Annotated in this window: 110 protein-coding genes and 5 tRNA genes (1 of these 115 running past the window's edge); 29 read left to right on the top strand and 86 right to left on the bottom strand. The window is 63.3% G+C overall.

Translation table 11 applies throughout. The features are described 5' to 3' along the window. The 5 genes from Pla111_RS07960 to Pla111_RS07980 all read right to left on the bottom strand — a co-directional run. A protein-coding gene (locus Pla111_RS07960) for a hypothetical protein (RefSeq protein WP_146573133.1) crosses the window boundary here: on the bottom strand, positions 1-170 show its start. Its footprint begins 1,717 nt before the window's first position; 170 of the gene's 1,887 nt are visible here — the first part of the coding sequence; its start codon is at positions 168-170; its stop codon lies beyond the left edge, outside the window. A gap of 353 nt (positions 171-523) precedes the next feature. Then, positions 524-1,729, bottom strand: coding sequence for a DNA-processing protein DprA (gene dprA / locus Pla111_RS07965; protein ID WP_146573135.1), 1,206 nt, complete (start codon positions 1,727-1,729; stop codon positions 524-526). 152 nt (positions 1,730-1,881) lie between these two features. Beyond that, a complete protein-coding gene (locus tag Pla111_RS07970) occupies positions 1,882-2,628 on the bottom strand; it encodes a response regulator transcription factor (protein ID WP_146573137.1) in 747 nt (248 codons plus the stop codon). A gap of 431 nt (positions 2,629-3,059) precedes the next feature. Beyond that, positions 3,060-4,256 (bottom strand): 3-dehydroquinate synthase, encoded by a 1,197-nt coding sequence (aroB, locus tag Pla111_RS07975; protein ID WP_231930826.1) that lies wholly within the window; start codon positions 4,254-4,256, stop codon positions 3,060-3,062. A gap of 10 nt (positions 4,257-4,266) precedes the next feature. Next, on the bottom strand, positions 4,267-4,500 hold the full coding sequence (locus Pla111_RS07980) for a hypothetical protein (RefSeq protein WP_146573139.1): 234 nt from the start codon (positions 4,498-4,500) through the stop codon (positions 4,267-4,269). A gap of 188 nt (positions 4,501-4,688) precedes the next feature. Here Pla111_RS07980 and Pla111_RS07985 point away from each other — a divergent pair, with 188 nt between their 5' ends. The 4 genes from Pla111_RS07985 to Pla111_RS08000 all read left to right on the top strand — a co-directional run bounded on the left by Pla111_RS07985 (position 4,689) and on the right by Pla111_RS08000 (position 9,185). After that, the gene (locus Pla111_RS07985) at positions 4,689-5,507 is read left to right on the top strand and encodes a ParA family protein (protein ID WP_146573141.1); all 819 of its coding nucleotides are present in this window, start codon (positions 4,689-4,691) and stop codon (positions 5,505-5,507) included. A gap of 546 nt (positions 5,508-6,053) precedes the next feature. After that, complete coding sequence (locus tag Pla111_RS07990) at positions 6,054-6,716, top strand: RNA polymerase sigma factor (RefSeq protein WP_146573143.1); 663 nt, start codon at positions 6,054-6,056, stop codon at positions 6,714-6,716. A 175-nt stretch (positions 6,717-6,891) separates the two neighbouring features. Next, positions 6,892-8,079 carry a hypothetical protein gene (locus Pla111_RS07995; RefSeq protein ID WP_146573145.1) on the top strand — a complete coding sequence of 396 codons (1,188 nt, stop codon included), beginning with the start codon at positions 6,892-6,894 and terminating at the stop codon, positions 8,077-8,079. A gap of 275 nt (positions 8,080-8,354) precedes the next feature. Next, a complete protein-coding gene (locus Pla111_RS08000; protein ID WP_146573147.1) occupies positions 8,355-9,185 on the top strand; it encodes a hypothetical protein in 831 nt (276 codons plus the stop codon). 98 nt (positions 9,186-9,283) lie between these two features. Here the strand turns inward: Pla111_RS08000 and Pla111_RS08005 are convergent, their stop codons facing one another. The 6 genes from Pla111_RS08005 to Pla111_RS08030 all read right to left on the bottom strand — a co-directional run bounded on the left by Pla111_RS08005 (position 9,284) and on the right by Pla111_RS08030 (position 16,949). Continuing rightward, positions 9,284-11,152 (bottom strand): ABC transporter ATP-binding protein, encoded by a 1,869-nt coding sequence (locus Pla111_RS08005; RefSeq protein ID WP_146573149.1) that lies wholly within the window; start codon positions 11,150-11,152, stop codon positions 9,284-9,286. A gap of 183 nt (positions 11,153-11,335) precedes the next feature. After that, entirely contained in the window at positions 11,336-12,406 is a 1,071-nt protein-coding gene (locus Pla111_RS08010) for an ABC transporter permease (RefSeq protein ID WP_231930828.1), read from the bottom strand. 161 nt (positions 12,407-12,567) lie between these two features. Then, positions 12,568-13,560 carry an ABC transporter permease gene (locus Pla111_RS08015; RefSeq protein WP_146573151.1) on the bottom strand — a complete coding sequence of 331 codons (993 nt, stop codon included), beginning with the start codon at positions 13,558-13,560 and terminating at the stop codon, positions 12,568-12,570. Positions 13,561-13,635: 75 nt separating this feature from the next. Then, positions 13,636-15,696, bottom strand: a complete 2,061-nt coding sequence (locus tag Pla111_RS08020) for an ABC transporter substrate-binding protein (protein ID WP_231930830.1) — start codon at positions 15,694-15,696, stop codon at positions 13,636-13,638. A 294-nt stretch (positions 15,697-15,990) separates the two neighbouring features. Beyond that, a complete protein-coding gene (locus Pla111_RS08025) occupies positions 15,991-16,479 on the bottom strand; it encodes a hypothetical protein (RefSeq protein WP_146573152.1) in 489 nt (162 codons plus the stop codon). Beyond that, the gene (locus tag Pla111_RS08030; protein ID WP_146573155.1) at positions 16,476-16,949 is read right to left on the bottom strand and encodes a hypothetical protein; all 474 of its coding nucleotides are present in this window, start codon (positions 16,947-16,949) and stop codon (positions 16,476-16,478) included. Before Pla111_RS08030 ends, Pla111_RS08025 begins: the two co-directional genes overlap by 4 nt. A gap of 198 nt (positions 16,950-17,147) precedes the next feature. Between Pla111_RS08030 and Pla111_RS08035 the strand changes: the two genes are divergently transcribed. Continuing rightward, the gene (locus tag Pla111_RS08035) at positions 17,148-17,597 is read left to right on the top strand and encodes a flagellar basal body-associated FliL family protein (protein WP_146573157.1); all 450 of its coding nucleotides are present in this window, start codon (positions 17,148-17,150) and stop codon (positions 17,595-17,597) included. A 39-nt stretch (positions 17,598-17,636) separates the two neighbouring features. Here the strand turns inward: Pla111_RS08035 and Pla111_RS08040 are convergent, their stop codons facing one another. The 3 genes from Pla111_RS08040 to Pla111_RS08050 form a co-directional block, all read right to left on the bottom strand. Next, entirely contained in the window at positions 17,637-19,247 is a 1,611-nt protein-coding gene (locus tag Pla111_RS08040; RefSeq protein WP_146573159.1) for a proline-rich domain-containing protein, read from the bottom strand. After that, the gene (locus Pla111_RS08045) at positions 19,240-19,956 is read right to left on the bottom strand and encodes an RNA polymerase sigma factor (protein ID WP_231930838.1); all 717 of its coding nucleotides are present in this window, start codon (positions 19,954-19,956) and stop codon (positions 19,240-19,242) included. Before Pla111_RS08045 ends, Pla111_RS08040 begins: the two co-directional genes overlap by 8 nt. Before the next feature lie 301 nt (positions 19,957-20,257). Next, positions 20,258-21,007: a sugar phosphate isomerase/epimerase family protein gene (locus Pla111_RS08050; protein WP_231930839.1), complete on the bottom strand. Its 750-nt coding sequence runs from the start codon at positions 21,005-21,007 to the stop codon at positions 20,258-20,260. 231 nt (positions 21,008-21,238) lie between these two features. On the opposite strand from Pla111_RS08050, the gene sppA reads away from it, so the two are divergent. From sppA to Pla111_RS08065, 3 genes are all read left to right on the top strand, one after another. After that, a complete protein-coding gene (gene sppA / locus Pla111_RS08055) occupies positions 21,239-22,297 on the top strand; it encodes a signal peptide peptidase SppA (RefSeq protein ID WP_146573161.1) in 1,059 nt (352 codons plus the stop codon). A gap of 108 nt (positions 22,298-22,405) precedes the next feature. Continuing rightward, the gene (gene rlmN, locus Pla111_RS08060; RefSeq protein ID WP_146573163.1) at positions 22,406-23,524 is read left to right on the top strand and encodes a 23S rRNA (adenine(2503)-C(2))-methyltransferase RlmN; all 1,119 of its coding nucleotides are present in this window, start codon (positions 22,406-22,408) and stop codon (positions 23,522-23,524) included. A 158-nt stretch (positions 23,525-23,682) separates the two neighbouring features. Next, on the top strand, positions 23,683-24,198 hold the full coding sequence (locus Pla111_RS08065; RefSeq protein ID WP_146573165.1) for a hypothetical protein: 516 nt from the start codon (positions 23,683-23,685) through the stop codon (positions 24,196-24,198). Between the two features lie 8 nt (positions 24,199-24,206). Here the strand turns inward: Pla111_RS08065 and Pla111_RS08070 are convergent, their stop codons facing one another. From Pla111_RS08070 to folK, 4 genes are all read right to left on the bottom strand, one after another. Continuing rightward, positions 24,207-25,481 (bottom strand): PDZ domain-containing protein, encoded by a 1,275-nt coding sequence (locus Pla111_RS08070; protein ID WP_197524861.1) that lies wholly within the window; start codon positions 25,479-25,481, stop codon positions 24,207-24,209. A 149-nt stretch (positions 25,482-25,630) separates the two neighbouring features. Next, positions 25,631-26,977, bottom strand: a complete 1,347-nt coding sequence (locus Pla111_RS08075) for a prolipoprotein diacylglyceryl transferase (RefSeq protein ID WP_146573169.1) — start codon at positions 26,975-26,977, stop codon at positions 25,631-25,633. A gap of 16 nt (positions 26,978-26,993) precedes the next feature. Further along, positions 26,994-27,905 (bottom strand): pantoate--beta-alanine ligase, encoded by a 912-nt coding sequence (gene panC / locus Pla111_RS08080; RefSeq protein WP_231930841.1) that lies wholly within the window; start codon positions 27,903-27,905, stop codon positions 26,994-26,996. Between the two features lie 8 nt (positions 27,906-27,913). Further along, a complete protein-coding gene (gene folK, locus Pla111_RS08085) occupies positions 27,914-28,651 on the bottom strand; it encodes a 2-amino-4-hydroxy-6-hydroxymethyldihydropteridine diphosphokinase (protein ID WP_146573171.1) in 738 nt (245 codons plus the stop codon). A gap of 868 nt (positions 28,652-29,519) precedes the next feature. Between folK and hemE the strand changes: the two genes are divergently transcribed. Next, positions 29,520-31,544, top strand: coding sequence for a uroporphyrinogen decarboxylase (gene hemE, locus Pla111_RS08090; protein ID WP_146573173.1), 2,025 nt, complete (start codon positions 29,520-29,522; stop codon positions 31,542-31,544). 177 nt (positions 31,545-31,721) lie between these two features. Here hemE and Pla111_RS08095 read toward each other — a convergent pair whose 3' ends face one another. Then, positions 31,722-31,982: a hypothetical protein gene (locus tag Pla111_RS08095; RefSeq protein WP_146573175.1), complete on the bottom strand. Its 261-nt coding sequence runs from the start codon at positions 31,980-31,982 to the stop codon at positions 31,722-31,724. 407 nt (positions 31,983-32,389) lie between these two features. Between Pla111_RS08095 and Pla111_RS08100 the strand changes: the two genes are divergently transcribed. After that, entirely contained in the window at positions 32,390-32,638 is a 249-nt protein-coding gene (locus Pla111_RS08100; protein WP_231930842.1) for a hypothetical protein, read from the top strand. Positions 32,639-32,943: 305 nt separating this feature from the next. Next, positions 32,944-34,725, top strand: a complete 1,782-nt coding sequence (gene ilvB / locus Pla111_RS08105; RefSeq protein WP_146573177.1) for a biosynthetic-type acetolactate synthase large subunit — start codon at positions 32,944-32,946, stop codon at positions 34,723-34,725. 278 nt (positions 34,726-35,003) lie between these two features. On the opposite strand, the gene Pla111_RS08110 is transcribed toward ilvB, so the two are convergent. Next, complete coding sequence (locus Pla111_RS08110; RefSeq protein ID WP_197524862.1) at positions 35,004-36,308, bottom strand: dicarboxylate/amino acid:cation symporter; 1,305 nt, start codon at positions 36,306-36,308, stop codon at positions 35,004-35,006. Between the two features lie 301 nt (positions 36,309-36,609). Here Pla111_RS08110 and Pla111_RS08115 point away from each other — a divergent pair, with 301 nt between their 5' ends. Then, entirely contained in the window at positions 36,610-37,914 is a 1,305-nt protein-coding gene (locus Pla111_RS08115; protein ID WP_146573181.1) for a GAF domain-containing protein, read from the top strand. A gap of 6 nt (positions 37,915-37,920) precedes the next feature. On the opposite strand, the gene obgE is transcribed toward Pla111_RS08115, so the two are convergent. The 3 genes from obgE to Pla111_RS08130 form a co-directional block, all read right to left on the bottom strand. Continuing rightward, positions 37,921-38,928, bottom strand: coding sequence for a GTPase ObgE (gene obgE, locus Pla111_RS08120; RefSeq protein WP_146573183.1), 1,008 nt, complete (start codon positions 38,926-38,928; stop codon positions 37,921-37,923). A gap of 144 nt (positions 38,929-39,072) precedes the next feature. Next, complete coding sequence (gene rpmA / locus Pla111_RS08125) at positions 39,073-39,327, bottom strand: 50S ribosomal protein L27 (RefSeq protein ID WP_146573185.1); 255 nt, start codon at positions 39,325-39,327, stop codon at positions 39,073-39,075. A 128-nt stretch (positions 39,328-39,455) separates the two neighbouring features. Continuing rightward, positions 39,456-40,352 (bottom strand): hypothetical protein, encoded by an 897-nt coding sequence (locus tag Pla111_RS08130; protein WP_146573187.1) that lies wholly within the window; start codon positions 40,350-40,352, stop codon positions 39,456-39,458. Positions 40,353-40,723: 371 nt separating this feature from the next. On the opposite strand from Pla111_RS08130, the gene Pla111_RS08135 reads away from it, so the two are divergent. Continuing rightward, the gene (locus tag Pla111_RS08135) at positions 40,724-42,586 is read left to right on the top strand and encodes a cation:proton antiporter (RefSeq protein ID WP_146573189.1); all 1,863 of its coding nucleotides are present in this window, start codon (positions 40,724-40,726) and stop codon (positions 42,584-42,586) included. A 92-nt stretch (positions 42,587-42,678) separates the two neighbouring features. Here the strand turns inward: Pla111_RS08135 and Pla111_RS08140 are convergent, their stop codons facing one another. The 33 genes from Pla111_RS08140 to rpsJ all read right to left on the bottom strand — a co-directional run bounded on the left by Pla111_RS08140 (position 42,679) and on the right by rpsJ (position 65,423). Next, the gene (locus Pla111_RS08140) at positions 42,679-43,542 is read right to left on the bottom strand and encodes a DUF3891 family protein (protein ID WP_146573191.1); all 864 of its coding nucleotides are present in this window, start codon (positions 43,540-43,542) and stop codon (positions 42,679-42,681) included. A gap of 129 nt (positions 43,543-43,671) precedes the next feature. Then, a complete protein-coding gene (fba, locus tag Pla111_RS08145; RefSeq protein WP_146573193.1) occupies positions 43,672-44,709 on the bottom strand; it encodes a class II fructose-bisphosphate aldolase in 1,038 nt (345 codons plus the stop codon). A gap of 170 nt (positions 44,710-44,879) precedes the next feature. Further along, a complete protein-coding gene (locus tag Pla111_RS08150) occupies positions 44,880-45,755 on the bottom strand; it encodes a hypothetical protein (protein WP_146573195.1) in 876 nt (291 codons plus the stop codon). A gap of 163 nt (positions 45,756-45,918) precedes the next feature. Then, a complete protein-coding gene (locus Pla111_RS08155; RefSeq protein ID WP_146573197.1) occupies positions 45,919-46,494 on the bottom strand; it encodes a hypothetical protein in 576 nt (191 codons plus the stop codon). 187 nt (positions 46,495-46,681) lie between these two features. Further along, positions 46,682-47,347 carry a bL17 family ribosomal protein gene (locus Pla111_RS08160; protein WP_146573199.1) on the bottom strand — a complete coding sequence of 222 codons (666 nt, stop codon included), beginning with the start codon at positions 47,345-47,347 and terminating at the stop codon, positions 46,682-46,684. A gap of 69 nt (positions 47,348-47,416) precedes the next feature. After that, entirely contained in the window at positions 47,417-48,415 is a 999-nt protein-coding gene (locus Pla111_RS08165; RefSeq protein ID WP_146573201.1) for a DNA-directed RNA polymerase subunit alpha, read from the bottom strand. Positions 48,416-48,647: 232 nt separating this feature from the next. After that, entirely contained in the window at positions 48,648-49,280 is a 633-nt protein-coding gene (gene rpsD / locus Pla111_RS08170; RefSeq protein ID WP_146573203.1) for a 30S ribosomal protein S4, read from the bottom strand. A 92-nt stretch (positions 49,281-49,372) separates the two neighbouring features. After that, on the bottom strand, positions 49,373-49,771 hold the full coding sequence (rpsK, locus tag Pla111_RS08175) for a 30S ribosomal protein S11 (protein ID WP_146573205.1): 399 nt from the start codon (positions 49,769-49,771) through the stop codon (positions 49,373-49,375). A gap of 224 nt (positions 49,772-49,995) precedes the next feature. Further along, positions 49,996-50,379 (bottom strand): 30S ribosomal protein S13, encoded by a 384-nt coding sequence (rpsM, locus tag Pla111_RS08180; RefSeq protein ID WP_146573207.1) that lies wholly within the window; start codon positions 50,377-50,379, stop codon positions 49,996-49,998. Positions 50,380-50,561: 182 nt separating this feature from the next. After that, positions 50,562-50,675 (bottom strand): 50S ribosomal protein L36, encoded by a 114-nt coding sequence (gene rpmJ / locus Pla111_RS08185; protein ID WP_146573209.1) that lies wholly within the window; start codon positions 50,673-50,675, stop codon positions 50,562-50,564. Positions 50,676-51,372: 697 nt separating this feature from the next. Continuing rightward, a complete protein-coding gene (map, locus tag Pla111_RS08190) occupies positions 51,373-52,185 on the bottom strand; it encodes a type I methionyl aminopeptidase (RefSeq protein WP_146573211.1) in 813 nt (270 codons plus the stop codon). A 92-nt stretch (positions 52,186-52,277) separates the two neighbouring features. After that, a complete protein-coding gene (locus tag Pla111_RS08195; RefSeq protein ID WP_146573213.1) occupies positions 52,278-52,865 on the bottom strand; it encodes an adenylate kinase in 588 nt (195 codons plus the stop codon). Positions 52,866-52,946: 81 nt separating this feature from the next. Beyond that, on the bottom strand, positions 52,947-54,308 hold the full coding sequence (gene secY / locus Pla111_RS08200; protein ID WP_146573215.1) for a preprotein translocase subunit SecY: 1,362 nt from the start codon (positions 54,306-54,308) through the stop codon (positions 52,947-52,949). A gap of 157 nt (positions 54,309-54,465) precedes the next feature. Next, positions 54,466-55,047 carry a 50S ribosomal protein L15 gene (rplO, locus tag Pla111_RS08205; RefSeq protein WP_146573217.1) on the bottom strand — a complete coding sequence of 194 codons (582 nt, stop codon included), beginning with the start codon at positions 55,045-55,047 and terminating at the stop codon, positions 54,466-54,468. Next, a complete protein-coding gene (rpsE, locus tag Pla111_RS08210) occupies positions 55,044-55,538 on the bottom strand; it encodes a 30S ribosomal protein S5 (protein ID WP_146573219.1) in 495 nt (164 codons plus the stop codon). Before rpsE ends, rplO begins: the two co-directional genes overlap by 4 nt. A gap of 90 nt (positions 55,539-55,628) precedes the next feature. Next, complete coding sequence (gene rplR / locus Pla111_RS08215; protein WP_146573221.1) at positions 55,629-55,997, bottom strand: 50S ribosomal protein L18; 369 nt, start codon at positions 55,995-55,997, stop codon at positions 55,629-55,631. A gap of 71 nt (positions 55,998-56,068) precedes the next feature. Beyond that, positions 56,069-56,611 (bottom strand): 50S ribosomal protein L6, encoded by a 543-nt coding sequence (gene rplF, locus Pla111_RS08220; protein ID WP_146573222.1) that lies wholly within the window; start codon positions 56,609-56,611, stop codon positions 56,069-56,071. 197 nt (positions 56,612-56,808) lie between these two features. After that, a complete protein-coding gene (gene rpsH, locus Pla111_RS08225) occupies positions 56,809-57,210 on the bottom strand; it encodes a 30S ribosomal protein S8 (protein ID WP_146573224.1) in 402 nt (133 codons plus the stop codon). 142 nt (positions 57,211-57,352) lie between these two features. Continuing rightward, positions 57,353-57,538: a type Z 30S ribosomal protein S14 gene (locus tag Pla111_RS08230; protein WP_146573225.1), complete on the bottom strand. Its 186-nt coding sequence runs from the start codon at positions 57,536-57,538 to the stop codon at positions 57,353-57,355. 142 nt (positions 57,539-57,680) lie between these two features. Further along, positions 57,681-58,241, bottom strand: coding sequence for a 50S ribosomal protein L5 (gene rplE / locus Pla111_RS08235; protein ID WP_146573228.1), 561 nt, complete (start codon positions 58,239-58,241; stop codon positions 57,681-57,683). 76 nt (positions 58,242-58,317) lie between these two features. After that, entirely contained in the window at positions 58,318-58,665 is a 348-nt protein-coding gene (gene rplX, locus Pla111_RS08240; protein WP_146573230.1) for a 50S ribosomal protein L24, read from the bottom strand. Positions 58,666-58,727: 62 nt separating this feature from the next. Continuing rightward, positions 58,728-59,096 (bottom strand): 50S ribosomal protein L14, encoded by a 369-nt coding sequence (gene rplN / locus Pla111_RS08245; RefSeq protein WP_146573232.1) that lies wholly within the window; start codon positions 59,094-59,096, stop codon positions 58,728-58,730. 182 nt (positions 59,097-59,278) lie between these two features. Then, entirely contained in the window at positions 59,279-59,599 is a 321-nt protein-coding gene (gene rpsQ, locus Pla111_RS08250) for a 30S ribosomal protein S17 (RefSeq protein ID WP_146573234.1), read from the bottom strand. Between the two features lie 146 nt (positions 59,600-59,745). Beyond that, positions 59,746-59,958, bottom strand: a complete 213-nt coding sequence (gene rpmC / locus Pla111_RS08255; protein WP_146573236.1) for a 50S ribosomal protein L29 — start codon at positions 59,956-59,958, stop codon at positions 59,746-59,748. Between the two features lie 50 nt (positions 59,959-60,008). Next, positions 60,009-60,425: a 50S ribosomal protein L16 gene (gene rplP / locus Pla111_RS08260; RefSeq protein ID WP_146573238.1), complete on the bottom strand. Its 417-nt coding sequence runs from the start codon at positions 60,423-60,425 to the stop codon at positions 60,009-60,011. Continuing rightward, on the bottom strand, positions 60,364-61,059 hold the full coding sequence (gene rpsC / locus Pla111_RS08265) for a 30S ribosomal protein S3 (protein ID WP_146573240.1): 696 nt from the start codon (positions 61,057-61,059) through the stop codon (positions 60,364-60,366). The genes rplP and rpsC overlap by 62 nt, the downstream gene beginning before the upstream one ends. A gap of 100 nt (positions 61,060-61,159) precedes the next feature. Then, the gene (gene rplV / locus Pla111_RS08270; RefSeq protein ID WP_146573242.1) at positions 61,160-61,486 is read right to left on the bottom strand and encodes a 50S ribosomal protein L22; all 327 of its coding nucleotides are present in this window, start codon (positions 61,484-61,486) and stop codon (positions 61,160-61,162) included. A 141-nt stretch (positions 61,487-61,627) separates the two neighbouring features. Then, positions 61,628-61,897, bottom strand: a complete 270-nt coding sequence (gene rpsS / locus Pla111_RS08275) for a 30S ribosomal protein S19 (RefSeq protein WP_146573244.1) — start codon at positions 61,895-61,897, stop codon at positions 61,628-61,630. A gap of 98 nt (positions 61,898-61,995) precedes the next feature. Continuing rightward, positions 61,996-62,859 carry a 50S ribosomal protein L2 gene (gene rplB / locus Pla111_RS08280; RefSeq protein ID WP_146573246.1) on the bottom strand — a complete coding sequence of 288 codons (864 nt, stop codon included), beginning with the start codon at positions 62,857-62,859 and terminating at the stop codon, positions 61,996-61,998. Between the two features lie 77 nt (positions 62,860-62,936). Next, positions 62,937-63,251: a 50S ribosomal protein L23 gene (gene rplW / locus Pla111_RS08285; protein ID WP_146573248.1), complete on the bottom strand. Its 315-nt coding sequence runs from the start codon at positions 63,249-63,251 to the stop codon at positions 62,937-62,939. Positions 63,252-63,303: 52 nt separating this feature from the next. After that, positions 63,304-63,954 carry a 50S ribosomal protein L4 gene (rplD, locus tag Pla111_RS08290; RefSeq protein WP_146573250.1) on the bottom strand — a complete coding sequence of 217 codons (651 nt, stop codon included), beginning with the start codon at positions 63,952-63,954 and terminating at the stop codon, positions 63,304-63,306. 63 nt (positions 63,955-64,017) lie between these two features. Continuing rightward, a complete protein-coding gene (gene rplC / locus Pla111_RS08295; RefSeq protein ID WP_231930925.1) occupies positions 64,018-64,686 on the bottom strand; it encodes a 50S ribosomal protein L3 in 669 nt (222 codons plus the stop codon). A gap of 419 nt (positions 64,687-65,105) precedes the next feature. Then, the gene (gene rpsJ / locus Pla111_RS08300) at positions 65,106-65,423 is read right to left on the bottom strand and encodes a 30S ribosomal protein S10 (protein ID WP_197524864.1); all 318 of its coding nucleotides are present in this window, start codon (positions 65,421-65,423) and stop codon (positions 65,106-65,108) included. A gap of 433 nt (positions 65,424-65,856) precedes the next feature. Here rpsJ and Pla111_RS08305 point away from each other — a divergent pair, with 433 nt between their 5' ends. The 4 genes from Pla111_RS08305 (at position 65,857) to Pla111_RS08320 (ending at position 69,621) form a co-directional block, all read left to right on the top strand. Continuing rightward, the gene (locus tag Pla111_RS08305; RefSeq protein WP_197524865.1) at positions 65,857-67,299 is read left to right on the top strand and encodes an FG-GAP repeat protein; all 1,443 of its coding nucleotides are present in this window, start codon (positions 65,857-65,859) and stop codon (positions 67,297-67,299) included. 219 nt (positions 67,300-67,518) lie between these two features. After that, complete coding sequence (locus Pla111_RS08310) at positions 67,519-68,652, top strand: hypothetical protein (protein ID WP_146573257.1); 1,134 nt, start codon at positions 67,519-67,521, stop codon at positions 68,650-68,652. A gap of 90 nt (positions 68,653-68,742) precedes the next feature. Next, a complete protein-coding gene (locus tag Pla111_RS08315) occupies positions 68,743-69,237 on the top strand; it encodes a hypothetical protein (protein WP_146573259.1) in 495 nt (164 codons plus the stop codon). Positions 69,238-69,255: 18 nt separating this feature from the next. Next, the gene (locus tag Pla111_RS08320) at positions 69,256-69,621 is read left to right on the top strand and encodes a PEP-CTERM sorting domain-containing protein (protein WP_146573261.1); all 366 of its coding nucleotides are present in this window, start codon (positions 69,256-69,258) and stop codon (positions 69,619-69,621) included. On the opposite strand, the gene fusA is transcribed toward Pla111_RS08320, so the two are convergent. From fusA to Pla111_RS08410, 18 genes are all read right to left on the bottom strand, one after another. Next, the gene (fusA, locus tag Pla111_RS08325) at positions 69,573-71,756 is read right to left on the bottom strand and encodes an elongation factor G (RefSeq protein ID WP_146573263.1); all 2,184 of its coding nucleotides are present in this window, start codon (positions 71,754-71,756) and stop codon (positions 69,573-69,575) included. The two genes, Pla111_RS08320 and fusA, sit on opposite strands and share 49 nt — an antisense overlap. Positions 71,757-72,075: 319 nt before the next feature. Further along, the gene (gene rpsG / locus Pla111_RS08330) at positions 72,076-72,546 is read right to left on the bottom strand and encodes a 30S ribosomal protein S7 (RefSeq protein ID WP_146573265.1); all 471 of its coding nucleotides are present in this window, start codon (positions 72,544-72,546) and stop codon (positions 72,076-72,078) included. A gap of 88 nt (positions 72,547-72,634) precedes the next feature. Beyond that, positions 72,635-73,003, bottom strand: coding sequence for a 30S ribosomal protein S12 (gene rpsL, locus Pla111_RS08335; RefSeq protein WP_146573267.1), 369 nt, complete (start codon positions 73,001-73,003; stop codon positions 72,635-72,637). A 262-nt stretch (positions 73,004-73,265) separates the two neighbouring features. After that, the gene (rpoC, locus tag Pla111_RS08340) at positions 73,266-77,588 is read right to left on the bottom strand and encodes a DNA-directed RNA polymerase subunit beta' (RefSeq protein WP_146573269.1); all 4,323 of its coding nucleotides are present in this window, start codon (positions 77,586-77,588) and stop codon (positions 73,266-73,268) included. A gap of 101 nt (positions 77,589-77,689) precedes the next feature. Beyond that, a complete protein-coding gene (gene rpoB, locus Pla111_RS08345; protein WP_146573271.1) occupies positions 77,690-81,412 on the bottom strand; it encodes a DNA-directed RNA polymerase subunit beta in 3,723 nt (1,240 codons plus the stop codon). Between the two features lie 544 nt (positions 81,413-81,956). After that, positions 81,957-82,385, bottom strand: coding sequence for a 50S ribosomal protein L7/L12 (rplL, locus tag Pla111_RS08350; protein WP_146573273.1), 429 nt, complete (start codon positions 82,383-82,385; stop codon positions 81,957-81,959). 233 nt (positions 82,386-82,618) lie between these two features. After that, positions 82,619-83,149, bottom strand: coding sequence for a 50S ribosomal protein L10 (gene rplJ / locus Pla111_RS08355; RefSeq protein ID WP_146573275.1), 531 nt, complete (start codon positions 83,147-83,149; stop codon positions 82,619-82,621). Between the two features lie 93 nt (positions 83,150-83,242). Further along, positions 83,243-83,920, bottom strand: a complete 678-nt coding sequence (gene rplA / locus Pla111_RS08360) for a 50S ribosomal protein L1 (RefSeq protein ID WP_146573277.1) — start codon at positions 83,918-83,920, stop codon at positions 83,243-83,245. Between the two features lie 204 nt (positions 83,921-84,124). After that, the gene (rplK, locus tag Pla111_RS08365) at positions 84,125-84,550 is read right to left on the bottom strand and encodes a 50S ribosomal protein L11 (protein WP_146573279.1); all 426 of its coding nucleotides are present in this window, start codon (positions 84,548-84,550) and stop codon (positions 84,125-84,127) included. Between the two features lie 68 nt (positions 84,551-84,618). Beyond that, positions 84,619-85,467: a transcription termination/antitermination protein NusG gene (gene nusG / locus Pla111_RS08370; protein ID WP_197524866.1), complete on the bottom strand. Its 849-nt coding sequence runs from the start codon at positions 85,465-85,467 to the stop codon at positions 84,619-84,621. Between the two features lie 237 nt (positions 85,468-85,704). Then, positions 85,705-86,112: a preprotein translocase subunit SecE gene (gene secE, locus Pla111_RS08375; protein ID WP_146573281.1), complete on the bottom strand. Its 408-nt coding sequence runs from the start codon at positions 86,110-86,112 to the stop codon at positions 85,705-85,707. A gap of 159 nt (positions 86,113-86,271) precedes the next feature. After that, a tRNA-Trp gene (locus tag Pla111_RS08380) sits at positions 86,272-86,344 on the bottom strand. Positions 86,345-86,470: 126 nt separating this feature from the next. After that, positions 86,471-87,670, bottom strand: coding sequence for an elongation factor Tu (gene tuf / locus Pla111_RS08385; protein WP_146573283.1), 1,200 nt, complete (start codon positions 87,668-87,670; stop codon positions 86,471-86,473). A gap of 188 nt (positions 87,671-87,858) precedes the next feature. Further along, a tRNA-Thr gene (locus Pla111_RS08390) sits at positions 87,859-87,931 on the bottom strand. A 146-nt stretch (positions 87,932-88,077) separates the two neighbouring features. Next, positions 88,078-88,148 (bottom strand) — tRNA-Gly (locus Pla111_RS08395). Positions 88,149-88,247: 99 nt separating this feature from the next. Then, a tRNA-Tyr gene (locus Pla111_RS08400) sits at positions 88,248-88,329 on the bottom strand. A gap of 261 nt (positions 88,330-88,590) precedes the next feature. After that, positions 88,591-88,663 (bottom strand) — tRNA-Thr (locus tag Pla111_RS08405). Positions 88,664-88,808: 145 nt separating this feature from the next. Beyond that, positions 88,809-90,479: a sigma-70 family RNA polymerase sigma factor gene (locus tag Pla111_RS08410; RefSeq protein WP_146573285.1), complete on the bottom strand. Its 1,671-nt coding sequence runs from the start codon at positions 90,477-90,479 to the stop codon at positions 88,809-88,811. Between the two features lie 332 nt (positions 90,480-90,811). On the opposite strand from Pla111_RS08410, the gene Pla111_RS08415 reads away from it, so the two are divergent. The 3 genes from Pla111_RS08415 to Pla111_RS08425 all read left to right on the top strand — a co-directional run bounded on the left by Pla111_RS08415 (position 90,812) and on the right by Pla111_RS08425 (position 93,525). Further along, positions 90,812-92,164 carry a hypothetical protein gene (locus Pla111_RS08415; protein WP_197524867.1) on the top strand — a complete coding sequence of 451 codons (1,353 nt, stop codon included), beginning with the start codon at positions 90,812-90,814 and terminating at the stop codon, positions 92,162-92,164. A gap of 101 nt (positions 92,165-92,265) precedes the next feature. Beyond that, on the top strand, positions 92,266-92,982 hold the full coding sequence (locus Pla111_RS08420; protein WP_146573289.1) for a hypothetical protein: 717 nt from the start codon (positions 92,266-92,268) through the stop codon (positions 92,980-92,982). Continuing rightward, complete coding sequence (locus Pla111_RS08425) at positions 92,983-93,525, top strand: LemA family protein (protein ID WP_146573291.1); 543 nt, start codon at positions 92,983-92,985, stop codon at positions 93,523-93,525. A gap of 27 nt (positions 93,526-93,552) precedes the next feature. Here Pla111_RS08425 and glgC read toward each other — a convergent pair whose 3' ends face one another. Further along, a complete protein-coding gene (gene glgC / locus Pla111_RS08430) occupies positions 93,553-94,794 on the bottom strand; it encodes a glucose-1-phosphate adenylyltransferase (protein WP_146573293.1) in 1,242 nt (413 codons plus the stop codon). A gap of 482 nt (positions 94,795-95,276) precedes the next feature. Between glgC and Pla111_RS08435 the strand changes: the two genes are divergently transcribed. Then, positions 95,277-95,534, top strand: a complete 258-nt coding sequence (locus Pla111_RS08435) for a hypothetical protein (protein ID WP_146573295.1) — start codon at positions 95,277-95,279, stop codon at positions 95,532-95,534. Here Pla111_RS08435 and Pla111_RS08440 read toward each other — a convergent pair. Continuing rightward, on the bottom strand, positions 95,531-96,562 hold the full coding sequence (locus tag Pla111_RS08440) for a glycosyltransferase (protein ID WP_146573297.1): 1,032 nt from the start codon (positions 96,560-96,562) through the stop codon (positions 95,531-95,533). The genes Pla111_RS08435 and Pla111_RS08440 overlap by 4 nt on opposite strands. Before the next feature lie 121 nt (positions 96,563-96,683). On the opposite strand from Pla111_RS08440, the gene Pla111_RS08445 reads away from it, so the two are divergent. Then, the gene (locus tag Pla111_RS08445; RefSeq protein ID WP_146573299.1) at positions 96,684-97,460 is read left to right on the top strand and encodes an alpha/beta hydrolase family protein; all 777 of its coding nucleotides are present in this window, start codon (positions 96,684-96,686) and stop codon (positions 97,458-97,460) included. Between the two features lie 14 nt (positions 97,461-97,474). On the opposite strand, the gene Pla111_RS08450 is transcribed toward Pla111_RS08445, so the two are convergent. After that, on the bottom strand, positions 97,475-97,954 hold the full coding sequence (locus Pla111_RS08450) for a superoxide dismutase [Ni] (RefSeq protein ID WP_146573301.1): 480 nt from the start codon (positions 97,952-97,954) through the stop codon (positions 97,475-97,477). Between the two features lie 529 nt (positions 97,955-98,483). Between Pla111_RS08450 and Pla111_RS08455 the strand changes: the two genes are divergently transcribed. The 4 genes from Pla111_RS08455 to Pla111_RS08470 all read left to right on the top strand — a co-directional run bounded on the left by Pla111_RS08455 (position 98,484) and on the right by Pla111_RS08470 (position 101,565). Beyond that, positions 98,484-99,017, top strand: a complete 534-nt coding sequence (locus Pla111_RS08455; protein ID WP_146573303.1) for a hypothetical protein — start codon at positions 98,484-98,486, stop codon at positions 99,015-99,017. Continuing rightward, positions 99,002-99,403: a hypothetical protein gene (locus Pla111_RS08460; protein ID WP_231930846.1), complete on the top strand. Its 402-nt coding sequence runs from the start codon at positions 99,002-99,004 to the stop codon at positions 99,401-99,403. The genes Pla111_RS08455 and Pla111_RS08460 overlap by 16 nt, the downstream gene beginning before the upstream one ends. Positions 99,404-99,514: 111 nt before the next feature. Then, positions 99,515-100,585 (top strand): calcium/sodium antiporter, encoded by a 1,071-nt coding sequence (locus tag Pla111_RS08465; RefSeq protein ID WP_146573305.1) that lies wholly within the window; start codon positions 99,515-99,517, stop codon positions 100,583-100,585. 5 nt (positions 100,586-100,590) lie between these two features. Continuing rightward, a complete protein-coding gene (locus Pla111_RS08470) occupies positions 100,591-101,565 on the top strand; it encodes a magnesium transporter CorA family protein (protein WP_146573307.1) in 975 nt (324 codons plus the stop codon). Positions 101,566-101,579: 14 nt separating this feature from the next. On the opposite strand, the gene Pla111_RS08475 is transcribed toward Pla111_RS08470, so the two are convergent. From Pla111_RS08475 to dapA, 3 genes are read right to left on the bottom strand one after another with little or no spacing between them, the layout of a single operon-like run. Beyond that, positions 101,580-102,386 (bottom strand): dihydrodipicolinate reductase C-terminal domain-containing protein, encoded by an 807-nt coding sequence (locus Pla111_RS08475; RefSeq protein ID WP_146573309.1) that lies wholly within the window; start codon positions 102,384-102,386, stop codon positions 101,580-101,582. After that, on the bottom strand, positions 102,383-103,183 hold the full coding sequence (locus Pla111_RS08480; RefSeq protein WP_146573311.1) for a 2,3,4,5-tetrahydropyridine-2,6-dicarboxylate N-succinyltransferase: 801 nt from the start codon (positions 103,181-103,183) through the stop codon (positions 102,383-102,385). Before Pla111_RS08480 ends, Pla111_RS08475 begins: the two co-directional genes overlap by 4 nt. 48 nt (positions 103,184-103,231) lie before the next feature. Then, positions 103,232-104,191 (bottom strand): 4-hydroxy-tetrahydrodipicolinate synthase, encoded by a 960-nt coding sequence (dapA, locus tag Pla111_RS08485; RefSeq protein WP_146573313.1) that lies wholly within the window; start codon positions 104,189-104,191, stop codon positions 103,232-103,234. 240 nt (positions 104,192-104,431) lie between these two features. Between dapA and Pla111_RS08490 the strand changes: the two genes are divergently transcribed. Continuing rightward, positions 104,432-104,740: a DUF2089 family protein gene (locus tag Pla111_RS08490; protein WP_146573315.1), complete on the top strand. Its 309-nt coding sequence runs from the start codon at positions 104,432-104,434 to the stop codon at positions 104,738-104,740. After that, positions 104,733-105,092 (top strand): hypothetical protein, encoded by a 360-nt coding sequence (locus Pla111_RS08495; RefSeq protein WP_146573317.1) that lies wholly within the window; start codon positions 104,733-104,735, stop codon positions 105,090-105,092. Before Pla111_RS08490 ends, Pla111_RS08495 begins: the two co-directional genes overlap by 8 nt. A gap of 85 nt (positions 105,093-105,177) precedes the next feature. Here the strand turns inward: Pla111_RS08495 and Pla111_RS08500 are convergent, their stop codons facing one another. The 3 genes from Pla111_RS08500 to Pla111_RS08510 form a co-directional block, all read right to left on the bottom strand. Continuing rightward, positions 105,178-106,602 carry a sulfatase family protein gene (locus Pla111_RS08500; RefSeq protein ID WP_197524868.1) on the bottom strand — a complete coding sequence of 475 codons (1,425 nt, stop codon included), beginning with the start codon at positions 106,600-106,602 and terminating at the stop codon, positions 105,178-105,180. A 113-nt stretch (positions 106,603-106,715) separates the two neighbouring features. After that, the gene (gene gyrA / locus Pla111_RS08505) at positions 106,716-109,406 is read right to left on the bottom strand and encodes a DNA gyrase subunit A (RefSeq protein ID WP_391581018.1); all 2,691 of its coding nucleotides are present in this window, start codon (positions 109,404-109,406) and stop codon (positions 106,716-106,718) included. Between the two features lie 195 nt (positions 109,407-109,601). Continuing rightward, positions 109,602-110,672: an NAD(P)/FAD-dependent oxidoreductase gene (locus Pla111_RS08510; protein ID WP_146573319.1), complete on the bottom strand. Its 1,071-nt coding sequence runs from the start codon at positions 110,670-110,672 to the stop codon at positions 109,602-109,604. A 128-nt stretch (positions 110,673-110,800) separates the two neighbouring features. Here Pla111_RS08510 and Pla111_RS08515 point away from each other — a divergent pair, with 128 nt between their 5' ends. Further along, entirely contained in the window at positions 110,801-111,280 is a 480-nt protein-coding gene (locus Pla111_RS08515) for a hypothetical protein (protein WP_146573321.1), read from the top strand. Between the two features lie 49 nt (positions 111,281-111,329). Here the strand turns inward: Pla111_RS08515 and Pla111_RS08520 are convergent, their stop codons facing one another. From Pla111_RS08520 to scpB, 3 genes are all read right to left on the bottom strand, one after another. Next, positions 111,330-111,911: a histidine phosphatase family protein gene (locus Pla111_RS08520; protein ID WP_146573322.1), complete on the bottom strand. Its 582-nt coding sequence runs from the start codon at positions 111,909-111,911 to the stop codon at positions 111,330-111,332. Between the two features lie 40 nt (positions 111,912-111,951). Further along, positions 111,952-112,686: a ribulose-phosphate 3-epimerase gene (rpe, locus tag Pla111_RS08525; RefSeq protein ID WP_146573324.1), complete on the bottom strand. Its 735-nt coding sequence runs from the start codon at positions 112,684-112,686 to the stop codon at positions 111,952-111,954. Between the two features lie 395 nt (positions 112,687-113,081). Further along, a complete protein-coding gene (gene scpB, locus Pla111_RS08530) occupies positions 113,082-113,825 on the bottom strand; it encodes an SMC-Scp complex subunit ScpB (protein WP_146573326.1) in 744 nt (247 codons plus the stop codon). Between the last annotated feature and the right edge of the window lie 128 nt (positions 113,826-113,953).

Here is a 113,953-nt window from a genome sequence, read left to right on the forward strand (position 1 = left end):
TAGACCGGTTGGGCCGGACGGTAGACGCCCTGGGGCGCGGTCTGAGCCGGTGCCGCTTGGTAGTTGTTTGCCGTGACGAACTGTGCCAACGCCGGGGTGACCGATCCGCCAGCAACGGCAAGTGCCGCTGCGGCCGCCAGCCGACGCGTTGTGAGAGCCAAAAGGGTCATCCGTGTCCTCTCCTGCGTTTGCGCGTCGCTCAATCCTTGAGCGATCGGGTCGTTCGGTTCGCCCGTTCGTCTGTCATCGACAGACACCGGCGTCTAACTACTGGTCTGAGCGGCGGGGGCGCGGGAACGCTCCCTAGGCAGTCAGATCGGCGTTCAAGGCCCGACGATCGTTGGAATCGCCCCTGCTGACGGCAGAATCCTGCTGACCGCAACGGAGCCGTCAGCACATACGGCACGGGTCACGCGAACAAAAGCAATTACCCATCCGGCAAACTTTACCAATCCGCAACCGACCATTACCCCCTGAACGCTGTACCCGCTGCAGCCAGCGCGGAATCGGACCGGGCAAACCGTTAAGATCGACGAGCCACCATCACCCCGCTCAGCCGCTCGATGCGGCCGGCCAGTTCCAGCAGGCTCACCGTGGCGAGCACCTTGTGGGCGGGCAAACCCGCGCTGTCGATCAGGGTGTCGATCGCGGTCGGCCCCACGCCGATCGCCTCCCAAACGCGCTGCTCAACCTCAGACAACGGCGGAAGAGCTGCTGACCTCGAGGGGGCAGAATCCGGCGCTACTGGTACCCCCACGGCAGCGTTTGGCCGCGGGTCGATCACGCCACAGGCCTCGAGCGTTTCCAACTCCGCGAGGATGTCGTCCACCCCCGTGATGAGCTTGGCCCCCTCCTGAATGAGCTGGTGACAGCCGGCCGCTTGAGGGTTGTCGATCACACCGGGGAGGGCGAACACATCCCGATCCTGCTCAGCGGCATGCCGAGCCGTGATCATCGCCCCGCTCCGCCGCGCGGCCTCGACCACCACCACCCCCAACGAGACGCCGCTGATAATACGGTTGCGCTGCGGAAACGAACCGCTCATCGGCGGCATCCGCGGCGGTGACTCGGCCAACAACGCTCCCCGGCGGGCCACCGCCTCGGCGAGTTCGGCGTGTTCGGGTGGATAAATCTTGAGGAGCCCCCCGGCCATGATCGCCAGCGTTCGCCCGCCCGCTTCCAAACATGCCCGATGGGCCGCCGCATCGATCCCTCGGGCTAGCCCGCTGACCACGGTAACGCCTGCCCGCGCGAGCCCGGCCGCCAACTCACCGGCGTACCGCAAACCGTAACGCGATGCCCTGCGGGTGCCCACGATGGCGATCGCGCGCGTGTCCGTCGGAGCAACCTGACCGCGGCAGTACAGCACCGGCGGCGCATCGCCGAGCTGTGCTAGGCGCGGCGGGTACTCCGGGGTCCCGAGCACCAGCGGACGAATGCCGGCGGTGGCCGCCTGCCGCAACTCACCGCGCGCCGTCGCTTCATCCGGAGCCGCACCAATCGCCTGCGCCAACTTCGGACCCACGCCCGGTGCCCCGGTGAGCTCTTGCGGCGAGGTCCGTAGCACCCGCTCAGCGTCGCCAAAGGCCTCGATCAGCCGGCGACGCAGCAGGGGTCCTACGCCGCGGACCGATGCAAGCCGCACCTCGGCCAGCAGCGCGCTCGAAAAAACCGGGGCATTAACGGCCTCGATCGGCGGCGAGGGCGGCGGCGGCGGGGGATCAATCATCGCCTGCTGACAATAGTCAGCCGACCGCCACGACGCTATCGCTCGCCCGCAAGCCGTGCCGCCCCGACGCCGGTGCTCTCTTACCGGCCTTTGAGGCTGCCGGTTCGGTGCCGAACGCGATCAGCGTCAATTCGGGCAACGCACGGCCCGCTTCACGCATCGACTGTCGAACTACGGGTTGATCGCTTGCGCCCGTTCAGCAGAGCGGGGACGCGATCGACTCCGGCGATTCCGATGTTGAGAATCAGCTGCGAGACGCTCGCCGCGTTCATCTTCTTCATCAGCTTCGAGCGACGCAGCTCGACGGTACGCAGACCAATGCCCAGCTGTAGGGCGATCTGCTTGTTGGCGGCACCTTGAAGCATGGCCATCAGGACCTCGGCTTCGCCGCTGGTGACGGTCGTCAGTCGTTGGCGGAAGTCTGCCGTCCGACGCCGATCCGCGCCGGCTGCCAGAGCAACCCCTACGGGCTCGCGCAGCGAAGCGGCAAGTTTGTCGGCCGAGGCGGGCAAGAGCATGAGTCCGCTGGCACCCTGGGCCATGTAGCTCATGGCGTGCTCGACCGTGGCTCCCGCGGCAGCGACCAGCACCGGTGCTGAATCGGTCGCGGGGATCGCCCGGCGGATCGGTTCGATGGCGTAGAGCTTCTCGGCTCGGCCGACGAGCACCACGAGGTCGGGCAGCGGAGATTCTTTGACAACACGGACGCACCACGGCTCAAAGTCGTCGTGCAGCTTGGTGTGACAACCCAGTTTGCGGAGCGCGGCTTGGATCTCGCTGGCGTCCAAGGGATCGCAGCGCACGAGATGCACAAGAATCGGTTCAGGGGCGAGGGGGGAGGCCGATTCTTCGGGTCCCTTCGCGGCGCCGATCGAGCTCGGCGGCGTATTCGCGGTCATTGCGAGATTGGAGCTGTCGTTCGCTTACCGCGAGCTGGCAGGCGCCGCGGCAAGCTAAGTGGGGCTAAGAACAGTTAAGATCCCCGCGCGAACAGCTGGCAGGGAGGACTAATCGTGCAGGGCTCGCAGGATGAACCGATCCCGCATTTCTCGCCAGCATTTGGTAGACAAAAATCGAACTAATCTTGCCTCTTCGGAGCCTCGGGGAAAAAACACCGAAACGCGCAAGGACAAAACAGGCGGATTGCCGCAAGAAAACGCCGTATTGCGTAAGATTTCGCCAAGCGGCCCCCCCGCTGCCCCCACAGGCCGACAGTGATGGCGGATCGTTTCTTTCGCACCAAAGTGACATTAGTAACAGCTACTGCCCGACGCCATCCCCCACCGCTTGGCGCGCCACGGGCTGCGTCTCTTGCTCCCGCGACCTTTACTCAACCGCGGATCGAGGCAATCACCAGGGCCTCGTCGCTCGGACCGGCGACCATTTCGACTTCACCGATGCGTGTCGGCAAGACGAAGCGTAGCTCGCCATCGTGCACCTTCTTGTCGCGGTACATGAGCTGTACCAACTCGTCAGGATCAAGATCCTCGGGCGTCTGGGTATCGAGACCCAGACGCTCCATGAGCGCGAGTTGGCGTGTCGTAACGCTCGCGTCGATACGGCCCATCTGCTCAGCAAGACGCGAAGCGCACGCCATGCCGATCGCCACGGCTTCGCCGTGCAGGAGGCGCTCATAGCCGGTCGCCGCTTCTAAGGCGTGGCCGAACGTGTGGCCGTAGTTCAGCACGGCGCGGCGGCCTGTGATCTCCCGCTCGTCGGCTTCCACTACGTCTGCCTTCAATCGACACGAGCGCTCGATGATCTGCCGCAACACGCTCGCGTCACGGGCGTTGATCGCGTCCGCATGGGCCTCGAGGTAGGCGAAAAAGTCGGCGTCCAGAATCACCCCGTACTTCACGACCTCGGCTAGTCCTGCGCGGTACTCACGATCGGGCAGCGTGCCGAGCACGTCCGTATCGATCAGCACACCGTGCGGCTGCCAGAAGGCACCAACCAGGTTCTTGCCCCCTTCAAGGTTGATGCCAACCTTACCGCCGACCGAGCTATCGACCTGCGCCAGCAGCGTTGTGGGCGTTTGAAAGAAAGTGAGACCGCGGGTGTAAGTCGCCGCGACAAAACCCGCCAGATCGCCGATCACTCCCCCACCGACCGCCATCACCACCGATTGCCGATCGCATCCTTCATCGAGCATGGTCTCCCACAGGCTGACCGCCACCTCGCTGGATTTGCTCATCTCTCCCGCGTCGACCACGAGCACCTGGGTCTCGATGCCGGCTTCGACAAACCGATCCGCCATTGCGTCGCCGTAGAGGCCGTCTACGTTCGAGTCGGTGATAACCGCCAGGTGCGCAACGGCGGCCCGCTCGGTCGCGAAGGCCACCGCGTCGGCCAGCACGCCCCGTCCGATGCGGATGTCGTAGCTGCGTTCGGCAAGATTGACACGAACCGTCGAAACGTCGTCGCTCATCGGTGAGTCGCGGGGTTGAAAAGTAGAAGAAGGGGGAACGGGGCGATCGATGCCAGCAGCGATCAGCCGCAGCAACCGTCCCCACAAAGGGGGACGCAAGCGAATCAGCTCACGCGAGCCGATCCAGGTCAAATGCCGTCACAATGATGCGTCGGCAGAAGCCGGTATGTACCCGAACGTACTCAAGCCCCGTGGCTTGGTCGGGTGCCGCGTGCAACTGGGCGGCAAACGCTTCGCGCTTGCCCGCGCTCCAGTCGGCAACCCGCTGGCGGATCTCCGCCGGCCAGTGTGTCGTATGCTCGACCACGAGCGCTTCGCGGTAGGGGTCAAAGTCATCAGGCATGGGGCAAGCAGCACTCGGTTTACGGGCCTCTCACCAAGTTATAGCCGGCAACCCGGTCCCGCCGGCAGCGGGGGCCGCGCTTGCTAGCGTTGCGCTCACGACTGGTCTGGGACCGCTCGCGACGGATCCATAGACTCCCCACCTGATTCCTCTGAAGCCACACCCCTTTCTTCCCAGCGGCCCGCGGCATGCGTTCCCTCGCAGTGATCAACCAGAAGGGTGGCGTCGGTAAGACGACCACCGCGGTCAATCTTGCCGCCGCCCTCGCCGCCGACGGCTGTCGCGTGGGCGTTGTTGACCTGGATCCCCAGGCCCACGCCTCGCTGCACCTAGGGGCCGATCCCAAGCGTCCGCTGCCAACGACCTACGACCTGCTCACCGCAGACGCCACGATCGACCAGCTCTGGCGTCCCGCGGGCGAGCGGCTGTGGGTTGCCCCCGCGCATATTGACCTAGCCGCTGCCGAAGTCGAGCTCGCCGGCGTGGTCGGCCGCGAACTGATCCTCCGCGACAAGCTCGCGGCGAATACGCTGCCGCTCGATTACGTGCTGCTAGACTGCCCCCCCTCGCTGGGCGTGCTCACGCTGAACGCCCTCTCGACCGTCGACGACGTGTTCCTGCCGCTCCAGCCCCACTTTCTCGCGCTGCATGGGCTGAGCAAGCTCATGCAAACGGTCGAGCTCGTCGCGGAACGGCTCAACCCGCGGCTCGCGATGGCGGGCGTCGTTCTGTGCCTCTACGAAACGGGCACCCGACTCGCGACCGAGATCACCTCGGATGTCGAGTCTTACTTCGATCACCTCCGCTCGTCCGGCGGAAGGGCGTGGCGGAATGTCCGTCTGTTCGACACCCGCATCCGCCGCAACATCCGTCTGGCCGAGGCCCCGAGTTATGGTCAGTCGATTCTTGACTACGACCCCTCGAGCCGCGGGGCTCAGGACTATCGGCAGCTTGCTGCCGAGGTAGCGGCGTACTACGCCGGCAGGCAGCTTTCCGAAGCCGCCTGAGTGCTTGTGAATCGTTTCACAAGCCAATATCTGCCAACCCTTTGCGAAGATCTTAGGGAACCCGCTGCGCGCTCGAATCGTCAATCAGACGAAGCGTTCGTTGGCGGAAGTGAGGCGATTTGCTGTGCCGTTGTGAGACAGGCCGTCTCATTTTGAGAAAAGTCGCGGTCGCTTCGATTGCAACGCTCTGCAAGTTTGGCAGTGCCCAAGGTGCTGTAGCTCACCGAGGGAAGTACTGAACAAAAGGGCGCCTACCCGCGTAAATCCCCAACCCTTCAATACTTAACACAAGATCAAGTACTGCAAGACAAGTGACTACAACTGAAAATGGCACAGCGGTTGCTTATGTAGCTCCCATCATTCTTGCCAGCGACTGCCACGGACGACAGACGACGGTCGCTAGCAAGAAACCTCGGACCCCAAGGAATAACCCTGCGATTCGTTGCGAATCGCGGAGTAAGGGGTCTGGGGGTAACAACATCCCCCGTCGTGAGACGAACGGCTTCGTCCGCACGGTCGGAGATTGAAAGAGAAAGGGTCGCCAAGATGCCGACGCTCACCACCCAAAACCGTCAAAACGCCACTGACCTCGATCGCATTGCGCTCGAGGACCTCGCCGACGAGCAGCTTCTTACGCTGCATCAGCAGGCCGGTCCGAGCGCTGCCGATCGGCCCTATCTCGCAACGCTTATCAAGCGTTACGAGCGTGAGCTGTTCAGCTTTCTCCGCCGCTACCTAGGCGATGCGGCTCTGGCCGAAGACGCCTTTCAAGCGACTTTTCTGCAGGTTCACCGTAAGGGGCACCTGTTCGATACCTCGCGTAAGTTCCGGCCGTGGCTGTACACCGTCGCAACCAATCGGGCCATCGATCTGCAGCGTCGCAACAAGCGGCACCAAGCGGTCAGCTTGGATCGATCAAATCGGTCGGAACACGCCGAGGTGGGCTCGCTCCGCGATCTTTTGGCCTCTTCTGAGGCCGGACCGGGCGAACGCTTTGAGTCGGCCGAGCGTACGGAATGGGTCCGGCGAGCGGTTGCCGCACTGCCTGAGCAGTTGCGATCGGCCGTATCGCTGGTTTACTTCAAGGGCATGAAATATCGCGAAGCGGCGGTTGAGCTCGATATCCCTGTGGGAACGGTCAAAAGCCGGCTCCACTCGGCGGTCGGTCAGCTCGGCCAGCAATGGCGTGAGACGCACCCGGGCAGCTGATGCCCCGGCAGGGCGTGTGACGCTCGGTTGCGATAGCTCTCGCTTCGATCGCCTCGTCACCCCCCGCCAAGCTATGCTAAAGAACGCTACCGGCCGAGGTCCTTCCCCCACCCCGCGGGACCTCGGTCGGTATTTTTTCGATGTTCCAAAGCGTAGCTGAAGTCGGATCTCCGGCATGCGACACGACGACCAACCGCTTGACGACGACCCGAGGGACGACTGTCCGATCGCCGGCACGAGCTCGGGCGAATCGCTCGCCCCGCGTCCGAATGACGAGTGCCTTGTCGCCTTGCTCATGGGCGAGGCGGACGCCGCTCAAGAAGCCGCTCTGCGCCGTCGGGCCGCGAACGACCCCCGCCTGCGTGAGCGGATCGTGCAGATCGCAGCCTGCCTCGACATGCCCCCGCCCGAGTGGGCGTTGGAAGCCGATCTGCTTTCGGACCTCGACCGGCGCGACGCCGAGCCGCCCCTCGGGCTTGCCGCTCGTACCGCGGCGACCGTGCTGAGTGAATCGGGCGTCTTTGCCCCTGCCGAAGTCTCTGGCTGCACGAAGCGATTATCGCTGCTCGACACGACGGCGCTCGCAACGATCCTCGGGCTGGCGTTCGCGCTAGCGGCCCCTTCGCTGCTCAGCTCGCGCGAAGCGTCGCGACGTGTCGTGTGCGAAGACCAACTGCGCAGCATCGGTCAAGCGCTACTCGCCTACTCGAACGAACACCAGGGCCGCTTCCCGGAAGTCGGCCCCACCGATCCGGCCGGGATCTACAGCGTGCGACTGGCTGACGCGGGCTACTACGATCGCGAGGCGTTGCGCGACGCCTTGGTGTGCCCCGCCACGCTGGGCATGCAGCCCCGTGGTGTGCCCCAAGCCCCCGTCTTTGTACCAACCCTTGCCGAACTCGACGCGGCACCGCGCGTGCTCTACGAGCAGCTCAAGCACCTGATCGGCGGCAGCTACGCTTACGCGCTTCCGCATGTGGAGAAAGATCAGCTCTGCCCGGTCACCAATTGCGGCAGTTGCCGCACACCAATTCTTGCCGACGCCCCAATCGGGCCTTGCCGCAGCTTGTCGGTCCACGCCGAGGGGCAGAACGTGCTGTTCCAAGACGGCGGGTTGCGGTTCGTGTCGGGCCCCTGGAAGCCAGGTGGCGTCGACCACCTCTACCGCAACACCAGCGGTCTGGTCGCCGCGGGCGAGTCCTCGCACGACGTGGTGCTAGCGCGGAGCGGCGACTCGGCTGCGGTCTCGGCGGCGATTGCCCGCCGTACGCCCCTCTCTCGGCTGCCGGTGGTACCGCAGTGGGTGTTCAGCGTCGAGATCGTCAACGGCTCGGCGACAGCCGTCCGCATTCGCCAGCAGTAGCAAGGCGGCGGACTCGGTTGCGGGATCCGATCGCGGGTCGAACAGCAACCGTGAGAAGGCGGCGGCGTGAGTCACGGCAAACGATGACCGCCGGAGACAACGGCACCGACGTGTTGTTTTTTCGCAACGTCTGACTACCGCTTTAGTTCGGCAAGCAAGCTGTAAACCCACGCCCTGCAACGGGTTTCGTGTCTCATCGGGCCAACTGGCGCAGGGGTTGCATCGATCGCAAGGCAAAGCTCAAAACACGCGCCTTCCGTCCCCCTTGCGCTCGCATGCACGCACGTCAGCTCGTCGAATACGCCGGTTTGGCGGCGCTGCACGCGCCGTCGCTGATCGAGCAACCGGCTCCGCTCGGCGACGACGCGCTCGCGGAGTACTGGGTCGCCTCGCGTTGCCGGATGGACGAATGGGGGCGCGCGCTCCGCTTGCTCGGCCACAGCCAGTCCGCGGCCGCTACCCCCCAGGCACCCTGCCTTGCCGCGCTGGGCGAAGAGATTCTGCTGAGCGAGGTGCTTGCGCGCATCGTTGCCGCGATCACGGCCGCTCACGATCAATCTTTGCACGTCAACGAGTCCGCACCGATCGGCAGCAACACGCTTGAGGGGTGTATCGAGGCACGGCAACGCTGGCGAACTCTCGCGGCGGCCTGGTGGCCGGCCGATTCGCCCAAGCGGCGTCTGCTGCGGAGCCTCGAAAAGCGGGCCGCGCATTGGTCAGACGTGCTGCTCGCTTACGTTGCGCGGGGCGGCAACGTCGATGCGTTCGCGCTCGATGTGTCGCGATTGCGCGAGTTTGCCTACGACGCCCACCCGCACAACGCGGTGGGTTCCGAGGCGGTTGCCGAGCTGCTGCGGTTCTCGCTTTCGGCAGCATTCTCCGCCGCGACGCGGCCCCCCGTCTGTGGCGATCTCAACCGCCGTATCTGCGGCGCAGCGCTGGGGCTCTTCTCGGATACAAGCTTCGACGGGCTCGGTCTGCTGCGCAGGCCCTGGATGATTCGCGCCGAGCGATCGGCAGAACAGGCCAGCACCCTGATTGCGGCGCTGCTGCAAGACGGTCTCTCGAACCCAAGGTTGCCGGCCCCCGCGCGATGGCGACGCTGAGCCTGCGACGCTCAGCCTGCGACGCTGCGCCTACGACGATGGGCCCGCATTTTTGCGCCTGCGGTTCTGTGGCATGCCGGCTGGGATCGTGCAGCGACTCAGTCCGCTGTGGCGGCTTGCCGCGCAGCGACACGCCGGCGGATGTCTTGCACATCGTCGTCGGGCGTGGCAGCGATCAGGCGGCGGGTGTATTCCTGCTGCGGATCGGCATAGATCGCTTCGGAAGGACCAAACTCCACGATCTTGCCCGCGTTCATCACCGCCATCATGTCGGCCATAAACTTCACGACGGAAAGGTCGTGGCTGATGAAGATGTAGGTCAAGCCGCGCTTCTCTTGCAGTGCCTTCAGCAGGTTGAGCACTTGGGCCTGCACCGACACGTCGAGCGCCGAAACGGACTCGTCGCAGACGATAAATTCGGGCTCGACAGCCAGCGCGCGCGCGATGCAGATCCGCTGCCGCTGGCCCCCTGAGAACTCGTGCGGATAGCGACGCAGGTGATCGGGGGGCAGGTCCACTTCGCGGAGCAGCTCCACGGCACGGTCGCGGCGATCAGCGCGATTGGTGCCCAAGCCGTGAACCGCCATCGGCTCGATGAGGGTCGATTCGATCGTCATCCGCGGATTCAACGAACCGTAAGGGTCTTGGAAGATGATCTGCAGGCGGCTCCGCATCTTCTTAAGCGCGGCCCCTTGGAGCGAGGCAACGTCGATCCCGTCAAAACGGATCGATCCGCTGGTGGGATCGACCAGGCGGAGGATCGCGCGGCCGGCAGTGGTTTTGCCGCACCCCGACTCGCCGACCAGCCCCAGCGTTTGCCCGCGGTAAACATTAAAGGAAACGCCGTCTACCGCTTTGACGTGTCCCACGACGCGCGAGAAGACGCCCCGTTTGATCGGGAAGTGCACCCGTAGATCGTCCACCGCCAAGAGCGGCTTGGTGCCCTCCTCGACACTTTGCGTGTCGGGAGCCAGCAGCCCGTCGGTCCACGGGTGCCCCAGTGTGGCGAGCTCGCTCTTGGAGTGCAGCAATCGGCCCCGCCCGTGCGAGGTCATCCGCCGGATATCGTCCTCAGAGAGCTTGGTCTCGATGACGCGTGTGGTCATCGACCCATCGGGCAACGGCTCTTGCACCGTCTGCATAAAGTCGGCGACGGTCGGCAACAAACGGTACGGCGTGTTGAGCCGCGGTCGGCACGACAACAATCCTTTGGTGTAGGGATGCTGAGGATTCTCGAAGATCTCTAGCACCGAACCGTACTCGACCATTTTCCCACGGAACATAACGAGCACGTCATCCGCAATCTCGGCGATCACGCCCAGGTCGTGGGTGATAAACAGGATCGACATGCCGCGCGTGTCGCGCAGACGACGGAGGATCTCTAGAATCTGCGCTTGGATGGTGACGTCGAGGGCGGTGGTTGGCTCGTCGGCGATCAGCAGCTTGGGATTGCAGCTGAGCGCCATCGCGATCATCACGCGCTGCTTCTGCCCGCCGGACATCTGATGCGGATAGCTATCGACCCTGACAGCGGGCTCGGGGATGCCGACCTCGTCGAGCAGTTCAATCGTGCGGCGGCGGGCCTCGGACTTCGAGAGCTTCTGGTGAAGCCGGAGGGCCTCGATGATCTGATCGCCCACGGTGAAGACCGGGTTGAGCGAGGTCATCGGCTCTTGAAAGATCATGCTCACGTCCGAGCCGCGGATGGAGCGCATCTGGGGCTCGGGGAGGCCAACCAGATCTTTGCCGAGCAGCGCGATCGAGCCCGACTCGATCCGAGCGGAACCGGCCAGCAGCCGCATGATGGATAGCGACGTGACGCTCTTGCCCGAGCCGCTCTCACCGACGATGCCCAGGGTGCGGCCCTCGTCGACACGGAACGAGATATCATCCACTGCCCGCACGACCCCCTCCTCCGTGTGGAAGTAGGTGCGGAGGTTCTTGATGTCGATGACGGAGTTGGACATCGCGGATCGCTCACAGATCACTTAGTGGGGGGGGGAAGAATCGGATGCGTCCGCAGAGAACGAGAAATCGATTGTAGCGCGAGACTCAAGATAGCGGTCGGACCCCGCTTCGCCGAGCGTGCGCGGGGCTGTGCTCGGAACTCACATGGACGCACAAGGCGTGCAGCGGCACCGCGTGAGGGGTTATTCGGCACCGGCGAGTCGTGGATCGGTCGATTCCTGCAGGCCTTCGCCGATCAGGTTATAGGCGAGCACCGTCAAAAAGATGGCGACCCCCGGGAACACAATCAGCCACCACATCTGCTGGTTGCCGCGGCCATCGTTCAGCAGCGCACCCCAACTCGGATTAGGAGGCGGGGCACCGAAGCCCAAGAACGACAGCGCACTTTCGGTCAGGATGGCCGAGGCGATGCCGAACGTGACCGGCACCAAGACCGGAGCCATGGCGTTCCGCATCAGGTGACGGAACATGATCGCGGTTCGGCCCACGCCTATGGCTCGCGCCGCGACGACGTAGTCTAGCTCCTTCAGTCGGAGAAACTCGGCGCGAGTCAATCGGGCGATGCCGGTCCACCCCGTGACGCCCAGCACCGCCATTAGGTGCCAGATCGTCGGGCGCTCAAGCACCGCGATCAGTGCCAGGATGAGCACCAGCGACGGCACGCACATGACCACCTCGATCAACCGGCTGAGCGCCGTATCGATCCACCCGCCAAAGAAACCGGCCGTGGCACCCACGATGACACCGATCGTCGTCGCGATGCCCATCGAGACAAACCCCACCAGCAGCGCGGTGCGGGCACCGTGAACCATCTGGGCGAACACATCTACCCCAGCACGGTTGGTGCCAAACAAGTTGAAACGGTTGGGACGCCCCTCGTCGCGGGTGGGATTGGCGGGTTGATCGGGCCACTCTCCGTCGCGCACGCGGCGGTAAGGATCCTGATAAACCAGCGGCCAGATCGCCCAGCTCGCGGGGTCTTTTTCACGCAGCTTGGCCGGATAGACGTTGCGGAAACGATCCTTCCGGAAGACAGCGTTCTCCCACGAACGGTTGAAATAGCCCAGCGCCGGAAAGTAGAGCTTGCCCTGATACGAGCATACCAACGGCTTGGTGCCGGCGATCGCCGGCGACAGCAACGCCACGAGCCCCATCATCACCACATAGGCCAGCGCGATCATCGCTAGCCGACGCTTGGCGAAGCGTCGCCAGACCTCTTGCCAAAATCCTCGGCTCGCTGGTTCCGTGCTCAAACTAAGCTCACTCCTGATCGAACCCGGTCACGACCCGCTGCTTAAAAAACCCCTCCGAAGAGGAAGGGCTGATCGGCGGTGTGACGCTCGGGAAAGAACTCGGTGGGGGGGATTGTTGGGGGGATCGGTGGGGAAATTAAAAGTCTGACTTGGCCAGGTGGCTACGAGTAGCTAACGCGGGGATCGACCCACGCGTACAGCGTGTCGGCCAGCAACTGCCCGAGCAGCGTCAACGTGCTGAACATCAGCAGCAGACCCATCAGAACGGGGTAGTCGCGTTCGCGGATCGATTCAAAGAACAGCTTGCCCATGCCCGGCCAACTAAAGATCTGCTCGAGGATGATCGAACCCGACAGCAGCGCTGGCAGCGTCAGACCGATCATGGTCACGAGCGGGATCATCGTGTTCCGCAACGCGTGCCGAACCAGCACCCGCAGCGGACCCACCCCTTTTGCCCGGGCCGTGCGGATATAGTCCTGCCGGACCACCTCTTGCAGGTTCGCCCGCACGAACCGGCTGTAATACGCCAAGCTGCCGTAGGTGTAGCAGGTGATCGGTAGGATCGCGTGCCGCAAAAGGTCGAGCACCTGCGCGCCTTTGGACAGGTCATTGAAGTTATCGCTCACCATGCCAAACAGGGGCAGCTCCCAGGCGGTGCCCCGGAGTTCAATCGCGAACCAGGTTTGCAGCAGCAGCGCCGCGACAAACGAGGGGAGCGAGTACAGCATGTAAAGCAGCGTGCTCAGCACGCGTTCATCGGGCTTGTTCGCCCGCGCGGTCGAGTACAGACCCAGCGGGATCGAGAGCAAGTACGTCAACGAAAGAGACGACAGCGACAGCAGCAGCGTTGGCCCGATCCGTTCGCTGATGATCGCGGCCACTTTGGTGTTGCGTGACAACGAGACCCCCAGATCGCCTCGCACGATCCGGCCGAGCCAATCGAAGTAAGCGACATACCACGGGTCATTCAGACCGAACACCTCGCGCATGCGTTCCAGGTCTTCGGCCCGTGGCATCTTGTCGGGACCCATCGACTCCATCTGCATCAGCAGCGGATCGCCCGGCATAAGCCGAATCAGCCCGTACACCAAAAAGGTGATCAACGCGAGCGTAACCGCAGCGAGCAGGAAGCGACGAATCAGGTAGTCGAGCATGGCGGATCGGGGGTCTACGCGGGGCTGTGCCTGTGCTCTTCGCCGCAGGAAGTCCTCACTCTAAGGTGCCGGTGATCAGGGCAACAGACGCCAAATCGAACCGAAGCCCGGGCTGTAGCTGAAGGCACCACGCGGGCTGAACCGATAGCCGCGCAGCTGCTTGTTGAAGGCGTAGAACGAGCTGCGGGTGTAGAGGAACATGTAGGGCTGATCCGCGTAGATCAGATGATGGATCCGTCCGTACATCTCGGCTCGCTTCTCGCGATCAAACTCACGCTCGGCTTCAGCAAAGAGACGATCCACTTCTGCGTTCGAGTAGGAACCGTAGTTGCGCTCGCCGGGAGTGGCATAGATGTTGTTGCTGATGTACGGATCCGCCCCCGCGCCCCAGCCGGCCATCATCGCCTGAAAATTTCGCTGGAAGCTGCGTTCTTGGAGCACCGCCGCTTCGAGCGGGGCGATGCGGCAGAGCACGCCGATGCTCTCCAGGTTCTCGCGGAGCAGATTGCATATCGCGATGCGGTCGGGCTTGTTGCTGACAATCAGCGAGAACTCGAACGGTGTCACGCGGCCGTTGATCTCCTTGTCTCGGATGCCATCCCCATCGGAGTCCCCCCAGCCCGCCTCGTCGAGCAAGTCCTCGGCGCGATCGAGGTCGTACTCGAGCAGCTGCGGAGGCTCTTTGGGATAAGCCCACGACTGCGGATCAAAGATGCCTGTGGATCGGCCGAATAGCCCGAAGCACAGGTCGTCGAGCATTTCCTCGTAGTTCATGGCGTGGGCCATGGCGCGACGCACCCGCAAGTCATCAAAAAACGGGGACTTAAGATTCCAGCAGACATAGAAGAAGGTCGACTCTTCTCCCCGCACTTTGGTGTTGTTGCGGTAGAAATCGTCGCCCGAGGTTTGAGTCGTCCATTGCTCGGGCCCCAGCAGCGTCTCGTCGAGATCTCCTGATTTGAGCGCCAGCAACGACGTGTTTTGGTCCTCGAGGATCCGATAACGGATCTGCTTGAAGTAGGGGATCTCGCGCACCTGCTTCCCGTTGTGCTTATAGAACGACTCGCGACGGGCGAGCACCACCTCTTGCCCGCGGACGTGGCTCTCCAGCCCATAAGGACCGCCGACAACTGGCTTCTTCTCTTGCTGGATATGATGCGCGCTCTTACGTAGCGTGGGGTCCTCCGCGACCGAGTCGGCGTACACGTGCTCGGGCACGATCGTAAAGTTGAGGCTCCACACGTTGACCGCCGATGACTTCTTATGAAAGAAAGCCACGGTTCGATCGTCGTAAGCTTTCACCAGCTGGAGGTCGCTCGTGCCTGCGCGCATGGCCGGCACCGGCACGGCGGACGACATAATGAGTCGATAAGAAAACTCGACGTCGCGCGCGGTTATGGGCTTCCCATCAGACCAAGTGAGATCGTCGCGCAACACGACCAGGTCCACCATGCGGTCCTCGCTGGTGCGCCAAGACACAACGCTGTCGGCCGAGGCAAAGGGGTTCATCGCCCAGTCGAAACCGAAAAGAGCGAACGCAATCATCGACGCGATTTCCGACTCCGACATGCTGCTCACCAGAACCGGATTGGTCGAACGCAGGTCCTGTTGAAACGAGCGATTGATCGTCGCGTCGTAATCGACACGGCCCCCCTCCTCCGACGGAAGCACCGAGAGCGCGCTAAGAATCTTCTGATTCGCTTCTTCGGATTCGTTCTTCATGGCGAGCGCTTGCTCGACGCTCACCAGCGGCGGCTCGCTCTGCTTCTGCTTGCGTAGCCGCGCCATGGCATCAACCACCGGGCTATCGACCCAGGTCTTCGAAGCCTCGAGTGCTTCGAGCGTCGGCGGGGGGTCGAACGGTTTGATGAGATCGCCCAGCACGAACGGCGCGTCGGCGTCGGTCTCTATCGATGGCTCGTTGCCATCTTCCGCCTTGGTCGTTGGTCCCTCGGTCGTCGCGGCGGCTTCTGACGAGGCCGATGCCTCGTCCACGGCGGGCCCCCCGTCGCAGCCAAAGGCCGACAACATCAGAACGAACACTGCAAGCCACTCGGCACCGGTTCGCGGGATCTGCCGGCTGGCCCAACCGCTGTTCCGAGGTGGCCTTTGCTCCGCGTCGCGAAGAAATCGCATCCGATGCCCTGAGTGAAGGCGGCCTCTCGGGGCCGCGTTACCAGCGGCCGACACACCTGAGGGCCACTGCTGAACCGGCGGGGCCTACCCCACGCCATAAGCGGGGCAACCTAGCACGCCTTTTCCGGCTTGGTCAACGAGAGTCTACCGGACCGCCGGCTCGAAGCCCGTGCCGGGATCATTTCTGATGACAAACGGGACTCGAGAGCGGGCCGCGGAGAGGGGCCGCGGAGAGGGGCCGCGGGGCCAGGGTGGGGTGAGCCATTCGGGCAGCAGAGTGCTGCCGCCGAGCGGTCACTCGCTCATGTAGGCATAGTCGCTGATGAGCAACTCGCACTCGGGAAGCCGCGGCTCAATTCGGCGCAGCTGTGCTTCCATCCGATTGCGCAGCATAAGCAACTCGGGCTCCTGGAAGTCTCGCACCAAGCAAAGCCGGACACCGATCAGCGCCGCGCTGCGCAGACGATTCAAGCGTGAATCGAGCAATTGCTTCATCAGCGGCTCATGCTCTTTCGCTACCGAAATGTGCAGCACGAAGCTGAGCCGGATCTTTGCCCCTTCGACCGGCCGCACATCGCGGTAGTAGAAATCGCCCAGTTCCACACCGTACACGCCGGCCTGCGGTGCCTCGGCATCGACGGTACCGTTGGCGGTACCATCGGGGTTGGCCGTGGCGGCGCTCGTACCCACCAACAACCAAGCGGACACCACAAGCTTGATGAGCCAGCATGCCGGTTGGTGCCGCGGTGTGCTGGCAACTGATGAGTTGATGGCCGCCTTCATAGGGGTTCCTTCACGATGCGTGGGGTAGCGAGTCGACGGACGCCAAGACCGCCCAACAGCGGCTGGGTCGCGTCCAGCAAGTGTGCCTTCAGCGTTGACCACTCCGACTCCAACACGTCGTCACGAGCCGTATTGCGACAAACCTTGATGACCTCATTTCTTAGCCGCCCTTCATAACGATTCTTGTAACGCTCGACCCGTGCGCGGTGGACCGGGTCGACGATCGCAACCAAATCGAAGTCGAGCTCGATGAGGTTCTCCGACGAGAACCGCTCGGCACCGTCTTCGAGCAACACGGGAACCGGTATCAAGAACGACCCAAGCGGGACCTCGACAAGCTCTTCACGCGAAGGCATCAGCTTTATCTCGTCGAGCAGGCTCTTTGGTTCTTCAGCGCAGCCGCACGCCCCCAGCGCCAGCAGAGCGGGCGCGAGAGCGGCATGCAGCGGTTGGAGTCGTGGTGCGGACATCGCGGGTCACAAAAACTTAGGTCGGTCTGGCCGGCGTGGACGGCCAAGATGACCTACCCTTCAGAAGCAACCCCTGCGCGACCGGGCCCCTCCGCGCGATCACGCGGGTTGTAACGGTTTGACGTAGGATGCCCTCACCCGTAGCGCCTCCCTCCGCGTGGGGACCCCGCTAGTCCGGCCCCTCTTCGTTGATCAAGCATGTTGTCTCCCGCAATCCACCGTCTGACGCTCAGCGCGGCCCTGGCGGTCATTGCGCTCGGATTGCCCGGCTGCTACAACGGCGAAAAGCTGGTCGAACAGGTCCGCAAGCGCGCTATTCGCACACGCATGGACGAAGTGTCGCTGGGCTCGTTTCGGGTCACCCTGCCACCCTCGGCGGAAACCGGGGACATGACCGAACTCGATCTCGAAGTGTACGGCGAGGCACTCCGGTATCGGACCTCGAAGCTTAAACGTGAGCTCAAAGAAAAGTCTTTCTTGATCGGCGACCGTACGCTCCGCACGCTCCGTCAGATCCAACCCGAAGACTTGCTTGACCCGGACCTCGCTGAGATTCGCCAGCGCTTGCTGGAAGCCATCAACGGTGTGCTTGATGACCAATCGATCGAAGCGATCGGCTTCAACGAAGTCCGTTTGATGCGGCACTAAGGTGGGATCACCCCGGCAGCCCGCATGCAAGAGAGCGGATCAGCGTTGCGGTGGTTCTGGCTGTTCGGGGCGTCCCCGCCGCGGCCGACCTTCCGGGCTCAACTCGCGTGAAGGGGGCGGCTGGGGCGGACCAAACCGGCGAAAGCCTTCCCGACCGGCGGGTTCCGCCGGTCCGCGCGGCCCGCGCTCTTGAGGGCCACGCTCGAAGAAGCCTCGTTCGACCGTGTCCTCCGTCGTGACTCCCATCTGGGCGCCCCAGTCGTCGGTGAGACGGTCCATCATCGTGTTCGAGGGGAGCGCCAAATATTCGGCAAGCTGCTCGTTGCTAAGGCTCTCGAACTGCTCGCGTTGATCGTCCGGGGTGTCTTCCGAGGCCGCTTGGCCCAGAATAGCGAGCACCGCTTCGGTCCGCTCGCGGCCCGTTAGCGAGGCCTCTTCTAAAGCGACGCGGAGGCGCTCGGGCAAGCCTGTGACGATCTCCTCTTCGACCGCCGGCCAGCTCTCGCGAAAGGCGTTGCCGATCATCAGCCACAGCATATCTCCCCGATTTCTGCGGTCATCGCGCGCGGGGGCCCGTACGGGCGTTGCGCGCAGCGTGGCCTGACCGACCCGGCTCAGCGCCGCGGCGGGAGCGGAATCCAATCGCGCATCGATCACGCGGCGCAACTCGGGAGGAGCCGTGCGAGGGCCTCGGCGGGCGAACGCGTTCTCACGCGCCTGCGTGAAGGTTTCCGAACGCACCACGTCGCGCAGATGGCTTGCCAGGGCTGCGCGCTCACCGGGGGCAAGCGTAAGCGTTCTCTCCAGCCGCCAGCGGCGTAGTTTCTTGGCTACCCGTCGGGCACGCTGTTCGGGGCTCAGCTCCCGCAGCTCGGCGCGTTCCGCCGCGGAGAGACTCTCGGCATAGGCATAGTAAGCAGCCGCATAGCCAGCCAATCGCTCGGCATCTTCGGAAGCGACCAGCTCGGCATGTCGCTCGGCGATCCGCTCGGCGTTCCGGGAGTCGGTCTGATAAGAAGCAACGCGCTTCGCGATCGCGTCTCGCCGACTGCTATCGAGTGTCGTAAGCCACGCGAGACGCTCACTGCGGGTCATCTGATTCACCGTTAGCCAGTCGTCGGCTTCCGCGGCAATAACCGGGTCTTTGGCAGCGAGCGCCAGCTCGGGCGTGATCTGGGCGAGCGTTTCCAGATAGTCGAGGCTTTCAAACTGCTGCAGCGCATCAGCGGCGAGCGCTAGTGGTAGCGCCTTGAGGGTGCGCTGCTGGGGGACCCACGCCGCAAGCCAGACGACCGCCAACGCCCCGAACCCAGCGATTGCCGGCCAGATGAGCGGCAGCAGCCCTCGTTTGAGGCTGCCAAACCGTGATGCTCCGGCGCTGGTGTTGGTGATGCCGGTCCCCGCGGCCAGCGCGAGCGTGGTCCGCGTGAAGTCGGCATCTGTCTTTTCGACCGGCAGCGCGTCCAAGGCACGCCAGACTCGATCGAGCCCTTCGAGCTTAATGCGGGCCGCCTCGTTCGCCGCGATCTCTGCTTCGATCGCTTCGGCTTCTGCCAGCGGGAGTTCGCGGTCAAGGTAGGCCACGAGCCGCTCGTGCAAGAGCGGGTCGGCCGAACTCGATCGTCCATCGTGTTCGCGTGGGTCAATCATGGTCCGCCTCGTCGGGCAGAATTAATTCGATCGACCGATCCTCCGCTAACGAGAGCGAGAGCGTCTGATCGGTTGGTGCAATGCCATGGTCGAGGTAGGGCTCGAGCGCGTCACGCAGATTCTCGCGGGCGCGCGCGAGCAACGACTTTACGCCTTGAGCCGTCATGCCCAACACCTCGCCAATCTCGGCATAACCTAGGTGCTCGAACTTGGCGAGCATGACCGCCATGCGTTGGCGCTCGCCCAACGTGGCGATCGCTGCTTGCACCGCGGAGCGTAGCTCTTGGCGATCCGCAACGCGGGTTGGCATCGCACCGCTGGCGGCGACGGGGTCCAGGGCATGCGCGCCGGTTTCGTCGGGCGAAATGATCGGCATCCGCACCTCTTTTTTCCGCGCCATCCGCCGCCGCGCGTTCAGCGCAATATTCGTCGCAATGTGGTACAGCCAGGTGCTGAACTTGGCACCGGGCGCGTAGCGCTTGCGCGCCCGATAGACCCTTAAAAAGACCTCTTGAGCCAGCTCCTCGGCCAGCTCACGGCGGCCAACTTGGTAGGTCAGCACCGCGATCAGACGATCTTGGTGCCGCCGCACCAGCTCCTCGAACGCCGCCGGATCGTCCTCGCCCACGCGCAGCATCAGCCGCACGTCGGGATCCGACGCGGTATAGCGGGCCATCGTGCTGCGGCTGGGGTCTCGGCGGGATGCCAAGGCGAAACTCTTGCGACGTGGCGAAACGGATCGGGGAACAACGGTGTACCGGGGTCGCGCGGCGAACGCCTCGCCCGATCGCACTCGGGCGGGAACAACCTAGTCCGGGCTCCTGGGGGTCACCCCAAGCCCTGTGCCGCGCGACGGTTCCTAGTGTATCCGGCTGCCGCGTCTGCCAACCAACCCCGCTACCCTCGGCCGGTGCCGATAAAAGCCGGATAAACCCGACTTTCCCCGCTTCCTAGAAGGGTTCAAGCGCCAACCCACCGCCACCAAGCCCACACCTCCGAGGCGAGACCTTCTACAGCAGGCTTTCGAGCAACAGCCGCAACTTGCGCAGCTCAGCCCGATGCTCGAACTCTTCCATCGGGGTCATATGGACCCCCAGCGCGCGCCGGTACTTCGTCCGGCTAAGCTGCGCGATCAGCTTGCCATAATCGATATCTCCCTGCCCGACGCGCACCTGAAAAGCGTTGGGCTTGCTGTCGCGGAGATGCACATGGCGGACAAATTCCAGCAGCTTGTCGATCGGCTTGCCCTGGTGCGGGCCCGCCAGATAGCAGCTTGGATCGAACGTCAGGCCCAGCCCCTTCACGTGCTGGCAGAATAGGGCGGCAGTGTCGGCGTCTTCGGTCATTGTGCCGATGCCCGTCTTGAGCGCGACGACGGCCCCCTCGAATGCGGCGATCGCCACGAGCCGCTTGAGCCGCTCGATCTCTTCGTTAAACGGTGTGCCCAGCGGCGAGGCGGGCACAACGAGCGTCACCACCTTGATCGCCTTGGCAAGCTTCGCACAGGCATCAAACTGTTCGTAAAAGGCTTCCCCCTCAGCCTCGATGCCCAGGCTCAACGCCGCGACATCGAGCCGCCGCGTCGAGCTGCAACGCAGCGTCGCGGCCTCAGGATCGGCCAGCACCTGGCTGGGCCGGAGCCAGCCTCCTGTCTCGTGCAAAGCTAACTCGACGCTTGTGAAGCCGAGGTCCACCATGACCTCGAGCACCTCATCAGCGGCGACATCGGGCAAACACTCGGTCGACGCACAGATAAACACGCGAAGCTCTCCTAGCGGCGCAGGTCGGGGGGGCAGATCAATCTAGGGGGTTACTCTAGCGGCAGTGGCGCGGGGCGGGCAACACCGTACGTCGACTTGTCGGGGCTTAAACCCTCAGCACAGGGTGGCGAGCGTTGGTGGTTGGGCCCCCCCGCCTTATGATCGAGCTCTACCGGGGCCAACGCCCGCTTCGCCCCCCCTATTCCGCCCGCCTTTGACCACCCTGGCGCCATGGATCCGCTTGCTTCCCCCGCCCCCGTGTCGCCCCCTCAGACCATCGTCCTCCAGCCGCGTGAGAGCCTCTTCGGCCGGTTTGGCAAGCTCCTCTTGATCGCTTTGGGCCTGTGCGTGCTGACCATCATGGGGCTCTCTGCTAGCTATCGGCAGTACTTTGGCGACGGCGAGGGACCCACCGAAAAGCACTACTCCCTGAGCCGCGAGGCAACGCAGAAGATCGCGGTTTTGAAGGTCTCCGGGGCCATCATGGAGGCAGACGACTTCGTAGAGCAACAGCTCGAGAAGATCGAAAAGGACCCCAACGTGGTCGCGATCGTCATGCGGGTCGATTCTCCAGGCGGGACCGTCACCTACAGCCATCGGCTTTACCACAAAACGCGCGCGTTGCTCGCCGCTCGCAAGCTGCCGCTGGTGGTCAGCATGGGCAGCCTGTGCGCCAGCGGCGGCTACTACCTGGCGATGGCGGTCGGCGATGAGCCCGACACGATTTATGCCGAACCGACCACCTGGACCGGCTCGATCGGCGTGGTGATCCCGCTCTACAACTTCTCGCGTCTGATGGGGGTCACCGGCGTGCAAGATCAGTCGATCGCTAGCGGCGATCTGAAGCTCATGGGGAGCCCCACCCGCCGCATGGAAGAGCGCGAGCAGCAGGTGCTGCAAACGCTGGTGGACGAGTCTTACGAGCGGTTTAAGGGGATCGTCGCGGCCGGCCGGCCCGCCCTACGCGATGACCCCGAGGCACTTGCCGCGGTGGCCACCGGGCAGATCTTTAGCGCCGATCAGGCCAAAGAGCGGGGCCTGGTAGACCGGATCGGATTTCTGGAAGACGCGATCGAACGCGCCGCCGAGCTCGCCGGCGTCTCGCTCGATGACGTCCGCGCCGTGGAGTACGGCAAGAAGGTCTCGCCCGTGGAGCAGTTGCTCGGAGCGGTCACGCCTGTCCCGTCGGGCGAAGCTCACGGACCCGATTTACGGGGATTCATCGAACTGGCCGCCCCGCGAGCGTATTATCTATCGACGCTGGCACCGGTGCTGCTCGCCCCCCGCTAGTGCCGGCGCGGGCTCAGCTCGTGCTGTGCCGACACTCCCCGTCCCCCCCTCGCCCTGGCCGCTCCCGCGCTCCCGAGCACCGCCCGCTGGACTTCTCCGAAATAACGCGTGACCACTCCCCATCTGCTCAACGACCTCGACACCCTGCTCGCCGATGCCGGCAAACAGCATGGTCTGCCCGCGTACCGCGTGAAGCAGGTTCGGCGCTGGCTGTTTGAAGGGCGGGCCGAGTCGTGGGACGCGATGAGCAACCTCCCCAAGCCGCTCCGCAGCAAGCTGGCTGAAGAGCTGCCGCTGTGGTCCACCAGCGTCGCCCGCCATACCGCGGCCGACGATGGCACGGAAAAACTCCTGCTGGCGCTCGACGGCGGCGGCCGCATCGAGTGCGTTCTGCTGCGCGAAAAGGTGCGCCGCGGGGCTGCGGCCGCCGGCTCGGTCCGACGCACCATGTGCATCAGCACCCAGGTCGGATGCGGCATGGGATGCGTTTTTTGCGCGAGCGGCCTCGACGGGGTCGAGCGCAACCTGAGCCGCGGCGAGATTATCGAGCAGGTGCTCCGCTTGCAGCACCGCATGGCACCCGACGAACGGCTCAGCCATCTGGTCATCATGGGCATGGGCGAGCCGCTGGCGAATCTCGACAATCTGCTCGCAGCGCTGGCTGACATTAGCTCGGCCGAGGGGCTGGGAATCAGCGGACGACGCATCACGATCTCGACGGTCGGCCTGCCGGCCGCCATCCGTCGCTTGGCGCGCGAGGCACCGCAGTATCGGCTGGCGATCTCGCTGCACGCGCCCAACGACGAGCTGCGGAACCGCATCGTGCCCGTTAACGACAAGATCGGTATCGAGGCGATCATGGCAGCGGCCGACGAGTTCTACACCGTCTCGGGACGCCGCCTGACGTTCGAGTATGTGCTGCTCGACGAGATCAACGATCGGCCCGAGCACGCACACCAATTGGTGCGGCTACTCCGCGAGCGGAACGCGCTGCTGAACGTGATCCCCTACAACCCCGTGGCAGGGCTACCCTATCGCACCCCCTCGCGCGAGGCGCAGCAGGAGTTTGAGCGGGTGCTGACCGACGGGGGTGTGCCCGTGAAGTTCCGGCACCGCAAGGGAGACAAGATCAACGCCGCCTGTGGTCAGCTGCGGCGCAGCACCCCAGCGGAAGCGACGCCGCTGGTGATCCCCGCGCCGAGCGGATCGGAATCGCTCGGCAATTGAAGGGGCAGCTTGTCCCTCGGAATTGCGCCCAACCTGCTCTAAAAACCCGAAGCGTTCCGGTCGTAGTACCCGCACGGAATCGGTCTGGCCGCCGATCGGGGAGATCGCTACCGTTCGCGCCGCGAACGGTGTTCCGATCACCCCCGAGACGAGTCGCGATGACTCGCTTACGGCGCCCTCTGCTAGCACTGGCAATCGGCTTGGTTCTGATTGTTGGCGGCTGCGCGACGATCATCAGCGGACGCACCAGCGACGTGCAGCTCGTCTCGAGTCCGCCCGAAGCGCGGGTGGTTGTCCAAGACGCCGAAGGAAAGGTGGTCGCCCAGGCGATCACGCCTGCTTCGGTCTCGCTCAAACGGTCGCGCAAATGGTTCCGCCCGGCTCGCTACACGGCAACTTTCGAGAAGTACGGCTACGAAACCGCTCAAGCGACGATTGATCCGACGTTCAACCCCTGGGCGATCGGCAACCTTGCTGTGGGAGGCGGTCTGGGCGTGGTGGTCGATGTCGCGACCGGTGCCCTCTATCGCTTTAAGACCGACAATGTCCAGCAGGCTCTGGCCGCCACGAACATGGGGCAACCCCCGATGTTGATTTCCGGCAGCCAGCCCACCCCCCCAGCGCCTCAAACAGCGGTTCGCACCGCTAGCGCAGCAAACGAAGTACGACGGTAGCGCGCAACTTACTCCGCCGGCACCACCAGTTCGGTGGGACCTTCTGCGGCGGCCTCGGGCTGGTCGGCAGGAGTTGGCACCGCTTGGAGCGGCGCGATCACCTCGGGCACTATAGCTTGGAGCTCGGGGGCTTGGAGCTCAGGGTCTTGGGGCTGGAAGGCCTGAGGCTGGGGCGGAACGCCAAACAGGCGCGGGGCTCCTTCGAGCGGATCGCCCGGCATCTGCTGCCGGAACCGATCCAGCTGTGCTTCCATCTGCTGCAAACGCTGCTGCACATCTCCCGCCATTGGGTCCCCGTTGGGCAGGATCCACGCCTGCGGGGCACCTTGTCTGCTGAGCAGGCGCTGTACCATCGGCCGCACATCGTCGGGCAACTCGGCCAACGCCGCTTCGTCGTCCGCGTCGAAGCGCCATTCATCCGCCGGGCCGTTGGGATTCGTACGCCGCACGGTCACTTCGGCGGGGCCGTTGTTGCTCTGAGTAATGCTGACCGACACGCCGCTAGGCAGCGCCGCGGGAAGCTCCCCGGGCAAGTTGGGCGGGACGAACGGCGGGGCCTCGCCTGCCCCCAGCCGAGGGTCTTGTTGATCCAGCTCCGCGAGCTGTTCCTGTAACAGTCGGTCCAGGCCCCCCTCTGCAAAGAGATTCGGGTCGGCTAGTCGTTGGCTGAGCCATTGGCGCAACCGACCGCGGGCGGCGTCGCCCGGTTGGGGACCAACCATCGGCGCGCTCGGCGGAGCGATCGCTTGCAAGACGGGCTTGAGAAACACGGTCTGCGGTCGGCCCTTGCGGAGCAACTCGAGCACGAGCTGCGCCTTGTTCTCGCCCGCTTCGCCCACCGCGTCAGCCAATTGGGCAACACTCGCGATCGGCTTGTTATTCACATGGGTCAGGATATCCCAGGGTGCCACGCCCGCCGCGGCGGCGGGGCTCTCGGGCGTGACCTCGCGGACCAATAAACCGGGGGCGTCTCCCAGATCAAGCTGCGCGAGCACCTCGGGCGGCGTCGGCGTTGCAGCGACGCCGATCCAGTACCGTCCGACACGGGTCTCACCTTCAACAGGAAGTGTGGGCTCGCTGGGCTCGATAAAACCGGGCCGAAGCAGCCGACGCGGGCGATTGCGGAAACGGCGTGCTGGGGCGTCGGCCGCGTCGACGCTGCTGTCAGCGTCGGCGGTGGGGCCGACGGGAACGAGTCGCTCCGCGGCGGGTTCAGCGTCCGCGGGGGCGGCGACACCAGGCTCGACAAGTTCGGCGGCTTCGACCCCCCTTAGGGGGGCCACCAAAGCAAACGCCACAAGCGCCAAAGCAAAATACACCAGGCGAGGGAAGGCTGGGGATAGCACGAATCTCTTGCCTCCGGCGAGGGGGGTGGCAACCGGCCGCCACGGCGATCTGCCGAACGGCTCCCAAACTAATGACTGCCCTAAGTCTACGCCGCAGTCGGCGCGGGGGTTCCGACTTTGCTGTCAGAGCCCTGAGAAATCCCCGGCCACAGCGCAGCCGGTCGGGTTAGCACGACCCACCATCCGAGGGCCGCGGCTGCTAGCAGCACCAAGCTCAGATTCTGCGAGATGCTCATCCCCGTGCCGAGAAAATCGGCCTCGTCGATGCGGATCATCTCGAGCAAAAATCGGCCGATCGGGTACAGCGTTAGCATGGTCAGCAGCACCGTCCCGTCGCGCCGTCGCAGGGGGTAAAGCGTCCACAGCAACCACGCCAACAGCGCGGCGTTGATCGTGCTGTAGATCTGGGTGGGATGCACCGGTCGGCTGCGCCGCAGCGTGGAGGCTGGCAGGCGGAGCGTCTCACCTCGCGCCAGACGGAGCTCGACCGGACGTCCCGCTGCGTAGGCCGCGCGAAAGCCGGCCGCCGCTTCGTAGGCCGATCGGGTCGCGACACCATCGACCGCCAGCACACGCTCGCCAGCGTGTTCCGCAGGAAGGTCGATCGTTAGCGATTGCCCGTCCGTGGCCGTCCTGAGCCGCACGCCGTGAAGCTCGCCGCGAGCAAGCTGCTCTTCGAACGGGGGGCTCGTCGGCGGGAATGTAACGGCCCACGGAAGTTCGCAGGGGCCACCAAAGCAGCAGCCGTTCATCAAGCAACCCACGCGGCCGATCGCCAGCCCGGCTAACAGGCTCGGAGCGATCAGATCAGCCAGGGCAAGTGCCGGCAGACGATAACGCCAAGCAAACGCCAGAAAGCCGAGCGTCGCACCGATCAGCGATCCGTAGACCACCAGCCCCCCTTCGGTGAACCGGAACGCATCGAAGACCGCTTCACGCCACGGCAGCGCGGCGTAGCGCACCTCCCAGTACTCGATCACGAAGAACAGGCGCGCCCCCACGATGCCCGGAATAAACAACCACCACAGCGCGAGCGAAAGGACCGTGTCGGCGTCGATGCCACGCGACCGGGCCCGATGGATACTCATGACCAGCCCCACGGCAATCGCCGCCACCAGCAACACCCCGTAGGCACGGATCGGCACGCCGGCAGGAGCCAGCCGGGGTGTCAGGAGCAGTATCGCGGCGGCCACTCCCGTCGGTGGCAGCAGCCCCCACAGGTCGGCCTGGGCACCGTGAGCGCGCTTGCTCCACAAAGCATACAGCCCGACACCCAGCAGCAACGCAACCAGTAGCGCTCCCCCACCAAACAGCGGCACGCCCCCCCACTCTAACGGGATACGGAACAGCTCGCTGCGCATCGACGTGAACCGTTTGTGCTTAAAGGGGGAGGTGATGAAACGAATCGCATGCTGTTGGCCGACAGGGGACATAGCCCCGACGGACAACCTAGGCGAGCAGCCGGTTATCGATCAACCGCGTTCTTCCGACACGCGCCGCAACCGCAACGACAGTCGGGCCGGTGAGGTGCTCGACTTCTTCGACCGTGCCGTCGGCCATGAACGCGACATAGTCGGGCTCCATGCCCTCAGCACTATCAAGCCGCTCCAGCGCCGCGGCTCGCAAGGGCTCCACACGGCGTTCGCCCTGGGTAACCAAACGCTCGACGATTTCCAGCGACTCGGGCACGGCGAGCGCTTGCTGGCGTTCGCGGGGCGACAGATAAGCGTTGCGAGAGCTCATCGCCAAACCATCGGGCTCGCGCACCGTGGGGCACACCACAATCTCGATTGGTAGCAGTAGATCCGTCACCAGCCGCCGCACGACGACCGTTTGCTGATAATCCTTGCGACCGAAATACGCGCGATCAGCGGGCACGGCACCGAACAGCTTGGTGACCACCGTCGCCACGCCGCGAAAGTGGGTCGGACGGCTGGCCCCCTCCCAGGGCATCGCTACGGACCCCACATCAACCGTGGTCGCATCTCCCGGAGGATAGATTGCTTCGACGGCAGGCAGCAGCACCGCGTCGGCCCCGGCGGCTTCCAGCCGCCGCAGATCGTCTTCGAGCGGTCGCGGGTAACGTTCGTAGTCTTCGTTAGGGGAAAACTGGGTTGGATTCACAAACAGGCTGACGACCACGCGATCGCATTCGCGTCGTGCGCGATCAACCAGGCTTGTATGTCCGGCGTGGAGAGCCCCCATGGTCGGCACAAAACCAACCCGCGCCCCCGCCGATTGCGCGTCGCGCACCCACTGCCGCACTGCTGCGACTTCTTCGATTTGTAAGGGTGCGGCCATGACGGCGGGCGTGATCTCTTCGGCAACGAAGGCAACAGGCAAAGCAACGACAGCAGACACCCTCCCGATCAGCCGCGTGCTGGCCAAACGCACTCGATCGCGGCCGCGATCTCCTCGTCAACCCGCTGGGGATCGCAGTCCGCAATCCTCAGCCGCGGTGCCGCGGTGGCGAGGCCTTCGACGGTCGCGTCGATCCACAGACCTACTGGAGGCGAGCCGCTGGCCAGGGTCTCCGATTCTCGCACGTCGAGAGCCACGCCGCGAGGCTCGGTCGACGCCTCCACCAGCGTCCGCAGAAGTTCGACCGTGCGACGCGCTCCGCAAAGCGCGACCCTTTGGGGTGGATTTTCCAGCTTTGCGAGCAGGCCGGCCAACGTTGCCCCAAGCTCCGGATGCTGCCAATCCGGGGCCACCTCAGCGGCAGGCCGTAGCACGAAGGGCCGAAAAGATAGCCGCGGGTGCGGGACCCGCAAGGCCGGAGTCTCGATCACAAGATCATCGTAAGCCAACAGATCCAGGTCGAGCACGCGTGCCGACCAGCGGACCGAATCGCGCGGTCCGATCAAGCGTTCGGTCTGCTGACAAGCCTCGAGGACCTCTACGGGAGAGGCCTCGGTTTGGAAGCGTGCAACCGCGTTGAGAAAAACGCTCTGCCCTGCGGGCCCCCCCACGGGAGTGGTCTCGTGTCGCGCGCTCTCGACCAACGAACCTTTGATCGCGATCCGTTGGAGCTGCGCGATTGCGTTGGAGAGGGCCGCGTTTGGATCGCCTCGATTCGAGCCGAGCGCGACCAGGCAGAGCGGCATCGACGATCTCGTTGGCAAGAACGGCGGCGAGCGGGAAGACGCCCGCTCGCCGCGGCTCTAACAAAAAACGGGAGGGGACAATCCGTGTCGCGGGATGATCGAAATCAAGCTCCGCACGTTTTCGGTCCTTCGGTGCCGTCCCTCAATACCTCGTAGCAGTCCTTGCCGCTGAATCGATCGGTTTTGCTGGCCAGTTCGACCACAGCGGGTCGAACGCCCTCCAAACCGCTGCGGTTTGTCGTGCTGCTGTGCCCGGGTGTGCTGATGTGTCCGTGAGGCTGCCCGTCTTTGTCTCTAGACCAATTGGGGGGTGCCCCCCCGTCGTCGGGTTCCTTCTCGGGCCTTTCGTCAGGTCCTTAAGATGGGAAGCGGTGCGCCACAGCAACAACGGCGTGCGGCGGACATCCGTTAGTTCGCTCGGCTGGCGGTGGTTAATTGCTAGGCACGTCGTTGGTCGGCGCATAGCAATCCCCGAGAGTAAACAGATTTCGCGCAGAAAACCGGCACCAGTACGGCGCTCGATCGATCGGTGCGACAGGCCGTGTGCAACGATAAAAATATCGGCGAACTCAGCTGTCAGCATTGCGCGACAAGCGGGAGACCAGCGTCGGCGACGTGTCTCCCTCGCACGCCCAGGAGTTTTGCGAAGCGCTCCAGCAATGTCAAGCAGCTTTCTCAAAGGCGCGATTAAGAGACGGGTCTCGCTGCGGTCGGAGCGCTGCGGGCGAAGGGAGTAAGACGCTAGAATCGTCGTGAGATTCTCGCGCCCGTGCGCTGGCTTCGATTCAAACCGAAACGTCAGCCACCAACGGCGCTAGCGGTTCCTTGATGCCCTCCTTTGATACCCTTTGCGGATAACGTCTCGTTGATGAGCGACTCCACTTCGTCCTCAGAAGCCGTTCCCCCCGCCTCCTTCGCGGGGCTGCGTGTCGCCGCGATGGAGAGTCGTCGGGGCGAAGAGATGGCACGTCTGATCCAACGCATGGGGGGCGAAGCGCTCGTCAGCCCTTCGATGCGTGAGGCGCCGATCGCCGAGAATCGCGCCGCGATCGACTTCGCCAATCGGTTGATCGCCGGGCAGATCGACGCGGTGCTGCTGCTCACCGGCGTCGGCACGAAGATGCTCGTCGAGCAGATCGAACGCCACGTGGGGCGTGAGCGTTTCCTTGCCGCGCTGTCGGACGTGCCGCTGATTGCAAGAGGGCCTAAGCCGGTCGCGGCGCTGCGCGAGCTGGGGCTTACGCCAACGCATCGCGCGCCGGCCCCCAACACGTGGCGCGAGGTGCTCACCACGCTCGACACCGAACTGCCCGTCGCCAATCTTACGATCGGTCTCCAAGAGTACGGCGAGAGCAACCCCAGCCTGATCGCCGGGCTTGAAGCGCGGGGGGCCATCGTGCATCGCGTGCGCGTTTACGAATGGGCTCTGCCCGCCGACACCGCTCCGCTCGAAGCTAACGTACAACGGCTCGTCAACGGTGAGATCGACGTGCTGCTGCTCACGTCGGCCAATCAGCTCAATAACCTGTTGGGGGTCGCCGAGAAAGAGGGTCTGCTCAACGAAGTCCGACGCGGTCTGCGCGAAACGGTCATCGCCTCGATCGGCCCCACCACCAGCGAGCGGCTCCGCCAACTCGAACTGCCGGTAGATATCGAGTCGAGTGCGGGTTCGATGGGCCGACTCGTGATCGAGGCGGCGGAACGCTGTCACGAGGTACGCACGCTTAAGGCCCAGGTACAGAATCTGTTGAGCGCTGCACGTCCCCAACCGATGGCCCCCTCGTCCGATGCGCTGGTACGCCAGCAGGCGCTGCGCGAAGCCTCGGCCGGCAAACCCTGGGGGGAAAGTGACTTCTTGCGCGCCTGCCGACGCGAGCCCGTCTCGCGCACGCCGGTGTGGCTCATGCGGCAGGCCGGCCGCTACATGCCGGAGTACCGCGCGGTTCGCGAAAAGGTCGGCTTCCTGGAGTTGTGCAAAAATCCCGCGCTGTGCAGCGAGGTAATGTGCACCGCGGTCGATTACCTGGGGGTCGACGCGGCAATCATCTTCAGCGACCTGCTGCCGATCCTCGAACCGATGGGACTCGACCTGGAGTTCAGCAAGGGGGACGGTCCCGTCATTCACAACCCCGTCCGCGAGGCAGACGACGTGGATCGGGTGATCGATCTCGAGAGCGTTGAGGCGTTGCACTACGTCGTGGAGACCGTTCGCCAGACCCGCGACGACCTGAGCGACCGCCTGCCATTGATCGGTTTCGCCGGCGCTCCGTTTACGCTTGCCAGCTACGCGATCGAAGGGGGCGGCAGCCGCAACTACCTGCACACCAAGACGCTCATGCTGCGTGACGAAGGCGCATGGCGCGCGCTCATGCAACGCCTCGCACGAGCGGTAACGCTGTACCTCAATGCGCAGATAGCCGCCGGTGCTCAAGCGGTTCAGCTGTTCGACAGCTGGGTCGGCTGCTTAGGCCCCAACGACTATCGGCGTTATGTGCTGCCTTACACGCAGCAGGTCATTCGCGGGCTCGATCCCCGAGCCGCGGTTATTCACTTTGCTGCTGGCAATCCCGCGCTGCTTCCGCTGGCGGCCGAAGCGGGGGGCGATGTCGTGGGCATCGATTGGCGGGCCAACCTGGCCGAAGCCTGGAATCAACTCGGGCCCGGCGTGGCGGTGCAGGGCAATCTTGATCCGCTCACGCTCCTTGCCGATCGGTCCACCATCGAACGCCGCGCCGCCGCGCTGCTCGAGAGCGTTGCCTTTCCCGAAGAAGGCGGTCGCCCCGGCCATATCTTCAATCTGGGACACGGCATCGTGCCCCAAACCCCGCCCGAAAACGCCCGCGCCTTGGTGGACTTTGTCCACACGCATAGGGCCGGGGCTGGCCCCCGCTAATACGCAATGCGATCAGCTGCGGCAGCTCGTATCGATACGGGCAGGCATTCGCCAGTTGTACGACGAGCCAAGGGGGCCGAGCGGTGGGGACTGCCCCTGAACCTCGCCAACAGCGCGATCAATCGCGCCGCCAAGCGCTAGCAAGCGAGCGAGCCCTAAGCGGTTCACCGGAGCCGTTCAGGCCACGGGGCGGCGGAAGTGCTGATAAGCCATCAGCACCTCGTACAGGTCCGCGGACAGGGTCATCTCCTCGTCCTCGAAGTCACGCAACCAGGTGCGTTGGCTGAGCACCGCGTCGGCAATCAGCGGCAACACCGCCGCAACCGAGGCGGTCACCCGCTTGCGATCGTCCGACACCCGTGCCGACGGTGTCGGCTTGGCCGCGCGAGCAGCCTCGTCTTCAGGGCCGCGATAAATCTTCAGGTGGCTAACTTGCATCCGGCCGGTCCCTCGGCGAATCCGTGAGTCAACACGTTGTGCATCGGCAAGCGTTGCAGCTCACGCGTCGCAGTCCGTACCCGAATCAGATCGGCAATGCCGACTGGCACGGTTGAGCCGAATAGCGCGGATTGTCGGGAAGCCGCACCGGCTAGCGATGGTGTTGCTAGCACCCCCCGTGAGTTTACCGAACCGACGCAACCCGTCACGCAAGCTCCCGCGGTGACCGTTACCCGGCAGTTTGCCTGCGGCCTTGGTGGCGAGCGTTCCGATAGCGCTCAGTGCTAGCTTGCTTAACCACCGGACTTGCTTAACCTGCGGGCCAGTAAGTGGCGGGCCCAAACTGTGGGGCACAAACAATCGGGCGGAACCGACACCGGGTCGCTCTGCCGTTCACCCTGACTTCCGTGCGACGCGGTCAACTGACCATGTGGCGATCCTTTTTTCTGGCGATCGGCGTGTACTGTTGCTTGCTGGGTCTTGAAGCCCTGGCAATCAACCGTGCGGTGCTCAAGCCGCAGGTGCGCTCCGGGCAGGTGGTGAGCCCCTCGCGTAACGTGACCCCCCCCGAGTGGGCCCCTTGGAGCCTGCTTTCGGGCGGGGCGGTGGTGGTGCTGTACTCGCTCACCCTCCACCGGGCGGGCGGAGGGGATTGAGCCAGTCGGCTCGCACCGTTTTTCGAGCTTACGGCCAGCAAGAACCGCTTTCATGCCTGCCCGATTGCTCGCGCACGGGCTCAGGTCTTTTTAGCCAATGGCGGCGGATACCGGCCGCACCGATCCGATCCCGGCAGGGGGGCCAAGCGCGGGCGGCGGGGCGTTCGGGCTCCGATTGTTGCCCCAACCGCACCCTGCTGCCTAAGATACAGGATTACCTTCACCTCACCTGGCTGCTGCCCTAGCTGTCCCGGCGGGGTCCGCCCGTTCCGCTTCCCTACCGCGACCCGTTGTCGCCTTCCGCCATGCCCGCCACGACCGCCGAGCCGAAGACCAAGAGCCAACTGACCTCCGGGGCCGACATCCTGGTGCAGTCGCTGCTGAATCACGGCGTCGATACGATCTTCGCCTACCCGGGCGGGTGCAGCATGCCGCTCCACCAGGCGCTCACGCGTGTGCAGGACCAGCTGCGGACGATCCTGCCCCGCCACGAGCAGGGGGGGGCCTTCGCCGCTCAGGGGCTCGCGCGCAGCACGGGCAAAGTGGGGGTCGCGATGGCCACTTCAGGCCCCGGTGCCACGAATCTGGTGACGGCTATCGCCGACGCCAAGCTCGACAGCATCCCGCTGGTCTGCGTCACGGGTCAGGTGCCCACCGCGGTCATCGGTTCCGATGCGTTCCAAGAGACCCCGATGGTCGAGGTCTGCCGCGGCATCACCAAGCACCACTACTTGGTGACGGACGTCAACGACATCGCCCGCGTCATGAAGGAGGCGTTTCTGATCGCCTCGACCGGCCGGCCGGGGCCGGTGCTCGTGGACGTGCCGAAGGACATCCAGCTCGCACAGTGCGTACCCGATTACGACTGCAAGCTGAACCTGCCGGGCTACAACCCCGCCAAGCCACTCGCCGCCCCCGAGGCAATCCGCCAAGCCGCGGCCGCCATCAAGCGCGCCAAGCGCCCGGTCATTTACGCGGGCGGCGGCGTCGTGCTGAGCGACGCCTCGAAGGAACTCCGCGAGCTCGTCGCCAAGACCGGCATCCCCACCACCATGACGGTCATGGGTCTGGGCGTGTACCCGGGCACCGACGAATTATCGCTCGACATGCTCGGCATGCACGGCAGCGTCTACGCGAACTACGCTGTCGATGAGGCCGACCTGCTGATCGGCCTAGGCGTGCGGTTCGACGACCGGGTGACCGGCAAGCTCGAAGCGTTCTGCAAGCACGGCAAGATCATCCACATCGATATCGACGCCGCGGAGATCAACAAGAACAAGCCAGCCCACATCCCCGTGCAGAGCGACGTGAAGTACGCGCTGCAGGAGCTGAACAAGATCGTCGAAGCGCCGGAGGACATCTCCGCCTGGGTCGCGCAGTGCAAGAAGTGGAAAGCCGATCACCCGTTCGATTACGATCGCACGTTCCCCGGCATCACCCAGCAGCACGCCATCGAGAAGCTCTGGCAGATGACCGCCGAGCGCGATCCGGTCATTACGGTCGGCGTCGGCCAGCACCAGATGTGGGCCGCCCAGTTCTACAAGTTCCAGGAACCGCGTACGTGGCTGAGCTCCAGCGGCCTGGGCACCATGGGCTTCGGCCTGCCCGCCGCGATGGGCGTCCAAGCGGCTTTTCCCGGCCGACTGGTGATCGACATCGACGGCGACGGCAGCTTCCAGATGAACATCCAGGAGCTCTCGACCCTGGTCTGTGAGAAGCTCCCCGTGAAGGTGTTCCTGCTCAACAACCAGCACCTGGGCATGGTGGTGCAGTGGGAAGACCGCTTCATGGCTGGCAACCGCGCGCACACCTACCTGGGCCCGATCGACAAGCCCGAGTGGTCGGGCGAGGGAGACGGCATCGGCGAGCTCGATCACGCCAACCGTTACGCAGACTTTGTCGGCATCGCGAAGGCCTACGGCTGCGGCGGTGCTTATGTCGGTAAGAAGGAAGACCTCGAAGCCGCCATCAACGAGATGCTCGACTACGACGGGCCGTTCGTGCTCGACGTGGCGGTCCCCTACCAAGAGCACGTGCTGCCAATGATCCCCAGCGGCATGACCGTGAAGGACATTATCACGAAGTGATGCAGGGGGGCGTGGTTTAGACGACCTGCAACTCATCGCCCCTCGCGTAGCAGCGAAAAGTCAGACGGTTACTGCGCGGCCCTTGTCGTAAGCTGATACCGCCGATTGTCGGTGCCGTTTGCGACAAGCGGGAAACCGATCCGGCTACGATTCCCGGACAAGCTCTTGGGCTGACGCTCACGGAAAAGCGGCCGGTCTACAGTGTGCCGGCTAGCAGAACGCATCACGGCCGACTATCCGTGCTACCCGCGCTCAGGGACTGCATAACGCGACTCGGCTCAGTTGTGTGGCTCAGGCTGGTAATCGTCGTCCCACTCTTTCGGTTGCGGAGCGTGCAGCTTGCCGCTGCTCTTGGCCACGAGCATCGCGACCGTTGCGTCGCTCGTGACGTTCGCCACCGTGCGGAGCATGTCCAGCACGCGGTCGACCGGGAAGATCAGCGCGATCCCCGCCTCGGGGACGCCGACCGCCCCCAGCACGATCACCAGCATGACGATCCCCGCGCTCGGCACGGCCGCGGTGCCAATCGAGGCGAGCATGGCGGTCATGCCAACGGTCACGAGATCGCCGAGCGAGAGGTCCACGCCAAACGCCTGCGCGATAAAGACGGCGGCCACCGCCTGATACAGGCTCGTGCCGTCCATGTTCACGGTGGCGCCGATCGGCAGGACGAAGCTCGCCACCTCTTCGTCCACGCCCAGGTGCTCTTCGACGCGTTCCATGGTTACCGGCAGCGTTGCGGCACTGGAGCTGGTGGAAAACGCCAGCAGTTGGGCCGGTGCCAACCCGCGAAAGAACGCCCCGTAACCCACCCCGGTAAAGACCCGGACGAGCGTCGGGTAGAAGACAAAGATCAGCACCAAGAGCCCCGCCACCACGCACAGGCTGTACACGAGCAGCGCGAGGAACACGCTCCACGAGGGGGTCTCCGCCACCAGCGCCGCCAGCAGCGCGAACACGCCGATCGGTGCGGCGAGCATGATGAGGTCGATCAGCTTGAGGATGACCGCGTTGAGCCCGTCGAAGAACGCCTTCACGGGACGGCCTTCGGTCTCGGGCACCAAGATCAACCCGACGCCAAAGAACAGCGTGAAGATAATCACTTGCAGCATCGCGCTGTTGTCGGCGGCCGCGGCAAAGATGTTGCCGGGCACAAGATCCACGAGCGGTTGTAGCGGTCCCTTCTCTTGCTGCTGCGCGGCGATCGCGATCTTGCCCGCCGCTTCTTGCTCGGCAGAGGCCATCAGCGTGTCGCGCGTTGCTTCGTCGATACCCGCTCCGGGGCTCACTGCCGTGGCGATCACCAACCCGAGCGTCACCGCCACCGCCGTGGTGAACAAGTACAGCACCACGGTTCGACTGCCCATCGAGGAGAGGCTCGACAGGTCCTTGAGGTCCGACACCCCCTTGATGAGCGACGCGATGATCAGCGGCACGGCGATCACCTTCAGGGCGTTGATGAAGATCACGCCCAGCGGCTTGATCCAGTCGATCACCAGCCAATCAAGACAGGCCAACGTCGCCAACCAGCCGACCAGCAGGCCCAAGACCATGCCAAGCAGAATCCGCACGTGTAGAGGCATCGCAAACAATCCGCTACGCGCCGCCCCCCACTGGGGGCAAGTCGCTGGGAAGGAGGAAACAGGAACAGAGGGGTCATCAGAGCGAGCGGCTGCCGCCGGATCGACCAACGAACCTGCGACAAGCCGCCTGTCGGCACAGCTTAGCGGGTTCCAGCCGTCATAACCCTCCCTCTTTCGCTCCAACACAACCTCAAGCTCTGAAGTCCCGATGTAAGTCCGTAGCGGTTAGCGAAACCCTGCGGTCGCAGGGCTTCCCTCCCCCCTGCCCTCTCTCCCCCTGCGCAGTCCGGTCTGCTTGTCGATGTCCGATCCGCTCACGCCGACGCCCAACGGTTTTTCGATCGCCGATCCGCTGCAGCTCGGGCCGCGTTTGGCCCCGCCCGCGGGGATGGAGGCGGTGGTCTCCGAGTCGGCGCAGCCCTGCGCGGGGTCCGCCACCGAGCAGCGACTCGTGGCGGTGCTCGGCGGCGCGGCCCGCGGGCTCGATTTCGCTGCGGCGGAACTCTGGCTGCTCGATAGCGGCACGCGTTCGCTCACCCGGCGCGCCAACTGGGACCCCTCGCGCACCGTCAAACCAGCACGCCGTCCGCTGGCGGAGGCCGAGGCCGATTTGGCGGTGCTCGCCGGCGGAGCCGTTGTTGTCCAGGACGCCGCCGAGGCACGGCCGTGGGGACTCCATCGCTCAGCCGCGGCAGCGATCGCGGTCCCCGTCTCTTCGGCAACCACCATTCACGGCGTGCTCTGGCTCTTTGATGCCCGTGCCCGTGCCATCGCCGACGAAACGGTTGAGCTGGTCGAGATCATCGGCGGGCGTCTCGCGCTAGAAATCGAAGCCGAGCAAGCGGCGAGCGAACGCGATCACCACCCGCTCGGCGATGCCGCTGCGGCGGCGTGCGAAGCCGAGCCGGCGTCGCTGACCGCGGAGCTGCCGACCGAGGCCCCGCAGCAGGGAGCCTTGCAACTGGCCGGACGAACCTTTGACCATGGATCGGTCGCGATGCACGATTGGCACACGCTGGCCGATGGTCGGGTGCTGGCCACCGCGGCGTCGATTGTTGACTCGCCCGGCGATCCGTCGGAGTCGGCGCTGGTGGCGCTGCAATCGGCGCGTGTCGCCGCACGGACCCTTGCCGAGTCTTCCGCTACGGCCGGCGATCTGTTGGAGCGCGTCAATCGGGCGGTCTACGAGGCCACGATGTCGGGCGAAGGGGTCTCGATCGCGATCGCTTTGCTCGATTCGCCGCTCGAGGCTCAGACCACCGGCCAGCCTCTACGGGGCTCCTACGCCGCCGCAGGACCCGCTGGGGCGCTGCGCGTGCGTGTCGCGAACACCCAGGCAATCCTGCCCGATGCAACGCCTCTCGGCTGGGACCAAGAGGCGGCTTACGCGTCACGCTCTTTCGAGCTTGCCACGGGCGAACGACTCGTGCTGATCGCGGGCGACGTGCGGCTGACCAGCCCGCTTGTGGAGCGCCGACTGATTGACGCCTATGAATGCCTCACCGCTAAGGGGCTACAAAAGCTCAGCGCTAAAGCGTGCGTGGCGCGGATCGCGCAAGCCGGCTGCGAAGCGATCGACGCCGCGATCACCCTCCAACGTATCTGACCCTCGTCAGTCGCGGGGCGGATGCAAAGCGGTCCAAGCCGCTTCGACCAGCTCGCGCAGCCCTTCGCCGGTCGCGCTGCTGAACCGCAGAACGGGCCTGCCGATTGTCTCTTGCAGCTGGGCCTGGACATCAGCGGATTCGGGCAGCTCGGCTTTGCTCACCGCAACCACTTCGGTCCGCGACGCGAGATCGACCCCTAGCTGCTCGGCGTACTGTTCCACCTCGCCGCGGATCACGCGGTAGTTTTCCAGTGGGTCAGACTGGTCCATCGGTGCCGGCTCGACCAGATGAATGAGCACACGGGTGCGTTCAACGTGACGCAAGAATTCGTGCCCTAAGCCCGCCCCCTGGCTGGCACCCTCGATCAATCCGGGGATGTCGGCCATCACGAACTGACGATCGAAGTCAACCTCGACGATGCCGAGGTTCGGTCGTTTGGTGGTGAACGGATAGTCGGCGATCTCAGGCCGAGCGCGACTGACGCGGCTGAGCAGCGTGCTTTTGCCGGCATTGGGTTTGCCGAGCAGGCCGACATCGGCAATCACCTTCAGCTCAAAGATGACATGCCGCCGCTCGCCCTTTTCTCCGCGGGTGTACTCTCGCGGTGTTTGGTTGATGGAGCTTTTGAAGCGGGTGTTCCCCTTGCCGCCGGCACCGCCGCGTGCGGCAACCACCGTGTCGCCGTCGTTCTTCAGGTCGCGGATGACGAGGTCGTGCGCCGCGTCGCGGAGCACCGTGCCGGGCGGAACGTGAATCACGAGATCGTCGGCGCACGCGCCGTGACGATTGCTTCCCTGCCCCGGCACTCCACCGCGAGCACGCCAGTGCTTGCGATGCACTAGCTCTTGAAGGCTATCGACTCCCTCGCGCGCGAGGACCACCACGTTGCCGCCGTTGCCGCCGTCGCCCCCATCGGGGCCACCGCGGGGGATGTACTTCTCGCGGCGGAAGCTCATGCAGCCATCGCCCCCCGAGCCAGCCTCGATCTCGACAGTAACGCGATCAACGAACACGGTAGGGCTGCTGGCGGAAAAAGGCGATCGGCAGCGCAACGAAAAAGTAGCGCAATAAAAAAGGGCGAGCCGATCGGGATCGGCTCGCCCTTGGCTTGATGGAGGGATCGCTCGATCGGCGTCAGCAGGCGAGCGAGCGGCAGATCAGTTGGCTTCGAGCGGGGCAATGTTGATGCGACGGCCCTCTTGGTCGAACACCACATGGCCTTCGGTGAGCGCGAACAGGGTGTAGTCCTTGCCCTGGCCAACGTTGCGTCCCGCACGCCACTTGTTGCCAAGCTGACGGATCAGGATGTTGCCCGCGATGACATGCTCGCCGCCGTACTTCTTCACACCCCGGCGCTGGGCGTTCGAGTCGCGGCCGTTGCGGCTTGAGCCTTGTCCCTTTTTGTGTGCCATCGCAGGGTCTCCGAGTGCTTGGTCGGCTGTGCTGGGGCGGGGTCGCGGTTTTAGCCGGAGAGGCCCCTACGGCCCCTTTCGGCAAACGGACCCACGCTGGGGGAGAGTCGTTATTCGAGCCCCACAGATTACCGATACAGCCACCGATAGGCAACCCCTTCGTCGACCCCGTACAGGCTCGCCTTGCCCGGCGGAACCCCGAGCCGCACCTCGTTTTCGTGCTGCAAAAAGCGGTCGCCGGGCCGCCAGAAGTTAAGTTGCAGGGTCTGGCTGACAAACTCGCGCCCCTTGCCCGGTGCGTCGCCCGACTGATAGAGGCCCGCGGGGTCGGTCCAGTCATAGGCGTTGGTCAAACCCCTGACAAAGATGCTAAAAAAATCGATCTCGGGGTCCAGGTCGGACCAGGTCGCCACGCCCCACCGCTCTTCCCCCACTGCCAGGGGCTCAAGGGGCATCTGAACCGAAGAATACAGCCGCCGACCGGGCACCTCACGCGCGCGGATGGCCTCGACGGCACCCGGCATGACCTTGTCCAGATACGCCCGGTAGATCTTTCCGCCGTTGGGAGCCAAATCGTTCCCCTCTAGCACCAAATGGGGCAGGAACCGTACCGGGCCCGAATCGGTTGGCTCGGCGAGAAACTCGCCCGTCTCGGCCGACTCGGTCGGGTGCAAAGCCATTCCCGTGTTCTTGACCCGATAAACCAGGTACCAGACCAGCTTTTGCTCGCCGCCGTTGGCGGGCAGCAGACGGATCATGCGTAGCGGCTTGAAGGCAAACTCCAGCCGCCAGACGTCGCGACGGAAACGCACCTCTTTGGCTTGGTTGTGCAGGGTTTCGCTGGGGCTGAGCACGCGCGGCTCCCATTCCAGCGTCTTGTCGGCCAGCACTTCGACCAGATCGTGAACGCTTGCCGTCGAGTCGGGATCAACCGCCGCAGCGAGCACGGTCTCGACTCCCGGAGCGAACACCCGCGGAGCACGCCGCTCCTGAGCTTCAGCAAGCGGCGTCGCGGCCAACATCATGGCAGCGAGCCCCACGAACGCCACCAACGGGTGCGTAGAGCGAGGACAGGCCGGTCGTTGTGCCGGGAGAGAGATCATCGAGAGCTGCCTGACGGGGCCGAAAGGTGCGGGGCGGCGGGGCGTAGCGAGCCCAACCGGGCAAACATCTAGTCTAGTTGCCGTGAAAAAGGGGGGCAACTTACGCGGATCGGGCAAAGCCCGCCGCCCCCCCTCCGCGAGCCCGCCTGCCGACGCTGGAAACGGTTTTGTGGGTTATCCCGGCCCGCGGTCGCCCGGCGTGGGCGACAGAGCAGCGGGCAAGTAGACTGAGCCCGGCTTGCCACAGGGCGTTTCCCGAAGATCGAAACGCCGGCCCCCTCTCGCCTTTGCCCATGGAACCGCCCATTACTCTCACCACCTCTCTCTACCTGGCCACGGTGCTGGCCCTAGGGGTCACGGCGCAGTGGTTGGCTTGGCGAACGAAGCTGCCGGCGATTGTTCTGCTCCTGGCCTCGGGGTTCGGGTTGGGCCTGATCGTCGGACCGCCCGAAGACTATGTGGGTTCCGAGGCCCTCTTGCCGATGGTCTCGTTGGCGGTGGGCGTGATCCTGTTCGAGGGGGGTCTCAGCCTGCACTTCAAAGAGGTTCGCGAGACCGGGGCGGTCATCCTCCGGCTCGTCACGGTCGGACTGGCCGTGACCTGGGCCGCCTCGACCGTTGCGGCTCACTGGATGCTCGGCTTCTCGTGGCCGATGGCAACCTTGGTGGGCGCGCTGCTTACCGTTAGCGGCCCGACGGTCATCCTCCCGCTGCTGCGTCAGGTGCGCCCGGTGGGCCGCATCGGTTCGGTCATCAAATGGGAAGGAATCGTCAACGACCCGATCGGGGCCGTGCTGGCCGCGTTGGTGTTTGAGGTTGTCGCCCACGGCTTTGGCGAAGGGCTGGCCCGCGAATCCGCTTTTATCCTCGGCAAGACCGCCTTGGTGGGGCTGGTCCTCGGCGGGGGTGCCGCGTGGCTGATCGTGCAGATGCTGCAGCGCTACCTGATTCCGGACTACCTCCAAAACCCCATGGTCTTGGCGCTCGTGGTCCTCGTGTATGCGCTCTCGAATGCGCTGCAGTCCGAGTCGGGGCTCGTGACCGTGACGGTGCTGGGCTTGCTGCTCGCCAACCAGAACCGGACCACGGTCAAGCACGTTATCGAGTTCAAGGAAAACCTGCGCGTGCTGCTGATTGCCGTGCTGTTTATCGTGCTCTCATCTCGCGTGAAGATCGGCCAGGAAGAGGTCGGCCAAATCGGCTGGGGAGGCCTGCTGTTCGTTGCCACACTGATCTTGGTTATCCGCCCGGCCGCCACCCTGCTGGCTACCGTCGGTAGCGACCTGAAGCGTAACGAGCGACTCCTGTTGGCGTGGATTCATCCACGCGGGATTGTCGCAGCGGCGGTGGCGTCTCTGTTCGCAATCGGACTGCAACGCAGCGATGCCGTCGCTCCCGAGATGAAAGCAGAAGCTGACAAGCTGGTGCTCATCACCTTCCTGGTAATTGTCGGGACCGTGCTCACTTACGGTCTGACACTCGGCCCGCTCGCGCGGCGGCTCGGGCTTTCACGCGATGACCCGCAGGGGGTGCTGTTCGCCGGTGCTTCGACGATCGTTCGCCAGATCGCTCAAGCTCTGGAAGCCGAAGGCGTCCGCGCCATGCTTGTCGATACCAACCCGCAGAACGTCGCCGCGGCCCGGATGAACGGCTTAAACGTTCACTACGCGAGCATCGGTAGTGACTTTGTCGTCCAGGGAGTCGACCTGGGAGACATCGGTCGTATGATCGCGATGACGCCGAACGATGAGGTGAATTCGATCGCGGCGATGGAGTTTCGCGAGCCCTTTGGCAGCGCGAACGTCTATCAACTGGCCCCCTCGGCGAAGACCAGCGAACGCCATCGACGGATCCCCGACCACCTGCGCGGCCGCGTGCTCTTCGGAGGCGACGTCACCTACGAAAAGCTGCGGCAGCGGATGGAAGAGGGCGCGCGGCTGAAGGCGACCACGCTCTCCGAAGATTTCAGTTTCGAACGCTTCAAACAGCAGTACGGAGATAACGTGCTGCTGCTCTTCACGTTTCCAGAAAATGGCAAGCTGCGGATCGGTGCCGTGGATCAACCGCTCGAGCCCAAAGCCGGCGTCAAGATCCTGGCCTTGGTGAACCCTCCTGCGGAAGGTTTTCACGCCAACGAAAGCGGCATCTTGCGTTAACCGCGACGCTACGCAACCGAGCGGCTGGGGAGCCTTACGTCGCGCGTACGGTGATGCGCCTGAAGAGCGTACCGCCCGCCTCATCGCGGCGATCATCCCTGCACACGCGGCGCGAGTCGCCACGCAAGACGACAGGGCGATTGTTGCTTGCGCAAGTCGCTCGCGGAATTCCACCGACGCTCGGCGGAAACCGAGACGGCCTCGGCAGTAAGCACTAACTCCGCGGCTTTGAAAGGCCAAGGATCGACGTCTACCCACCCGCTGCCGATCGGCTTGCTAGGTTCACCTGTCGTCTCCCTGGCGGGCGTGAAGTGGACGCCCACCAGAGGGGCCACGCCGCCAACAATCAGCGGCTCAGCTTGTTCCATCGGCTCATCTCGGCTGGGACACAGGCAGCAGAACCACAAGCTCATCCAGTCCAGCGCTTGCAACCACTCCAGGCAGTTCTCGGCAAGGATTGGTGTGTGCTGGGTTGAAGCGTCGAGCCATTCCCGAAGCCAGTCCGCACGCAGGGCGTCTACCCGTGCGAGCCATGGCCGCCACTGTTCGTAGTCCTCATCCACTTTGGACTGCAAACGGGAGAAGTGACTCGCAACGACCCAGCCTGCTAGCGGACCAATCGCGCGACAGATGTCGATCGAAGCGGACCAGATTCGCTGGGCGTCGTCCGGAGGCATCTCGGTAAATGAGTAGGGCCTCCCGTGCTCGGGATCGATGCCGGGGCTAGCCCACCAGTCGGCCCAGCCATCATCGTGATGGAGAACCGCCCGCAAGAACTCGGCACGGACACCGGCTAGCGGAGCGGCAGGGTCGGTCGCCGAGCACAGCAGCGGCGCAACCCGCTCGTTGCCCCAGGCGGCGGCCAGCTCGTGGCTCAGCCGGGCGTGCTCCTGCTGAGAAATCAGCAGCCATTGGGCGGGTGATTTTGCCCCTCGCGGGGCAGCGCGGCGGATCATGCACGACCTCCGGCTAACGCCTGCAGCCGAGCATATCGGCCACGACACAAGCAGCTAACTCAGCAAGCCGGCGAGGCCCATCCCCACCGGCTTGCTCAGAAAATTCAAACCGCAAACGATGCGCTTCGCTCAGCGATAGTAGCTAACGAAGTCGGCAATGGTCTTGCACTTGATCTTGCCGGCATTGCCCGCCTGGCCAAAGGCGGTCATCCGCGCGATGCAGGTTTGCTTCATCGCCTCGCGGGCGGGCTTCATCCAGTCGCGGACGTCGAACTTCTCGGGGCTGGTGAACAGCAGCTTACGCACCGCCCCGGTCATCGCCATGCGGTTGTCGGTATCAACATTGATCTTCCGCACACCGTGCTTGATCCCTTTCTGGATCTCTTCAACCGGCACGCCGTAAGTCTGCTTCATCTCACCACCGTACTGGTTGATGATGTCTTGCAGCTCTTGCGGCACGCTCGACGAGCCGTGCATGACCAAGTGGCAGTTGGGCAGACGCTTGTGGATCTCTTCAATGCGACCCATATCCAGCACGTCGCCGGTGGGCTTCTTCGTGAACTTGTAGGCACCGTGGCTGGTACCGATCGCGACCGCAAGCGCATCGACGCCCGTATCGGCAACAAAGCGTTCGGCCTCGTCGGGATCCGTCAGCAGCTGGTCGTGCGAGAGCGCTTCGGTAGCACCATGGCCGTCTTCTTGCTCACCGCCGCCGGTCTCGAGAGAACCAAGGCAACCCAGCTCTCCTTCGACCGATACGCCCTGGGCGTGCGCCGAATCGACCACCTTCTTGGTCACCGCGACGTTGTAGGCGTAGTCGCCGGGGCTACAACCATCTTCCTTCAACGAGCCGTCCATCATGACACTTGTAAAGCCCTGGTCGATCGCGCTCTGGCAAGTGTCGGGGCTGTTGCCGTGATCCTGGTGCATGACGATCGGGATCTTGGGGTGCAGCTCTGCGGCGGCCAGCATCAGGTGACGCAGGTACGCATCCTGCGAATAGCTCCGCGCCCCACGCGAAGCCTGGATAATGACCGGCGAGTCGGTCTCTTCGGCGGCCGCCATGATCGCCTGGATCTGTTCCATGTTGTTGACGTTAAAGGCAGCCAACCCGTAGTTGTTCTCGGCGGCGTGATCGAGCAACAGGCGCATCGGGACCAGGGGCATCGGAAGACTCCTCGATTCTCTTACGGCTTAGTTAAAAGCGGGCCAATTGGCCGGCGGGGTGCTTGGACAACTGTCTTAGCTCATCCCACAGCGTACCGCAGCAACCGCGGCTTTTCGAGTGTCCCCAGGGCGGCAGAAAGCCGCACCCCTCCCCCGGCCGACGACGCCACTCAGCCGCCCAGGCCGGGGTCCCGCGGTGCCCCAAACGCCGGGTCGGGCGGGGCCTGCGTCAGCCGGATCAGGATCGCTTTGCGATGGCCGGTTGGACCCTGATCCGCTTGGTGAAAATAGGGGCCAAGCTGTCCCGCACAGTCGGGCAGACTCGTCACGAGCAGCATCTCTCCCACTACCAGCGGGGCCGCGACCCGCAGTTCGTCGTAAACCCGTTTCTCACGCTCCATCTTCTGGAACGCGATCATGCTCGTCTCGTCGCGGACCCACTCCGCACGGGGCGAGCCGAGGTGCAGCTCGGGGGTTAGGCCCACCGCATACGCGCCGTCATCCCCCCGATCAACCCGCAGCCGATACACCGCCTGGGCGTTTCGGAAGGTGGAACCCGTCAGGTCCGCCTCGAGCACGATCGCCTCTTCGTAGACCTGCGAAGCGAGCAAGGTTACCGGCTCTCCGGGGCGTACGGCCATGGTTCTTCCGCGGACCCCTGTCTGCTCGCCGAGCCCCGATTCCTTCTCATCGGGGGCCGGCGTCGCCGCCTCGCCGGAGTCTGTCTGGTGACGCCGACGCCCCAGCGGATCCAGCAGCCGAACGATCACCTCCGGCGGTGCTCCTCCGACAACGCCTGCCCGCAGACCATTGCCCAGCAGCGCCGACCGTCGCTCAGGATCGATCCGGTCCTCTTGAACGAAGCGCCAAAGCTGGCGATCGAACTCGGGACCTTCCGCCGGCAGATTGGCCCAGAAGATGTCGAGCGTCACCGCATCGGACGACGCCCGCGCCGCGCGCAGCGGCGACTCGTGTTTCGTTTCGAGCTTATCCACCATCAGCAACGAGCCGCAGCCGCCGGTGCTGATCACCAAGCCCAGCGTCAAGAACAGCGCAGTCGAAAAAGGGCCGTTTCTAGGGCCGTCGCGCCACACCGAACGAGCGATGATAAAGGAACGCCTGATCACGCTCGGACCGTAGCGAAATCGCCGCTTCGCGGCCAGATCGACCCCTGCGGTAAAAAACGGGGCCCCCCCGTGGGCGAGCCGCTCAGGCCGCTGCTAGCGGTGCCAAGCGTGGCACACGAAACCGACGACCGCTTACCCCACCGTGCTCTTGTACGAGTTCCTCGAAGTTCACCTCGAGGAAGGCGTACACCCCCGTCGGCGGATCGGCTGAAAGCCACCGCTTGGCAAGGCCCGCCGCGTGAGCGTCGTAATCCTGCTGGCTATGGCCATGGGCGTAGCAACGGCCATCGTGACGGCGTAGGTCACCGTCCATCGCCGGCGAGACGTGCCACAACTCGTGCACAATCGTTGTGAGCTTCTCTTCCAGCGCGTGATCGAGAAACCGGGGCAAGTAGAAGTTCAAGAGGTAAAGCAGCTCGCGGCCATCATCACCCAACACCCGGGGACAACCATAAACGCGGCGACCGCGGCGTTCCGTGATGGCACCGTCGCGGAAGCGCAGCGGCGTGAGCGACGCTTGCAGGCCATGGGGCACGCGAGCGCGAGCCTGTCGATAGCCCACACCGATTCGGTCCATCTGCACGTGAGCTAGCTCCGGCAGCCGGCGTGTGAGATCCACGCACACAGCCCGCATCATGGCAGAGAAATCAAGCGGCATGGTTGCTAGCGAAGGGTTGCTGGCAAAAGGGTTGCTGGCTAAGAGTGGCGGCGTAGCGGGTAAAGGCCGGGGCCAAACGAGCGAAGACCGACTCCCCATCGTGGAGGGGAACCGGTCTTCGTGTGATAACGTTTTCTGTGTGGCCGGAGGAAGATCGATCGGCCGAGCGTGTCGCAGAGCGAAAGCTTTAGGCTTCGCCAGCCGGGGTGCTCTCTTGGGCCGGGGCATCCTTAGCAGGCTTGGCCTTCTTGGCAGGGGCCGCGGGGGCGGCGTCGTCCGCATCGAACGCCGGACGCTCGCTCTTGACGGCAACCCGGTCACGAACGCCAACAAACTCCAGGATCGCGCGGACGCCGGCATCTCCCAAACGTGGAGCGGCGAGACGCATCACGCGGGTGTAACCGCCGGGACGCTCCTCAAAACGCGGGGCGATCTCCTCGAACAACACGCTCACCGCTTGCTTGTCGCCCAGCAGCTTCAAGCAGCGACGGCGCGCCGTGACGGTGGGGGCAATCGCTTGGTTCCACTTCTGCCAGCGGTCGCTGCTGCGCCACTTCTTCCAGGCATCGCTGCCGCGCTCAGCACCGGGCGCGAGGTCGGCCGCGGCGCGAGCCGCCGGCAACGATCGCTTGGCAATCGTCACACACTTCTCAACCAGCGGGCGGACTTCCTTGGCCTTGCTGATGGTCGTGACGATGCGGCCCTTGACCTTCGGCTCGGACTCAAGCTTTAGGTAGCGCAGATCGTCGGTGTCCCGCTCCGTCAGGATCAGCGCGCTGGCGAGGTTGCGGAGCAACGCCCGTTGGTGGTTTGGGTTGCGGCCTAACTTGCGGCCTCGACGGCGGTGTCGCATGGCAACGTGAGCGGTTAGCGGAAACGGTTGGTCGCAGCAGAGGGGGGGAGGGAATCTGGCCCGAAGGGGTCAGACACCAACAGCGGGCGGAACCCGCATTCCAAGATGCAGGCCTAGCTTGGCGAGCTTCTCTTGGACCTCAGTAAGCGTGGTCTCGCCAAAGTTACGCACTTCGAGGAGCTGATCCTCGTTGCGGGTGACGAGCTCACGCACGGTCAGGATGTTCTCCGACTCCAGGCAGTTGCCCGCCCGGACGGAAAGATTTAGGTCAGCAATCAGGGTGTTCAGCTTGGCCTCGATCGCCGGGTCCATGCCCGTCGAGCTTGCCACGCGCGCCGCACTGCGGACCTGGGGGCCCAACTCCGAGTACTGAACAAACGGGTTGAGGTGCTTGCGAAGGATCTTGGCCGACTCGACCATGGCCATCTCGGGCCCGACCGAACCGTCGGTCCAGATCTCAAGCGTCAGCTTGTCGTAGTTGGTCTTCTGACCGACGCGGGTCTCTTCGACCGCGTAACGCACGCGTGTGACAGGGCTGAAGATCGCATCGACCGGGATGATGCCGATCTCTTGGATGTTCTGGCTGTGCTCGCTGGAAGGGACATAGCCGCGTCCGTTCTCGACGACCATCTCCATGACGAACGGCACGTTGTCGGTCAGCGTGGCGATCACGTGATCCTTGTTGATCACCTCAACCGACTCGTCGGTCTCGATGTCGCCAACGAGCACGTCGCCGGCGGAATTACGCTCCACGCGGAGCACCTTCATGCCGTCGCTATGGTTCTTTACGACCAGCGACTTGACGTTCAGCACAATATCCGTGGCGTCCTGAAGCACGCCGGGGATGGTGGTGAACTCGTGCTGGGCATTGTGGATCTTGATCTGCGTGACCGCACTGCCTTCGAGGCTCGAGAGCAGGATGCGGCGAAGGCTGTTGCCAACCGTTGTGCCAAAGCCACGCTCGAAGGGCTCCGCGACGAACTTGCCGTACGTCGGCGAGAGCGATTCTTGCTCGCAATGCACCATGCTCGGGAGTTCGAGACCGCGCCAACGGATATGCATGGTTATCTCCTTGAGAGGCGGTTAGTAAAGCTGCCGCGAGGTCCGAGGGGCTTCTGGCGAAACAGAAGCGGCGGGGCGATCGGGCTTCGCTTGTGCGGAGCGGCGGAGGCCACGCGGCTGATAATCGGTAACGAGTTGTCGCCGAGTTATATGTTGCCGAGTTACTTGTCGCCGAACGGTAGGTAAGGAAGGGGGTGCCGGCAGGTGAGGCCGGGGACAAACGAACTTGCCATGCGGGTCAGCGCGAGCAAAGCTCAATGATCAGTTGTGTATCGATCGGGAGCGAGACGTCTTCGGGGCCCGGTAGTCGCCCAACGATCCCCTCGGGAACCTGGCTCTCGGTGATCGACAGGAAGTCAGGAACGTTCTTGCCGCCGGTGTCGGCTTGTGCCGCCCGAACGATATCCAAACTGCGAAGCTTGTTCTTGACCCGCACCACGTCGCCAGCGCGGACCTGGGCGCTACCGATCGTGCACTTGTGACCGTTGAGCGTCACGTGGCCGTGGCGAACGAGCTGGCGTGCCGCGGAACGGCTCGAACCAAACCCGAGACGATGCACGACATTGTCGAGCCGACGCTCGAGCAGCGAGAGCAGTACGTCGCCCGTGTTGCCCTTGGCACGCTCGGCCTTATCGAAGTACAGCCGAAACTGCTTCTCCAAGATGCCGTAATAGTGCTTAACCTTCTGCTTCTCCCGCAGCTGAATGCCGTAATCGGTTTGCTTGTTACGGCGAGCCGATTGCTGCTGACCAGGGGGAGTGTTGCGACGCTCGAAAGCGCACTTCGGCGAATCGCAGCGGGTGCCCTTGAGGAAGAGCTTCGCTCCGTCGCGACGGCAAAGTCGGCAAACCGGTCCGGTGTAACGTGCCATAAGTGGCTTGTAGTTTCTGAGGCTGCAGGTGTTTGGTAAAGGAACAATCGGCTCGCGGCGGCCACACGGGCCGCCAGCCAAGCCAGCGGGAATCAGACCCGACGCTTCTTGCGGGGGCGGCAACCGTTGTGCGGAAGCGGCGTGATGTCTTCGATCGACTTGACCTTCAGGCCAGCGGCTTCGAGGGCCGTGATCGCGCTCTCGCGACCACTGCCCGGCCCCTTCACCTTGACGTCCACGTCACGCAGACCGTACTTCTTCGCCTTCTCCGCGGCCTGCTGAGCGGCACACTGACCGGCGAACGGGGTGCTCTTGCGGGAGCCCTTAAAACCGCTCGTGCCACCGCTCGCCCAACACAGGGTATCGCCCTTGGTGTCGGTGATCGTGACCGTCGTGTTGTTGAAGGTTGCGTTCACATAAGCAACGCCCGCGGCGATGCTGCGACGTGTACGGCGACGTGAATCGCTAGTGGACTTGGTGCTCTTGGCCACGCTCGGGTCTCTTGGGGATATGAGCTCTCGCTAAGCTGAGCTCGACCGTGCTGAATTTTCTGTCGGTTTTTTGTGGTCGTGTTTTCTGCGATCGAGGGGGGGGCGTTGCCGGGGAGACAAAGCCCCCGGCTTTCACCCGGTCTGCCGGAGCGAGCGGTGGGGACGGCTGCCTCGCTGCTGCCCCACTCTGTTCTGCTGCCCCACTCTGCCGGGTGCCTCCAAAATCAGCGTAAATCCTTGACGCCCTTCTTGCCGGCAACCGTCTTCTTGGGACCCTTGCGGGTCCGAGCGTTGGTCTTGGTCCGCTGCCCACGCACCGGCAAGCCGCGGCGATGACGCAGACCCCGGTAGCAAGCAATTTCACGCAGACGCGAAATATTCTGCGAAACCTGACGCCGAAGCTGACCCTCGACCACATAGTCCTTGTCAAGCAACGCCGCGATCCGGGCGACCTCGTCCTCCGTCAGATCGCGCGCCCGCGACTGAGGATTGAGGCCCGCCTTGCTGCAGATCTCGCGGGCGACCTTCGGACCCACTCCGTACAAGTACGTGAGTGAAATCGCCGTGGGGCGATCGGGCGGAATATCAACACCAAGCAGACGAGGCATGCTGTTTCTTGAGCGGGCTGCTGAGGTTGGCCTCTCGCCCCTGGCAAGAGACCCGGATGAACTGGGTTACGGATTGATTTTGTGAGCTAGCCTCGCCGAAGGGGCTCCCGGCGGAGCCGACTCGGCAAGCATCGGGTAGCAGCTACCAGAGCGAGAGAGCAACTCTCACTGCTGCCGGCTAGTTACCCTTGCCGCTGCTTGTGCCGGGGGTTCTCGCACACGACGCGGATCACGCCACGGCGGCGAACGACCTTACACTTAGCGCAGATTCTTTTAACGCTCGCACGGACCTTCACGGCAATACTCGCTGAATTTTCAAGCTGACCGGTTCGCGGCGGACACCGCCTCGTCGCCTCCTGCTAAAAGGACGCGAGAGGCTTGGCTATCCACCTAGCGGAGCCGAATCAAACGTTTGGTCCCCTGAGGGGTGCGACGCTTGCCGCAACATCAGGGGACATGGTTAGCCAAAACCGACCTGAGCCGACTTCGGTTGCAAACTTCGCTCTTTATGCTTGGCACTAATTTATGCTTGGCACTGGCTAGCCCGATGGCTTAAGCCAGCCCCACCAACTCGCCCCGGGCTTCTACTGCTTCTTGGCGAGACTGGAATCCTCTCCTCAGCCGGGGCATGTGCGTCGCATCGGGCGACAACGCTCCCTGCTGGTCTCGCCGATTTGGGGCGAATCGATAAATTTAGGCGATGCCCAACCCGCTGCACAAGGCCCGTTTCGAAGAAAGAGTCCTCCCGTGCCGCGACACCCTTTGATTCTTGGAGATTCGACCGGCACCAGACGCTACTTTTATCCAATCCTCCTATTCCGCCGACCCCAGAGAGCCTGCGAAAAGCCGTGCGCCCCCCCTGTTGTGATCCTACGGGCCCCCCACTCCGCCGCTGATCCTCAGGGGTGGTAGGTAGTCGGTGCTCAGTGGTCGGTGGTCGGTGGTCGGTGGTCGGTGCTCCGCGCTTTGGCATCGGCCTTGCCTCCGGACCACTCAGTCCTCCAACAGCTCCAGCTCATCCTCGGCCGGGGCGGCGGTTAACCGCTGCGGACCGTCGCGTGTGACGGCGATCGTGTGCTCAAAGTGGGCGCTCGGCTTGCCATCGCGCGTGACCTGCGTCCAGTCGTCGGAGAGGAGCTTCACTTCCTTGGTGCCCATATTGACCATCGGCTCGACCGCGATCACCAGCCCGGGCTCGATGCGGAAATCGCCCCGGCCGCGAAGCGAGCGGCTGACAAAGTTGGGTGCCTGAGGGTCCTCGTGCAGGTTACGGCCGATGCCGTGGCCAACGAAGCATTCAACCGAGGAAAAACCTTGCTCCTTCACGTACCGAGCCATCTCGCGAGCCACCTGGCTCCAGCGGGTCTTGGTCTTCATGAGCTCAAACGCCATGTCGAGCACCGTGCTCGTGCAATCTAGCAGGCGCTGAACGTCGGGCGCGACCTCACCCACCTTGTAAGTGTAGGCGGCGTCGCCGCACCAACCGCCAAGCTTGACGCCCGTATCCAGACTCAAAATGTCGCCTTCCACCAGGGGCTTGTCGTCCGGAATGCCGTGCACCACGGCTTCGTTCCGAGACATGCAAGTCACGGCGGGAAAAGGGGCCTTGCCCTCCTCCGCGTTGGGGTAGTCCAGAAAGAGGGGCGTGCCGCCGCGGCTGAGAAAGTACTCGTGCACCGCGGCGTCGATCGCGCGGGTCGTTATCCCGGGGCGGATCATCGCCCCGGCAATCTGATGGGCCTTCCACACCGCCAGACCGGCGCGCCGCATCAAGCGGATTTCGCGTTCGGACTTAAGTGTGATCACGCGGCGTGGCTTTCCTGTCGGTCCAACAATAACGGCGGAGATGTGGGCGTTATGACACCCACAACAAGCCTAGCAATTCGGAGGCTCGGCGCTCAGCCCGAGACCGCCCCGGTGCGGTGCTGGGCGACTATCGCTTTGATCGATTCGTTGACACGGGCGAACACCTCATCCTCAGCACCTACGGCGTCGATTCGCCCGAGCACACCGCGTTGCTGATAGTAGTCAGACAGCGGTGTCGTGAGCTCCTCGTAACCCCGCAACCGTTCGCGGATCGTTTCCTCAACATCGTCGGCACGGCCACGTTTGGAAAGACGGCGGAGCAGCTCATCGCGCGGGACAACAAACTCGATGGCTGCGGTCAGCGGCGTTCCGCGGTCGGCGAGCAGTGCGTCGAGCGACACGGCCTGAGCCCGGGTCCGCGGGAAGCCATCGAACAGATAGCCGGCCACGCAATCGTCATCCTGGAGCCGCTCGGACACCAACTGGAGCACCAAGTCATCCGGCACGAGTTGCCCCGAATCGAGATACTTGGCCGCGGCCAGACCGACGTCTTCGCCGTCGGATCGCGATTTACGCAAGACGTCACCGGTCGAGAGGTGGGTCACACCAAGCGACTTAGCGACCCGCACCGATTGGGTACCCTTGCCGGCCCCGGGCGGTCCTATAAATACGATTCGCATGCCGCTCGCGCCCACTCTCTCGTCGGATCGCCCGATGACGCTGGTGCGCCGACGCCCTCGTGCCGGTAAGCACATGGGGCTTTACTCGAGCAAACCCTTATAGTTTCGCATGACCAGGTGGCTATCGATCTTCTGCACCAAGTCGAACGCTACGCTCACCGCAATGAGCAGGCTCGTCCCGCCGTAGAACATCGCGATGCCCCACTCCACGTTCATCCAGGTCGACAACAGTGTCGGGATGATTGCGATCAACGCCAGGAAGCCGGCCCCGACATAAGTGATCCGGAACATCACCTTCTCAAGGTAATCAGCGGTTCGCTTCCCGGGCCGGTAACCGGGGATAAACGAGCCATAATTTTTCAGGTTGTCGGCCATATCCTTCGGATTAAACGTTATGGCCGTCCAAAAGTAGCAGAAGAAGTAGATCAGGACCAAAAAGGTCAGGTTGTACAGGAAGGTTTCTCGACCGAAGGCGTCGCCCAGGGACTGAATAATCGTCCGGCCCCAACCCTCGCTCCAGCCATTGGCCATCGCCGCCAGCTGTTGGAACAACAGCATGGGAAACATCAGCAGGCTGCTAGCGAAGATAATCGGCATGACGCCGGCCTGGTTTACCTTGATGGGCAGGTACGACCGGCCGCCGCCGACCATCTTGTTGCCGCGGGTGTGCTTGGCGCTCTGCATGGTGATGCGTCGCTGGCCCAGCGTGATAAATACCGTGCCCGCCACCACCGCCACAAACATTGCCGCGAGCAGGAACAGCTTCATCGGGTCGAGGCCCGTCGAGTCTCCCAGCGCCCACGTCGAGCGGTCATAAAGCTGGAAACCGGCACCGGGCATGGCGGCGAGAATGCCCGCCATAATCAACAGGCTGATGCCGTTGCCGATGCCATACTCGTCGATCTGCTCGCCCAACCACATCAGAAAGATCGTGCCGGCGGTCATCGTTAGGACCGACACGATTTTCCAGCTGAGCAGCATCGAGCCCGTCGCCGGGTTCGTAAATTCCGACGCGATCAGCCCCTGCGATTCGGCAAAGGAGCCGACGAAAAACCAGCTCTGAATCAGACACAGCACCACCGTGGCGTAGCGCGTGTACTCGTTGATCTTCTTGCGGCCTGACTCGCCTTCTTTCTGCAAGGCTTCGAGCTGCGGGATCACGCTCCCCAGCAATTGGAAGATGATCGAGGCCGAGATGTAGGGCATGATGCCCAGGCCGAAGATCGTGATGCTCGTGAGGTTAGCGGCACTCAGCACCGCAACCTGCTTGAGCATGCTGCTGAGGCCGCCCTCTTCGCCCTGGAACCGGGCGAGCTCCTCCGCATCGACGACGGGGAGATTGATCTGGAATCCGATCCGATAGATCGCCAGCATCAAGAGCGTGAGCAGGATCTTCCGCCGGAGCTCGGGGATCTGCCAAACAACGCGAAACTTCTCGAACATGGGGGGGCGACCGCTTCCGCGTGGCGCTACGAGTCTGAGGGGGGTGTGGCGGTTGGCACGAGCGGGGGCAACGTCCTGGCCCCTTCGGCACCGCGAGCGAGTTTGTAGCACAAAACCCTAGAAGGACGCCACGGCGTCGCCCCCCGGGGGGGGCGGCTCAGCCCTCGCCTTCCGCCTCGGGCGCGGGGGTCGGGGCGGGCGCGGCGGCCTTGGGTGCCGGTTTAGCCATGGCCTTGGTCGGTTTGCCCTTGGCGGCACGGGCGGCACGCTTCTTCTCTTCCACCGGTACTTTGCCCGGCACAACCACCGCCTCGCCACCAGCAGCGGCGATCTTCTCGCTGGCCGACTTGCTGAAGCGGTGGGCCGAGATCTTGAGCTTCTTGGTCAGCTCGCCCTCGCCCAAAACCTTCAGCTCGTCGAAGCGACCCTTGGCGATGTTCTTTGCCACGAGCGCCTCGATCGTTACCTCAGCACCAGCGTCGAAAGCCGCGTCGATCTCGCCGACGTTGACGACCACCACCTGGGAAGCCCAGCGATTATTGAAACCGCGCTTCGGAACACGACGCACCAGGGGCATCGTGCCGCCCTGGAACACCGGATGCGAAGAATTGCCCGCCCGCGAGCCGGCACCGTTATGGCCACGACCGGAGGTCTTGCCATGCCCCGATCCGGGGCCGCGGCCGATCCGCTTGCGCTTGCGATGCTTATGAATGCCGCGATTGACGTCGTTTAGAATCATGACAGGGTCACTCCACGCAGCCGCTCGACCTCAGACTTGGGACGCAGCTGCTTGAGGGCCTCGATGGTCGCCTTGACCAGCGGAACCGGATTGTTCGAGCCGAAACTCTTCGTGAGAATATTGTGGATGCCGGCGGACTCGCAGACGGCACGAACCGCTGCGCCCGCGATCACACCCGTACCTTCCGAGGCGGGCAGCAACACCACCTTGGCACCACCGTACACGCCGACCACCTTGTGGGGGATTGTTGACCCCTCCAGCGGCACGGTGACCATGCTCCGCATGCCCTGCTTGCGTCCCTTCTCGACACTCGGCGGAACCTCGTTGGCCTTGCCGTAACCAAGGCCTATTTTGCCCTTCTTGTCGCCGACGACAACCAACGCGGCGAAGCTAAAGCGACGGCCGCCCTTTACCACGGCGGAGCATCGCTTGATCTTCACCACGACTTCGGACAGCTCGCCCTGCTGGCGTTCTTTCGTCTTCGGGGGCACCGGGAAACCTCGGCTGGGGGAAACGCTTAATGTTCGGGGGGGTATCGCGTGACTCGGTCGCGAGCCGCGGCGTGCGTGCGGAGCTAAAACTCAGAACTCGAGACCTGCCTCGCGAGCGGCATCGGCCAAAGCCGCAACGCGGCCGTGGTACTTGAACGATCCGCGATCGAAGCAAACCTTCTTGACACCGGCAGCGACCGCCTTGGCAGCGATCGCCTTGCCGATGGCTGCGGCGGCGTCCTTGTTGCCGCCGTACTTGATGTCGCCGCCGACCGTTTTATCGCCCGACGACGCCGAAGCCAGCGTTCTGCCCGACGTGTCGTCGATCAGTTGCGCGCTGATGTTGCGATGGCTGCGCGACACGCTCAAACGGGGCTGTTCGGCCGTGCCGTTGAGACGCTTGCGGACGCGGAAACGCCGCCGCTGACGCTGACGCTCGATTGCTCGGTTCTTGTCCATAACTCACGCCTAATCGCGAGCCGGCCTCAAAGGGTCGCGGATCGCAAGGGTCTTTTTGTCTTGCTGAGGGATTACTTACCGGTCTTACCGGCCTTCTGACGAACGCGCTCACCTTCGTAGCGGATGCCTTTGCCCTTGTAGGGCTCCGGCTTGCGGACCGCACGAACTTCAGCGGCAAACTGGCCGACCTTCTGCTTATCCGTCCCCTTCACCACAATGTGGGTCTGGTCCGGGCAGCTGACATCCAGTTCCTTCGGAATCTTTTTGTGAATCTCGTTGGCGAAACCAACACGCAGCTGAAGCACATCGCCGGCGATCGCGCCGAGATAGCCCACGCCGTGAATCTCCAACTTCTTCATGTAGCCATCGGTCACGCCGACCATCATGTTCGCGAGCAGCGCTCGTGTCAGGCCGTGGAAAGCACGGTCGGCACGGTCATCTGTGGCACGCGTACAAACCACTTCTTTGGCGTCCGCATCCACCGTGACGGTCACCTCGGGACGATGCTCGAAGACGAGCTTGCCGAGTTTCCCCTCAACGGTCACAACACGGTTGGCGACGTTGACCGTCACACCGCTGGGGATCGCTACAGGTTTCTTGCCGATTCGGGACATGATTCGGAGCTGTTGGCGGAAAGGCCTTCAGCGCTCAGCTAAGGGTTGTCTGCTTGTTTACCGCCGCAACAAAAACTGCTGCGGCTTACTTGGTTGTCTTGATCACAGCCTTGTCTTGATCACCGCGTCTTTTGCTTGTGCTGGTGGATGGCCGATGCGTCGTAACTCCCCACGCCAGGGGCACCCAACCGCAGGGGCTACCACAACTCGCAAAGCACTTCGCCGCCGATGTTCTTCTGTCGCGCCTCGCGATCGCTCAACACGCCGCGGCTGGTGCTAACGATCGAGATCCCCAGACCATTGAGCACGGGTCGCAGCTCTTTGGCCGGGGCGTAAACCCGTTGGCCAGGAGTGCTCACACGCTGGATGTGCTGGATAACCCGCTCGCCGTTGGGACCATACTTGAGGTCGAGCATCAGCTGCTTGCCGGGGGCTGTCTCGGAGTCTTCCTCGTGGAAGTCCCAGATGTAGCCCTCTCGCTTGAGCACCTCGGCGACGCCACGCTTCACCTTGGAAAGCGGCATCTGCACGATAGGACGCTCGACACGGACCGCGTTGCGGATCCGCGTGAGCATATCGGCGAGGGGGTCGGTCATCATAGGGAGGCTTGAGTCCTGAGGCTCGAGGCTTGAGGTCTTTTGGTTCCGAAGGCTCTGCTGCTTGGTGGTCCCTCAAGCCTCGGGATCCAAGCCACAAGCCCTCACTCTGGCGGGTCGTTAGTCGGTTTGATTCGGCGGTCGGTTACCAGCTGGCTTTGCGCACGCCAGGGATCAGGCCCTTATCGGCCAGATTCCGGAAGCAGATCCGGCAGATGCCAAACTTGCGATACACAGCGCGAGGACGACCGCAAATCTTGCAGCGGTTCTCACGCCGACTGCTAAATTTGGGCACTCTCTCGGCCTTGGCGATCTTGCTCTTGCTTGCCACGGGCTGGTTTCTTGTACGGGGGGGTGGTCGGTGGTAGTCGATCGGTTGGGCTTAGGCTTCGGCTACTGCCGACGGAGGCTCAACCTGTTGTACGGTATCTCATAACCGCCGCTTGGCGGGGGTGCGGGCTCCGCGGGGGAGCCTACTTTTGGTCGCTACGCTCGAAGGGGAAGCCGAGCAGGTCCAGCAGCTTGGCGGCCTCTTCGTCGGTTGCCCGAGTCGTGCAAATGGCGATGTTCAGCCCCTGCGGTCGCAGGTACTTGTCGGGGTTGAGCTCAGGAAAGACCGTTTGCTCGTTCAGTCCAAGGCTGTAGTTGCCGTTGCCGTCGAAGGCATTTCGCTTCACGCCACGGAAGTCGCGGACTCGCGGCAGAGCAATCGAGACCAAACGGTCCAGGAACTCGTACATCCGTACTCCGCGGAGCGTCACCTTGGCACCGATTGGCATGCCCTGACGCAGACGGAAGTTGGCAATCGACTTGCGGGCCCGACACACGCAAGCCTTTTGGCCGGTGATCGTCGCCAGCGCAGAAGTCGCTTCTTCGATGTGCTTTTTGTCACTGATCGCGCTGCCAACGCCCATGCTCACAACGATCTTATCCAGCTGGGGCAGCGACAGCACGTTCGTGCGGCCGGTGTACTCCTTGAGCTGGGGAATGAGCTCGTCGTAGTAGCGATCACGGAGACGTGCTGAGGCGACCATAACTTCGGCTGAGTTGGCTTGGCGAGCCGCTGGGGCTCGGGGTGGGTGCTGACTTGTGTTTATTTAACGGCGACGATCAGCCGTTGGCGTGTGCGGCTCGGGCGGGTGCGATCTGGCCTGCGCTGGCGTCACACTTGCGACAGTGTCGCTCCTTGCTGCCGTCTGCCAAGAACCGAACGCCAAGGCGTGTCGCCTTGGTGCACTGCTCACAAACGTACTGCAGGTTCGAAAGCTGGACCGGCATCTCTTTGCTCAAGCGTCCGCCCTGGGGATTCTTCTGGCTCCGCTTAACGTGCTTGTAAACCTTGTTGACCCCTTCGACGATCGCCTTCTGCGTCTCACGATCGATTTTAAGCACGCGGGCACGAACGCCCTTGTCGGCGCCGGCGATCACGAGAACGGTGTCACCTGACTTGATCAACATGATGGTTGGCTTACGGTTGACGGTCTTTGTTTCGGTAACGGGGTGGTCTGCATCCGCGAGGATCAGACAACCTCGTTGGCGAGGCTAACAATCTTCATGAAGCGACGATCGCGAAGCTCGCGAGCCACCGCACCGAAGATTCGCGTGCCGCGTGGATTGTTGTCTTTGTCGATGAGCACCACAGCGTTGGAGTCGAAGCGGACGTAGCTGCCGTCGGACCGACGCGTGGGCGACTTCACCCGCACGATCACGCCGCGTACCACCGCCTTCTTCTTCACTTCACTGCCGGGGATGACGCTCTTCACGCTGCAGATAATCACGTCGCCAAGTCCTGCAAATCGACGCCGGCTGCCGCCGAGCACCTTGATGCACATGACCTGTTTCGCGCCCGTGTTATCCGCGACGTTCAGCCGCGTCTGCATCTGGATCATCGTATTTCTTTCTGTCCGGTCCGGCCGTCCTTGCCGGTGCCCGCTCTGCGGTTAACTCTGCCGGCGGCGTTCGCCCGACACAACTTGTTTTCTTGCTGCTAATAGCGGGGCCGGTTAAGGACTCGCTCCTCGGAAGTCACCCCAACGGGCGGCCTCTTGCGATTTGGTCTAACTCGCTGATCTCAGCCTTCCGGCGAGGCCGCTGCTTCGGCCTCTAGCTGAGCCTTCTGAGCCGCTCGCATCGCCACCAAGTCAACCACCTGGCTCTTGGCAACGACCTTCACCAGCTCCCAACGCTTGAGTTTGGAACGGGGCGGGCACTCGATGATCTCCACCGTATCGCCCTCGTGCGACTCGTTCTGCTCGTCATGCACGTGGCAGACCGTACGACTCTTGACGGTCTTGCCGTACTTCGGGTGGCGCACCTTGCGGTCAATTTCGACACGGCGGCTCTTGTTCGCTTTGTCGCTCGTGACGACGCCGACGAGTACTTTTTTTGGCATGGAAGCTAAGTGGCTGGTTGAGGCGGGCCGAGTGGCGGCGGTCGCTTCGCTGTTGGTTTTTGGTACGGCAGGTGACCAAATGGCCGGTTCGCCGGCTCGCTTATCTTGTTCTGTACTTCGTGAAGATTATCGCTCTCGGGAACTGCTTACTTCGTTGCCGCGGCAGCCGCGATTACCCGCTCCGTTTGCAGCGTCTTGACGCGGGCGATCATCCGACGATTGCGGCGGAGCTCGCTCGGGCTGTCAAGCTTCTCGGTCTGGGCCTGCACGCGCAGACGGAACAGGTTCTCAGCGGCTTCTTTCGCCGTGAGCTCAAGCTGCTCGTCGCTCATCTCGCGTAGTTCGGTCAGGTTCGACATAGGAGTAACAAAGGGGATTGCAATTCAAATCGGCTGGCAGCAGGCGGCTGTCAGAAGTTCTCACGCTTCACAAGCTTTACGCGGATCGGCATCTTGTGAGCCAACCGGGCGAAGCAGACCTTGGCGGCCTCCTCCGAGATACCGGTGACTTCGTACAAGATCGTGCCAGGCTTAACGACGGCTGCCCAGAAGTCCGGTTCACCCTTGCCCTTACCCATCCGGGTTTCGAGCGGAATCGAGGTGACCGACTTGTCTGGGAAGACGCGGATATAAAGCCGGCCCTCACCACGCACGTACTGCTGCGCCGCGATACGCCCCGCTTCGATCGTCTGCGTGCTAACCCAGCCGCCCTCAAGCGCCTGCAAGCCGTACTCGCCGAAGATCACACGGTTACCGCGTGTCGCATTACCTTTTATACGACCTCTTTGGCTTTTTCGGTGCTTGACTCTCTTGGGCATCAACGCCATCGGACTGCTCCTGGTACTCGCCCTGATTGATCCACACCTGGATGCCGATGTGGCCCTGCGGTGTCTTTGCTTCTACAAAACCGTAATCGATCTTTGCACGAAGTGTGCTCAGCGGGATCGAACCCGCGATCTGCTTTTCTCGACGGGCCATTTCGGCACCGCCCAAGCGGCCGGCCATCTGCACCTTGATGCCCTTGGCCCCCGCTTCCATGGTCTGCTCGAGGGCCCGCTTGATCGTGCGGCGGAAGGCCGCACGTTTGGCGAGCTGCTCGGCGATATCCTCGGCCACCAAGTGAGCCTGCAGCTCGGGGCGACCGACCTCTTCAACCTTGATGTTCACCCGCCGACCGATCAGCGCCTGCAACTCATCTTGCAGCTGCTCAACCTGCGTGCCCTTGCGGCCAAGAATCACTCCGGGGCGAGCGGCCATGACGACCACACGCACCTCGTCGCGGGTCCGCTCGATCTCGACCGAGGGGATACCGGCTGACTTGTACTTCTTGGTAACGAAATCGCGGATCTTCTTGTCCTCGACAAGCAGCTCGGCGAACTCTCGCTTCGGTGCGTACCAACGGCTCTTCCAGTCGAGCATGATGCCCGTGCGGAAGCCGATCGGATTGACCTTTTGACCCATGGTGAGTTTTAGAGGCGGTGTCGGGGGGATGGTTACTTGCTGGCAGTGTCGATCAAGCGGCTCTTGGCAGACGCGGTGCGGACCGCGAAGCAATCGCTGACTACTCAACCGCCACACTGATGTGAGCGAATCGCTTCTTGATAACGTGCGCCATACCACGCGAACGGGGACGCACACGCTTGAACATTGGGCCGCCATCGACTTTCACTTCGATGACCTTCAGGCCTCCGCGATTGGGGGCACCGCGGTCTTCGGCGTTGGAGAACGCACTCTTGATAACCTTCTCCAGCATCCGCGCCCCGCGGTGCGGCTGGAAGCGAAGGATCGCCAGGGCGTCATCGACACGCTTGCCACGCACCAGATCCGCCAGCGGGCGAACCTTAGTAGCGCTGATTCGGGCGTGCTTGTGAGTTGCTCGATAAGCCATTGTGGAGGCTGTAGGCTGGAGGCAGAAATGCGAGGTTGGCTCGGTGGTCTCCGCTCAGCTGACGCCCTGCTCCTCGATGGTTTGTTGAAACTGTGTGACTTGCTTGACGATACCTAAGGCCTGCCTGGTAACGCCTGAAATTTACTTCTTGCCCTTGCCACCGTGGCCGCGGAAGCTGCGTGTCGGTGAAAACTCGCCCAGCTTATGGCCAACCATATCTTCGGTGACGAAAACCTTTAAGTGCTGCTTGCCGTTGTAAACCATAAAGGTGTGGCCCACGAACTCGGGCACAATCGTGCACGCACGAGACCAGGTCGTGATCGGGTTCTTCGTGCCCGCTTCGTTCTGCTTCTCCACCTTAAGGTAGAGCTTAGGAACGACGTAGGGCCCTTTCTTGGTCGAACGACTCATGACTTAACGGCTAACGTGCTTGGTGTCGTAAGCCTGTCGCGGCAAGACTCGCTGCCCTGTGCGACAAGACGGTTGTTTGCTTCTTGATTAACGCGATTCTACTTCTTAACCAGCTTTTGAACGCCGTAACGGCGGCTCTTGCGGCGACGCACGATGGCGGCGTTCGAGGGCTTGCGACGCTGACGCGTCATGCCGCCCTTGGCGCTCTTGCCAGTCGGGCTAACCGGGTGACGACCACCCTTGGTGCGACCCTCACCACCACCGTGCGGGTGGTCGATCGGGTTCATCGCCGTGCCACGAACGTGCGGGCGACGGCCCATCCAACGCTTGCGACCAGCCTTGCCCAGTTCGATGGCGCTGTGATCAGGATTGCTCGTCGTGCCCACCACCGCCCGACAGGCGACCGGGACACGCCGAATCTCGCCGCTGGGCAGCGAAAGCTGAGCCCAACCCGCCTCGCGGGCCATCAGCGTGGCGCTCGTGCCGGCACTGCGGCACAGAACCGCACCGCGCCCAGGACGCAGCTCAACATTATGAATCTGTGTGGCTAGCGGGATCTTCGACATCGGCAGGCAGTTGCCCACCTTGGCCTCAGCATGCTCGCCGCTCATCAGTCCGTCGCCCTGCTTCAGGCCGTCCGGGGCGATGATGTAACGCTTCTCGCCGTCCTCGTAAACCAGCAGCGCGATCCGCGCCGAACGGTTGGGATCGTACTGGATCGAATCCACGACGGCCGGCATGCCGTCCTTGTTACGACGGAAATCGATCAAGCGATACCGACGCTTGTGACCGCCGCCACGGTGCCGGCAGGTGATCTTACCCTGATTGTTGCGTCCACCCGTCTTGGTGATCGGACGCAACAAGCTCTTCTCGGGCTTCGCGCCCGGCGTGAGCTCTTTGAAGTCGCTCACCGACGCATTGCGACGGCCGGCAGACGTTGGCTTGTATTTGCGGATGCCCATGGCAGCTAGCTATTTATTACGGTCAGCGGTCGAACGTGCCGCAAAACAAATCTGCGGCGGGTCGTACGGCGAACGGCTTAGAAGAAATCGATTCGTGAGTCTTCGTGCAGGGTGACGATCGCCTTCTTCCAGTCAGCGGTGTGGCTGAAACCGAACTTGGTTCGGCGCGGCTTGCCCTTGCGATTCTGCGTCGCAACCTTCTCAACTTTCACGTTGAACAGCGTCTCAACCGCTTGTCGCACATCTTGCTTGGTGGCGAGTCGGCTGATCTGAAACGTGTAAGCGTTCGAGCGGGTTGAACGATGCACGCCCTTCTCGGTCACCAACGGCTTGATGATGACCTGATGCGGCTCGAGCGTGAGCGAAGTTTTTTGGGGGTAGTGGCGTGGCATGCTTACGACAGGCGGTTAACGGCGAGCGAGCTTCCGGCTTCTAGCAGCGTTCTCAGGCGTCGGCGGTCTTCGGCTTCGCTGCGGCACTCGCCTTCAGGGCGTCGAGCGCGGCCTTCGTTACCAGAACGCGACGGGCAGCGAGCAGGCTCAGAGCGTTCAAATCCGCCGCAGGCGATACATCCACCTTTTGAATGTTGCGTGCTGACTTGTAGACGTTGACATCCAGCCCGTTGGTCGCGACGAGCAGCGAAGCACCGTCACAACCGAGGTTCTTGATGAGCAACGCCATGTCGCTCGTCTTGGGTGCGTCGAACTTCATATCGTCAATGATCACCAACTCGTTGTCACGCACCTTTGAGGCGAAGGCCATGCGGGTCGCGAGGCGGAGCGCTTTCTTGGGCATGCGGTAGGAGTAATCACGCGGGCTGATGGCGTGGATATGACCACCACCGCGCCGTACACCCGACCGCTTATGCCCGGCACGGGCGTTACCCGTACCCTTCTGGCGATACATCTTCTTCCGCGAACCTGAGACCTCGGCACGGGTCTTGGTCTTGTGCGTTCCCTGCCGCTGATTGGCCTGGTACATCACCACGGCGTCGTGCAACAGCTGCTTATTGATCGACGGCGCAAAGTCGGTCGGCTCGACATCGTACGTGCCGACCTTATTGCCTTTGCGATCGTGGATTGTGAGTTTTGGCATGAGAGCGTTAGATCGTTAGTCGTTCGCGAGTGGTTGGCAATTGCCCCGTCATCGCGGCTTGATTTATTTAAGCTTGTTCGTTGTGCGGACAACCACCAGACCACCATTCGGCCCCGGCACCGCCCCGTTGAGCACGAGCAGGTTGTTCTCAACATCAATGCTGACCAGACGCTGATTGCGGACGGTCGTTTTGACGTTGCCATACTGGCCCGGCATGCTGACGCCCTTCATCACGCGACTCGGGTACGCACTGCAACCGGTGCCGCCCAAGTGACGATGGCACTTCTTAACGCCGTGCGTGGCACGCTGACCGGCAAAGTTGTGCCGCTTCATGGCACCCGAGAAGCCGCGACCCTTGCTCGTGGCGGTCACATCGACACGCAAAACGTCAGCAAAGGAGTCCACTTTCACCTCGCCGCCGACTTCCACGCCGCCATTAAAGCTACCTGCGGCAGTAGGAAACTCGCGGATAAACCGCTTCGGCTCGCAGCCCGCCTTGGCAGGCAACTCCACACCGGCAGCCGTACGCGACTTGACACGCTTACTGTCTAGCTTGGCCACGTGCCCCCGCTCAGAACGCGAGGCACGCCGACGGGCCTTATCGAGATAACCAACCTGAACGGCTTCGTAGCCGTCGCGGTCGAGGGTCTTCACCTGCAGCACACGGCAAGGACCCGCCTGAATCACCGTGACCGGAACCGCTTCGCCCGCTTCATTGTACACCTGCGTCATCCCGACCTTGCGGCCCAGGATTCCCGCGAGCGGAGCGTTGGCGTTTTTATTGGCGTCTGCTGCCATGGCTTCGGTACTCTTGCTAACCGCCCGCCCGCAACTTGCGGAAACTAGCCTCGCCGCAAGGCGGAAGACTAATCCAGGAGCCAAAGCTCCAAGGCGCATCGGCGGCTTAGTGGGTGATTCGGCTTGCTCGCCAGGAGACTCGCGACCCCCTCCCGCCGGAGCGGAAGGGCATGCTTCGCGGCTTACCTAAACGAACTTCCGGACATGAATTAAACAATCTTCAGGACAGGCCAGCGATCCGCAGCCACCCGCAAGGAGGCCGCCACCAACGCCGTAAGTCGTTCAAAAGCAACAACTTAGGCAATGCAGCCAGCCCCACCGCGGGACTCGCCGAGACGCTTAGCAAATGACTATCAGCCGGCGGTAGCCTTGATCTTGATATCAACGCCGGCCGGCAGGCTCAGCTTGTTCAGCGCTTCAATCGTCTTGGCTGTCGCCTCGACGATATCAATCAGCCGCTTGTGCGTGCGGATCTCGAATTGCTGACGCGACTTCTTATCGATATGCGGGCCACGCAGGACGGTGTACCGCTCAATTCGTGAGGGAAGCGGAATCGGCCCGTGAACGACGGAATTGGTCCGCTTGGCGGTGTCTACGATCTCTGCGGCGCTCTGATCGAGCACCGAGTGGTCGTAGGCCTCCATACGGATGCGAATCACTTCGGACGCCACGGCCTGCCTCATCACTCTTTTCGCGTTGCCAACCCACCAAGCCGCGGGGCCGACGATTCGACCCGCTCCCGGTGGACTCTTCCGCACAGCGGAGAATCGCAAAGACTACGAACCCCCGGCGAAAGTGTCAACGGGCCAAATCGCGATTCCCAGAAAACCGAGCCCCGAACGCTTCCCCTGGGCGTGGTTATCCGGGCTTGCGAAGCGTTTCCGGCCCGGCAGGATTCCCTCATGCTTGGACGGGCTCGGGGCCCATCCGGCTCGGAGCCGCCGCGGACGCCACTGAAAGTCTCAGCGGCGGGCAATCGGCCCTCATTGGCCCGAACTTCGTTGACTCGCGACTTTGGCACAACTAGCTTGACCGACGTCTGAGCGGTTCGCGATCAAGATGAAGCCCCCGAAAGAGCCCTTCCCCCACAGCCGGAAGTGCATAATGCCTAGAATATCTCAACTGCCCACTCTCTGCGGCATCCCCTTCTTTGCCACCTTGGCAGCGGTTGCCCTGCTCCCCGGCAGCGCCTGTTCCGGCAATCAGCTGCTCAAGCTGACTTCGCCCGACGCGCAGGCCGATCAACTGTTCGGCGTTTCGGTTGCGATCGATAACGGAACCGCCCTGATCGGGGCCTATGGCGACAGTCAGAACGGACCGTTTGTCGGTGCGGCCCACCTCTTCAACACGGCAACCGGCGCGCCGGTTGCCAAACTGACCCCCGCCGACGGCCAATTCTTCGACAACTTCGGCGAGGCGGTCGCGCTCGCCGACGGGTACGCCCTCATTAGCTCGGTCGGGAGTGACGCCAATGGCAGCCTCTCGGGGGCCGCCTACCTGTACGACGCTTCTTCGGGGGCTCAGCTCGGCAAACTCTTGCCCGCCGACGGTGCTGCCGACGATCGCTTCGGCCGCTCGGTCGCTGTGGGCGAAGGCGTAGCGCTCGTCGGTGCCGTGGGAGATGACAGCGGGGCGGGGTCGGCTTATTTGTTTGATCTGTCCCCGCTCGCGCAGCGCACCAAACTCTTACCAACAGACGGGACCGCCGGCAAAGAATTCGGTACCGCGGTCGCTGTCGGCGGGGGTCGGGCCGTGGTCGGCGCGGTGGGAGACAACGCCTTTGCCGGAGCCGCGTACGTGTTTGATCTGACGACCGGCGTGCAACTCGCCAAGCTGGTACCAACCGACGCCACCGCCGGCAGCTTTTTTGGCGGTGCCGTGGCGATCGAAGGCTCGCTCGCCCTTGTCGGGGCTTGGAAGAACGACGCCAACGGCGTTGATTCCGGGGCGGCTTATCTGTTTGACCTGGATACCGGCTCGCAACTGGCGAAGCTCACCCCCGCCGACGGCTTGGCGGGCAACAACTTCGGGCGGAGTGTCGCGCTCGAACAAGGGGTCGCGATCATTGGCTCGCCCGGCTCGGGAAGCGTCGCGCGCGGAGCGGCCTATCTGTTTGATACCACAACCCTGGCCCAGCTGGCCAAGCTCACTCCCAGCATCGCAGCGGCCGACAACGGCTTTGGCTCGACCGTGGGGCTCGACGGTGGCTTCGCGATCATCGGTGCCCCCGGCGACAACCAGAACGGTGCCTTTGCTGGTGCCACCTATCTCTTCTCGACCGCTCCAACAATAGGCGGCGACTTCAACGGCGACCGCAAAGTGGACAACGGTGACCTCAACCTACTGCTCGGCTCATGGGGAAGCAGCACGGTCCCCGCCGCATGGATCAATGGCTTTGTGGCACCGGTCGATAACGGCGAACTGAACCTGCTGCTGGGCGACTGGGGCTTCGGAGTTAGTACCGCCGTCCCTGAACCGACGGCGGCGTTGCTGCTCATGACGCTGATCACGCTCTCCCAACTGGTGGGAAACCACTCTCCGCGCTGAGACGCTTCAGCTCCTAACCTTATTGCGCCTATCACCGCGGTCTCGCCGCAGCGTTCTCATCGCCGAGCGACACTTCTCGCATTGGCTAAACGCGGGCTTGAGTGCTGCGCCGGCGCAGCGCAACCCGTCTTTTCTTGCTTCTGCCGTTCTCGGCGTGGTATCACGGAGGTTGGCTTGGGGGGGGTTGCTCCTGCCTTAAAAATACTTCCTGGAGAGGCCATGGCTCCTGCAAAAACAACCCTTCTTGTGTTGATCGCGATGATCACCGCCACGCCCGCGGCAACGGCGGCGGTGACCAATTTCTACCCCCAGCAAGCGTTCCCCGGACTACCGGGTCACAACACCTACGACTTGCAAATCGGTTTCAGCGGGCAGCTCGGCGTGCAGCAGCTCTACGTCCGGCTGGTGGAAGGCTCGATCTACAACAACACGCCGTTCGGTAGCGCTTTGCCACCGAGCTCGGCGCTGCTCGCGATCGTGCCCGAGCTACAGTTCGACACCTTCGTTGCGACAGGTGGACTGACGAGTACGACCTCGGCACCCACACTGATCTTGGGCGGGGGGACAAATGCGGGCGGTGGCGCAGCGCTCGATATGACCTCAACCGATCGGCTCAGTGCCGCCTGGTCTCCCGCTGTGGGGACGACCGTCACGAATCAAAACGATTACACCATCGCACGGCTTACGTTATCGGATGACGCGCGCGGAGAACTGCTGTACTTCGGCACAACGACCGACAACGCCACTTATCAGCGACGGCTGCTTTTCCAGTCGGGGAGCATCTTCACGCTGGTCGATCCTTGGTCGGGCGACTTTAACTTCGACCTCAAGGTGGACAACACCGACCTGAACCTGCTGCTGGCCAACTGGGGTGCCGACAACGTCCCCGGCGCGTGGCTGCACAATTTCGTCGGACCGATAGTTGATAATAAAGAGCTCAACTCGCTCCTCGCGTCTTGGGGAGGAGTCGGGTTCTATAGCCCGTTCGCGATTCCCGAGCCGGGATCTGCGCTGCTATGTGGCGTGGCCGCTGGTTCGCTGCTCACCCGCCGGCGCAGGGTGCGGACTCGTGCCACCGGCACCAGCTCGGCCCCGGCATCCACCACGCCGGCCGCGCCGGTGGCCGTCCTGCTTGGCAGTACCGCCTCGGCACCGGCGCAGGTGACCGCGTTGCATGTCGTGCCGGTCGCTGTGCCGACCTTCAACGATCCCCTGTTCGATCTCTCCGCATCGTTCACGATCGATCTGGAGATCGACTTCACCGGCGCGCTGGGGGGTCAGCAGATTTACGTCTCGCTAACGCAGGGGGAATTGCTCTATCACCCGCTCGGCACAGGCACGCCCCCTGATTAAACGCTCTTCGCCGCGTCCCCCGGACTCCCCTACACCACCTTCATCGGCCTAGGCGGCCGCGCCGCGCAGACCTCGGCAGCGATCACGGTAGTGAGCGGGTCGATCAACCTGCCCGGTGCCCCCGCCAATCTGCTCTTTGGCCCTACGCAGCTCCGTGCTGCTTTTGCGGCACCTCCAGGCCCGCCGATCACGGATAGCGAAGCCTTCTTCGTCGCCCGGCTCACCTTTAGCGATGACGCGCAAGGCACGCTCGCTTACCAGGGAACCACCTCTGGCAGCGGCGTCGCAGTATTCACCCTGCCGATCGCGGGCGACCCCTACCCCGATGGCGACTTCAACTACAACGGCGTCGTCGACAACGGCGACTTGAACTTGCTGCTCAGCCGCTGGGGCCAGACGACCGTTCCGCCCGAGTGGGTCAACGGGTTTGTCGACGGCCTGGTCGATTATCAAGAGGCCAACGCCCTGCTGCGCAGCTGGGCGTTCGGTGCCGGCATCAGCATCCCCGAGCCCGCGTCGCTCGCGCTGCTCATCCCCCTGCTCAGCCCCCTGCTTGGCGGTTGCCGCCGCAACACACGGACTTAACGCACGGAGCCGTACGTGATGGTTCAACGCAGTCTCTACACGCTCATGCTGCTGGCCGGCGTGACCGGTGCCTCCGCTAATCTGCTGTGCACCAGCGGAAATATTCCAGGCGACTTTAACGGGGATGGCCGCGTGGAGAACACCGACCTGAACTTGCTGCTTGGTAGCTGGGGGAACACGAACCCACCAATTTGCTGGTGCTGGAATAACGGGCCTATCGACAACGGCGAGATCAACGCCTTACTCGGCAACTGGGGCTTCGGCATGGGCGCTACGGCGATCCCCGAGCCGGCGACGTTAATGTTGTTGCTGCTCGTGGCGCTCGGCGGTGGCGTTCACTCGCCCAGGAACGTGCGGAGCACTTCCTCCGGCGCGGCGGCGTAGTCGCTGGGGGTCATGCTGCACCCCGCGCGGCCCTGCGAGAGGCTCCGCATGGCGGAGGAATAGCCGAACAGGTTAGCCAGCGGTGCCTCGGCGATGAGCACGGTATCGCCCCCGCGCTGCTCCGTGCGTTCGATGATCGCGCGGCGCTGCTGCAGGTCGCCCACCAGATCGCCCATGTGCTCTTCGGGGGTGGTCAGTTCGAGCCGCATGATCGGTTCCAGCAGCATCACGCCCGCCTCGCGGAGGCCCTTGTCGAACGCCAAGCTGGCGGCCGTGCGGAAGGCGATCTCGCTGGCGTCGGTCTCGTGCACTTCGCCGCCGAGGATCGTCACTCGCACGCGCATCAGCGGGAAGCCCAGCGTGCCGCCGCCGCTGGCCGCGTTCTCAAGCTCCTCGATCACCACACCCAGGTACTCGTCGGTCAGCCCGCCCGCCTCGCTCGTCGCGGCCGGATCGATCGAGACCACCACCGGCGGTGCCACAGCCGCAAGCGGACCGGTCGCTCGATATGGCTCGACACGCACCCGCACCGCCGCGGTGTGCTGCACGCCGTTGATGTTGCGGTTGCACTCGCCGACGACCGTGGCCCGCTGAGCAACCGTCTCGCGGTAACTGACGCGCGGCTTGTGGACTTTCACTTTCAGGCCAAAGTCCCGCTTCAGGCGGTGCTGGATCACCTCCAGGTGCAGCTCGCCCATGCCGGAGATCAGCGTCTGGCCGGTCTCGGGGTTCTCGGTGGCGGAGAACGTCGGGTCTTGCTTGCGCAGCATCTCGAGCGTTTCGGCAAGCTTCTTCTTGTCGGCCGAGGTCTCGGCCTCGATCGCCATCGAGATCACCGTCTCAGGGAACTCGATCGACTCGAGGAGGATCGGCTCGCGGGTGTCGCACAGCGTGTCGCCCGTGATGCTGTCGCGCAGTCCGAGCAACGCAACGATGTCGCCGGCCTGGGCTTTATCGAGCTGCTCATCTTTGCGCGAAGCGTGCAGACGCCAGATCTGGGCGACGTTCTCTTTGAGGTCACGACCCGGATTGAGCACCCGGCTGTTGGGCGCGAGCTCTCCCGAATAAATTCGCACCCAGTACAGATCGCCGGTCTTGAACGGCAGGATCTTGAAAACCAAACCACAAAACGGGGCGGCGGGATCCGGCTTGCGGGTGATCTTCTCGCCGGTTGCGGCCGGCGGCGAATCCTCCTCAAGCGGCGCGCTCGTCCGCCGACGTTCGGCCTTGCCCTTGGCCTTGCCCGTGGGCCGCGTTCCCTCGACCGAAGGCATCTCAAGCGGATGCGGCAGGTAGGCGGCCACCGCATCCAGCAGCGGCTGGATGCCGATCCCGTGCAAGGCCGAGCCGCACAGCACGGGCTGGATCTGCAGATGGATCGTGGCGTTGCGGAGCACCTTGTATACGAGCGGCTCGGGGATCTTCTCGCCCGACAGCGCGAGCTCCATGAGCTCATCCGAGTAATCGTAGAGCTGCTCGAGCATCCGCTCACGATAAAGCTGCGCTTCGACAAATAGGTCTTCGGGCAGCGCCGTCTCGACAATCTCGCGGCCCTCTTTGCCCGCGGGAAAAGTCAACAGCTTCATCCGCACCAGATCGATCACGCCCCGGAACGGGTTGGGCGCATGCGGCGGACCCTGGCCGGCGGGCATCTGGATGGCGATCGGGTTGGCCCCCAGCCGCGACTGAATCTCGGCGAGCACACCCTCCCAGTTGGCACCCTCGCGGTCCATCTTGTTGATCATCGCGATCCGGGGCACGTGATAGCGGTTCGCCTGCCGCCAGACGGTTTCGCTCTGCGCCTCGACCCCTTCGCGCGCCGAGAAGACCACCACGGCCCCATCCAGCACGCGCAGGCTGCGCTCGACCTCGGCGGTGAAGTCCACGTGACCGGGGGTGTCGATCAGATTGATCGCCACGTCTTTCCACGGAAAGCGGACGCACGCCGAGTAAATGGTGATGCCGCGCTCGGCTTCCTCGGCATCGTCGTCGGTGGTGGTGGTACCCTTGTCGACCTCGCCCGCACGGTGCTTGGCGGAGCTGACGTAGAGCATCCGCTCGGTGACCGTGGTCTTGCCCGCGTCGATGTGCGCGATGACGCCGATGTTGCGGAGCTTGGTTAAGTCAGCAGACACGGGGAGGGAGCCGCATGCGGAGGGTATCGGGGGACGTGGTCGCTAGGTGAACTAGCCTAAACCACGGGACCAATAGCGGTAAGTATCGCTTGCGGAGCAGCCCGCGGCGGGACACCCCCCCGTGATTGTTCGGCAGGCACAATTTAGGGGCGAGCTCAGCGAGGAGAGCCCCGTAACATCTAAAAACTGGCCGATCCTGAGCAAGCTCTCTGTCGCAACAGGGTTCGCCCACAACAGAGTTCGGCCATAACAAGGTTCGGCTACGGGCGTAAAAAAAGCCGGGGTCAAAACCCCGGCTTTTTTCGTTGGTTGGTTCGGCTCACCACGCGAAGTGGGCGAACGCCTTATTGGCGTCGGCCATACGGTGGACGTTCTCACGACGGCTCATCGCAACGCCTTCGCGGTTGTAGGCGGCGACCAGCTCATCGGCGAGCTTCTGGTGAGTGGGGCGGCCCTTCTTCTCGCGGATCGCCAGCAGCAGCCAGCGGATGGCCAGTGACTGTTGGCGGTTGCGGTTGACCTGCATCGGCACCTGGTAGGCGGCACCACCGACACGACGGCTGCGGACCTCGATCGCCGGCTTTACGTTCTCAACGGCCTGCGTGAAGACGTCGATCGGCTCGACATCGGGCACACGCTGCTTGATGACGTCCAGCGCGTCGTAGAAGATCGTCCGGGCGGTGCTCTTCTTGCCGCCAATCATCAGGCAGTTGATGAACTTGCTGGCCAGGAGCGACCCGTGTACGGGGTCCGGCTTGAGCGTTTTGCGGCTGGCGGTAATGCGGGCCATGGAAAGCTGCTAGCGGTTGAAAGTGGTAGCGGTTTATGGGGTGCTGGCGGAGTGTTACAGACACCTTCCGGCTCAGCGATAACGTCGATCAGCTCTTCTTGGCACCGTAGCGGCTGCGTGACTGCTTGCGTCCGTTGACGCCAAGGCTGTCGAGGGCACCGCGGACCACCTGGTAACGCACGCCGGGAAGGTCGCGGACGCGGCCGCCGCGGACCAGCACAATGCTGTGCTCCTGCAGCGAGTGTCCCTCGCCCGGGATGTAGACCGTTACTTCTTTGCCGTTGGAAAGCCGTACGCGGGTGATCTTCCGCAAAGCCGAGTTCGGCTTCTTGGGGGTCATGGTCCGCACTTGCAGGCACACGCCCCGCTTGAACGGGCACTGCTCAAGAACGGGTGACTTGCTCTTGGACCGCTTCGATTTGCGGTTCTTGCGGACGAGCTGATTGATCGTTGGCATTCGTGACGGCGCTCGGTGTTTGGCACGCTTGTGAGGGGTGCCGGATCGAGTTCGGTGGATCGGGGGGGGCGTAGGGGACCGGCTTCGCGGTCCTTTTCACGCGAGCCCCGCATCCTAGGGGATTTCGGGGCTTTGTCAACTCGCCCCGCCGCTGCGTTTTTCGCCTCGCCGGGGCAAAGGCACCAATCGCAAGGGTCAGGGGTCTAAAACCGCGGTGGGAGGGGCTCAGCCCGGGGGGCTACCCCTCCCGCCGCGAGAGGTCTCATTCGTTGGCGGCGTCGCCGCCCAGCAAAGCGTCGAGGCTCGATGGCTTGCTCCGCTCCTGCGGAGCCGGGGTCTCGCCGCCCAACAACGGGAACGAGCGGTCCAGGGCACCGGCGGTCTCGACAGCCAAAGCCTCGAGCGCCTCGGGACGGATCCGCACTTCCGACTCGTTGATGCTGCGGAAACCCGTTCCCGCGGGAATCAGGTGCCCCAGGATCACGTTCTCCTTCAGACCCACAAGGTGGTCGGTCCGACCCGCCAGAGCGGCCTCGGTGAGCACCTTGGTCGTCTCCTGGAAGCTCGCCGCCGAGATAAAGCTGTTCGACTGGACCGCCGCCTTGGTGATGCCCAGCAACTGCGTCGTGCCGGTCGCCTTCTTGGTCTTAACGCCCTTGGCGAGTTCGCCGCCGAGCGCTTCGATCTGGGCGTTAGCCTGCTCGAGCGCGGCCTTCGGCACGATCGAGCCCGTGGCGTAATCGCTGTCGCCCTTGTCGGTGATCCGCAGGCACTCGGCCACCGCATCGTTCGCACGCCGGAAATCGTACTTGTCCAGCACGGCCCCGGGCAGCAGGTTCGTGTCGCCGGGCGTGTCGATCTTCACCTTCCGCAACATCTGCGAAACGATGATCTCGATGTGCTTGTCGTTGATATCGACACGCTGCGAGCGATAGACGTTCTGAATCTCGCGGGTGAGATACTGCTGAACCGCCTCTTCGCCCGAGACACGCAGGATGTCGTGGGGCACTAGCGGACCATCCACGAGCGAATCGCCCGCCTTGACGATATCTCCCGAGTGAACCCGCAAGTGCTTGTTGTGGGTCACCAGGTGCTCACGCTCAACGCTCGCCTCATTGCGGACGATGATCGAACGCTTGCCGCGCTTCTTCTCGGCGAGGATCTCTACCTTGCCGTCGATCTCGGCGATGACCGCTGGATCCTTCGGCTTGCGAGCCTCGAAGATCTCGGTCACACGGGGCAGACCGCCGGTGATGTCCTGGGTGCCGCCGGCCTCACGGGGTGTCTTGGCGATCAGTTCGCCAGGAGCCACAACGTCGCCATCGCGGACTTCGAGCCATGCCTTCTCGGGCATGTAGTAGAAGTCAAGGATCTTGCCGTCCTTGGGATCTTCAACAACCACCTGCGGATGCAGGTCGCCCTTGTGCTCCATGACCACGTAACGCATCTGACCCGAGGGGTCTTTCTCGCCGCGGATGGTCTCGCCTTCGATCAGGTCCTCGAGGCGGATCTTGCCGCCGGTCTCGGCCAGGATCGGGATGGAGTGCGGGTCCCACTCGCACAGGACATCGCCCGCCTTGACCTCGTCACCTTCGTTGAGGCGGATCACGGCACCGGTCGGGATCTCGTACTTCTCGAGTTCGCGGCCGCGATCATCGACGAGCGCCAGCTCGCCGTTTCGGCCGAGCACCACGAGGTTGTCCTCTTGGTTCTTCACCGCATTGAGCTTGGCAAAGCGAACCAAACCGCCCTTGATCGCCTTGATATCGGACTGTTCCACGTCACGCTGGCCGACGCCGCCAATGTGGAACGTCCGCATGGTTAGCTGCGTGCCGGGCTCGCCGATGCTCTGGGCGGCGATGATGCCCACGGCCATGCCCTCTTCAACCAGCGAGCCGGTTGACATGTCCATGCCATAGCACTTGCGGCAGATGCCCAGCGAGGCTTCGCAGGTCATCGCGCTGCGGACCTGGATCTTTTCCAGCCCCATCTCTTCAATCTTGCGGCCGATCTCGCTCGTGATGAGACCGTTCTCTTCCACGATCACCTCGTCGGTGATCGGGTTGACGATGTTCTGGCGACTAACGCGGCCACGGATCGAGTCGGCGAGGCCGACCTCGACTTTTTCACCCCGGTAGATAATGCCCTTGGTGATACCGCGCGTTGTGCCACAGTCATCCAGCGTGACGACAAAGTTCTGTGCCACGTCAGCCAACTTACGGGTCAGGTAACCCGAGTCGGCGGTCTTCAGCGCGGTATCCGCCAGTCCCTTACGGGCACCGTGCGTCGAGCTGAAGTACTCGAGCACCGTCAGGCCTTCGCGGAAGTTGGCCTTGATCGGCGTCTCGATGATCTTGCCCGAGGGCTTCGCCATCAGACCACGCATACCGCCGAGCTGTCGCATCTGCTCGACACCACCACGAGCACCGGAGTGCGCCATCAGGTAGATCGGGTTGACGTACTGATTGCCGCGGAAGTCGTTCTTCAGCGCTTCCATCATCTCGGCGGTGATCTCTTCGCGGGCGTGGGTCCAGGCGTCGAGCACGCCGTTGTAGCGCTCTCCCTCGGTGATGATGCCGCGCTGATAGAGCTTGTTACGCTTGATGACTTCCTTCTCCGCAACGGCCAAGATCTTACCCTTGGTATCGGGAGTCACGAGGTCGTCCGTGCCGAAGGACAGGCCGCTGAGCGTGGACATCTTGAACCCAAGTTGGTTCATGTCGTCCAGCAGCTCGATCGTCTGACGCCGGCCGAGGAATTCGTAGCAGTCGCTGATCACCTTCGACAAACCTCGCGAGATCATCGCGTTGTTGTAGAAGGGCATCCCCTTGGGGAGCATCTCGTTGAAGAACACTCGGCCAACGGTGGTATCGATCACGCGGCCCGCCTTCGAGGCGTCGCCGTACTCCTCGCGAAGGTTGCGATTGGGGGCCAAGCGGATCTTGATCTTGGCGTGCGTGTGGACCTTACCCATTAGGTGGGCCATCTCCACTTCGGCAGCGCTGGAGAACATGGTCCCGTCGCCGGGGGCCTCGGGCGCGTCCATCGTGATGTAGTAGCTGCCCATCACCACGTCTTGCGACGGGCTGATGATCGGCGCACCGTTGGCGGGGCTGAAGATGTTGTGGGTCGACATCATCAGCGTGTGCGCCTCAACCTGTGCCTCGATCGAAAGGGGCAGGTGGACCGCCATCTGGTCGCCGTCGAAGTCCGCGTTGAAGCCCTTGCACACCAGCGGGTGCAGGTTGATCGCGTTGCCTTCCACTAGAATGGGCTCGAACGCCTGAATGCCCATCCGGTGCAGGGTCGGTGCCCGGTTCAGCAAGACGGGGTGGTTGGTGATCACCTCTTCGAGGATGTCCCAAACCTCTTCGTCCTTGCGCTCCAGCATCTTCTTAGCCGACTTGATCGTGTCAGCGTGTCCGAGCTCTTTCAGACGACGGATGATGAACGGCTGGTAAAGTTCCAGCGCGATCTTCTTGGGCAGACCGCACTGGTGCAAACGCAGACGCGGTCCGACAACGATCACGCTCCGCGCTGAGTAGTCCACCCGCTTGCCGAGCAGATTCTCGCGGAACCGTCCCTGCTTGCCCTTGATCATGTCGGTAAGCGACTTGAGCGGGCGATTCGAGCTGCCCAGGACGGGCCGCTTGCAGCGGTTGTTGTCGAACAACGCATCGACCGACTGCTGCAGCATCCGCTTCTCATTGCGGATGATCACTTCCGGGGCGTTCAAATCGACAAGTTTCTTCAACCGGTTGTTGCGGTTGATAATCCGACGATAGAGATCGTTCAGGTCACTCGTCGCGAAGTTGCCCGAGTCGAGCAGCACGAGCGGACGCAGGTCGGGCGGGATCACGGGGATCACGTCCATGACCATCCACTCGGGCTTGTTGTCCGAGTCGCGGATGCTCTCGACCGTCTTGAGCCGGGCGATGAGGTCTTTGGCTTTTTGCTTGCTGCCCGTGTCCTTGAGGTCTTGGCGGAGTGTCTCGGACAGCTCGACCAGATCCAGCGCGTTGAGGAGCTTGCGGATCGCCTCGGCACCCATCTCCGCCTCGAAGGTACCCTCGCCGAATTGCTCGCGCGCTTGGCGGTACTCTTCCTCGGTCAGCATCTGCTGACGCTTGAGCGTCGTGTCGCCCGGATCGGTTACCACGTAATCCTGGAAGTAGATCACCTTCTCCAGGCTGGTGGTCTTCATCGCCAGCAGCGAACCGAGCCGGCTCGGCATGGCCTTGAAGAACCAGATATGGACGATCGGAGCGGCCAGCTCGATGTGGCCCATCCGCTTGCGCCGCACGCGGCTGTGCGTGACCTTCACGCCGCAACGATCGCAGATCATGCCCTTGTACTTCATGCCGCGGTACTTACCGCAGGCGCACTCCCAGTCCTTTTCGGGGCCGAAGATCCGCTCGCAGAACAAGCCGTCCTTCTCGGGCCGATAGGTCCGGTAGTTGATCGTCTCGGGCTTCTTGACCTCGCCGAACGACCAGCTGCGGATATCGTGCGGCCGCGCCAGGCTGATCTTTACCGAGGCGTAGTCGTTGATGCGATCGTAATTCGAAGATTCGAGAAGACTCATGTCGTGCTCCGTGGCGGGGTTCGCGTTGGAAGGGAGAATGCGGGGGGAGACGCTGCGATCGATCGGAAGCGACTTCAGTAAACCAAACGCTTCGCTGCGTCTTACAACCCGCGTTTCTCGAGTTGCATGTTCAAGCCCAAGCCGCGGATCTCGTTGGTGAGCACGTCGAAGCTGGCCGGGGTGCCGGCTTCCAACGTGTTCTCGCCCTTGACCATCGACTCGTAGATCTTCGTACGACCCTCGACATCGTCGCTCTTAACGGTGAGCAACTCCTGCAAGATGTAGGCGGCACCGTAGGCTTCGAGGGCCCACACTTCCATCTCGCCAAACCGTTGCCCGCCGAACCGTGCCTTGCCACCCAGCGGCTGCTGAGTGATGAGCGAGTACGGGCCCGTGCTACGGGCATGCACCTTGTCATCGACCAAGTGGTGCAGCTTGAGCATGTAGATGAAACCAACTGTGGTCTCTTGCTCGAGCGGCTCGCCCGTGCGGCCGTCGTGCAACCGCGCCTTGCCGTGGCGGGGCAAGCCGGCTTCGGCGAGGCAATCGTTGATCTCTTCTTCATTGGCACCGTCGAACACCGGCGTCACGGCCCTGAAGCCGAGTTTTGAACCGGCCCAACCCAGGTGTGTCTCCAGAATCTGCCCCACGTTCATCCGGCTCGGAACGCCCAGCGGGTTGAGCATGATCTGCACCGGCGTGCCGTCGGACAGGTAGGGCATATCTTCAACGGGCATGATCTTGCTGATCACACCCTTGTTGCCGTGGCGCCCGGCCATCTTGTCCCCCACGGAAATAACCCGCTTGGCGGCAACGTAGACCTTCACCATCTGCAACACGCCGCTGCGGAGCTCATCGCCGCGCTTCATGCTGTTCAGCGTGCGGTCACGGGCGTCGAGCGCTTCCTCGACCTTCGGCCAGAACTCTTTGTGGATCTTCTCGACATCCTTCAAGCGCTCGGGGCTGCGGATATCGAGATTGTCCAACCGGAAGGAAGCGGCCTTCTCGGCAACGAACTTGTGATCCTGATCGTGAACGATGCTGTTGCCATCGTCGTCTGTGAGCTTCTTCTTCAGAACGCCCTCGATCGCGTCGACCAGCGCGGTGAAGGCCGCGGCGATCTTCGCAGCGCCGTCCGCTTCGGCAGCCTTGAGCGAGCGCTCGAATTCCTTGCGCTCTTCTTCGGTCAGGCTCAAACGTCGTGAGAACTTCTGCGTATCGATGACGATCCCTTCGACACCCGAGGGCACCTCGAGCGAATCGTTCTTAACGTCTTCACCGGCGCGGCCGAAGATGGCGTGCAGCAGCTTCTCTTCGGGAGTCAGCTCGGTCTTGCTCTTGGGCGAGACTTTGCCGACGAGGATGTCTCCCTGCCGCACGTAAGTTCCCACGCGGACGACGCCCCCCTCGTCGAGGTTGCGGAGCATCTTCTCGCTAACGTTGGGGATGTCTCGCGTGAATTCTTCACGGCCGAGCTTTGTCTCGCGGATCTCGACGTCGAACTCCTCGATGTGGATTGACGTGTAAGTATCCTTATGGACCAGCTCCTCCGAAAGAATGATCGCGTCTTCGTAGTTGTAGCCCTCGAACGACATGAACGCGACGAGCACGTTACGACCCAGCGCCAGGTCGCCCTGCCACGTCGCCGCACCGTCGGCAATCACTTGGCCCTTCTCGACCTTGTCGCCCGGTTTGACGATCGGCTTCTGGTTCTGGCAGGTGCGCTCGTTGAGCCCCACGAACTTACGCAGGTGGTGCACCTCGGGGCCGATCTCGATCCGATCCGCATCGACATAAGTCACCGTGCCCTTGTGACCCGCACGGACCAGCATGCCCGAGTGCTTGGCGACATCCGATTCCAGACCGGTACCCACGATCGGCGGCTCGGCGACCAGCAGCGGCACCGCTTGCCGCTGCATGTTGGAGCCCATCAATGCGCGGTTCGCATCGTCGTGCTCCAGGAAGGGGATCAACCCCGCCGAAACGCCAATCATCTGGCTCGGCGAAACGTCCACGTACTGCACACTATCGACCGGCGTGAGCGCGAAGTCGGCCCGGTTACGAGCCACCACCATGCCGGCCGAGTCGCCCTGAATGACGCCCCCCTTCATCGGCACGTCGGCCGATGCGACATACGCCTCATGCTCTTCGTCGGCACGCAGCCAAACCCACTCGTCGACGAGCTTGCCTTTGACCACCTTCTGATAGGGCGTGATCAGGAAGCCGTAATCATCCACCGAGGCGTACATCGCTAGGCTGCTGATCAGGCCGATGTTGGTGCCTTCAGGCGTCTCGATCGGGCAGATACGGCCGTAGTGCGAGATGTGAACGTCACGCACCTCAAAGCCGGCCCGCTTGCGGTTCAAGCCGCCCGGTCCCAACGCCGAAAGCCGCCGCTCGTGCGTGAGCATCGAGAGCGGGTTCGTCTGGTCAACCACCTGCGACAGCTCACCGCGACCAAAGAAGTACTCGATCGCCGCCGAGATGCTCTTGGGATTCACCAGCGAGCGCGGCGTCATGTCCTCCGCGTCCTTCAGGTTCATCCGCTCCTGAACCGTTCGACGCAGCTTGAGGAAGCCCTTGCGTAGCTCGTCGGAGGCAAGCTCGTCGATGGTTCGCAGACGACGATTACCCAGGTGGTCGATGTCATCCACGTATACTGAGGGGTCGTTCGCGCAGAGCCCCAGCACGTACTTGACCGAGTTGATCAGATCCTCAGCGCGGAGGATCATCTCTTCCTCAGGAACGTTCAGGTTCAGCTTCCGGTTGATGCGGAAGCGACCCACGCGGCCCAGCCGATAGCGATTGGTATCGAAGAACTTCTCGGCGAACAGCGTGCGTGCCTTCTCAAGCTGCGGCGGGTTGCCCGGACGCAGCCGCTGGTAGATCCGCAGCAGCGCTTCTTCGTGGCTGCTCGTGGCGTCGTCCGCCATGGCGTTGAGCAGGTGCGGCGACGGCGGCGGATCGATCACTTCGATCGCCTTCACGCCCGACGTGCAGATCACCTCGGCCGTGTTCTTGGTGATCCGGTGACCCGCTTCGAGGATGATCTCGCCCGCACGCTCGCTACCCACCGGGTAGACGATGTCCTCGACGGCAACCTTGCCCTCGATCTTCGCAACGCTGCGGCCGTCAACGATCTTCTGCTTGCTGACCTCGTAAAACGCTTTGAGGATATCGCTATCGAGGCTGAACTCGGGGCCCATGGCCCGCAGCAGCGTCACGACCGAGAACTTGCCGCTCTGGTCGATCCGGACGGTGATCGAGTCCTTCTTGGTCGAGTTAACCTCGATCCAGCTGCCGCGCTCGGGAATCACGCGGCATGAGTAGACCTTGCGCTCGCCCGCTTCCATCTCGGAAACAAAGTCGATACCCGGCGACCGGTGGAGCTGACTCACCACGACGCGCTCGGCACCGTTGATGATGAATTCGCCGCCGCCCATCATGATCGGCAGGTCGCCCAGATACACTTCTTCCTCGATCGGTTGCTCGCGGTTCAGCCGCAGCCAAACCCGCAACGGCCGACCATACGTCAGCCGCAACTGGCGGCACTCATCAGCCGTGTAACGCGGCTTGCCAAGCTCGTAACGAACGTAATCGAGGCTGACCGACTTGTCGTAGCTCTCGATCGGGAAGATCTCGCGCAGCACGTTCTCCAAACCTTCAACCTTGCGCTTCTCCGGGTTGGACCCGTCGTATTGCAAGAACCGAGCGTAGCTCTCGGTCTGGATGGCGGTCAGATCGGGAATCTCGTACCGTGCGCGATCGCTACCGAACCGGCGGATGTCGGGAGTATGAAGACGACGCTGAGCGGAAACAGCCATGCGTTTTGAGCCTTATTGTCCGAGGATCAGACGCCCGCGGGCGCAAGCGGCGAGAGAACGACCCGGGGCGCGATCCGGGTCGATACGCCATGCGCCAACGCGCGGCGTCGGGGTCGTTGACCTACAGGCCATCGACCACCGAAGAGCCAACACCGTGGAGGCAGGCAAAAGGAAAGGAACCAGCAATAAACCAAGGCGTCTCGCTGCTGAGGCTCGGCTCGAGACAGCGGTGCTACTTCCCTGAGGCACTGGGGCAGAGGGAATTGCCCGGAAGCAATCCACGCCCGCAGCAAACCAGCGAGTGCGCACCGCTCCCGAAAACCGACTTCCCCGCGCCGCCACTGGGGCGGACAACGGGGATCGGGTGTTGGGCGAGCGAGAGCGGAAAACCCCGGTGGGATAGCTCATTCAATAGCGGAACGAAGGAGCATTAACGCCGGCACCGCCGCCGCCCGTGTTCGGAGCGGCGCACGACACCCTGTGCCGATCCTCCCTGTGCGGCGTGCGCAAGCCCACGCGCCTAAGGACGACCGACCCGATTCGATCACTTGATCGAGACCGAGGCGCCTGCTTCTTCGAGTTCCTTCTTGAGCTTCTCGGCGTCTTCCTTGGAAACGCCTTCCTTGAGCTTGGTGGGAGCCCCTTCGACGGCTTCCTTGGCCTCTTTGAGGCCCAGGCCGGTCGCGGTGCGAACCACCTTGATCACCGCGATCTTGTTGTCGCCGAAGCCGTCCAGGACGACGTCGAACTCGGTTTGCTCTTCAGCAACCGCGGCACCGGCGGCGTCGCCGCCACCAGCCACCATCATCATGCCGCCACCCGAGGCCGGCTCAATGCCGTGTACGTCCTTCAGGTAGTCACTCAGTTCCTTGGCCTCTTTGAGGGTCAGACCGACGATCTTGTCGCCCATCGACTTGGTCGTATCCGAGTACTCAACCCCGGCCGGGGCATCCGCCACTGCTGCATCGCTCATTGCTTCGCGCCTTTCACGTTGTTTGAAGCCGGTCGGTCCGGTCGGGCGTTTGCGGGACGCCCTTGCCGAAAATGAATTGCCGACAGGCCTCGGGTTAAATCGACTCTTCCTAAACGAATCCGACGCGGCAATCGCTGCTTTGGCTGCGCCTTGGTCGGTTGATTGATCCTTCGCTGAACGGTGTCCGGCTGCCGCACAATCGGCGGGGCTCAGGAGACTCCGTGCGAGGCGGATCAAGCCTCGCCCGCTTCCTCCTCGGACTTCTTCTTGACCTGGCTGGCGAGCAGCTTGCCCGGGCCGAGCAACTGGCCCGACAGCGTCATCGCCGGGCCCATCACCTGACCCATCAGGGTGCTCAGCATCTCGGTGCGAGTGGGCCACTTGCTGACCGCCTTCACGTCGTCGGCCGATAGCGCCTCGCCATCCAGCACGCCACCGATCGGCGAAAACTTCTTGAACTCACCACCATCGGCAACGGACATCACTTCCTTGGCCAGGGCGACGACATCCTCGCCACCCCAGATCGCGGCCATCATACCGCTGGCACCCTCAAAAGCAGGGGCCAAAGAAGTGCCTTCCGCCGCACGCCGGGCAAGGCTGTTGCGGATCACCATCATGCTGACCCCCTTGCCACGGAAGCGACGCCGCAACGCGACGTTCTCCTCGGCCGTCAGGCCTGTGGTGTCAACGGTCATCAGTTGCTCGACACCGTCCCAACGGTCGACGAGTTCCTGAATCATCAGGTTCTTAACGAACTTGCTCATAAAAGAACTGCTGGCTGAAGTCTGTATCGGAGGGTGAACGCGGGAGCTTGCTGGCTACCCCGAGCAAAAGTTGCCCGAGGAGGTCCGCGTCGCTCACACCGCCAAACGCACGCTGGGGCTCTGAGTGGCTGTTAGGTGGGCGCTCTTCACATAAATGCCCTTCACCGCCGACGGCTTGAGTCCGAGCACTTTATCGATAAAGGCTTGGATGTTCTCCACCAGCTGGGTGTTGTCGAAACTCAGCTTACCGACAATCGCTTGCACGTTGCCGCCTTTGTCGTTGCGGAACTCGACCTTGCCCGCCTTGTATTCGGCAACCGTGTTGGCCACGTCCGGCGTCACCGTGCCCGCTCGCGGTGAAGGCATCAAGCCGCGCGGGCCGAGCACGCGTCCCAACGGTCCCACGATCTTCATCATGTCGGGCGAGGCGATACAGACGTCGAAGTCGGTCCATCCACCGAGGATCTTTTTGGCGAGATCCTCGTCACCCACCTCATCGGCACCGGCTTCGGTCGCGGCGGTCGCCGCGGGGCCGCGGGCGAACACGATCACGCGCTGCTCTTTGCCAATGCCGTGTGGCAGGACAATCGAACCGCGAACGATCTGGTCCGCTTGCGTGTGGTCAACCCCGAGTCGCAGGGCAATCTCGACCGACTGATCGAACTTGGGGGCGTCAAACGACTTAAGTGTCTTGACGGCATCGGCAACCGATTGCGTCTGCGTAGGGCGCTTGGCGGTTGCGGACTTCATCCGCTTGGTTAGCTTGGGCATCGCTGCTTCACTCTCATTGGGAGGGGTGAAGTGTGGTTCAAACCGCTGGCCTGCAGCCCGCGTCCCACCTTCATGCGTGTAATCTTCTTTAGTAGCTTGTTCTCGTGCGACCGGCCTCTTCTTGCCGCGTTCGGCCTGCTAGCCGCTCCTGCAACTGCTTTTGAACCAGCCCTGCGGATGCTGCGCCACAGCCAACAGGCTGCCTCAACCTTCCACTACCAGGCCCATGCTGCGGGCCGTGCCGGCAATCATCCGCGAAGCGTGCTCGACGTCGCGGGCGTTTAAGTCGTTCATCTTCATCGTGGCGATCTCTTCGAGCTGCGCCTGGGTAACCGTTCCCACCTTGGTCTTGTTCGGGACACCCGACCCCTTGGCGATGCCGGCCGACTTCTTCAGCAACACGGCTGCCGGAGGGCTCTTGGTGACGAACTCGAACGTGCGGTCGTTGTAGAGCGTCACGACAACGGGGATCATCATCCCGTCTGCCTCGCGCGTCGCGTCGTTAAACGCCTGCACGAACTGGCCCAGATTGATGCCGTACTTGCCCAAGGCGGTACCGACCGGCGGCGCAGGGGTAGCCTTCCCGCCCGGGATCTGGAACTTCGCCTGACCAACAACTTGCTTCGCCATACCGCGTTTCCCTGCCGCCGACGTCGTGCGGAGTCTTGCGACTCACCAACGCGACGGAACTGATTGACTTAAAGTGTTTCGACCTGCCAGTACTCGAGTTCGACAGGAGTCGAGCGGCCGAAAATACTGATCATCACGGTGATCTTGCCACTCTGCTGATCGATCGAATCGACGTCTCCCTCGAAGTTCTCGAAGTTGCCGTCCTTGACCTTCACCTTGTCCCCCTCGGCGAACTTGATGTTCAGCTTCGGGGTATCGTCTTCGCTCTGCTCGCCCTCTTCCTTCGGGAGAATCATCGCGACTTCGTGCGGCTGCATCGGCATCGGCTTACCCGAGGCACCGGTGAAGTCACCGATCCCCGAGGTCTCGCGGATCGCGAACCACGTGGCCTCGTTGAAGTGCATCTGGGCCGCGATGTAGCCCGGCCAGATCTTCCGTTCAACGATCTTCTTCTTGCCGTTCTTGAACTCGGTGACCTTTTCGGTCGGAACCACGATCTCACCGAAAAACCGCTCGAGTCCTTCGATCGCGACCTTCCGCCTTAGCGCCTCCGAAGAGGTCCGCTCGCGGTTGCTCTGAACCTTGAGGATGTACCACTGTAGGTCGACTTCTTCTTCGGCCTCGTCGCTCAGATCCTCGATCGGCCCGATTGGAGCGACCGCCGCGGGCTCGTCAGCGCCCGCATCGTCGTCCTCACCGTCGTCTCCCTCGGCCTCGGCAAGCTCGTCGGCTTGAGATTCATCGACCTGCGAATCGTCAGCCGCGTGACCGTCGGCACCGGGCTCATGAGCAATCGGCTTCGAAACGCCAGCGCGCGACTCGACCGTAGCGTCGCTGGCCACAGGGGCAGCGGACTGCTCGTCAGACGTCGCGGAGGCCTCGACCTGCGAATCGGATTGTTCGACTTCTTCGTTCAACGAGATCGCTCGTGATCGTGACAGAAACAGGCTATCGCGATTTGGCGACAACCGGCTTCCTGTGAGTATTGACTCGATCGGCTACGCCGAAAACCGGTAATCCGGTCATCCGCTACTAGCCGCCGGTATTGCCCTGTAGCTATCCGCTGAAGCCCTTCGCCGCAGCAGCCCCTAATCCAACGCCGCCTCAACCTTAACGCTACTTCCTGCTAACCGGGTATCTAACCCAAACAGGCATCAACCGAGCAAAGCGCCGAAGATCGTCTTCCATAACGCGTCGTACCCCAGCAGCAGCGCTGCCAGGAAAAAAATGACCGCGATCACCACGAACGAGGCCCGAATAAGCTCGCCCTGCGATGGCCACGACACCTTGTTCATCTCGGCCTCGACCGAGATGAGAAAGTCCGCGAACTTCGGGTACTGAATCAGCCGAAAAGCGGCCCACGCACAGGCAGCCAACACGACAAGCGGCACCACGGTTGTCGGCGTCGTCGCGAAACCTTCGGACAACATCCACTCTCGCAGGGACCAGACTCCCGCGGCAACGACCACGAGGATCGACACCAGGGTTACCTGACGCGCGTTACGCCCCTGGCTCTTTTTATAGAGCCCCGAACGCACCAGTTCTTGTATGTAGGCCGCCAAAACGACTTCGCTCCCGACACCATCACCCGCAGGCCGCCTCTCATAAGAGAGACCGCGGGACTAGGCGTGCTAACGCTCAGCATCCTGCCCAGGGCCCACCACCGTGATGGGCCCACAAATCTCAGCGACTCAAAATCTCAGCGACTCAATCTATCCGAGCAGGGGCGGTGGGACTCGAACTCACAACCCCCGGTTTTGGAGACCGGTGCTCTGCCAATTGAGCTACGCCCCTTTGCGAAGAGAAGCGGGCTCAGCCAGGACGGAGCGGCTCTTAACCACTCCGCCCTGACCGCCTAACCCTTGATTCTCCTCACCGCTTATCTCAGGTGCGACGCCAGTGGGGCGCCGGCACTGCTAACTACTCAATAATCTTGGAAACGACGCCCGAGCCGACCGTCTTGCCACCCTCACGGATAGCAAAGCGGACGCCTTCGTCCATCGCGATCGGCTTCGACAGCTCGACCGACACGCGGGCGTTGTCGCCCGGCATGCACATCTCGGCGTCGCCGGTGAGGCTGGCCGTGCCGGTGACGTCGGTCGTGCGGAAGTAAAACTGCGGACGGTATCCGCTGAAGAACGGCGTGTGACGGCCGCCTTCCTCTTTACTCAGCACGTAGATCTCGCCCTCAAACTTGGTGTGCGGCGTGATCGATCCGGGCTTGGCCAGACACTGGCCACGCTGAATATCCTCGCGCTTCACACCACGCAGCAGGCAACCAACGTTGTCGCCGGCGATGCCCTCGGTCATGGTCTTCTGGAAGGCCTCGACACCCGTGCAGGTCGTCTTGGTCGGGGCGGCGGTCAGACCAACGATCTCGACCTCTTCACCAACCTTGATCTTGCCACGCTCGATACGGCCGGTTGCCACCGTGCCACGACCTTCGATCGAGAAGACGTCTTCGATCGCCATCAGGAACGGCTTATCGATCTCGCGCTCGGGCTCGGGGATGTAGCTGTCGATCGCGTCCATCAGCTCGCCGATGCACTTGGCGGCCTCGGGATCCTTCGGATTCTCGTACGCGGCCTTCGAATTGCCACGCACCAGCGGGACTTCGTCGCCGGGGAAGTCGTACTTGGTCAGCAGCTCGCGGACCTCCAGCTCGACCAACTCCAGCAGCTCCTCGTCGTCAACGAGGTCGCACTTGTTCAGGTAGACCACGATCTTCGGCACACCAACCTGGCGGGCCAGCAGGATGTGCTCACGAGTCTGCGGCATCGGGCCGTCCGGAGCCGACACAACCAGAATCGCGCCGTCCATCTGGGCGGCACCGGTGATCATGTTCTTGACGAAGTCGGCGTGGCCCGGGCAGTCGATGTGGGCGTAGTGACGGTTGTCAGTCTGATACTCCACGTGCGCCGCAGAAATCGTGACGGTCTTGGTCTCATCGCGTACCGTACCGCCCTTGGCGATCTCGGCATACGACTTGGCAGTCGCCAGACCCTTCGCCGCCTGCACGGCGATGATCGCACCGGTGGTCGTGGTCTTGCCGTGGTCAATGTGACCAATCGTGCCGACATTCACGTGCGGCTTTGTACGCTCGAAGGTGTCCTTGGCCATGTCTGTCTCTGGTTCGTTCTCGGGACGGAAGTTAGTAGGGCGAGAAGGGAAAACGCTGTGTTAATCAACGCTGTGTTTTTAACGCTGTGTTTATCAAACCCGCCGGCAGCCGCCGGGCAGGGTCACTGAAGCTACCCCGCATCAAAGCGGAAAAGCTTCATAAAACCCAGCCCCCAACGGCGGCCAAGAGCTGCTGACGAGACTTGAACTCGTGACCTCGTCCTTACCAAGGACGCGCTCTACCAACTGAGCTACAGCAGCGGAAAAAGCGATCAGCCACCTGCCCGCGGGGCATCCGGCTGGCAGCTCGTCTTGTCTCTTGTCGCCTGGGAATCTGTGAAGGTGCGTCACGACAAGCCACCAGAGCTCGTCGCGAGTGAACTAAGTTATTCGGTCGCTGCTGCTTAAGCGGGTGAAGGGAATCGAACCCTCGTCATCAGCTTGGAAGGCTGTTGCTCTACCATTGAGCTACACCCGCAGGACGGATCCGATGTGCGGAAGCGAGCCCACGCAGGCAAGCCACTCAAGCTGTTTCCGCTGTCCGCATCCGATACTCCGCTTTGATTAATTAAATGAGTGGTGGGTGCAGGATTCGAACCTGCGAAGGCAGAGCCATCTGATTTACAGTCAGACCCGTTTGACCGCTTCGGTAACCCACCGATGTGTGGTGACGGGCACGGGCCGCTTTTGACCTGCTCGCGTCTCTGTCGCTGCCTCGCCCCTAAAAACGACTTAAATAACGCCCCAGCCGGGGAAAACAAACCGAATTCCGTGCTACCTCTGCGCCTCAGCCTAATCGGCCTTCGGCACGCAAGCCTCAACCGGTACACGCCCCGCTGCTTCCACCGATTTCGCTCCGCCGGCTGGCTGCCCTGCCGTCAAAACGGCATCGCAACCGACTCGCAAGGCTCATCGGCAAGAGCTAGCGGAGGGAATTGAACCCACAACCTGCTGATTACAAATCAGCTGCTCTGCCAATTGAGCTACGCTAGCCCGACTCCCGCAATCGATGGGGAATCGGCCAATATACCGAGCCACCACCACCTCGCAAGGCCGGTAACTCAGTTTTGGACCGCAGATTGCTACGGCAGCCCCCTCCGCGGACGCTAGCATCCGCCCCGGCACCGCAGACGGTCTCTCAGAAGTCGAGCTGAACACGCTCTTCCGCAGCGGCTACCCGCAGCTTATCCAGCGCTCGCACCTCGATCTGACGCACCCGTTCTTTGGTCACCCCCATCTGGGCACCAACTTCTTTGAGCGTCAGCGGTTCGCGGTTGTGATCCAGCCCGAAACGCGAAATAACGATCTGCTGCTCGCGCTCATCCAGCCGGCGCAGGATGCGCCGAATCTTGTGCTCTCGGTCCGCCTGTGCCGCCTCGTGGGCCAGCGGATTCGCGCGATGCTCCTCGGCCGAGGCAAACAACTCGTCGGTGCTCGTACGGAAACGGTCTTGGTGCTTGTATTCGTTCGGGATCGAGCGGGCGTAGTTTTTCACGATCGCCCAGGTTGCGTAGGTGCTGAACTTGTTGCCGCGGGCGAAGTCAAACTTCTCGATCGCCTTCATCAGCGACACGTTGCCGTCACTGACCAGTTCAAAGAAGCTCTGAGTGGGCCCCATCCGCTTCTTGGCGAGTGAAACCACCAGCCGAAGATTCGCTCGGGCGATCTGGTTCTTGACCTCCACCGCGCGCTCGTGGAGGGCCTCAATTTCATCCATCGTGACGGCTTTGGGGCGCGCCGCATCAAGGGTCGCGCGAAGCTTCGCCGCCTTGAACTTCAGATAGTTGTACTGCCGAAACAGGTGCTGTTCCTGCTCGCGCGTCAGCAACGGCGAATCGTATAACGCCGCGAGATAGGCCGGCAGATCGGTTGGCCGAGAAACGCGGCGCGGGGGCGTTTCCGCCACGGGCATCTCGCCCAGACACGCCGCGTCGGCACCCTTGCGCGCAAATCGCGGATTCGGAATCGACTCGAGCGCAAGCGCCCTAATCCGCTCGTAACGCACTTCGGTGGCGATCCGGTAGATGGTCGTCTTAGAGCGCCCGTAGCGGTCCGCCAGCTTCTCGACCGCAATCCCGGCCCGAAAGTCCGCCTCAATCTGCTCACGCTGGCGCGCGGCCAGTACGGCTCCTTCGCCATCGAACGGCTGCTCGTCGGGATGGGCTTCGGCGTGCTGACGGAGGGTTTGACGAATGGTTTCCGCTGTGCGACCGGTGCGGTCAGTAAGGCGGCGGGCAACGGCGTTCAGATCGAGTCCCTCGTCTGCCGCAACGCGCCGGGCTTCGGCGACCAGTTCGCGTCGCTCGGTGTCGGTCATCTGGCGGAACTTGGCACCGCGTTCAACGCGGTCACGGTTCGCGCGGACAAAACGATCAACGCTGCTGCGTAGAAAGCCGACCCGCTTGCGACCGTCAAAAACCAAGCGGCGGCTGACGAGCCCCGCCTCGCGCCAACGCGCAATCGTCTTGGTCGAGACGTTAAATTGGCGGGCCAGATCTTCGACAGTCAGCACCTGCTCGCCGACTGCACTGGCGGGCAAATCGACCGAATCGGACAGGTCCTCTACCAACAGACGCAAGTCGTGGATCAAGTCGGCACCGGGTGCCTTATCCCGATCGCGCGGCACCCAACCACCGCAACCGATTGTCTTGACGATCCGATCGACCGCGTAATGATTCGCGGCGTCGAGGTCGCTGATCGCTAGCTCAATCCGATCGATGCGGCGGACACGGTCCTCGAGCGGAGCCGAGCGGAGCTGCTCGGCCCGCAGGCGGTCGATCGCGTCGATTCGGTAGGCTCGTTGCACCATGTGCTTAGCAGGGGTTGGAGGCGCTAGCCGTGCTATCACACGCCTAGCAACCTCGGTGGATCACTTGTTGTACGCGGAGCAGCTGATTTGGGTCGAGCCAAACTCGCTAGCGAGCTGACAAGGCGAACCCCCGCCCCCCCAAACCCCGCATTTACCCGTTCGGGGGGCCTCCGTGGGACCTCGGCCTCGGTTGCCAACGACCTCTCACCGAAGCGCTAAGCCCTTCGCCCCTAGGGAGACGATGTTTCTTGCAGGAAGGTTCGGCGCTGCTTGCGCACTATGCCCTTCTTGCCTGACCTGCTCTCACCCGGTGTTCGACGAGGCCTCGACCGATGTTACCGATCAAGCGATTGCCGACGGTTCTTGGAATGACCTTAACCACGCTACTCACGGTGGGTGTCGTTCAAGCCATCGAGCCAGCGCGTCTTGCGCCGGCCGATCTGACCGATAGGGCGGTTGCCGTACGGGTTTCGCTGACGGTTGGCGGCGACTTGATCGTTGCTCCGCAGTCCGATCCGCAGCCGGTTCGGGTAGAGGTCATGACGGAGTACCTGCAGACCCCGGGTCCGGGCGAGGGCGTCCTCCGCCGCTACGAGCAAGGCGCTCTGACCGTCGCCAAGGAGACCCGCTCGACCATCGATCCGACGCGCGGCGTGGTGCTGGCCCAACTCTTGGGGGGCCGGGTCGAATGCCGGGCCGAGCGGATTGCTTTTAGCCGTTCGGAGTTAGACCTGGTTGAAGCGCCTGCCGATCCGCTAACAACCGCGGGTTTGTTCCCCACCGTAAAAGTGGCCCCCGGCGATCGGTGGACGCTTGAGGCCGATACCCTGGGTCCCCTGCTCAAGCTCGATAGCGTGAGCGTTTGCGAGGTTACCGCGGTGCTGACCGACCTGACGGCTTCACACGCCCGGTTTCGTATGGCCGGCACGGTACACGGTAGCGTGGCCGGTGCCACAACCGAAATCGACCTGCGGGGCGTCGGGCTGATCGATCGGCAGACGAGAATCCTCACGCAGCTAAACCTGGGCCTCGAAGAACGCCGCGCTATTGGCCCCGCTTCGCCCGGGCTCGACGTGGCGGCAAAGCTCTCGTTGCGCTGCGAACCCCTTTCGACCACCGAGGCCACCGAAGCCGTAGCGGCTGCCGCGGGCAACGGCACCGCGACGAGCGAGGTCGATGGGCGTTTTTCGCCCGCCGGACTGGTGCGGATTCAGTCGAACGACAACGCCTGGGAAACGCTTGCCTCGCGTGACTGGCACCTCACTGCTCAAACGCGAAAAACCCTCGCGCTCCGCGCGGCCGAGGGGCAGGAGCCCCTCGCCACGATGCTGCTGCGCACCGTGGCTTCGCGCCACGCCAAAGACCTCGCGGCCTTCACCGCCGAGGTGCAATCGCAAGTGGAGCCCGAGGGGGGCCGTCTGGGGGCCTTCGAAGAACGCATCACGCCAAGCGGATTGACCTGCTTCACGGTGGTCGTGCTCGGCAAGGCCGAAGGGATCCCGACCGAATGGCACCACTATTTGCTTCAAGAACCGCTGAGCAGCGCTCCTGCCGTTTCGGCGGTTACCCGGATCGCAGAATCCGATCGGCAGCGCTTTGCTGAGGGGGATCGACTGCTGATCGATGCCTTAACACTAACGCCGAGCGAGGCAACCGCGTCGCACACCGGGAGCTCTCTCCGGTAAGGATCACGTCGGCGGTGGCCGCAGTGCGCGGGGTGAACTAGGATCGTCGCCGGTGGGTTGCCACGTTTCTGCCCTCGTTCAACAACGGCAGGCGATTGACGATGATCGGCCTGGGCATACTGCTGTTCGCCGCGTTTTTGGTGGTGATCACTGTCGGCTCGCTCCATGCGCAGCGAGTCGAGGCAGAACGCTGTGCGAAGCTGACGCTTTTTGCCCAGCAGCACGGGATGATTTTTAGCTCGGCGCGCGAGCCCCACCTTCCCGGGGCACTTGGGTCGATGGCTGACTTTGCCCGAGGTCACAGCCGCTATGCCTACAACCTGCTGACGGGGGTAGTCCGCGTAGCCGACCGATCACCGCAGCTGTTGACGGGCGACTATCACTACGCCGTCACCCGCCGTAGCAACAACAGGAGCCGTACGACCCACTATCGCTTCAGCTTTCTCGCAGTCCGTTGCGCTAAACCTGCTACACCGCGGGTGACGCTGCGGCGTGAGATGTTTATCGACAAGATCTCCTCGGCTTTGGGATTCAACGACATCGATTTCGAGTCCGCTGAGTTCAGCCGACGTTTTCATGTCTCTTCCGACGACAAGCGTTTCGCCTACGACCTGCTTCATCCCCGCGCGATTGAAGCCCTTCTCGAAACCAGTCCCGAGCGGCTCGAGTTGTGTGGCGAATGGCTGTGTCTGACCAACGGCACGCAGCGCTGGGAGCCGGATGAGTTCCTCCTTTGGCGCAACTGGATGAGCGAATTCATCGGTCTGTGGCCCGCTCACCTTGAGGCCTCACTCGCCCCGACGGAGGAGACTTTCTAAATGCCCGAAGCACTCATCGCGATCGCGTTTTTGTTGACGCCGCTGTTGATCGGTAGCATCTGGGGCATCGCCGTTTTCAACCAGATGGTCGGAGTCCGGCAGCACCTTCGCGAAAGCTGGTCCGACATCGAAGTCGAGCTACGAAGAAGGCTTGACCTGATCCCCAACTTGGTTGAAACCGCCAAGGGGTATGCGGCCCACGAGCGTGAGCTGCTGGAGACCGTGGCCCGCCTCCGTACCGCTGCGACCGATCCGAGCCACGCGGGCCAGCGTGGTGAAGAAGAGCGTCGAGTCGAAGCCGAGTCGCATCGTCTGATCGCCCTTGCCGAGACCTACCCCGACCTCAAAGCGAATGAGCAGTTTCTGCGGCTTCAGCACGAGCTGACCGTCACCGAAGACCGCATCGCGGCGGCCCGTCGCTTTTACAACGGCAACGTCCGTGATCTGAATCAGCTGCGTGAGCAGTTTCCCACAAGCCTCATCGCCGCCTTGGCCGGGGTTGAGGCGGCCGAGTACTTCCAGCCCGACTACGCGTCGCGATGACACCCCTCGGGGTAAGCGCCCGCTGGTTTACGACGTGCTTAGCAGGCCATCGGCTTTCGCCACGACCACAACGCCCCCCTCGCTGACGGTAAAGCCCCGTGCTCGATCCGCGTCGTGGTCGTAGCCGATCTCCATGCCGTCGGGGATGTGAACGCCCTTGTCGATGATCGCGCGGCGGATGCGGCAATGGCGACCGACATTGACCTGGGCAAACAGGATTGACTCATCAACCTGCGCATAGCTGTTGATCCGCGCCCCCGGACCGATGACGCTCTTGCGGGCGATCCCGCCCGAGAGGATCGCACCGTGGCTCACGAGGCTGTCGAGCGCCTCACCCTTGCGCGGGCCCTGACCGTCGTCGTCGTCAGCAAAAACCGTCTTGGCCGGCGGTAAGTTGGGCTGATAGGTCCGCACGGGCCAACGGTCGTCGTACAGATTAAGCTCGGGCTCGACGTTGGTGAGCTCGAGGTTCGCTTCGTAGTAGGCGTCGATCGTGCCGACGTCTCGCCAGTAAGCCTGGGTCTTGGCGTTCTCGTCAAGGAACGCAAAGGCGAACACACGCCGGGTGTTAATAATCGACGGGATGATGTTCTTGCCGAAGTCGTGCGCGCTGTTCGGCAGAGTGGCGTCTTTGCACAGCTCGTCGAACAGAAAAGCGGCGTTGAAAACGTAGATGCCCATCGAAGCCAAGCACTCGTCGTCCGAACCGGGAACCGTCTTCGGCTCGGTCGGCTTCTCTTCGAAACCAACAACACGGCTCTCGTTATCGACCTGCATGACACCAAAGGACTGGGCCTCGTCACGGCTCACCTTGAGCGCGGCGATCGTCAGATCGGCGTTTTGCTGCTCGTGGTACGCCACGAGTTTTGAGTAATCCATCTTGTAGATGTGATCGCCGGCCAGGATCACGACATGCTTGGGCCGCTCCTTCTCCATCGCATAGATGTTTTGGTAGACCGCGTCGGCGGTTCCCTGGTACCACTGCTCGTCGATGCGTTGCTGCGGCGGGACGACATCGACAAACTCGCCCAGCTCTCGGCAAAAATAGTCCCGCCAGCCAAGCGTGATATGGCGGTCGAGGCTCATCGCCTTGTACTGCGTGAGGACCAGCAGCCTGCGCAATCCGCTGTTGAGGCAGTTGGAGAGCGTGAAATCGATGATCCGATAACAACCGCCAAACGGCACGGCGGGCTTCGCCCGATCGCGCGTGAGCGGTTCGAGGCGTGTTCCTTTGCCCCCGGCGAGCACCACCGCCAAGACGTCCTTCATCGCAAGCCTTTCCCGGTTCCGTGGGCAAAACGCTGTCGAGACTCAGCAGGCCGGCACTCGATGCCGGGGCCACCCGACGGTGGCGATCTACAGCGAACAGGACGAGTTTAACGCCGCTCGGTGCGGGCCAACAGGCGGGGCCCCCCCACCTGTCCGGAACGACCGCGGACGGTCGACTCGCGCGCAAGTCGGTTTGTCGGGCCGTCTCGACGCCACACCGAACCCACGATCGACGCCTTTTTCAGCAGAGTCCCAACACGTTAGCGACACGCACTCGACACTATCTCGACACCTCTTCAACACCTCTTCAACAGTTTTTCCCCTTTATGCCTGTCCGATCCGCCACGGATTTGGCGGTCTTCTCGGCAAACTCACACCGCGTTCACACGATCCACACACAGGTGCGGAATAAACCCGCTGGTCAGGAGAAGGTCCTGCCCTCACCGCTAGTTCCTTCCGAGAAAAGTCCAAGGAGTCACGCCTTGCTCGCTTCTTTCCCCTCGATCAATGACCACGGCTACCACGGCGAAGACCTTCGCCGGATCGATTACCTGCCGAGCCCCAGCGAGATCGCCGCGGCCTGCCAAACTATCCGCGCCGGCTGGTCGCTGTGCGAGAAGCGCCGCCGCTTTGTGGGCGAATTGCTGTCGGATGAGGTCGAGACGGCCTGGCAGCCACCGGTGGTCGATACCACCCACTTCCGCATGGCGATCGCACGCGGATTTGATCCGGCCGGTTAGATGCCCAGCCAGGCGTCGCGCCGGCTGACAACACGCGCTGGCAGATGCTCCGCTAATGGCGAGGAAGCCCTGTCTTGATCATTTGCCCCAACGCGCTTCGCCTGCAAAACGGCAAGGGTCTCACGCACCCAACCGGCTCGGTCGGTCACCTCAACCGCCCGAATCTCGGGCGTCGCCGTCGCTTGCTGACTACCGGTGGGAGATCGACTCCAGCCGAATACAACCGGACAACCCACCATGCGAGCCTCGACCACCGGGGTTGCTCCGGCGTGCTGGGCTTGTGGTGCCCACACAACGTCCGCGGCCGCCACGAGGCGGAGCGCGTCGTGGCGTGGGCCAACAAATCGCACGGTTCCGGGCTCAGTGGCGGCAGCGGCAAAACGTTCGGCGGCCAGCCGTACGGGACCTTCCCCAACCACCACCAAACGTGACCCGGGCGCAACGACCCGGAGCAGATCCGCGGCCCAAACGGCCTCTTTGACGGCGGTCGGGTTGTCCAGCCGAAGGCACATCACCACCAGCGGCGAGTCGGTGCCAAGCTCAAAACGTTCGCGGTAGCCGATCCGTTCGGCCTCGGTTAGCGAGACGCATTCCGCGGCGTTGGGCAGGTATCCGTGCTCGGAGGATTCGGTGGCCGTGGGTTCATAAGCGGCCGCCTTGCAATCCGCCCGTTCCGCCGTCGTCGTCGGTTTCTGTGGGCTACGGACCACATGCCCCCATACGGCTGTGCCGGTGCCCCACTGGCGCAAAAAACGGGCGGTCATCGGATCGTTGGTCTGCACTGCCACGGGACACAACTCAGCAAGCAACCGACGCCAAGCGAGGCCCGCAAGCGGGTCGATCCCCCACCGACAGTTGAGCGACTTAGCCGACCTTCCTGCTTGACGCCACCAGCGACCCCACGGGCCTAAGGGCCGCAGGGAAACCACGTGAGTTGTGTGGGCGCTTGGCACCCCTGCTAGGCAAAAAGCCTGCGTCGCGGCGCCGCTGGGGGCGAGGCGTTCGACAAGATGGACAATCTGTGCCACGGCATTGGATCGTTGAAGCGGTCGTGCAAGCCCGGCGACACGCTCGCAAGCGTAAGGGCATTACGCCCTAAGTTTGCCGCCGCCGGTGTGGGGGGGAAGCCCACGGTCTAAACTCAGCCGCATGAACAGCCCCCTTAAGTGGCGTGCCGAAACGCTCGCCGGCCAACCTGTCTGGTGGACGATCCCGACCGGCGCTCCGCCGTTGATGGCGGCGATCGTGCTGCACGAACTTCCGAACCCGCTCGATCTTCCTCCGAACCCACTTACGCCGGCCGTCACGCCACCAGAAAGCGCTCCACCAAACGATGCGGCCGCCTGGGCAGCGGAACTCGTTCCCCGCGGCGTGGCGGTGATCGTTCCTTGGAGCGGAGCCAGCTGGTGGACCGACGGCCCCGTGTTTGGCCCCGAACATAAGCCCGGTCACGTCAGCGGAACGCTCATCGCGGCGGTCGCATGGATCCGCGCTGAGCTGGGCTTAGCACCGCCCCAGATCGCGCTGGTAGGCTCGGGCATGGGGGGCCACGCCGCCCTGCGCTGGGCGTATCTTCGGCCGCAAGTTTTTGCCGCGGCAGCAGCTTTGCGGCCGTGGATCGATTGGCACACGCTGCTCGACCGAACGCGGGCAGATGACCCGCAGTTTGCCGCGCTGCACACGCTCTACAACGATCCTGAGCAAGCCCGACAGGACTCGGCGACGCTGCACATCCATCCGCTCAATTGGCCCCGCCGCCAGCGCTTCGACTGCCCGCCAGGCGATCCGCGCCACGAGGGCGCGGATCGCCTGAGGATGAAGCTCATGTCACTCGGCGTGCCACACCAGTGCGAACTCGAGCAGCGTGACGGCCCCGATTACGACTCTCGGCGAATCGCCGCGGCCTCCGCGTGGCTCGTCGGTTGAAGCGGGTGCGCGGCTCAGTGGACGTGCGCCGCTTGATACGCCTTGCCGTTGTAGGTTTGGTAGAAGGACTTGATAGCCGCCTCCAGCGTAGCGGCGGTTGCCGGATCGGCCGATTGCTTGCTCTTCATGGCTGCTACCATCACGGCGTGCGACGTTTTGAGCAGCTCGGCGTAGTTGGCCGCATCGGACTTAATGCGTTGGGCCATGAAATAGTCCGCAATGGTCTGCTGAACCTTGTTGGCGTGCTCTTCCTTCGTGACGACCCAGCGCGCGAGTTGGTTGTGACCGTTCGCGTCGTGCGTGCCGGCGAGCTCGACGATCTGACCGATCGACTTGGCGATCGTCGTCGTATCCTCCAGCATCGCGTCGAAGCGCGCTTGGTCGTTGAAGATACCGCACGGCACTTGGCAGTGCGCCGCCGCTTGCGGGGCCGTGGCGCTGATCACTCCCAGCAGCAACAAGACGATCGGAAGAAATCGGAGTTGGTGAAACATGTCGTGGGCTCTCGGGACGGTAAAAACGAAGACGACCCTAACGGGGCGTCGCGGTGAACAGAAGAATAAGCCGGCGGGGACGACAAACACGCCGCGTGTTCGCACAGGTTGCCCCCACAGTTGCACGCGACCGACAAATCAGCGGCTTGCAGCTTCCTTGCACTTTAGGCACCGTTGTGATGCGTCGCCATGGGCCCGCCCCCCTTACGAAGTTCCGCGGTGGGGCGGATGACGCGAAGCTATCAGCCGTTCCTGCCCGCTCATCGGGGCGCGCAGCAAGCCGTAAATCTCTCTACAATACGGGTTTAATGACCGGGGCACCGCTCGGGTCGCGTTCCCTTAAGAACCAGGCCGGCGACTACTAACCCCCCGAAAACGGTACCCCCGCCACGGTTCCCTTTCACCCGGACGCAACGCCCCCCCCCGCAGTCACAAGCCCCTGACAAAACAAGCGGGGGGTTCGGCCTGCGGTAGGATGTGCCCGCACAGCCCTTAAGTCTGCTCTCGCTCCTCGCATGCGGGCCAAACGATGACCGAACTCTCGATCGCCGATCTCTGGCTGCCGATGGTGGCCGCCGGTCTTGCGACCCACATCCTCAGCACCCTTGCTTGGGTGGCGTTACCGCACCACAAACCCGAGTGGCGCAAGCTGCCCCTTAGCGGCGCCGTGGGCCAGGCCCTTCGTACAGAGAATTTGCAGCCCGGCGCGCAGTATATGTTGTCTGATGACTCCGCCAGCGCGACTTCGACCGACGATTGCCGCGGTATGCTCATCCTGTGGCAGCATACGCCCCACATGGGAGCGAACATCGGTATGACGCTCGCGTTTTTCTTCGCCGCCGCCGCAACGATTGGCTATCTTGCCAGCATCGGCCTGCGGGCCGAATCTCCGCCGATCGATATCTTCCGCTTCACCGCAACGGCTGCCGCCCTGACGCACGTCGCTGCCGGCATCCCCAGCATCATCTGGTTCCGGCGCAAGTTCGCCATGGACCTGCTTGATGGCCTCGCCTATTCGCTGGCGACGGGGGCCGCGTTTACGCTCTTGTGGCCAGCATCGTGAAGCGCTATGCACGGCTGCTATGGGCGTCGCCCTACTCACTGCTGGGGATCGCGATCGGCTTGGCGGGCCTCATGACCGGCGGGGGATGCCGCGTGCGCGACGGGGTCCTCGAGTTCCATGGAGGCTTCACCCGCTGGCTCGTGCGTCACTCGCCGCTGGGCAAGAGCACTCAGGCAATCACGCTGGGCCACACCGTGATCGGTCAGAACGAAGCGATGCTCGACTGCGCCCACGAGCATGAACTGGTACACGTCCGCCAGTTTGAACGCTGGGGCCTCCTGATGGGCCCCGCCTACCTGGGTGCCTCGGCCATTATTTGGCTCCGAGGCGGCGACGCCTACCGCGACAATCCGTTTGAACGCGAAGCGTATGACAGCACTTGCTAAAGCAGAATGCCGATACTTCTGCTCACCAAAGCCGCTTGCTAGGATAAATTTTCGCTTCCTGGCCCGGCCGATTACGCCGCTGCCTGTGGGCATCTTACCTCGGAATCTCCCGTGACCGCTGCTTTCTTTGTGGGTGGCCTGCTGTTGCTGGTCGCCGGTGCCGAGCTCTTGGTGCGCGGTGCTTCGAGACTTGCCGCAGCAGCGGGCATCTCTCCGCTAGTGATCGGATTGACGGTGGTGGCGTTCGGCACGAGCGCACCAGAACTTGCCGTGAGCGTTAAAGCAGCCCTCACTAACCAAGCCGACCTGGCGGTCGGCAACGTCGTCGGCAGCAACACTTTCAACGTGCTGTGCATCCTGGGTCTGTCCGCGCTGATCGCCCCGCTGGCGGTGTCAAAACAACTCGTGCGATTCGATGTGCCGGTCATGATCGGCACCTCGGTAGCGGTCCTCGCCCTGGCGTCCGATGGCACCTTGAGCCGAGCCGAGGGGTTCTTCCTGCTGGTGGCGATGGGGGCCTATATCGCCATCTTGATGAAATTGGGACGCCAGCAAGATGTCATCGATTCGGTGGACACCTCCCCGAGCAATACCGGCAGCGCGGGCACGTTGTCCAGTCTGCTGCTGGCCGTCTCCGGACTCGTCTTGCTCGTTGTCGGCTCACAGTGGTTTGTCGACGCGGCCGTCTCGATCGCCACGGCCTGGGGGGTCAGCCCGCTGGTTATCGGTCTGACCATCGTCGCGGCGGGAACCTCGCTCCCCGAGCTGGTGACCTCGGTTATTGCCAGTCTCCGCAACGAGCGTGACATCGCCGTGGGTAACGTGGTGGGCAGCAATATTTTCAACCTGCTGTGCGTGCTCGGAGCGGCCACGGCGGTCGCGCCCGAGGGGGCGGCAATCACGCCCGCGATGCTCCGCTTTGATCTGCCCGTCATGCTGGCAGTCGCCCTAGTGTGTCTGCCCATCTTCTTCACGGGGCTCAGTATCTCGCGTGGAGAAGGGGCCGTTCTTCTGTTCTTCTACGTTGCCTATGTCGGCTATCTGGTGCTCGCAGCGACGCAGCACGCTGCGCTGCCCGCGTATAGCAAAGCGATGCTCTGGTTCGTGCTGCCGATCGGCATGGTCGCGATCCTGGTGCCGCTGGCCACGGCTTGGCGCCAGCCGCCGGCCCGGCGAGACTAACGCTCATGATCTGGGGAATCGGCCGTAAATCGCACGCATCGCCCATCGAGTTTAGCTCGTTCGAAGAGCTGCAGGTGCTCTGGAACCACCAGGACGCCTTCGCGTGGGTTGATCTAGAAGCCCCCTCCGCCGACGATCTGCAGCGCCTCGACCTGCTCATCGACCTGGACGATCAGTCGCTCGAAGACTGCCTGCACGGGGAGCCTCGCGCCCGCATCGATGAATTCGATGATTGCCTGCTAATCGTCGCCTACGGCGTTATCGCCCACGAAGGTAGCGACGAAGTCGAAGCTCGGAAGCTGACGATCTTTCGCGGTGAACGTTTCCTCGTGACGATCCACTCCCAGCCGTCACGGTCGGTCAATGCTCTGCGTGAGCGCTGCCGGAAAAGTCCTAAACAAACCCTCGATCAGGGATTTGACCGGATGCTCTACCGGCTGATCGACGGCATGGTGGACCGCTATCTGACACTGATCGACCTGCTGGAAGACGACCTCGACGCCTATGAGGAGCGCTCCTTCGAGATGGACGGGAACGATCCCTACTTGCAACAGGCCACCACGATTCGTCGCAAGCTGATCGACCTGCGAAGACTGGCTTCCGCACAGCGCGGACTCATCGATCCGCTGGCCGACGGAGACTTCGATTCCATGTCGACCGATCTCGGTCAGCAGTTCCGCGTGGTGCGCAGCCACCTGACCCACGCTGTCGAACGCTGCGAGGGAATGCTCGATCGCTTGAACGCAGCACTGCAAAACTACAACTCGTCGGTCGCCAAACGGACCAACGACGTTGTCCGCACCCTAACCGTGCTCACCGCCGTCATGATGCCGATGTCGGTCATCGCAGGCGTCTACGGTATGAACTTCCCCACCTGGCCGGGCAACGACAACCCGATAAGCTTTGTGGCCGTGACCGCGGTAATGGTGGCGGTAGGCCTGACGATGGCGGCGCTGTTCCGCTTCTGGCGCTGGCTGTAGCGACAAGAACGTGCTCAGCCTCGCAGAACGTCTTCCATGCAGAAGACCTGGCCCCGCACGTCGGCCTTGCGGCGAGCGATCAGGAAACGGATCGCTCGGAGCGTCCCTTCGGCGTAGACCCGGCGGCCCAACACGTTGTGCTCTAAAACGAGTTGCACGGTGCCGCCTGCGCAGCGCGCGTCATACCGATGCAACGCATGGCCATCGAGATGCTCGTCGGGAACACCCAACTCGTTACTCTGACGCGCCGGGTCGCGGATGCTTTCGATCTGCTCGACGGTAAAGCCGAAACCCAACGTCTGCGCGGCGGCGACGAGCGCCTTGGCTGTGCCGCTCGTGTCGCGCTTGTGCGCCTGATGGCTTTCGCGAATCGTCAGCTCGGCTCCGGCCAAGGCACCGGGGAAAGTCTCGGCTAAATAGCGTGCGGCGGCTTGCAATAGTACGATCGGTATCGCCATGTTCGGCGCAATGACCGCCAACCCGCCCGCCTCACGCACCAAGCGAATCGCTTCTTCACGATCAAAGCCGGTCGTTCCAACCACCACCGGCAAGCCTTGCCGAACGAACCAGGCGAGATTCTCGAGCGCCGCCTCGGGGGTGCTGTAATCCACCGCCACCACGTCCGCCGAAAGGTCTGCTGGGGCAACGTGTTTGCATTCGACCAAACGCAGCTTCTCGGCACCGATGAGCAGCGACTCGCTATCGTGCTTGGCGCTGGTCAGCGCGAAAGGCGTTAGCGCGAGGTCCGCCGATTCTGCGACGAGTCGGGCCGTTTCAAGCGCCATCGCGCCAGGTAGCCCGCTGATGAGGATCGGGGTCATACCCCCCCCTCACGCAGCAACGAATTGAGCGCGGTGCGGGCGTCGGTCCGCTCGTCTCGCAACTTCTTGATGATGATCGCGTAGGTCGAATGACTGCCATCCTTTGACAGCAGCGATCCCGGCACGCACACGCTCCGTGCGGGGATCCGGCCGGGGGGCAGCTCGCGTCCCTCAGGCACGCTGTAGATCTTGGTCGATCCGGCGACAAAGCAGCCCATCGCGAGCACCGCCCCCTCTTCGATGAGCACCCCCTCGGCCACCTCGCCCCGCGCGCCAAGAAAAACGTTGTCTTCGATGATGACGGGGCTCGCCTGCAACGGCTCAAGCACCCCGCCGATGCCAACACCACCCGAGATGTGGCAGTTCTTGCCCACCTGGGCGCAGCTGCCAACCGTGCTCCAGGTATCAATCATCGTGCCCGTGCCCACCCGTGCGCCGATGTTCACATACGACGGCATCAGCACCGCGCCGGGCTCGATGAACGACCCGTACCGCGCGATCGCGGTGGGCACGCTCCGCACGCCGGCTTCACGCCAACCCGTTTTCAACGCCACTTTGTCGAACCATTCGATCGGCCCGGCGGTCATCTCGCGATTGTCCGAATAGCGGAAGTGCAGCAGCACCGCCTTCTTAACCCACTCGTTGACGTGCCACGCGCCGTCTACCTTCTCGGCGACGCGGATCGCACCCGCATCGAGCAGCGCAAGCGCTTCGGAGACGACTGCGCGCGCGTCGGCCGCCGCGCCGCTTTCCCAGATCTCATCAATGCGGGCTGCGAGGGTAACTAGATCGCTCACCAACGCCTCTTTCAGGACAGCAGCTTGAGAAACAGACCGCACACCAACCTAAACGGTGGCGATGGCGAGATGCGGGAAATTGGTGATCGCCTCGGCCGCTGTGATCTTCGTCACCGCTCGATCACGGTTGACCGGGTCCATCTGCTCGACGGTCACCAACGGCATCCGCAGACCCACTTGCAGCATGTGATGCAACGGAATCGGGTTCTTAACGCAGAAGACCGCATCAATGCACGGCTGCAAGGCGGCCTGCAGCGCCTCGGCGGCATCCCACTCGCCCGCCGCTGCCAGCTCAGTCAATCGCTGGAACTCGCGCGGCCAGCGATTGGCCGAAGCACTAATCACGCCCAGCCCCCCCCGCTGCATGACATCCACCACCAGATGGTCTTCGCCCGACAAAAGCGTGAACGCCTGCGGATCGGTCGCCGCGCGGATCGTCTCGAGCGAATCGAGATCGCCCGTGGCATCTTTCACCGCCGCGATCGCTGGATGCTGGGCGAGGCGGATGACGGTTTCCGCTTCGATCCGGCTGCCGGTGCGGCCCGGGATGTTGTACAGGATGATCGACGTCTCGAGCCGCTGAGCCAGATCGGCCACCGCCGTGAAGTGGGCGCGCAAACCCTCTTGCGGCGGATTGTTGTAGTAGCCGGTCACGTGCAGCAGTGCGTCCGGATGAATCGCCTGCGTGATGCGCTCCGACAAGTGCAGTGCTTCGTCCGTCGAGTTCGAGCCGGCGCTCGCCAAGCAGGTCACTTTTTGCCCGAGGTCGGCGGCCCGGCCGCGGGCGTACTCGATGCCCCGCGTGCAAAGATCGACCTGCTCGTCGTGGCTCAGCGTGGCTGACTGCCCGGTCGTACCCGCGAACAGCACGCCGCTCACCCCCGCTTCGAGCACCCGGTCGATCAGCGCGTAGACCTTGTCGAAGTCGATCCCCATCAGCGAGCCGATCGGCTTCATGGGGGTGACCAGGGCCACATGGGCCCCGCGGAGCTGCTGGGGGGTGATCATGACGGGAAAGGCGGTAAAGGCTTGTTTCGTGCGCAGAGCGACGAGCCGCTTGCGCGAATCGCGTCAACGTACCGAATTCGAGCGTCCCGTCCTACGGGGCGCTAAGGAAATGCCGCCGCAAGCGTCTCCAGGATACCCCCCCGGTTTTTAATATTTATCATTTTTTATTTAACTATTTGCATTTCGCGGCTAGGTTGATATTGTTCACTACCACTTACACTTTCCTTAACCGAACGCTTCGTGGCCCTCCACCCGCTCGAATCGCTTTCGGTTGAAGACAAAGAGTTCGTGCTGCGCTTCGTCCTCGCCTCGGGATCGCTCAAGGACGTGGCTCAGGCTTACGGCGTGAGCTATCCCACGCTGCGGACGCGGCTCGATCAACTTATCGCCCGGCTGAACGAAATCGCTGCGGGAAGAACGCCCGACCCCATGGCCGAGCTGATCGCTTCGATGGTGGATCGTGGCCAACTCGGCACAAAAGAGGCCATGCGCCTGCTAACGACGCATCGCCAAAGTCTTGCCCAAACCAAGGAGGAACAGCGTGGTTGAACCGTGGATTGAACCGGCGTGGAAGTTCGGTGCCTATTTCGGTGCCGGCTGGGGTACCTTCGTCGGCCTGATGGGAGGTGCGCTCGGCTGCTGCTCGTTCTTTGTCGCGCGGGGACAAGGCAAGCGCTGGATCCTTGGCGCTATGGCGCTCATGGCCGCGGCGGGCGGCGTGATGATGCTGGTCGGCACCTACGCCTACTTAGCCGGCCAGCCCTACGCCATCTGGTACCCCTTCCTCTTCGGCGGATTCACCCCGGCGGTGGTCTTCGGTTCGCTTTACCCAATGATCGCCGCCAAGTATCGCGAAGCGGAGCATCGCCGGATCGACGCCGAGGCGATCAAGAACAGCTAGCGCGCTTGCGATTACTGTTGTGCGATTTTGCGTTATCGATCGTGATCGCCGCTGACGCGACGTTGCGACACGCGCTCGAGCAGGCTTACCGGCGCACTGCCGTACCAACCGCGCCGGTGAGCTTGTCACCCAGCTCCTCCCGCGCCGCCGCTGCGTGCTGTTGCAATCTGGCGACAACCTCCGGGTGATCGCCGGCCACGTTCTTGGTCTCGCCAATATCGTGCTTAAGATCGTAGAGTTCCAACCCGACGGGAACGTTATCGGTCTGGCCCGGCCGGCCGCCTCGGCCCAGCTTACCGCCGGCAATCGAATCGTAACGATGCCGCAGAACCAGCTTCCAGCGGCGATCACGCACCACCTTTAACGCCCCCTGATGGTAGCCGTAGAGCACCTCGTGGGGTGATTCGTTTGTCCCGCCGGTAAGCAGGCCGTTGATATCTTTGCCATCGATCTGGTGCTCGGGAAGGGGCGTGCCGATCAGCGAAGCGATCGTGGGCAACAAGTCGAGCGCCGACGCCAACTCATCACACGCCGTGCCGGCGGGGATGCGAGCGGGCCAGCGCATAAGGCACGGCACACGATACCCCCCTTCCCACATGGTGTTCTTTCCCTCGCGCAGTGGTTGGGCTTGCCCGCCATGATCGCCAAAGACGAGCCACGGTCCATTGTCGGAGGTGAAAACCACCAGGGTATTGTCCGCCACACCGCCACGCTCGAGGGCGGCGAAGATCTGGCCCACCGACCAATCGATCTCCATCACCACATCGCCGTACAGGCCGGCACCGCTCTGGCCAGCGAATCGTTCCGAAACATACAGCGGCACGTGCACCATGGTATGGGGCATGTACAGAAAAAACGGCTGACGACCGGCGTGGCGATCGATGAAGTCGACCGCCCGCTCGGTGTACCGAGTGGTGAGCGACTGCTGATCCTCGGGCGTCACGTTGTCGTCGACTACCTCTTCCCCATCGTAGAGCGGCAGGGGAGGCATCGGCTTGCCGTTGTGATGTCGGACTCCCGCATCCAGCGTCTGCTCGCCCCGCAGATAGGGCCACATGTCGTTTGAGTACGGCAAGCCGAGGTACTCGTCAAAACCTTGCCGTGTCGGTAAGAACTGCGGCAAGTCGCCCAGGTGCCATTTCCCGATGCACGCGGTGGCGTAGCCCTTCGCTCGACAAACTTCCGCCAGTGTTGTTTCGTCGGGCGATAGGCCGTTCTGGGCGTCGGGAAACAGAGCGCCTTGGATGTTCACACGCGGAGGATAGCAACCCGTCAGCAGCGCGGCGCGCGACTCGCTGCAGACGGCGCTGCCGGAATGAAAATCGGTGAAGCAGCGGCCCTCGGCCGCCATGCGATCGAGATGCGGCGTCGGATACCTCGTGCAGCCAAAGGGACCGATATCGGCGTAGCCCATGTCATCGATAAAAACGATGACCACGTTGGGCGGCGTGGCGTGGGCGATCGCCAAGCTTAGAGCTTGGAGCAGCAGTAAAGCGAGAAGGCGGCTCATGGCGGCGCAGGACGAAACAAGAACTAAAGAGGACAGAGCCTATTCGACTTGAACGCCGACTTGGCAAGTGCTGGGCGTTCCCTTACGGTCGCGGTCCGGATAGGTACTCCCCCCTACTCCGTTGCTTCTTCTTCCGCTTCTTCCGCCTCTTCGCGCGGCACGCGCACGATCGCCATCAGCGCGTCGTCGCCGTCGAGGCCCATGATCTTCACGCCCTGCGTGTTGCGGCCGATGGTGCTCACCTCTGCCGCCCGAATCCGCTGGATCTTGCCCCGGGCGGTCATCAACAACAGCTCGTCTTCGTCCGTCACGCTCACCACGCCCACAACCCGGCCGTTGCGATCGGTCGTTTTGATATCGCGCAATCCCTTTCCGCCGCGGTTCTGCGTGCGGTAACGGGCCGATGAGCTGCTGTCGTCCTCGGCGGCGGTGTCGGCATCGTCATCTCCTACCGCGTTCGGTCCGAACGAGGTTCGCTTGCCGTAGCCCTTCTCGGTGGCGGTTAAGAGCGTGGCATCGGGGTCGGCAACGACCATCCCCACCAGTGAGTCTCCCTTGCCCAGCGAGACCCCCTTCACGCCGCTGGAGTTGCGACCCATCGACCGAGCGTCGGCCTCGCTGAAGCGGATCGCCATGCCGGTGGCGGTCGCCAAGAGAAGTTCGTCTCCCTTCTGGATGATCGAGACGCTGACCAACTCGTCCCCTTCGCGGAGCTTGATGGCGATGATGCCCGTCTTCATCGGCCGGCTGTAAGCGGTCAGGTCGGTCTTCTTCACGAGGCCCTGTCGGGTGGCCATGATCAGATAGTGATCCGGTGCCGAAAAGTCGCGCACCGCGCGGCAGTCGGCAATCTTCTCGCCTTCGGCCAGGTTGAGCAGGTTCACTACGGCGCGCCCCTTGGCGTCGCGCGCCAGCTCGGGCAGGTTGTAGACCTTCTCCCAATAGACCTTGCCGAAGTTCGTAAAGAACATCAGGTAGTTGTGGGTGCTGGTGACAAAGAGGTGCTCGATCGGGTCGTCGTCGTCAGACTTGGCACCCTTGACCCCCTTGCCGCCGCGCCGCTGCGCCTGATAGACGCTTGCCGCGGTGCGCTTGATGTAGCCCTGATGGCTGATCGAGACGACCATGGTCTCTTCTTCGATCAGGTCCTCAAGGTCGACGTCGCCGACCTCCTCGTTCGAGATCACCGTGCGCCGCGCGTCGGCGTGCTTCGAGGCGAGCAGCTGCTCCATGTCCTCACGGATGATGCCGTAGATGCGGCGCTCGTCGGCGAGGATCTCAAGATACCCGTTGATTTCAAGGATTAGCTCGGCGTGCTCCTCGACGAGCTTTTCTTGCTCGAGGTTCACGAGCTGGCCGAGCGTCATCTTGAGGATCGCGTCGGCCTGGACCGGCGTGAGTGAGTAATCCTCGGCGACACCCCGCTCTTGCTGGAACTGCTCGAAACCGCTGTCACCCAGTGCCCGCTGCAAGAGCGAACTGGGCGTCTTGATCTGCATCAAGGCCTGCTTGGCCTCGGGCTGCGTCTTGCTGGCCCGGATGACACGGATCACCTCGTCAATGTTGGCGTGCGCGAGCAGCAAACCCTGGACGGTGTGCTTCCGCTTGCGCGCACGGCTAAGCAAGAACTGTGTCCGGCGGCGGATGACGATCACCCGGTGACGCACGAACTCTTCGAGCATCTCCTTGAGCGTCAGCACGCGCGGCTTGCCGTCCACCAGCGCCAAGAAGATGACGCTCTGCGACTCTTGCAGCGGTGAGAACTTGTAGAGCTGATTGAGCACCACGTCCGGATCGGCGTCGCGTTTCAGCTCGATAACGATCCGCACCGGCTCGTTCAGGTCCGATTCGTCGCGCACGGCGCTGATGCCGGCGATCTTCCCCTCGTTCACCAGCGACGCGATCTTCTTGATCACGGGGTCGCGTGACTGCTGGTAAGGGATCTCGTGAACGAGGATCCGCTTCTTCTTTTGGTCCTCTTCGATCGTGGTGCGGGCGCGGAGCACGACCGTGCTGCGGCCGGTCTGATAACCCTTGATGATGCCGCTGCGGCCACAGATGGTGCCGCCGGTGGGGAAGTCCGGGCCGGGGATGTGCTCCATCAACTCGGCGATGGAGATCTCGGGGTCGTCCAGCAGCGCAATCACGCCCCGGCAAACCTCTGCCAGGTTGTGCGGCGGGATGCTCGTGGCCATGCCCACCGCGATTCCGCCCGAACCGTTCACCATCAGGTTGGGAAACTTCGAGGGCAGAACGCTGGGCTCGACAAGCTTCTCGTCGTAGGTGGGCGTGAAGTCGACCGTGTCGAGCTTGATGTCATCGAGCATCAGCGCGGCAACGGGCGATAAACGCGCCTCGGTGTACCGCATGGCCGCCGGCGGCAACCCGGCGATGCTGCCGAAGTTCCCCTGCGGCGAGATCAGCAGATTGCGCGTGGCCCACTCCTGGGCCATGCGCACGAGTGTGGGGTAAATGGCCCCGTCGCCGTGGGGGTGATAACGCTTCATCGTCTCGCCGACGATACCGGCGCACTTGCTGGTGCTGCCGCCAGGGGTGAGCCCCAGGTCGTTCATCGCCACCAAGATACGCCGTTGCGAGGGCTTCAGCCCGTCGCGCACGTCGGGCAGCGCGCGGCTGACGATGACGCTCATGGCGTACGTCAGATAGCTTTCTTTGAGCTCATCCTCGATCGGCAGATCGATCAGCCGCAGGGCGATCGCATCGTTTACCGGGTCGAAGCCGGGACGGCGCACCGCGGGGGGGGTAAGCTCGCCATCGGCGCCATTTTCGGGTTCGTCTGCCACGCGCTTCGCATCCTCGGGGTGACGGCGTCCGCTGTTCAAATCACCGGCCAAACCGGCTGGGAACGGCAAGAGCGGACGGGCTCTTAGTAGCTCCGGATTCTACCGTTTTTTCGCCGCCTGTCCCAGCTAGCGCAGACCCTTAAGAAGTGCGTCTCACGGCCCCAAGACCGGTGTTTGAGCGCCGGGCAGCGGCTTTTAGAACGCCTTGGCCAGACGGTCTGCCAGCCGAGCAGCGTACGTCGGTGCCAGGAGCGACCCCTTGGCCCCCAGACCGTTTAGCCACGCAATCCGGGGCTGGTCGGGGGCGATCCCCCACAGGGGCTGCCGATCGGGGGTGGCCGGTCGTACGGCGGCTTGCTGATCAATTACCCGCCCCTCCGCCAAGCCGGCCTCAGCCAGGCGAGCCAACAACTCCGCGCGTGCCGCCGCCGAGGGAGGCGCATCTAAGTCGTGCCAGTCGTAGGTGGACCCCACCCGATAACGCCCCGCAACGCCCGACTCGCATGGAGCGACCCAGATCCCTCGATGCAGCACCGCGGCCGATCGGTAGGCGTTGCACGCCACGGTAAGCACCTCGCCCCTGGCCGGCGCGAAACGCGCAGCGCCCGGCCAAGCGGCCAGCGGGGCGCAATACCCCTGACAGAGCACAAGCTGCCGCGCGCGAAGGCCGATCTTTGGCAAGTAGACCGCGTCGGTCTCCCAGCTTAGATCCTGTGCCAGATCGAGCGACTCGCTAAAGAAGCGACTGTCGCGCTCCAATTGCCGGCGTGTTGCGTCCAGGTAGGCCGTTGTGTCGAGCCGGGCAGCCCCCCTCATCCAAAAAGCGCCGTGGGGCGCTACCAGCGGCGCGGGCAACTCTGCGGGCAAAGCCAACCGCACATGGCGTGCAAACGCGGGGTCATGGTGCCGGTGTTCGAAGCAGCGACGCTCGGCGGCATCAACAAAGACGCGGAGCGCGGCCTGCTCGGTAAAAAAATCTTGCCCGGTTCGGGCCTCGACCCCGCGATAGAACCCGCGCGCGGCGGCAAACAGGTCATCAAACTCCGGCGACAACGTGAGTCGTTTGCCGGTAAGGGGCGTCAATAAACCGGCCGCGACGCGGGAAGCGCTCGGGCGTCCGTCGCGATCCACGCCGCCCCGATCCACAACAACCGTCTCCAGGCCCCGTTCTTCCAGTCGCCAATAGAGCGTCGAGCCGGCAATCCCCTGACCGACGATCAGCACGTCGGCGACAGCGGGGGGGGCGGCGTGATCGGAAGGAGGCACAGCAAAAGCCTAGCGAGACTTTGGCCCGGGTCGTATGGGCCGCGGCGGATGAGTTGCGTAAACTCGGGGGTCCCTAACGAGCCGCGGGCTCGTTTCCGCCCCCTCCCCCCTTTACGACACCGCCCGCGATGGACTTCCGCGACCGACTCCGCCAAGCCACCCAGAAGGGTGCCAGCGCCCGCGCAGAAAAAGCGTTCTCTGACGCCGCCGATGCCGCCAGCGAAGAAGAACAACGGCGGCGACACTCGCAGCACCGCCTGGCGCTGACGGATCACATTGAAGAACGCCTCCAGGAACTCGCTGACGGGCTGCCGGGCTTTAAGGTTGAAGCCGTGATGAGCGAACGCGGGTGGGGGGCCGCCGCCAGCCGCGACGACGCCGGCCGAAGCGGTCGGCAGCGAGACAACCTGTACAGCCGATTGGAGCTGTTGGTCTCGTCATTCAACGAATTCCAGGTGGTCGATATCGCCGCAAAAGGGGCGATCCGCAACAAAGAAACGTTCAGCCGAACCCATTACCAAGCGATCGCCGAATTCGACGAGCAGGAGTTCAAGAGCCTCATCGATCGGTGGGTGCTCGACTACGCCGGACAGTACGCGGGGGTGTGATCGCGCAGCGCGCTGAGCGAAAACCGCGGGGCCGCGTCGCGCAGACGCCTCAGGCCACGCCGGCGATCATCTCGTCGGGCACCTCGATCATTTCCCAGGCACCGCAGTTGTCGGGGCTCTTCCAGAGGTGTGAGAGCTCGTCGTGCTGAATGACATGTCGTAACAGACTCCCCATGGGCTCGGGAGCGACAACGACAACGACCCCCTCTTTGTGTTTTTTGAGGAGCTTCTTGAGCGCTTCCGCGACACGCGCCTTGGCGGCAGGGACCGACTCGCCTTGCGGTGGGCACACCGTCTCGGGCTGCTCCTGCCACTGGCGATACACGCGGGGCTGCTTGGTCCGCACCTCATCGACCAGCATCCCCTGCCACAGCCCGTGATCAAGATTACGGAGCTTATCGAGCTTTTTGACCTTCAGGCCCAGCTTCTTGCCGATGAGCGCGGCGGTCTGCTCGGCGGCCTCACAGGGGCCCGCATACACCGCCACGGCGTTCAGATCGGCCATCTGTGCGACCGCGGCCTCCACCTGCTTCCTGCCGTCTTCGCACAGGGGCATATCGAGCGTCCCCTGGATACGACCCTGCTGGTCGTATTCGGTGGCACCCGGACGGACGAGAACAATCTGCAACATGGAACCGTGCTCACGCGGGCCTCGCGGCCCGAGGTAGGAGTTAGCCGGAGGCTTGCGCCCCGGCGACAGAAGCTTGTGCCGATTGACTGAGGTCGGCGAGTCGCGGGCCATAGTCGTCGGCACCAAACACCGCGGTACCGGCGACCAACCACTCGGCACCCGCCGCCGCACACGGCCCGATCGTCTGTGCGTTCACACCACCATCCACTTCCAACACCGCGTGGCAATCTGAATGGTCGCGCAGCCACGCCAGTTTCTCGAGCGCCACCGGCTGAAACGACTGCCCGCCAAAGCCCGGCATGACGCTCATCACCAAGATCAAATCGCACGCCTCGAGGAACGGTTCGATCCGCTCAACCGCCAGCGGCGGGTTCAGCGACAGCCCTGCCGCGGCACCGAGCGCGCGGATCTGGTCCAACACGGGGCGCGGATCGTCCAGCACCTCAGCGTGCACCGTCAGCACATCGGCCCCCGCCTTGCGGAACGGCTCAACATAGTTGGCCGGGTTGTCCAGCATCAGATGAACGTCCAGCAGCAGATCGGTCGTGCGGCGGATGGCTTCCACCACGGGCACGCCAAACGACAGGTTCGGCACAAAGTGACCGTCCATAATGTCCAGGTGCAATAGCGTTGCGCCGGCCTTCTCAATTGCGCGGATCTCTTGCTCAAGCCGTGCGAAGTCCGCCGCCAACAGCGACGGCGCGATCGCAACCCCGCCACGGCTGCACCGGGCCCGGAGTTCAGCGGCGGTCGGTGGCTTAGGATTCGGCGACATGGTCCTGCGAGCGAAAGTTTCAGCGTTGTGAGCCGCTGAGCCGGCGCGGAAGGGAAACAGGCAACAAGGAGCCCCCGTGACCCCGCCCCCTCCGAGGGCACCGCTGGGTTGGAGTCGAAGAAGCTTTCGCTACGAGAGGGGGGGGAGGCTTCGCCCGCCAGCTAGCGGGGTGACCGATCGCACTAAGGATCTATCGAAGGAATCGCCTTGCGGGACTTACGTTTGACACTAATTAAGCACGTGTGCCGGCCCGGGATTACGCCCGGCGCAGGGGCAAGGGGAAATCGTTTTGTCACGCCCGCGCGGCCAAAGCAAGAGCCGCACCCCGTCGATTTGCCGCACCGCGCGATAAAACGACCGCAAACCCCGTTGTAACAACAGCTTGCGGAAAACGTTCAATCGTCGAATTCGGCGGCACGGGGCAGTTGCTGCAGCGAAGCCACCCCCGCCAAGCGTAAAAAACGGGGGGTGGTCACGAGTCGCACCTCGCCCTCTTGGTCCGGGGACTGGCGTGCGACCAGATCGTAGCGGATCAGCTGCGCAACGGTCGCCGCGCTCCGTCGCTGGCGTAGCTCATCGATCGCGGCGGAGTCGATCGGCTGGCGATAAGCAATGACCGCGAGCGTCTCGAGCGCCGCCGACGACAGCCGCGCAGGCCGCACCCGGCGGCCCAACCGATCGGCGAGTCGCTCCATGCTGGCATCGACACGCAGCGTCAATCCGCCCGCCGAGCGCTGGATCGAAAGGGGCGAGCCATCGCGCTGGTAGGCGGCGTTCAGCTCATCAACAATCGCCTCGACCTCCGCTGCCGACACGCCACGCAGGGCACCGGCGAGGGTCTCGACAGAGATCGGCCCCCCCTGCTCACCGCCAACGAACAGCGTCGCCTCGACCACGCCACGTAGCGTGACCGGACCCGCTGCGGCGTCTTCCAGCAGGCGCCCTGCGGCTGCCGGGTCGGCCGCGGGGTCGGCAGGGTTCTCGGTCGCGGGGTCGTCGGGGGACGTGGGGGCGACAGGCTTTGCGGGGGCACCCAGCATTGCGGCCATGGCCGACCGCAACCGCTCGAGCGACAACGTCGCCGGCTTATCAGCGGACTTTTCGGGGGGATCGTTCGGGTGATCGTTCGGCCGAGACATGGTCGGTCGATCGTACGTGCTGCGACGCTTCCCACCAACACCAACAGCGACGCCGCCGGTGCCGGCACCGGCAGCGCAGCCGCAAAAAGGAGCCGCAGCCGTAACGAAGCTCCGGCACCTAATCCAAG

This window comes from Botrimarina hoheduenensis (assembly GCF_007859815.1).
In the GTDB taxonomy this organism is placed as follows: domain Bacteria; phylum Planctomycetota; class Planctomycetia; order Pirellulales; family Lacipirellulaceae; genus Botrimarina; species Botrimarina hoheduenensis.

What these genes read in the sequence shown, in the direction of transcription:
- dprA (WP_146573135.1), bottom strand. Translation starts at nt 1,729, where the DNA reads ATGATTGATCCCCCGCCGCCGCCGCCCTCGCCGCCGATCGAGGCCGTT.
- Pla111_RS07970 (WP_146573137.1), bottom strand. Translation starts at nt 2,628, where the DNA reads ATGACCGCGAATACGCCGCCGAGCTCGATCGGCGCCGCGAAGGGACCC.
- Pla111_RS07980 (WP_146573139.1), bottom strand. Translation starts at nt 4,500, where the DNA reads ATGCCTGATGACTTTGACCCCTACCGCGAAGCGCTCGTGGTCGAGCAT.
- Pla111_RS07985 (WP_146573141.1), top strand. Translation starts at nt 4,689, where the DNA reads ATGCGTTCCCTCGCAGTGATCAACCAGAAGGGTGGCGTCGGTAAGACG.
- Pla111_RS07990 (WP_146573143.1), top strand. Translation starts at nt 6,054, where the DNA reads ATGCCGACGCTCACCACCCAAAACCGTCAAAACGCCACTGACCTCGAT.
- Pla111_RS07995 (WP_146573145.1), top strand. Translation starts at nt 6,892, where the DNA reads ATGCGACACGACGACCAACCGCTTGACGACGACCCGAGGGACGACTGT.
- Pla111_RS08000 (WP_146573147.1), top strand. Translation starts at nt 8,355, where the DNA reads ATGCACGCACGTCAGCTCGTCGAATACGCCGGTTTGGCGGCGCTGCAC.
- Pla111_RS08005 (WP_146573149.1), bottom strand. Translation starts at nt 11,152, where the DNA reads ATGTCCAACTCCGTCATCGACATCAAGAACCTCCGCACCTACTTCCAC.
- Pla111_RS08015 (WP_146573151.1), bottom strand. Translation starts at nt 13,560, where the DNA reads ATGCTCGACTACCTGATTCGTCGCTTCCTGCTCGCTGCGGTTACGCTC.
- Pla111_RS08020 (WP_231930830.1), bottom strand. Translation starts at nt 15,696, where the DNA reads ATGCGATTTCTTCGCGACGCGGAGCAAAGGCCACCTCGGAACAGCGGT.
- Pla111_RS08025 (WP_146573152.1), bottom strand. Translation starts at nt 16,479, where the DNA reads ATGAAGGCGGCCATCAACTCATCAGTTGCCAGCACACCGCGGCACCAA.
- Pla111_RS08030 (WP_146573155.1), bottom strand. Translation starts at nt 16,949, where the DNA reads ATGTCCGCACCACGACTCCAACCGCTGCATGCCGCTCTCGCGCCCGCT.
- Pla111_RS08035 (WP_146573157.1), top strand. Translation starts at nt 17,148, where the DNA reads ATGTTGTCTCCCGCAATCCACCGTCTGACGCTCAGCGCGGCCCTGGCG.
- Pla111_RS08040 (WP_146573159.1), bottom strand. Translation starts at nt 19,247, where the DNA reads ATGATTGACCCACGCGAACACGATGGACGATCGAGTTCGGCCGACCCG.
- sppA (WP_146573161.1), top strand. Translation starts at nt 21,239, where the DNA reads ATGGATCCGCTTGCTTCCCCCGCCCCCGTGTCGCCCCCTCAGACCATC.
- Pla111_RS08065 (WP_146573165.1), top strand. Translation starts at nt 23,683, where the DNA reads ATGACTCGCTTACGGCGCCCTCTGCTAGCACTGGCAATCGGCTTGGTT.
- Pla111_RS08075 (WP_146573169.1), bottom strand. Translation starts at nt 26,977, where the DNA reads ATGTCCCCTGTCGGCCAACAGCATGCGATTCGTTTCATCACCTCCCCC.
- folK (WP_146573171.1), bottom strand. Translation starts at nt 28,651, where the DNA reads ATGCCGCTCTGCCTGGTCGCGCTCGGCTCGAATCGAGGCGATCCAAAC.
- hemE (WP_146573173.1), top strand. Translation starts at nt 29,520, where the DNA reads ATGAGCGACTCCACTTCGTCCTCAGAAGCCGTTCCCCCCGCCTCCTTC.
- Pla111_RS08095 (WP_146573175.1), bottom strand. Translation starts at nt 31,982, where the DNA reads ATGCAAGTTAGCCACCTGAAGATTTATCGCGGCCCTGAAGACGAGGCT.
- ilvB (WP_146573177.1), top strand. Translation starts at nt 32,944, where the DNA reads ATGCCCGCCACGACCGCCGAGCCGAAGACCAAGAGCCAACTGACCTCC.
- Pla111_RS08110 (WP_197524862.1), bottom strand. Translation starts at nt 36,308, where the DNA reads ATGCCTCTACACGTGCGGATTCTGCTTGGCATGGTCTTGGGCCTGCTG.
- Pla111_RS08115 (WP_146573181.1), top strand. Translation starts at nt 36,610, where the DNA reads ATGTCCGATCCGCTCACGCCGACGCCCAACGGTTTTTCGATCGCCGAT.
- rpmA (WP_146573185.1), bottom strand. Translation starts at nt 39,327, where the DNA reads ATGGCACACAAAAAGGGACAAGGCTCAAGCCGCAACGGCCGCGACTCG.
- Pla111_RS08130 (WP_146573187.1), bottom strand. Translation starts at nt 40,352, where the DNA reads ATGATGTTGGCCGCGACGCCGCTTGCTGAAGCTCAGGAGCGGCGTGCT.
- Pla111_RS08135 (WP_146573189.1), top strand. Translation starts at nt 40,724, where the DNA reads ATGGAACCGCCCATTACTCTCACCACCTCTCTCTACCTGGCCACGGTG.
- Pla111_RS08140 (WP_146573191.1), bottom strand. Translation starts at nt 43,542, where the DNA reads ATGATCCGCCGCGCTGCCCCGCGAGGGGCAAAATCACCCGCCCAATGG.
- fba (WP_146573193.1), bottom strand. Translation starts at nt 44,709, where the DNA reads ATGCCCCTGGTCCCGATGCGCCTGTTGCTCGATCACGCCGCCGAGAAC.
- Pla111_RS08155 (WP_146573197.1), bottom strand. Translation starts at nt 46,494, where the DNA reads ATGCCGCTTGATTTCTCTGCCATGATGCGGGCTGTGTGCGTGGATCTC.
- Pla111_RS08160 (WP_146573199.1), bottom strand. Translation starts at nt 47,347, where the DNA reads ATGCGACACCGCCGTCGAGGCCGCAAGTTAGGCCGCAACCCAAACCAC.
- rpsD (WP_146573203.1), bottom strand. Translation starts at nt 49,280, where the DNA reads ATGGCACGTTACACCGGACCGGTTTGCCGACTTTGCCGTCGCGACGGA.
- rpsM (WP_146573207.1), bottom strand. Translation starts at nt 50,379, where the DNA reads ATGCCTCGTCTGCTTGGTGTTGATATTCCGCCCGATCGCCCCACGGCG.
- Pla111_RS08195 (WP_146573213.1), bottom strand. Translation starts at nt 52,865, where the DNA reads ATGCGAATCGTATTTATAGGACCGCCCGGGGCCGGCAAGGGTACCCAA.
- secY (WP_146573215.1), bottom strand. Translation starts at nt 54,308, where the DNA reads ATGTTCGAGAAGTTTCGCGTTGTTTGGCAGATCCCCGAGCTCCGGCGG.
- rplO (WP_146573217.1), bottom strand. Translation starts at nt 55,047, where the DNA reads ATGATTCTAAACGACGTCAATCGCGGCATTCATAAGCATCGCAAGCGC.
- rplR (WP_146573221.1), bottom strand. Translation starts at nt 55,997, where the DNA reads ATGGACAAGAACCGAGCAATCGAGCGTCAGCGTCAGCGGCGGCGTTTC.
- rplF (WP_146573222.1), bottom strand. Translation starts at nt 56,611, where the DNA reads ATGTCCCGAATCGGCAAGAAACCTGTAGCGATCCCCAGCGGTGTGACG.
- rpsH (WP_146573224.1), bottom strand. Translation starts at nt 57,210, where the DNA reads ATGATGACCGACCCCCTCGCCGATATGCTCACGCGGATCCGCAACGCG.
- rplE (WP_146573228.1), bottom strand. Translation starts at nt 58,241, where the DNA reads ATGGTCGCCTCAGCACGTCTCCGTGATCGCTACTACGACGAGCTCATT.
- rplX (WP_146573230.1), bottom strand. Translation starts at nt 58,665, where the DNA reads ATGTTGATCAAGTCAGGTGACACCGTTCTCGTGATCGCCGGCGCCGAC.
- rplN (WP_146573232.1), bottom strand. Translation starts at nt 59,096, where the DNA reads ATGATCCAGATGCAGACGCGGCTGAACGTCGCGGATAACACGGGCGCG.
- rpsQ (WP_146573234.1), bottom strand. Translation starts at nt 59,599, where the DNA reads ATGCCAAAAAAAGTACTCGTCGGCGTCGTCACGAGCGACAAAGCGAAC.
- rpmC (WP_146573236.1), bottom strand. Translation starts at nt 59,958, where the DNA reads ATGTCGAACCTGACCGAACTACGCGAGATGAGCGACGAGCAGCTTGAG.
- rplP (WP_146573238.1), bottom strand. Translation starts at nt 60,425, where the DNA reads ATGGCGTTGATGCCCAAGAGAGTCAAGCACCGAAAAAGCCAAAGAGGT.
- rpsC (WP_146573240.1), bottom strand. Translation starts at nt 61,059, where the DNA reads ATGGGTCAAAAGGTCAATCCGATCGGCTTCCGCACGGGCATCATGCTC.
- rplV (WP_146573242.1), bottom strand. Translation starts at nt 61,486, where the DNA reads ATGGCTTATCGAGCAACTCACAAGCACGCCCGAATCAGCGCTACTAAG.
- rpsS (WP_146573244.1), bottom strand. Translation starts at nt 61,897, where the DNA reads ATGAGTCGTTCGACCAAGAAAGGGCCCTACGTCGTTCCTAAGCTCTAC.
- rplB (WP_146573246.1), bottom strand. Translation starts at nt 62,859, where the DNA reads ATGGGCATCCGCAAATACAAGCCAACGTCTGCCGGCCGTCGCAATGCG.
- rplW (WP_146573248.1), bottom strand. Translation starts at nt 63,251, where the DNA reads ATGCCACGCCACTACCCCCAAAAAACTTCGCTCACGCTCGAGCCGCAT.
- rplD (WP_146573250.1), bottom strand. Translation starts at nt 63,954, where the DNA reads ATGCCAAAACTCACAATCCACGATCGCAAAGGCAATAAGGTCGGCACG.
- rplC (WP_231930925.1), bottom strand. Translation starts at nt 64,686, where the DNA reads ATGACGCAGGTGTACAATGAAGCGGGCGAAGCGGTTCCGGTCACGGTG.
- Pla111_RS08305 (WP_197524865.1), top strand. Translation starts at nt 65,857, where the DNA reads ATGCCTAGAATATCTCAACTGCCCACTCTCTGCGGCATCCCCTTCTTT.
- Pla111_RS08310 (WP_146573257.1), top strand. Translation starts at nt 67,519, where the DNA reads ATGGCTCCTGCAAAAACAACCCTTCTTGTGTTGATCGCGATGATCACC.
- Pla111_RS08320 (WP_146573261.1), top strand. Translation starts at nt 69,256, where the DNA reads ATGGTTCAACGCAGTCTCTACACGCTCATGCTGCTGGCCGGCGTGACC.
- rpsG (WP_146573265.1), bottom strand. Translation starts at nt 72,546, where the DNA reads ATGGCCCGCATTACCGCCAGCCGCAAAACGCTCAAGCCGGACCCCGTA.
- rpsL (WP_146573267.1), bottom strand. Translation starts at nt 73,003, where the DNA reads ATGCCAACGATCAATCAGCTCGTCCGCAAGAACCGCAAATCGAAGCGG.
- rpoC (WP_146573269.1), bottom strand. Translation starts at nt 77,588, where the DNA reads ATGAGTCTTCTCGAATCTTCGAATTACGATCGCATCAACGACTACGCC.
- rpoB (WP_146573271.1), bottom strand. Translation starts at nt 81,412, where the DNA reads ATGGCTGTTTCCGCTCAGCGTCGTCTTCATACTCCCGACATCCGCCGG.
- rplL (WP_146573273.1), bottom strand. Translation starts at nt 82,385, where the DNA reads ATGAGCGATGCAGCAGTGGCGGATGCCCCGGCCGGGGTTGAGTACTCG.
- rplJ (WP_146573275.1), bottom strand. Translation starts at nt 83,149, where the DNA reads ATGAGCAAGTTCGTTAAGAACCTGATGATTCAGGAACTCGTCGACCGT.
- rplA (WP_146573277.1), bottom strand. Translation starts at nt 83,920, where the DNA reads ATGCCCAAGCTAACCAAGCGGATGAAGTCCGCAACCGCCAAGCGCCCT.
- rplK (WP_146573279.1), bottom strand. Translation starts at nt 84,550, where the DNA reads ATGGCGAAGCAAGTTGTTGGTCAGGCGAAGTTCCAGATCCCGGGCGGG.
- tuf (WP_146573283.1), bottom strand. Translation starts at nt 87,670, where the DNA reads ATGGCCAAGGACACCTTCGAGCGTACAAAGCCGCACGTGAATGTCGGC.
- Pla111_RS08410 (WP_146573285.1), bottom strand. Translation starts at nt 90,479, where the DNA reads ATGGTGCAACGAGCCTACCGAATCGACGCGATCGACCGCCTGCGGGCC.
- Pla111_RS08415 (WP_197524867.1), top strand. Translation starts at nt 90,812, where the DNA reads ATGTTACCGATCAAGCGATTGCCGACGGTTCTTGGAATGACCTTAACC.
- Pla111_RS08420 (WP_146573289.1), top strand. Translation starts at nt 92,266, where the DNA reads ATGATCGGCCTGGGCATACTGCTGTTCGCCGCGTTTTTGGTGGTGATC.
- Pla111_RS08425 (WP_146573291.1), top strand. Translation starts at nt 92,983, where the DNA reads ATGCCCGAAGCACTCATCGCGATCGCGTTTTTGTTGACGCCGCTGTTG.
- glgC (WP_146573293.1), bottom strand. Translation starts at nt 94,794, where the DNA reads ATGAAGGACGTCTTGGCGGTGGTGCTCGCCGGGGGCAAAGGAACACGC.
- Pla111_RS08445 (WP_146573299.1), top strand. Translation starts at nt 96,684, where the DNA reads ATGAACAGCCCCCTTAAGTGGCGTGCCGAAACGCTCGCCGGCCAACCT.
- Pla111_RS08450 (WP_146573301.1), bottom strand. Translation starts at nt 97,954, where the DNA reads ATGTTTCACCAACTCCGATTTCTTCCGATCGTCTTGTTGCTGCTGGGA.
- Pla111_RS08455 (WP_146573303.1), top strand. Translation starts at nt 98,484, where the DNA reads ATGACCGAACTCTCGATCGCCGATCTCTGGCTGCCGATGGTGGCCGCC.
- Pla111_RS08470 (WP_146573307.1), top strand. Translation starts at nt 100,591, where the DNA reads ATGATCTGGGGAATCGGCCGTAAATCGCACGCATCGCCCATCGAGTTT.
- Pla111_RS08475 (WP_146573309.1), bottom strand. Translation starts at nt 102,386, where the DNA reads ATGACCCCGATCCTCATCAGCGGGCTACCTGGCGCGATGGCGCTTGAA.
- dapA (WP_146573313.1), bottom strand. Translation starts at nt 104,191, where the DNA reads ATGATCACCCCCCAGCAGCTCCGCGGGGCCCATGTGGCCCTGGTCACC.
- Pla111_RS08500 (WP_197524868.1), bottom strand. Translation starts at nt 106,602, where the DNA reads ATGAGCCGCCTTCTCGCTTTACTGCTGCTCCAAGCTCTAAGCTTGGCG.
- Pla111_RS08515 (WP_146573321.1), top strand. Translation starts at nt 110,801, where the DNA reads ATGGACTTCCGCGACCGACTCCGCCAAGCCACCCAGAAGGGTGCCAGC.
- Pla111_RS08520 (WP_146573322.1), bottom strand. Translation starts at nt 111,911, where the DNA reads ATGTTGCAGATTGTTCTCGTCCGTCCGGGTGCCACCGAATACGACCAG.
- rpe (WP_146573324.1), bottom strand. Translation starts at nt 112,686, where the DNA reads ATGTCGCCGAATCCTAAGCCACCGACCGCCGCTGAACTCCGGGCCCGG.
- scpB (WP_146573326.1), bottom strand. Translation starts at nt 113,825, where the DNA reads ATGTCTCGGCCGAACGATCACCCGAACGATCCCCCCGAAAAGTCCGCT.